The sequence below is a fragment of the Gelidibacter algens genome (assembly GCF_001678675.1).
GTDB classification, from domain to species: Bacteria; Bacteroidota; Bacteroidia; order Flavobacteriales; family Flavobacteriaceae; genus Gelidibacter; species Gelidibacter algens.
The window spans coordinates 1-94149 of the sequence record NZ_LZRN01000014.1; the positions used below are offsets into that span (position 1 = coordinate 1).

Annotated in this window: 77 protein-coding genes, 2 tRNA genes and 1 pseudogene; 31 read left to right on the forward strand and 49 right to left on the reverse strand. The window is 37.9% G+C overall.

What is annotated here, in order from left to right:
* The first annotated feature begins 15 nt into the window (after positions 1-15).
* The 5 genes from A9996_RS08550 to A9996_RS08570 all read left to right on the forward strand — a co-directional run bounded on the left by A9996_RS08550 (position 16) and on the right by A9996_RS08570 (position 7811).
* Positions 16-978, forward strand: coding sequence for an electron transfer flavoprotein subunit alpha/FixB family protein (locus A9996_RS08550; RefSeq protein WP_066433202.1), 963 nt, complete (start codon positions 16-18; stop codon positions 976-978).
* 197 nt (positions 979-1175) lie between these two features.
* Positions 1176-1784 carry a bifunctional nuclease family protein gene (locus tag A9996_RS08555; RefSeq protein ID WP_066433204.1) on the forward strand — a complete coding sequence of 203 codons (609 nt, stop codon included), beginning with the start codon at positions 1176-1178 and terminating at the stop codon, positions 1782-1784.
* 12 nt (positions 1785-1796) lie between these two features.
* Complete coding sequence (locus A9996_RS08560; protein ID WP_066433206.1) at positions 1797-3503, forward strand: nucleoside transporter C-terminal domain-containing protein; 1707 nt, start codon at positions 1797-1799, stop codon at positions 3501-3503.
* 187 nt (positions 3504-3690) lie between these two features.
* On the forward strand, positions 3691-4515 hold the full coding sequence (locus A9996_RS08565) for a thymidylate synthase (RefSeq protein WP_066433208.1): 825 nt from the start codon (positions 3691-3693) through the stop codon (positions 4513-4515).
* A 575-nt stretch (positions 4516-5090) separates the two neighbouring features.
* A complete protein-coding gene (locus A9996_RS08570) occupies positions 5091-7811 on the forward strand; it encodes a T9SS type A sorting domain-containing protein (protein ID WP_066433212.1) in 2721 nt (906 codons plus the stop codon).
* Positions 7812-7895: 84 nt separating this feature from the next.
* Here the strand turns inward: A9996_RS08570 and A9996_RS08575 are convergent, their stop codons facing one another.
* Positions 7896-8192, reverse strand: a complete 297-nt coding sequence (locus A9996_RS08575) for an isoamylase early set domain-containing protein (protein WP_066433214.1) — start codon at positions 8190-8192, stop codon at positions 7896-7898.
* Positions 8193-8484: 292 nt separating this feature from the next.
* Here A9996_RS08575 and A9996_RS19610 point away from each other — a divergent pair, with 292 nt between their 5' ends.
* The 6 genes from A9996_RS19610 to lspA all read left to right on the forward strand — a co-directional run bounded on the left by A9996_RS19610 (position 8485) and on the right by lspA (position 14503).
* Positions 8485-9405: a dihydrofolate reductase gene (locus A9996_RS19610; RefSeq protein WP_083993897.1), complete on the forward strand. Its 921-nt coding sequence runs from the start codon at positions 8485-8487 to the stop codon at positions 9403-9405.
* A gap of 10 nt (positions 9406-9415) precedes the next feature.
* On the forward strand, positions 9416-10690 hold the full coding sequence (locus tag A9996_RS08585; protein WP_066433215.1) for a chloride channel protein: 1275 nt from the start codon (positions 9416-9418) through the stop codon (positions 10688-10690).
* 113 nt (positions 10691-10803) lie between these two features.
* Positions 10804-12360 (forward strand): NAD(P)/FAD-dependent oxidoreductase, encoded by a 1557-nt coding sequence (locus A9996_RS08590; protein WP_066433217.1) that lies wholly within the window; start codon positions 10804-10806, stop codon positions 12358-12360.
* A 20-nt stretch (positions 12361-12380) separates the two neighbouring features.
* Positions 12381-12944 carry a sugar O-acetyltransferase gene (locus tag A9996_RS08595; protein ID WP_066433218.1) on the forward strand — a complete coding sequence of 188 codons (564 nt, stop codon included), beginning with the start codon at positions 12381-12383 and terminating at the stop codon, positions 12942-12944.
* Positions 12945-13114: 170 nt separating this feature from the next.
* Complete coding sequence (gene fabD / locus A9996_RS08600; RefSeq protein WP_066433341.1) at positions 13115-14008, forward strand: ACP S-malonyltransferase; 894 nt, start codon at positions 13115-13117, stop codon at positions 14006-14008.
* A gap of 3 nt (positions 14009-14011) precedes the next feature.
* On the forward strand, positions 14012-14503 hold the full coding sequence (gene lspA, locus A9996_RS08605; protein WP_066433219.1) for a signal peptidase II: 492 nt from the start codon (positions 14012-14014) through the stop codon (positions 14501-14503).
* A 42-nt stretch (positions 14504-14545) separates the two neighbouring features.
* On the opposite strand, the gene A9996_RS08610 is transcribed toward lspA, so the two are convergent.
* The 4 genes from A9996_RS08610 to A9996_RS08625 all read right to left on the reverse strand — a co-directional run bounded on the left by A9996_RS08610 (position 14546) and on the right by A9996_RS08625 (position 18474).
* A complete protein-coding gene (locus tag A9996_RS08610; RefSeq protein WP_066433220.1) occupies positions 14546-14737 on the reverse strand; it encodes a hypothetical protein in 192 nt (63 codons plus the stop codon).
* Positions 14738-15001: 264 nt separating this feature from the next.
* Entirely contained in the window at positions 15002-16279 is a 1278-nt protein-coding gene (locus A9996_RS08615; RefSeq protein WP_066433222.1) for a metal-dependent hydrolase family protein, read from the reverse strand.
* An 11-nt stretch (positions 16280-16290) separates the two neighbouring features.
* Positions 16291-17313, reverse strand: a complete 1023-nt coding sequence (gene galE, locus A9996_RS08620) for a UDP-glucose 4-epimerase GalE (protein ID WP_066433224.1) — start codon at positions 17311-17313, stop codon at positions 16291-16293.
* Positions 17314-18474: a DegT/DnrJ/EryC1/StrS family aminotransferase gene (locus tag A9996_RS08625; protein ID WP_066433225.1), complete on the reverse strand. Its 1161-nt coding sequence runs from the start codon at positions 18472-18474 to the stop codon at positions 17314-17316.
* Positions 18475-18687: 213 nt separating this feature from the next.
* On the opposite strand from A9996_RS08625, the gene A9996_RS08630 reads away from it, so the two are divergent.
* The gene (locus A9996_RS08630; RefSeq protein ID WP_066433227.1) at positions 18688-19929 is read left to right on the forward strand and encodes a 3-deoxy-D-manno-octulosonic acid transferase; all 1242 of its coding nucleotides are present in this window, start codon (positions 18688-18690) and stop codon (positions 19927-19929) included.
* Between the two features lie 99 nt (positions 19930-20028).
* A complete protein-coding gene (locus tag A9996_RS08635; RefSeq protein ID WP_066433229.1) occupies positions 20029-20280 on the forward strand; it encodes a hypothetical protein in 252 nt (83 codons plus the stop codon).
* Positions 20281-20388: 108 nt separating this feature from the next.
* Here A9996_RS08635 and A9996_RS08640 read toward each other — a convergent pair.
* The 3 genes from A9996_RS08640 to mutS form a co-directional block, all read right to left on the reverse strand.
* A tRNA-Leu gene (locus A9996_RS08640) sits at positions 20389-20472 on the reverse strand.
* Positions 20473-20633: 161 nt separating this feature from the next.
* Positions 20634-20706 (reverse strand) — tRNA-Gly (locus A9996_RS08645).
* 112 nt (positions 20707-20818) lie between these two features.
* Positions 20819-23431 (reverse strand): DNA mismatch repair protein MutS, encoded by a 2613-nt coding sequence (gene mutS, locus A9996_RS08650; protein ID WP_066433230.1) that lies wholly within the window; start codon positions 23429-23431, stop codon positions 20819-20821.
* Positions 23432-23889: 458 nt separating this feature from the next.
* Between mutS and A9996_RS08655 the strand changes: the two are divergent.
* Positions 23890-24428, forward strand: a pseudogene (locus tag A9996_RS08655) (RNA methyltransferase).
* 180 nt (positions 24429-24608) lie between these two features.
* On the opposite strand, the gene folK reads toward A9996_RS08655, so the two are convergent.
* The gene (folK, locus tag A9996_RS08660; RefSeq protein WP_066433346.1) at positions 24609-25760 is read right to left on the reverse strand and encodes a 2-amino-4-hydroxy-6-hydroxymethyldihydropteridine diphosphokinase; all 1152 of its coding nucleotides are present in this window, start codon (positions 25758-25760) and stop codon (positions 24609-24611) included.
* Positions 25761-25908: 148 nt separating this feature from the next.
* On the opposite strand from folK, the gene A9996_RS08665 reads away from it, so the two are divergent.
* The 4 genes from A9996_RS08665 (at position 25909) to rpsU (ending at position 30665) form a co-directional block, all read left to right on the forward strand.
* Positions 25909-26613 carry a queuosine precursor transporter gene (locus A9996_RS08665; protein WP_066433232.1) on the forward strand — a complete coding sequence of 235 codons (705 nt, stop codon included), beginning with the start codon at positions 25909-25911 and terminating at the stop codon, positions 26611-26613.
* Positions 26614-26733: 120 nt separating this feature from the next.
* On the forward strand, positions 26734-29394 hold the full coding sequence (locus A9996_RS08670; protein ID WP_066433234.1) for an AsmA-like C-terminal region-containing protein: 2661 nt from the start codon (positions 26734-26736) through the stop codon (positions 29392-29394).
* A 179-nt stretch (positions 29395-29573) separates the two neighbouring features.
* Positions 29574-30437 (forward strand): sigma-70 family RNA polymerase sigma factor, encoded by an 864-nt coding sequence (locus tag A9996_RS08675; protein ID WP_066433235.1) that lies wholly within the window; start codon positions 29574-29576, stop codon positions 30435-30437.
* A gap of 33 nt (positions 30438-30470) precedes the next feature.
* Positions 30471-30665: a 30S ribosomal protein S21 gene (rpsU, locus tag A9996_RS08680; protein WP_066433236.1), complete on the forward strand. Its 195-nt coding sequence runs from the start codon at positions 30471-30473 to the stop codon at positions 30663-30665.
* A 31-nt stretch (positions 30666-30696) separates the two neighbouring features.
* On the opposite strand, the gene A9996_RS08685 is transcribed toward rpsU, so the two are convergent.
* Positions 30697-30933, reverse strand: coding sequence for a hypothetical protein (locus A9996_RS08685; protein ID WP_066433237.1), 237 nt, complete (start codon positions 30931-30933; stop codon positions 30697-30699).
* Positions 30934-31147: 214 nt separating this feature from the next.
* Positions 31148-31942, reverse strand: a complete 795-nt coding sequence (locus tag A9996_RS08690; RefSeq protein WP_066433239.1) for a DUF2797 domain-containing protein — start codon at positions 31940-31942, stop codon at positions 31148-31150.
* Between the two features lie 73 nt (positions 31943-32015).
* Between A9996_RS08690 and A9996_RS08695 the strand changes: the two genes are divergently transcribed.
* The gene (locus tag A9996_RS08695; RefSeq protein WP_066433241.1) at positions 32016-33530 is read left to right on the forward strand and encodes a GH3 auxin-responsive promoter family protein; all 1515 of its coding nucleotides are present in this window, start codon (positions 32016-32018) and stop codon (positions 33528-33530) included.
* Positions 33531-33825: 295 nt separating this feature from the next.
* On the opposite strand, the gene clpX is transcribed toward A9996_RS08695, so the two are convergent.
* The 6 genes from clpX to A9996_RS08725 form a co-directional block, all read right to left on the reverse strand.
* Positions 33826-35058, reverse strand: coding sequence for an ATP-dependent Clp protease ATP-binding subunit ClpX (gene clpX, locus A9996_RS08700; RefSeq protein WP_066433243.1), 1233 nt, complete (start codon positions 35056-35058; stop codon positions 33826-33828).
* 64 nt (positions 35059-35122) lie between these two features.
* Positions 35123-35803 (reverse strand): ATP-dependent Clp endopeptidase proteolytic subunit ClpP, encoded by a 681-nt coding sequence (gene clpP, locus A9996_RS08705; protein ID WP_066433245.1) that lies wholly within the window; start codon positions 35801-35803, stop codon positions 35123-35125.
* Between the two features lie 132 nt (positions 35804-35935).
* A complete protein-coding gene (tig, locus tag A9996_RS08710; RefSeq protein ID WP_066433246.1) occupies positions 35936-37258 on the reverse strand; it encodes a trigger factor in 1323 nt (440 codons plus the stop codon).
* A 212-nt stretch (positions 37259-37470) separates the two neighbouring features.
* Complete coding sequence (locus A9996_RS08715) at positions 37471-37818, reverse strand: phage holin family protein (protein ID WP_066433247.1); 348 nt, start codon at positions 37816-37818, stop codon at positions 37471-37473.
* A 36-nt stretch (positions 37819-37854) separates the two neighbouring features.
* Positions 37855-38622, reverse strand: coding sequence for an alpha/beta fold hydrolase (locus tag A9996_RS08720; RefSeq protein ID WP_066433248.1), 768 nt, complete (start codon positions 38620-38622; stop codon positions 37855-37857).
* Between the two features lie 145 nt (positions 38623-38767).
* A complete protein-coding gene (locus tag A9996_RS08725; protein WP_066433249.1) occupies positions 38768-39481 on the reverse strand; it encodes a pyridoxine 5'-phosphate synthase in 714 nt (237 codons plus the stop codon).
* Between the two features lie 87 nt (positions 39482-39568).
* On the opposite strand from A9996_RS08725, the gene A9996_RS08730 reads away from it, so the two are divergent.
* The 8 genes from A9996_RS08730 (at position 39569) to murI (ending at position 47888) form a co-directional block, all read left to right on the forward strand.
* Positions 39569-40225 carry a CBS domain-containing protein gene (locus tag A9996_RS08730; protein ID WP_066433251.1) on the forward strand — a complete coding sequence of 219 codons (657 nt, stop codon included), beginning with the start codon at positions 39569-39571 and terminating at the stop codon, positions 40223-40225.
* Positions 40226-40229: 4 nt separating this feature from the next.
* The gene (locus A9996_RS08735; RefSeq protein WP_066433253.1) at positions 40230-41111 is read left to right on the forward strand and encodes an NAD kinase; all 882 of its coding nucleotides are present in this window, start codon (positions 40230-40232) and stop codon (positions 41109-41111) included.
* Positions 41112-41210: 99 nt separating this feature from the next.
* Complete coding sequence (gene porG, locus A9996_RS08740) at positions 41211-41897, forward strand: type IX secretion system protein PorG (protein ID WP_066433255.1); 687 nt, start codon at positions 41211-41213, stop codon at positions 41895-41897.
* A gap of 57 nt (positions 41898-41954) precedes the next feature.
* The gene (uppS, locus tag A9996_RS08745; RefSeq protein ID WP_394337379.1) at positions 41955-42638 is read left to right on the forward strand and encodes an undecaprenyl pyrophosphate synthase; all 684 of its coding nucleotides are present in this window, start codon (positions 41955-41957) and stop codon (positions 42636-42638) included.
* 10 nt (positions 42639-42648) lie between these two features.
* Positions 42649-45195 (forward strand): BamA/OMP85 family outer membrane protein, encoded by a 2547-nt coding sequence (locus A9996_RS08750; RefSeq protein ID WP_245905354.1) that lies wholly within the window; start codon positions 42649-42651, stop codon positions 45193-45195.
* 171 nt (positions 45196-45366) lie between these two features.
* A complete protein-coding gene (locus tag A9996_RS08755; protein ID WP_066433260.1) occupies positions 45367-46389 on the forward strand; it encodes an OmpH family outer membrane protein in 1023 nt (340 codons plus the stop codon).
* A 39-nt stretch (positions 46390-46428) separates the two neighbouring features.
* A complete protein-coding gene (locus tag A9996_RS08760; protein ID WP_066433261.1) occupies positions 46429-46938 on the forward strand; it encodes an OmpH/Skp family outer membrane protein in 510 nt (169 codons plus the stop codon).
* A 170-nt stretch (positions 46939-47108) separates the two neighbouring features.
* Positions 47109-47888 (forward strand): glutamate racemase, encoded by a 780-nt coding sequence (murI, locus tag A9996_RS08765; RefSeq protein WP_066433265.1) that lies wholly within the window; start codon positions 47109-47111, stop codon positions 47886-47888.
* Between the two features lie 119 nt (positions 47889-48007).
* Here murI and A9996_RS08770 read toward each other — a convergent pair whose 3' ends face one another.
* The 4 genes from A9996_RS08770 to A9996_RS08785 all read right to left on the reverse strand — a co-directional run bounded on the left by A9996_RS08770 (position 48008) and on the right by A9996_RS08785 (position 53124).
* Positions 48008-48523, reverse strand: coding sequence for a gamma carbonic anhydrase family protein (locus A9996_RS08770; protein WP_066433266.1), 516 nt, complete (start codon positions 48521-48523; stop codon positions 48008-48010).
* A gap of 88 nt (positions 48524-48611) precedes the next feature.
* Positions 48612-49346, reverse strand: coding sequence for a LytR/AlgR family response regulator transcription factor (locus A9996_RS08775; RefSeq protein ID WP_066433268.1), 735 nt, complete (start codon positions 49344-49346; stop codon positions 48612-48614).
* 242 nt (positions 49347-49588) lie between these two features.
* Entirely contained in the window at positions 49589-51754 is a 2166-nt protein-coding gene (locus tag A9996_RS08780; RefSeq protein ID WP_066433270.1) for a histidine kinase, read from the reverse strand.
* A gap of 359 nt (positions 51755-52113) precedes the next feature.
* Positions 52114-53124 carry a PorP/SprF family type IX secretion system membrane protein gene (locus A9996_RS08785; RefSeq protein WP_066433349.1) on the reverse strand — a complete coding sequence of 337 codons (1011 nt, stop codon included), beginning with the start codon at positions 53122-53124 and terminating at the stop codon, positions 52114-52116.
* A gap of 343 nt (positions 53125-53467) precedes the next feature.
* Here A9996_RS08785 and A9996_RS08790 point away from each other — a divergent pair, with 343 nt between their 5' ends.
* The 3 genes from A9996_RS08790 to A9996_RS08805 all read left to right on the forward strand — a co-directional run bounded on the left by A9996_RS08790 (position 53468) and on the right by A9996_RS08805 (position 55824).
* Positions 53468-54370 (forward strand): NifU family protein, encoded by a 903-nt coding sequence (locus A9996_RS08790; RefSeq protein ID WP_066433272.1) that lies wholly within the window; start codon positions 53468-53470, stop codon positions 54368-54370.
* Positions 54371-54433: 63 nt separating this feature from the next.
* A complete protein-coding gene (locus A9996_RS08795) occupies positions 54434-54634 on the forward strand; it encodes a dodecin family protein (RefSeq protein ID WP_066433274.1) in 201 nt (66 codons plus the stop codon).
* Between the two features lie 377 nt (positions 54635-55011).
* Positions 55012-55824 (forward strand): mechanosensitive ion channel family protein, encoded by an 813-nt coding sequence (locus tag A9996_RS08805; protein ID WP_066433278.1) that lies wholly within the window; start codon positions 55012-55014, stop codon positions 55822-55824.
* Here A9996_RS08805 and tsaB read toward each other — a convergent pair.
* The 23 genes from tsaB to A9996_RS08920 form a co-directional block, all read right to left on the reverse strand.
* Positions 55821-56492: a tRNA (adenosine(37)-N6)-threonylcarbamoyltransferase complex dimerization subunit type 1 TsaB gene (gene tsaB / locus A9996_RS08810; protein WP_066433284.1), complete on the reverse strand. Its 672-nt coding sequence runs from the start codon at positions 56490-56492 to the stop codon at positions 55821-55823. The two genes, A9996_RS08805 and tsaB, sit on opposite strands and share 4 nt — an antisense overlap.
* Before the next feature lie 19 nt (positions 56493-56511).
* Positions 56512-57813: an efflux RND transporter periplasmic adaptor subunit gene (locus tag A9996_RS08815; RefSeq protein WP_066433285.1), complete on the reverse strand. Its 1302-nt coding sequence runs from the start codon at positions 57811-57813 to the stop codon at positions 56512-56514.
* 52 nt (positions 57814-57865) lie between these two features.
* Positions 57866-59308 carry a TolC family protein gene (locus A9996_RS08820; protein WP_066433286.1) on the reverse strand — a complete coding sequence of 481 codons (1443 nt, stop codon included), beginning with the start codon at positions 59306-59308 and terminating at the stop codon, positions 57866-57868.
* Positions 59309-59358: 50 nt separating this feature from the next.
* Positions 59359-60522, reverse strand: coding sequence for an efflux RND transporter periplasmic adaptor subunit (locus tag A9996_RS08825; protein ID WP_066433287.1), 1164 nt, complete (start codon positions 60520-60522; stop codon positions 59359-59361).
* 192 nt (positions 60523-60714) lie between these two features.
* Positions 60715-61974: an ABC transporter permease gene (locus A9996_RS08830; RefSeq protein ID WP_066433289.1), complete on the reverse strand. Its 1260-nt coding sequence runs from the start codon at positions 61972-61974 to the stop codon at positions 60715-60717.
* A gap of 1 nt (position 61975) precedes the next feature.
* Positions 61976-63220 (reverse strand): ABC transporter permease, encoded by a 1245-nt coding sequence (locus A9996_RS08835; RefSeq protein WP_066433291.1) that lies wholly within the window; start codon positions 63218-63220, stop codon positions 61976-61978.
* Positions 63213-63914 carry an ABC transporter ATP-binding protein gene (locus A9996_RS08840; protein WP_066433293.1) on the reverse strand — a complete coding sequence of 234 codons (702 nt, stop codon included), beginning with the start codon at positions 63912-63914 and terminating at the stop codon, positions 63213-63215. The genes A9996_RS08835 and A9996_RS08840 overlap by 8 nt, the downstream gene beginning before the upstream one ends.
* Before the next feature lie 123 nt (positions 63915-64037).
* Positions 64038-64268: a hypothetical protein gene (locus tag A9996_RS08845; RefSeq protein ID WP_066433360.1), complete on the reverse strand. Its 231-nt coding sequence runs from the start codon at positions 64266-64268 to the stop codon at positions 64038-64040.
* Position 64269: 1 nt separating this feature from the next.
* A complete protein-coding gene (locus A9996_RS08850; RefSeq protein WP_066433295.1) occupies positions 64270-64815 on the reverse strand; it encodes a DUF420 domain-containing protein in 546 nt (181 codons plus the stop codon).
* Entirely contained in the window at positions 64815-65573 is a 759-nt protein-coding gene (locus A9996_RS08855; protein ID WP_066433297.1) for an SCO family protein, read from the reverse strand. The genes A9996_RS08850 and A9996_RS08855 overlap by 1 nt, the downstream gene beginning before the upstream one ends.
* On the reverse strand, positions 65557-66270 hold the full coding sequence (locus tag A9996_RS08860) for a hypothetical protein (RefSeq protein ID WP_066433299.1): 714 nt from the start codon (positions 66268-66270) through the stop codon (positions 65557-65559). The genes A9996_RS08855 and A9996_RS08860 overlap by 17 nt, the downstream gene beginning before the upstream one ends.
* A gap of 160 nt (positions 66271-66430) precedes the next feature.
* Positions 66431-66814 carry a cytochrome C oxidase subunit IV family protein gene (locus A9996_RS08865; RefSeq protein ID WP_066433302.1) on the reverse strand — a complete coding sequence of 128 codons (384 nt, stop codon included), beginning with the start codon at positions 66812-66814 and terminating at the stop codon, positions 66431-66433.
* A 20-nt stretch (positions 66815-66834) separates the two neighbouring features.
* A complete protein-coding gene (locus A9996_RS08870) occupies positions 66835-67812 on the reverse strand; it encodes a cytochrome c oxidase subunit 3 (RefSeq protein WP_066433303.1) in 978 nt (325 codons plus the stop codon).
* Between the two features lie 147 nt (positions 67813-67959).
* The gene (locus A9996_RS08875) at positions 67960-68541 is read right to left on the reverse strand and encodes a cytochrome c oxidase subunit 3 (RefSeq protein ID WP_066433361.1); all 582 of its coding nucleotides are present in this window, start codon (positions 68539-68541) and stop codon (positions 67960-67962) included.
* Positions 68541-69434: a heme o synthase gene (gene cyoE, locus A9996_RS08880; protein WP_066433304.1), complete on the reverse strand. Its 894-nt coding sequence runs from the start codon at positions 69432-69434 to the stop codon at positions 68541-68543. Before cyoE ends, A9996_RS08875 begins: the two co-directional genes overlap by 1 nt.
* Positions 69435-69794: 360 nt before the next feature.
* A complete protein-coding gene (locus A9996_RS08885) occupies positions 69795-71906 on the reverse strand; it encodes an energy transducer TonB (RefSeq protein ID WP_066433305.1) in 2112 nt (703 codons plus the stop codon).
* A 175-nt stretch (positions 71907-72081) separates the two neighbouring features.
* Positions 72082-72873: an energy transducer TonB gene (locus A9996_RS08890; RefSeq protein ID WP_066433309.1), complete on the reverse strand. Its 792-nt coding sequence runs from the start codon at positions 72871-72873 to the stop codon at positions 72082-72084.
* Between the two features lie 213 nt (positions 72874-73086).
* Positions 73087-73815, reverse strand: coding sequence for an energy transducer TonB (locus A9996_RS08895; protein WP_066433311.1), 729 nt, complete (start codon positions 73813-73815; stop codon positions 73087-73089).
* Between the two features lie 65 nt (positions 73816-73880).
* A complete protein-coding gene (locus tag A9996_RS08900; RefSeq protein WP_066433316.1) occupies positions 73881-74243 on the reverse strand; it encodes a VanZ family protein in 363 nt (120 codons plus the stop codon).
* Positions 74236-74616 carry a glycine cleavage system protein GcvH gene (gene gcvH / locus A9996_RS08905; RefSeq protein ID WP_066433318.1) on the reverse strand — a complete coding sequence of 127 codons (381 nt, stop codon included), beginning with the start codon at positions 74614-74616 and terminating at the stop codon, positions 74236-74238. The genes A9996_RS08900 and gcvH overlap by 8 nt, the downstream gene beginning before the upstream one ends.
* 57 nt (positions 74617-74673) lie before the next feature.
* The gene (gene sov, locus A9996_RS08910; RefSeq protein ID WP_066433323.1) at positions 74674-81876 is read right to left on the reverse strand and encodes a T9SS outer membrane translocon Sov/SprA; all 7203 of its coding nucleotides are present in this window, start codon (positions 81874-81876) and stop codon (positions 74674-74676) included.
* A 6-nt stretch (positions 81877-81882) separates the two neighbouring features.
* Positions 81883-82464, reverse strand: coding sequence for a Holliday junction branch migration protein RuvA (ruvA, locus tag A9996_RS08915; protein WP_066433325.1), 582 nt, complete (start codon positions 82462-82464; stop codon positions 81883-81885).
* Between the two features lie 45 nt (positions 82465-82509).
* A complete protein-coding gene (locus A9996_RS08920) occupies positions 82510-84825 on the reverse strand; it encodes an NADP-dependent malic enzyme (protein ID WP_066433326.1) in 2316 nt (771 codons plus the stop codon).
* Between the two features lie 247 nt (positions 84826-85072).
* Here A9996_RS08920 and A9996_RS08925 point away from each other — a divergent pair, with 247 nt between their 5' ends.
* Positions 85073-86947, forward strand: a complete 1875-nt coding sequence (locus A9996_RS08925; RefSeq protein ID WP_066433328.1) for a BamA/TamA family outer membrane protein — start codon at positions 85073-85075, stop codon at positions 86945-86947.
* A gap of 279 nt (positions 86948-87226) precedes the next feature.
* Here the strand turns inward: A9996_RS08925 and queG are convergent, their stop codons facing one another.
* From queG to A9996_RS20230, 5 genes are all read right to left on the reverse strand, one after another.
* Positions 87227-88150 carry a tRNA epoxyqueuosine(34) reductase QueG gene (queG, locus tag A9996_RS08930; protein ID WP_066433330.1) on the reverse strand — a complete coding sequence of 308 codons (924 nt, stop codon included), beginning with the start codon at positions 88148-88150 and terminating at the stop codon, positions 87227-87229.
* 339 nt (positions 88151-88489) lie between these two features.
* Positions 88490-89047 (reverse strand): nuclear transport factor 2 family protein, encoded by a 558-nt coding sequence (locus A9996_RS08935; protein WP_066433332.1) that lies wholly within the window; start codon positions 89045-89047, stop codon positions 88490-88492.
* Between the two features lie 85 nt (positions 89048-89132).
* Complete coding sequence (locus A9996_RS08940) at positions 89133-90134, reverse strand: class I SAM-dependent methyltransferase (protein ID WP_245905307.1); 1002 nt, start codon at positions 90132-90134, stop codon at positions 89133-89135.
* A gap of 220 nt (positions 90135-90354) precedes the next feature.
* Positions 90355-93648 (reverse strand): hybrid sensor histidine kinase/response regulator transcription factor, encoded by a 3294-nt coding sequence (locus A9996_RS08945; RefSeq protein WP_066433339.1) that lies wholly within the window; start codon positions 93646-93648, stop codon positions 90355-90357.
* A gap of 278 nt (positions 93649-93926) precedes the next feature.
* The coding region (locus tag A9996_RS20230) for a hypothetical protein (RefSeq protein WP_211272643.1) at positions 93927-94149 on the reverse strand (223 nt) is incomplete at its 5' end.

Below are 94149 nucleotides of genomic sequence, written 5' to 3' on the forward strand. Positions count from 1 at the left end.
AAAAAATAGAAAATTATGTCAGTTTTAGTATATACAGAATCAGAAGAAGGAAAATTCAAGAAAGTCGCTTTTGAAGTGGCTTCTTATGCAAAAGCCGTTGCTGACCAAATGGGAACCACGGTAACTGCAATTACAATTAATGCCGATGATGTTTCAGAATTGGGAACCTATGGCGTTGATAAAATATTAAAGGTAAACGATTCAAAATTGGATGCTTTTAATGCCAAAACATTCGCTCACATTATCAAACAAGCTGCTGAGAAAGAAGGCACGAAAGTGGTGGTGGTAAGCTCAAGCGCAGACAGTAAATATCTTGCGCCATTATTGGCCGTAGGTTTAGATGCAGGGTATGCTTCCAATGTGGTAGAAGCGCCAACAAGCGCGGACCCATTTACAGTAAAACGAACCGCTTTTACCAATAAGGCATTCAATTTTACAACTATTGATACCGATGTAAAAATTGTTGGCGTATCGAAAAATGCTTTTGGATTAAAAGAAAATTCGGGACCTGCAGCTGCTGAAGAGTTTTCACCCTCCATCCCAGAAAACGGCGTTCATGTGGAATCTGTTGATAAAGCCACAAATACCGTGACTATCGCAGATGCTGAAATTGTAGTTTCTGGTGGACGCGGATTGAAAGGTCCTGAAAACTGGGGAATGATTGAAGAATTAGCAGAGGTTTTAGGAGCAGCCACAGCATGTTCAAAACCAGTGTCAGATTTAGGTTGGAGACCTCACGGAGAACACGTAGGCCAAACAGGGAAACCAGTAGCCTCAAACTTATACATTGCCATTGGTATTTCTGGCGCCATCCAACATTTAGCAGGTATCAACGCCTCTAAGGTCAAAGTGGTGATCAACTCAGATCCGGAAGCGCCATTCTTCAAGGCCGCAGACTACGGTGTAGTTGGTGATGCTTTTGAAGTTGTTCCAAAACTCATAGAAAAATTAAAGGAATTTAAGGTTCAAAACGCTTAAATTTATTAACTTGTAGCAGCAATGCGACTGGTACATAAAATAGTTGCCACAAATACATGACTCATATCTTAAAAGAGTTCATGTATTTGTGGCAAAAATTTTCAAAATTCTTTTTTCGTTAGGGGACTTCACAAAAAAATTATGTGGATCACAGTTGGTAAAGTCCTTATTTAAACAGTTATTTGCTTTTTATTTATATGAGTTTAGTCCGATTGAACATAAAGGGAATATCCTATAGTCAAACGCAAAATGGTGCGTATGCCTTGATATTGAATGAGGTAGATGGCGATCGAAAACTTCCAATTGTCATTGGTGCATTCGAGGCACAATCTATTGCAATAGCCCTCGAAAAGGAAATCCGTCCGCCACGTCCCTTAACCCATGATCTTTTTAAAAATTTCGCTGATCGTTTTGATATTATTGTCAAACAAGTCATTATCCACAAATTGGTAGATGGCGTCTTCTACTCTAGTTTGATTTGCGAGCGTGATAAAATTGAAGAAATTATAGACGCACGGACCAGTGATGCTATTGCTTTGGCACTGCGTTTTCAAGCCCCCATTTTTACTTATAAGAATATTTTGGACAAAGCAGGAATCTACTTAAAGGTCAATCCGCAAAAAGAAGATGAACAACAAGACAGTATTCTTCTGGACGATTTGGTAGCTGAAGAAATAGAATCCAGCATTCATGATGATTACAAGAATAAAACCCTTGAAGAACTCAACTCTTTATTGGAACAAGCCGTCTTAAGCGAAGATTATGAAGTAGCCGCGAAAGTAAGAGACGAAATTTCCAAACGCTAAACAACCTACCAGATGAAACACTTCTTTTTAGCTTTTATAGCTATTTTTTTTGGAATAACAACAATAATAGCACAAAGCATAGAGAAGACATGGCAGATTGAAGCTGTCCAAAATGATCAAGGTGTAAATCTTTATAACATCAATCAGGAAACAGATGTGCTATCACTCACAGATGGCGACTTCACCTTCTATTTAGAGGCAAGAGATAGCAGCATTACAAAGGGCAGCTATATTACCCAAAACAAACTTCTCATATTTTATTACGATAATCCATCGGAAGACATCACCCGTTTTAAAATCGAAACATTAACTGATTCGACTTTGGTGCTTCAAGACAAAGAAATCAACTATATATTTTCGACTCCCAAAGAAACTTTAGTCGTTACTGAAGCGGCCACTAGTGGTATCATACCAAGTCAAGGTTTTAGCATGTCAAGTTTACTGCGTGGTGCTTTGGGCATGTTTGTATTGCTGCTGCTATCGTTTCTTTTAAGTCACAACAGGAAAGCCATCAATTGGAAAACCATAGGCTTTGGGCTTGCAGCGCAATTGCTCTTGGCTATTGGAGTTTTAAAAATTCCCTTCGTTCAAAAAGCATTTGAGATTGTTGGAAAAATGTTTGTAAAGGTATTGGAATTCACCCAAGCAGGAAGTGAGTTTTTACTAGGGGACATGATGGATATCAGCAGTTTCGGGTTCATCTTCTTGTTTCAGGTATTGCCAACCATTATTTTCTTTTCAGCATTAACGTCTTTATTATTTTATCTGGGAGTTATTCAAAAAGTAGTTTCAGGTATGGCTTGGGTATTGACCAAACTATTAAAAATTTCAGGTGCTGAAAGTTTAAGTGTTGCTGGCAATATTTTCTTAGGTCAAACGGAAGCACCACTTATGATCAAGGCCTATCTTGAAAAAATGTCCAAGTCTGAGATTTTATTGGTCATGATTGGTGGAATGGCCACCGTGGCTGGTGGAGTTCTTGCTGCTTATATCGGGTTTTTAGGTGGAGAGGACGAAGCATTAAAACTATTTTATGCGAAGCATCTTTTAACCGCATCTGTAATGGCCGCTCCCGGAGCAATTGTCATTTCAAAAATGCTATATCCTCAACAACAGGAAATCAATACTGACATTGAGGTAACTCAAGAAAATATTGGCTCTAATGTCTTGGACGCTATTGCCAATGGAACTACCGAAGGTCTAAAATTAGCCGCCAACGTAGGTGCCATGCTTTTGGTGTTTATCGCCTTTATTGCCATGATTAATTATGGTTTTGGAAAATTAGGTAGCTTGACTGGTTTAAACACTTTGATTGCCAATAATACGCCTTACTTGGCTTTATCCTTAGAGTTTATTTTAGGGTATGTCTTTTCTCCATTAATGTGGCTTATTGGCGTTGCCAAAGAAGACATGGCACTTATGGGACAGTTGTTGGGGATTAAATTGGCGGCGAGTGAATTTGTTGGCTATATCCAACTGGCAGAACTTAAAAATGTAGCGAGTGCAACCCATTTGAAGTTTGAAAAATCAATAATTATGGCCACGTATATGCTATGTGGATTCGCGAATTTCGCATCCATCGGCATTCAAATTGGAGGCATAGGATCTTTAGCTCCCGGACAACGCAAAACCTTATCTGAGTTTGGATTGAAAGCGCTTATAGGCGGAACGATTGCGTCATTATTGTCTGCAACTATTGCGGGGATGATTATTGGGTAAAAAGCCCCATTGTCCTTCGGACATTTCCCCGAAGGGAAAAACTTAAAAAACCAAACCTTGTCCGTTGATAACTTTTGATATCATTCCTGAAAATTTCAGTAACAGTTTACAGTTTTTTTTAATTTTGACTTTCTATCAAATTAAGTTAATGAATTAATGAGATTCCTGCCTTTCCAGGAATAGGCCTATGAAACAATATCACGACCTCGTAAAACATGTACTGGAGAACGGAAACCAAAAAGGAGACCGCACAGGAACAGGAACAAAAAGTGTTTTTGGGTATCAAATGCGTTTTGATTTAAGCGAAGGTTTCCCCATGGTCACCACCAAAAAAGTACATTTAAAATCCATTATATACGAATTGTTATGGTTTTTAAAAGGCGACACTAACATCAATTACCTCAACGACAATGGCGTGAGAATCTGGAATGAATGGGCAGATGAAAATGGCGACCTTGGCCCCGTTTACGGTCATCAATGGCGCAATTGGAACAACGATGAGATTGATCAGATTAAGGATATTGTAGACACACTAAAAACCAACCCTAATAGCCGCCGCATGTTGGTTTCCGCATGGAACCCGTCAGTGTTGCCAGATACTTCAAAGTCGTTCTCAGAAAATGTTGCAAATGGCAAAGCCGCGCTTCCACCGTGCCACGCTTTTTTTCAGTTTTATGTGGCTGACGGAAAACTATCCTGTCAATTATACCAACGCAGTGCTGATATTTTTCTGGGCGTTCCTTTTAATATTGGTTCCTATGCCCTTTTCACGATGATGATGGCCCAAGTTTGCGGTTATGAGGCAGGAGATTTTATCCACACCTTTGGTGACGCCCATATTTACAACAATCATATGGAACAGTTGGAGTTGCAATTATCTCGTGACATCAGACCACTCCCAAAAATGATTTTAAATCCTGAGATTAAAGATATCCACGACTTTAAATTTGAAGACTTTACTTTGGAAGGCTACAATCCGCATCCACACATTAAAGGGATTGTTGCGGTTTAGAGAGTCCCTAATTATATAGACCACATCTGCAATAATAAAATAACATTCTTATAGTTGGCCTTTTTAATTATATTGAATTTATAGTGCTTTATAGTTATAGAAACCCTATTCAAGTGCATCATGTATTGGTCTGATAAGTTGGTCGTTTTAAATATGTTTCTACCATTTCTTTTTTTGAATACCCGCATTGAGGGGATGTCTACAGAGTAATTTGGGAATCCAATATGTTGAATACATGACCATTATAAAATGTGTTGCACACCAAAATTAATTACATCACCATTACATTTCACCAGGGCAAAACTTGAAAAACAAATTGCGAAAGCATTCGGGCCTCAAATAACCATCTAATTTGAACATTTATTTATTCTTAAATTTTGTCCGTAGGTATTTTCATAACTATCTTGCCGCCAATATTATGTGAGCCTTGAGGGTGCATCCAATTAAAATGTATCATGGGTCTCACCTAAGCTTACTATTATACAAAAAAATTAAAACGAATTACAAGTTCGGTTCTTGAGAGTGCTACTGAAGCCCTATGTTTATCCAGGACTTGATTAAAAAAAATGTAAACTATGAAAAAATCAGTACGTCTCACATTGCTTATTGCGCTCGTCGCAGTTTTCATTTTCAACTGTCAAGAAGAACAGTCTAAATCTATAAACAAAATTGAAAGAAAGAATTTTGGCGAAGTTAAACGAGGTGCCAAAAAAACTCCTGAACAGCGTGCCCTGTATCACGAAGCCAGAGAACTTCATGAATTTTACCGGCAGGTCAATCCTGCTACGGGCAAAGTCCCAATCAGTGAGAAACGTCAAGAATTCAGACAAGCGGAAGATTCAAAATTCAGGTCTAGCAATCCCATGGCTAGAAGAATTCAAACCAATTACATCAACCGTGGGCCCACTAATTTTGGAGGTAGAACGCGTAGCATCGTTATAGACCGGACGGATCTTTCTGGCAATACTATTTTAGCAGCAGCGGTAAGTGGTGGCGTTTTCAAAACCATAAATGGAGGATCAAATTGGATTAAAGTTTCTTCCAATGATGCTATCCACAATGCGACTTCACTTGCACAAGACCCACGTGCAGGATTTGAAAACATTTGGTATTATGGTACAGGAGAAGGAAACGGAAATTCAGCAGCCCTAGATGGGGCTTTTTATCTTGGACAAGGTATTTGGAAATCTATTGATGGCGGAAATACCTGGAGGCAAATACCAAATACAAATTCAGAATTTACGGCCTATGATTCAGCCTTCGATATTACCTACAAATTGGAAGTGCACCCTATAACTGGCGATTTATATGCAGCCTTAGGGGGTCAAATAAAAAGATTTAATGGGACTTCTTGGACTACAGAAATTGAAAATTCAAGTGTGTTTACTAACCGCCATACTGATGTGGTGATTACTTCCAACGGACGTGTGTATGCGGGTTTCTCTGGTACCAATGACGCAGCAACCAGAGGTGTTTGGACCTCACCAACGGGAAATGGATCGTGGACCAGATTTAATGAGCCCTCATTTAAACCTGCGGGGAGATTGGTTTTAGCACTAGCCCCTTCAAACCAAGACAAGCTCTATACCATCTTTGACAATGGAAAAAATTCCGATTGTGAAAAAGTAGCCATAGTTGGTGCAGAACTTTGGATGTGGGATCAATCTACCTCAATTTTTACCAATTATTCTAGCAAGCTCCCTGATGAGCCGGGATGCTCCGACGGCAATGATCCATTTACCAGTCAAAAAGGTTATGATTTGGAAATTAGTGTCAAACCAGATAATGAAAACTTTATAGTGATAGGTGGCTCCAATGCCTACAAAATAGAAAATATTACCACCCAAAGTATGTTTACCAGAATTGGAGGATATAAAAATGCAGACAATTACGAGATTTACAACCTAGGCACAAAAGTGGAGCACCATCCAGACATTCATGATTTGGTATTTAGCATTACCAACCCGAGTGTTTTGTTTTCAGGAACAGATGGTGGGGTACATAAAACTACTGATGTTACTCGATCCATAGTAGGCTGGGAGAATTTGAATAACAACTACCAAACGTATCAATATTATCACGTTGCCATTGATCCACTTCCAGGCTCTGACATAGTGATTGGCGGCACACAGGATAATGGTACTAAGGCTGGTGGCACACTTGTGGGCACGCCAGACCTCACCACCCAATTTGGGATTTACGGAGGCGATGGTGTAGCTGTTGGAATTTCTAGAGATCAGCCATGCTTACCAGTATTCTTAGGTTCTCAATTTGGTGATTTTATGCGCGTTTGTGATGACTATATTTCGATTGCCCCTGAAGGTTCGACGAGTAATTTTGTTACCTACTTTCATTTAGATCCTGATAATAACAATGCCTTATATTATGCCGGAAAGAATACCCTTTACAAAACAATCGATGCTTCTAATGTGACCACGCTTACATGGACCAACATGGGAACTACATCGGTTTTTACACATGCTGATAATTTTGAAATATTTTCAACCACAAGAGGCACCTATAATCCTAACAGCAGTTATTTGTTAATGGGAGGAGACCAAGGTCATATCTACAAACTTAACGATCCACAAAATGCTGCCAGTTTATCATTAGCAACTGATATTACACCGCCGACGGCTACCACTGGTTTTCCTTCTATTGTGACTGGTTTGGCCATCCATCCTACCAATAAGGATATTGTTTTGGCCACCTATTCAAATTATGGTACCAATAGTATTTTTCTGACCACCAACGCCACCTCAGCCCAACCCACCTGGGCTCTTGTAGAGCGTAATTTATCTGCACACTCCATTAGATCAGCTGCTATTGCGGAAGTGAAAGGGGAAACTATTTATTTTGTCGGAACCGCCCGCGGACTCTATAGCACGGCAGATCCTGTAAACCTAGATTGGATCAGAGAGGCTCCTGAACTGATTGGTCAGGCCTTGGTGAGCTCTCTTGCTTATAGGCCGTCAGATAACCATTTACTTATTGGTACGCATGGCAATGGGATGTACGAAGCCGTTTTGGAAGGCACCCTAACAGTTGATGACAAGGCGCTAAGTGTCGCTATTAAACTTTACCCTAACCCAGTGGAAGACTCCTTCAATATCAGAATGCCTTTGGGGAATGCCGGTAAGGGTACGTATGCTATCATAAACAATTTAGGACAGATTGTATTGAGAGGAAAATTAGAAGAGAAACCAATACATGTGTCCAGCTTGCAAAGTGGAACGTACTTCATAAAATTGTATGTTGATGATAAAACAGCGGTCAAACAATTTATTAAGAAATGAGATTATAACGCTCATTCTAATAGTATAAAATCTAAAAAGCGTTTTCCTAAGGGAGAACGCTTTTTTTATAGGATAAAATTTAAGCTACAGATTTATAACAGCATTCTCGCCGCCAAATACATTCGGTTTGTAAGCATCTGCCTGCTCATCATTGATGAACGTGCCGTCTACAAGGTACTTAAACTCATAGGAGTGGTCTTTTAGCAAGTCCACAGTACCCTTAAATGTTCCGTTCTTTAATTTCTTAAGCTGCACAGCGTCGCTCTCACTCCATTCATTGAAACTTCCTAAAACGCTCACTTTCTGAGCTTCTTTAGCAGGGAGTGAAAAAGTCACTTTACAAATAGACTTGTTTTTGAGATATTGTTTTGTAATTGCCATAATTGAAATTGATTAGTTTGCCTCAAATGTATAAAACAATTCACTGGCTCAGACCATTCAACTTCCCTAAAATCACATATTTATCAATTTCTTAAAATTGGGTTTCGTATGTATTGAACTTAAGAAAGAAACAGTCCTTATTTTACCGAATTGTTAATTAATGAGCGTCTTTTACTGTGATTTTCAATAAGTTTACGCGCCAATATTTTGAGATGGTTCTCTATTTAAAGTTTTTTGAAGCGCATTTTCGATGTCGTCAAAAAAAACTAACTTTACATAAAATTTTAACACTATGTTCGGTAAAAAGAAATCTATACCACAAATCGATAAAGAGCAAATGCATCTTATTGAGAATGCGCAACGCAGAATTAAACAGAAAAAGCGCTTGTATTTTCACTTTGTTATTTTTTTAATTGGTGCCATTTTTCTTATTGTTTTAAACACGGTCTTAGGCGTTGGTGAGCAAACAAAGATTTTTGGATTGGATTGGTTCGTATTTGCCATTTTAGCGTGGTTATTTATTTTTTTCATCCATCTATTCAATGTATTTGTCACCCATAAATTTATGGGCAAAGAGTGGGAAGAAGCACAACTTAGCAAACTAGTGGCTCAGCAAAAGGAGCGCATTTCGAAACTTGAGACAGAGGTTGAAAAAACAAACCCAATTGAGAAACCATATCCAATTGAAACAGCAATCAGTCCAGAAAAAAAAACGAAGGTTCGTAAAAATCTTACCCTCATCGCTGCGGCAGGAGAAAATGATACTATTGGCAAGGACAATGAATTGATTTGGCACCTGGGGGATGATTTGAGGCGTTTTAAAACTTTGACCTCTAACCATTGCATGATTATGGGAAGAAAGACCTTTGAAAGTTTTTCCAAACCACTTCCCAATAGAACACATATTGTCATAACTCGCCAGCAAAATTACACAGTGCCCACCGGTGTTATTGTGGTTCATAATTTAGAAGATGCCCTCGATGCGGCAAAAAATGATGTGCAGCCCTTTATCATTGGCGGTGGCGAAATTTACAAACAAGCCCTTCCCTATGCTGATAACATTGAATTGACTAGAGTTCATGAAAGTTTTGATGGCGACGCATTTTTCCCAAAAATTGATCCCTTAGTTTGGAAAGAAACACAGACTAAACTGCATCAAAAAGATGAGCATCATAAGTATTCGTTTTCATTCATCACCTATCAAAGAAGATAAAACCTGACCAGTGAAGCTTAAAAGAAGACGGAAGTTAGTCACCTATCTCAATATTCTAGACCAACCCATTCAATTTAATCCCTTCGTATTCAGCAGGAAATTTATACTCTGGGCTCTTCTCGGGTTATTTGGCGGTATCATTGCGAGCGTCTACTGGATTGTCCTTGAATTTTTGACCCATCAGCTGTCCTTTTTTGAAGGTTGGCTCGTCATTCCTACAATGGCGATTTGTGGTTTATTGGCGGGATTGGTTATTCATTTTATTGGAGACCCTGGAGAAATCCATCTTATTGTGAACAACATCCGGTTTAATAAAGGAAGGTTAGATCCTAAAAACAACCCTTCCATGGTATTATCTTCACTGCTATGTATTGCATCAGGTGGAAGTCTCGGGCCTGAAGCCCCACTAGTACAAGTAACCGGATCAACAGGCACTTGGTTGGGAAAGCTATTCCGGCTCAAAGGGGAAGAACTCCGCTCCATGAGTATTGCGGGTATGGCTTCTGGCTTTACAGCCTTATTTGGTGCGCCATTAGGCGGAAGTTTATTCTCTCTCGAAATTTTGCACCATAAACACGCTGTAGAGTATTACAAAGCGATCATTCCGGCTTTTGTGGCGAGTTCTTTTAGCTATATCATTTTTGCCCTCATTGTACATTTAGGTATCGGTCCTACGTGGAATTTACCTTCTTATGAAATGCAAGATAAGTTTGATTTTGCCTACGCCATATTGTTTGCAATAAGCGCCACCTTTGTGGGTTGGCTGTTTATATTTTGTACGAAGTTTTTTAAATCGGCTTTTGGAAAATTACAAGCCCCCATATATGTAAAGACGACCATCGGCGGAATTGCGCTTGGCATTATCGTTTTCTATCTCCCAATTACACGGTATTTTGGACATCATGAAATCAGTGAATTGCTGGTTAGGGATTATTCAGTAAGCCTACTGATCGCCATTTTGGCTTTTAAAATAATAGCCATCGCCATTACTGTAACCTCAGGGTGGCGTGGTGGATTTATTATTCCGTTGTTCTTTTGTGGCGCTACCTTAGGGTTGATCATTCACCAATTTCTGCCTTCCATCAGCTTATCTCTAACCATCGTCAGTTGTATGGCTGCTATTAATGCCTGTGTGACCAGAACCCCAATGAGTACCACTATCCTACTGGCTACCTTAACGGGCTTTACCTATTTTATCCCCATATTGTTCGCGAGTTTGACCGGGTATTTTTTAGCCCCAAGGATTCCGTTTATTTCTTCACAAATGGAAAACATTGATGAATAACTGTTTTCAAGAATAGCAACTACGTCATTATCTAGAGACCGTTTTATGGGAAGGCGTCAAAAGAATAAATTCCCATCGGTTCATTCTAGCCGCTTTTTAATTAATTTTGCAGCATGATAAAAGACATTCAGCTTCGGGTAACGCTTCAAGAGGAAAACTATCCTGATATTCTAACGCGAAAATCAGCTGAATTTCTCGGGATGCAGAGTGAAGAAATTTCGGGAGTTAAGATACTTCGTAAATCAATCGATGCCAGAAAAAAACAAATTATTTTCAATTATAAAGTCGCCGTTTATATCAATGAACCTGTTCCTGAAACGTCAGATTATCACTTTGATTACAAAGATGTTTCCAAAGCAAAACCGGTCCACATTATAGGTTTTGGTCCGGCAGGAATGTGGGCCGCATTGCGCTGTATTGAATTGGGTTTTAAACCGATTGTTTTGGAACGTGGAAAAAATGTGCAGGATAGACGTCGTGATTTAAAAGCGATCAACCAAGACCATGTTGTGAATGAAGATTCCAATTATTGTTTTGGAGAAGGTGGTGCCGGCACCTACAGCGATGGTAAATTATACACCAGAAGTTTGAAACGTGGTGATGTACGTCGCATTTTTGAAAACTTAGTATTTCACGGGGCGACAGATCAAATTTTGATTGATGCGCATCCGCATATCGGCACCAATAAACTGCCTAAAGTGGTTCAAAATATTCGCGAAACTATTTTAAATTTCGGTGGCGAAATTCACTTTGAAACCAAAGTCACTGACTTTATCATCAAAGACCAGAACATCAAAACACTTGTCCTTCACAATGGCAAAGCCATGGACGTAGAGCGCGTCATTTTAGCCACAGGGCATTCGGCACGCGATATTTTTTATTTGCTTCATGAAAAAAACATTGCATTGGAAGCCAAATCATTTGCCATGGGCGTGCGTGTAGAACATCCGCAACATATTATCGATTCAATCCAATACAGTTGTAGTGATGAGCGTGACCCCTTATTACCTGCTGCAGCTTATAGTTTGGTAGATCAGGTCAATGAGAGAGGTGTATATTCCTTTTGCATGTGTCCTGGCGGATTTATTGTGCCGGCCGCAACCGCAAATGGAGAAGTAGTCGTAAACGGTATGTCGCCATCCAAACGCAACAATCAATTTGCAAATTCTGGGATTGTTGTTGAAATTAATGCCGATAAAGATTTATATAAATATGAACACTTTGGGGTTTTAAAAGCTTTGGAATATCAAAAAGATTTGGAGCGGTTAGCATTTACCTCTGGTGGCCGAAGTCAAGTAGCCCCAGCACAACGTCTCACAGACTTTGTAGAAGGAAAGCTGTCAGCAAACCTCAACCCTACCTCCTATCAACCCGGATTGAAATCGGCGCCCTTGCATTCCTTGCTTCCAAAATTAATTGGCGGACGTTTGCGAAACGGATTTAAGATATTTGGCGAAAAAATGAAAGGTTTTTACACTGAAGAAGCCAATATTATAGGGGTAGAATCACGCACCTCTTCTCCTGTGAGCATCCCTAGGAATGAGCGTTTGGAACATCCTCAAATTGCCAATTTATTCCCTTGCGGTGAAGGTGGGGGTTATGCGGGCGGCATTGTTTCAGCAGCTATGGATGGGGAACGTTGTGCCGAAGCGGCCATCATTGGATTATAAATTATTCCGAAGTATTAAAAATGAAAAGCGAAAAGGAAAAAATGATTGCTGGCGATATGTATGACCCAACCGATGAAAAATTGGTTGCAGACAGAAGACAAGCGCGCATTTCATTTGGCAACTACAACACTTCGCATCCCGATGAAACGCCGAATAGAAAAGACTTGCTTGAAACTCTCTTTGACAGCCCATCTAGAAACCTTTATATAGAACCTCCCTTCTATTGTGATTATGGTTATAATATTCAATTGGGAGAAAATGTATACATGAACTTCAACTGCTGCATTTTAGATGTGGGTATTGTGAAAATCGGAAACAACACCATGTTAGGTCCCAACGTTCAAATTTATACGGCAACCCATCCATTAAAGTTTAAAGCACGGAACAATGGTTTGGAATATGCGAAACCCATTACTATAGGAAATAATGTTTGGATTGGTGGCAATTCTACAATTTGTCCAGGTGTCACCATTGGGAATAATGTGGTCATTGGTGCCGGATCTGTGGTTACAAAAAGTTTTCCAGATGATGTGGTTATAGCTGGTAATCCTGCCAAGATCATTAAAACTATTGATAATGACTAGTATTAGATAATTTAGTTGCTAATATCCTCAGCAGATGATCTTATAAAAACAGCGTTTATTTTTCTATTTCGCATTTTATTGGAGACCGGTATTGGTTCTTTAATCTAAAAGCAGCGGTCTCACGCCTTAAAAAAATATTCTTATTTTTGCACCACTAAAATGAACCTATGATAAACGCATATATATTTCCTGGACAAGGCGCCCAATTTTCAGGAATGGGATTGGAACTTTACGAAAAATCCTCCATCGCCCAAAAACTTTTTGAACAAGCCAATGACATTCTCGGCTTTTCTATCACTGATATTATGTTTGAAGGCTCTGCAGAAGATCTTAAAGAAACGAAGGTTACCCAACCGGCCATTTTTTTACACTCAGTTATTTTGGCAAAAACCATGGGTGACACTTTCAAACCAGATATGGTTGCAGGTCATTCCTTAGGTGAATTTTCAGCCTTGGTGGCCAACGGCACTTTAACTTTTGAAGATGGTTTAAAACTCGTATCACAACGCGCTTTGGCGATGCAAAAAGCTTGTGAATTGAAACCAAGTACCATGGCTGCTGTTTTAGGACTTGAAGATGTCCTTGTTGAAAAAATATGTGGAACTATTGAAGGCATCGTCGTGGCGGCAAATTATAACTGTCCAGGACAGTTAGTGATCTCTGGAGAAGTAAACGCGGTTAATCGCGCTTGTGAAGCCATGAAAGAAGCTGGAGCCAAACGCGCTTTAGTATTGCCAGTTGGTGGTGCATTCCACTCTCCTTTAATGGAACCTGCAAGAGAAGAATTAGCAGCTGCTATTGAAAACACACCATTTAGTAAACCAAATTGCCCAATTTATCAAAATGTCACTGCCAAAGCGGTCATTAATGAAAACGATATCAAAGCCAATTTAATGTCGCAATTGACAGCTCCTGTGCGCTGGACGCAATCTGTACAGCAAATGATTGCAGATGGTGCCGTATTGTTTACTGAAGTTGGCCCTGGGAACGTACTTCAAGGATTGGTCAAAAAGATTGACCGAGAGGCGCAAACTGCAGCAGCAACCTTTACCCCTAATTTATAGCCGATGAAATTATCAAGAAACTTAAGCATCATCTTATTGATTGTTGCCAATATTGCCCTAGATCAAATTTCGAAATTTATTGTCAGAGCTAAAATTGGACAACATGAGGTTATCGAGCTCATCGGTGACACTTTTATCATGACCAAGGTAGAAAATGAAGGCGCCTTCTTAGGCATGGGAAGTGATTTGGGTCCGACTTTAAAATGGATTTTATTGCTCATCCTACCAGTCATTGTATTGGGAGGTGTGATATATTATATACTGACAAATAAAACTTTGGACAGACTGAGTCTCATCGCCTTTTGTTGTATTATTGGTGGCGGCATTGCCAATGTATTTGATAGGTTTATGTATGGGTCAGTTACTGATTTTTTCCATATTGACCTAGGAGGGGTTTTTAGAACAGGTATTTTCAACTTTGCTGATATGTCTGTAAGCTTTGGGATGATTTTATTGATCATCGCAAGTTTCACCCAAAAGAAACAAAAAAATTAAGCGCATAAAAAAAGCCTCATTTTCATGAGGCTTAACTATCTTTTAAGCTGTAAGGTTGCACTCTTCACAATCCTTAACTTTTCCATAGTACGTTTCTCTGTATTTATGGAGTGTTTTAAAAGGAATACTCAAAAATTGCTTTTTGATGTAGGTAACATTGGTTACCAATGCTCCCATTTTTGGTGTAAATCGGGCTTCAGCTTTTGTTTCTCTTCTAATGCTAATCAGTTTCATGTGTTCTTTCGTTTATCGGACAATTCAATTACAAAACAATTAATTCTTCTCACAAAAAAATAATGGTATTGTTGTCATCAACTGCCGCTTGTCAGTTATCATTACTTACAAATAAACAACTTCCAACGCAGAAACGCAAGCTATTAGAGTTAAAACCATGTGAGTCAACAGCTTAATTATGACACCTACAATTATTACCTGTTTTCATTGCCATATTCACAACTGAATGGATTGATGATTACAGGATGCGAAACGCTAAAACACCTATTGTTTGTATATTTTACCCTCTTTCATGACGAAAACAACGTTAGTCATAGTATCAATATTAGATGTTGGATCGTCATTTGTTGCGACAATATCAGCTAGAAATCCGCCTTTTAATTGCCCAATTTGCGCTTCCATTTTAAGAAGCATGGCATTGGTAACCGTTGCACTTTGTATCGCTTTAATGGCTGGCATTCCTGCCTCCACCATATAGCCAAATTCTTTTGCATTTTCACCATGTGCAAATACAGCAGCGTCAGTACCGAAGGCAATCCCTACGCCACTTTTATAAGCTCTTCCAAACATATCTTGAATTTTAGGTCCGATATCCAAAGCTTTCCCAACAATCACTTCTGGATAATAATTTGGTATTTTAGCTTTCTCTGAAACCGATTTTCCAGCGGTAATAGTGGGCACCAAATACACATCGTGTTTTTTCATCAGTTCCATGGTTTGCTCACTCATCAAGGTGCCGTGTTCAATAGTTTTAACACCACCAAGGATGGCACGTTGCATGCCTTCATCACCATGGGCGTGTGCAGCCACATAAAACCCATAATCTTTGGCCGTTTCACAAATAGCCTTGATTTCTTCTAAAGTAAATTGCGGATTCTGTCCGCTCTTGGCAACACTCAAAACACCACCAGTAGCTGTAATTTTTATCCAATCAGCTCCATTTTTATAACGTTGACGCACTGCTTTTTTGGCGTCATCCACACCATTGACAACACCTTCTTTGGGTCCTGGATCACCCACCAAGTCGTCTTTGGAACCATTGGAAGGATCAGCATGACCACCTGTTGTAGCCAAAGCTTTTTCGGCAGTAAAGATTCGAGGACCGTCAACTTTCCCAGCATTGATCGCATTTCTTAAAGCGACATTGACGCCTGAACCTCCTAAATCCCTGACCGTTGTAAAACCAGACATTAATGTCACCTCTGCAAAATGTTGTGCATTGAAGGCGATATCGGCGTCATTAAGTGTATACTTTTCAAGATAAGCTCCAGGATTGGTCTCACTTTCAATATGAACATGCATATCAATAAGTCCTGGCATCACTGTTTTATTTTTCAGATCAATCAGAATATCTTTATCAGATTTAGGCTTCGAAAAACCATCCTCAATAGCCATGATCTTGGTACCTGAAACGATAATCGTTTTGTTGGTCAAAACTTTACCTTCTTTGGTGTCAATTAATTTTCCGCAATGCAAATACGTGTTTTGTCCAAAGACGAAGGCCGTCACTAAAAGACAACAAAGAAGGATTGATTTATTCATACTATTTTATTTTAGATGTTTCTAAGGTGTTTTTCCCATTTCCAAGCAGATAAGAGGGCTTCATCCAGATTGCTTTCTGCCTTCCAGCCTAAATCTGTATTTGCTTTCGTCGTATCAGCATACGCTTGGATGACATCACCTTCACGTTTTGGAGCAAATTTGTAATTCAATTGTTTACCTGAAACTTTTTCAAAAGATTGAATGACTTCCAAAACGGTGCTCCCCGTTCCTGTTCCCACATTAAAAGTCTCATAGTTTGTCGTATTATTTTGCCCCAGTAATCGTTCCAAAGCCACTGCATGTGCTTTTGCCAGATCCACAACATGAATATAATCTCTTACACAGGTACCGTCAGACGTTGGATAATCATTTCCAAAAACCGAAAGTTCCTGCCGTAATCCTGCAGCTGTTTGTGTGATAAAAGGCACTAAATTCTGAGGCACACCAATTGGTAATTCGCCAATTTTTGCGCTTTTATGCGCCCCTATCGGATTAAAATAACGCAGTGCAATCGCATTCAAATTAGTGTTCACCTTACAAGTATCTTTAATGATTTCCTCACCAATTTGTTTGGTGTTTCCATAAGGGGATTCTGCCATTTTTATAGGTGCTGATTCGGTAATGGGCATCTGATCTGCCTGTCCGTAAACCGTGCATGAAGAACTGAAAATAATATTTTGGGTTGGTAATTGCAAGATTGATTTCAGCACGTAAACCAAGGTGTTAATGTTGTTTTCATAATACAACAACGGTTTTTCAACGCTTTCTCCAACCGCTTTGCTTGCCGCAAAATGGATCACACCAACAATATCCTGATGCTTTTCAAAAAATGATTCCACTTTAGATTTTTCTTTTAAATCCAATTTTTCAAATAGCGGTGCTTTTCCAGTGATGGCTGTGATTCCAGCTAAAACATCAATAGAAGAATTTGAAAGATCATCAAGAATAACAACCTCAAACCCTTTTTCCTGTAATTCTACGACAGTATGTGACCCTATAAAACCTAAACCTCCGGTAACTAAAACCTTTGCCATTTATGAATTGGAGTTTATAAAATTAATAACTGTAGCGGTGATGAATTCAATTTGATCTGCATCCAACTCTGTATGCATTGGCAAAGAAATCACTTCTTTTACCAACTGATTGGTCACCGGAAAATCTTCTTCTTTATATCTTGCGTCTTTATAGGCCTTTTGAAGGTGCAACGGAATTGGATAGTACACGCCACATGGAATCCCGTTTTCATTCAAATGCTTCACCAAGGCATCACGGTCTACCCCTTTCAACTTTAAGGTGTATTGGTGAAAGACATGACAATCACAAGTGTCACAGATCCCTTTACAGGTATCGATACCACTCGGAATGGTTATATTTTTGTGATCTTTAAATGCCGCATTATAAGCTCTTGCAGCGTTGCGACGTGCTTGATTGTAAGTATCAAGATGTGGCAACTTGGCGTCCAAAACGGCGGCTTGGATAGAGTCCAAACGCGAATTCACGCCCACCACATCATGATGGTAACGCTCATACATGCCATGATTCACGATGCCTCTCAAACGATGGGCAAGCGCATCATCATTCGTAAAAATAGCACCACCGTCACCATAGCACCCTAAGTTTTTGGATGGGAAAAAGGAGGTTGAAGCCACATGGCCAATTGTCCCTGCTTGTGCCTTTCTACCATCGCTAAAGGTATAAGTGGCACCAATGGCCTGCGCGTTATCTTCTATCACATATAAATTATGCGCTTCGGCAATTTCCATAATGGCTTCCATATTGGCACAGTAACCAAACAAATGTACCGGAACAATCGCTTTCGTTTTTGGGGTGATTGCCTTTTTAATAGCCTCAACATCTATATTGAAACTGTTTGGATCTACATCAACCAAAACCGGTGTCAACTGCAATAACGCAATGACCTCAACGGTGGCAGCGAATGTAAAATCAGCCGTAATAACTTCATCACCTGGCTTTAAATCTAAGCCCATCATGGCAATCTGCAAAGCATCGGTGCCATTGGCACAAGGGATGACATGTTTGACCCCGAGATAGGTTTCTAAATTTTTCTGAAATTGATGTACCTGAGGTCCATTAATATAGGCCGTAGTGTCAAGAACTTGGGCTATGGACGCATCAACGACGTCCTTAATTTTTTGATATTGACCCTTAAGATCAACCATTTGTATGTTTTTCATCTAATTTTATGTAGGAATGAATAATTAAAACCCAATGGCTTTATGATGTAGCGAAATTACAAAATTGTGCTGCTTATACCAATCATTCCTAAAGGTTTAATTTTGTTTGTAGCACGATAATACATTGCCTACACTACTAACAGAATTAAAATTCAAGGGTGTTTTTTAACTAAAATAATAGAAAGAAATGTATTTTAGCGCAAATCATTTTCGTTGAAATTACTCTACAATATAGCGCTCCATAGTGCCGAATTTTTTCTTAAAATTCTAGCTTTTTTTAATGACAAAATTAAGTTGGGAGTAGAAGGCCGCAGTACAGCTTTTAAAATTTTAGAAGGACACCTCTCTGCCAATGACCAAACCTTTTGGTTCCATTGCGCGTCCCTTGGCGAGTATGAGCAGGGACTGCCCATTTTTAAACAACTCAGAGAGGCACATCCGCATTATAAAATTGTGTTGACCTTCTTTTCGCCTTCAGGTTATGAAATAAGGAAAAACACTCCTGTTGCAGATGTGGTGGTATATCTTCCTATAGATACTCCAGCCCATGCGAAACGATTTGTAAAACTCGTCCATCCTGAACTCACCATTTTTGTAAAGTATGATATTTGGCCCAATTATCTGTCTGAATTGAAAAAGCGACACCTAAGAGCCATTCTTATTTCAGCTGTTTTTAGAAAGGATCAGCCCTACTTTAAATTTTATGGCGACATCATGCGTGAGGCTCTAGTTACATTTGAGCATATTTTTGTTCAGAATGAAAGCTCAAAGATTTTATTACAATCTCTTCATTTCGATAATGTCTCAGTTGCAGGAGATACACGCTATGATCGCGTTTCGGATCAATTGCATCAGGATAATCATCTGCCATTTATTGAAAGTTTTAAAGATGGCAAACTATGCGTAGTTGTTGGAAGTTCGTGGCCTGAGGATGAGGGCATGTTTGTAGACTATATCAATTCGGTTTCATCAAAAGAGGTGAAATTCCTGATAGCGCCCCATACTATTAAGAAACAGCAAATAGCCGATTTTACTGGAAAACTTAAGAAAAAAACGATACTGTTTTCAGAAAATGAGGGTAAAAATCTTGCCGATTATCAGGTTTTTGTAGTAGATACAATTGGTATTTTAAGTAAGATTTACAGTTATGCAGACATTGCTTATGTGGGTGGTGCTATGGGACAAACGGGACTTCATAATATTTTGGAACCTGCTGTTTTTGGCGTTCCCATTATTATCGGTAATAACTACAAGAAATTCCCAGAAGCCTTTCAAATGATAGCGAATGGGGGCGTTGTTTCTATTAGCAACAGTCTAGAACTTAAACATACTCTTGATGCGTTGGTTGAAAATTCTAACAAAAGAAAAGCGCTTGGCGAATTAAACGAGGCTTTTATCAAAAAAAATAAAGGAGCAGTCGTACAAATAATGGAGTATATCCGCACATACAAATAAAACAAGAGCTTGATATCTTAAAAAAATGTTAATACTTTTGTTGGAGCGACACACAAGTTCCATAGATTTGCACAGTTAATTAACACTAAAATAATCACGATGAAAAAATTATTATTAAGTACGGTATTGGTTGTAGCACTTGGCCTAACTTTTACTTCATGTAGAGATACAGAAAAGAAAGCAGATGACATGGGTGACACTATTGAAACTACTGCTGATGATGTTGCTGACAAAACTGAAGGTGCCTTAGAAAAAGCTGGTAAAGCTATTGATAATGCCGCCAATGAAGTCAAAGAAGCAGGCAAGGCTATTGATAGTGCTGCAACGGAAGTTGTTGGTGACGACAACTAATCTAACACTTAGTTACAACATATTTTAAAGACCTGACACCTGTTGGGTCTTTTTTTGCAGTATCAATAAAACAAAAAAGCCGAAACTTTCGTTTCGGCTTTTCTTCTGTACTCAAGGCGGGACTTGAACCCGCACGCCCTAATGGGCACAGGATTTTAAGTCCGGCGTGTCTACCAATTCCACCACTTGAGCAGGTGCACAAAGTATTCATTATTTAAAAACAACGTTCCGCAGCAACGGAATCCATACTTTTACTTTCTTTTATACTGAGCGAAAAACGGTCCCGAAGCGTCGGGAGAACCCGTGACCTCTTCCTATTGAAGCGGTCGCCTGAAACATTTTTTGCTCTGTTGAGCGAAAAACGGGATTCGAACCCGCGACCTCCACCTTGGCAAGGTGGCGCTCTACCAGCTGAGCTATTTTCGCATTAGTGCAATTATTTTAAGAACGTTGCTCCAATACCTATCGGTATTGCGAGGGCAAATTTAATATATTTCTTAGAATTGCAAAGCCTTTTTGAGTAAAAAAAACAAAAATTTTATGCCCGTTTCTTTTTCAACAACATACGCTTAATTTCATTCAATTTCATCAGTGCTTCCACTGGCGTTAAGACGTCAATATCTAGGTTGATAATTTCTTCCCTAATCTGCTCCAATAAAGGATCATCTAAATTAAAAAAGCTTAGTTGCATGTCATTTTCAAGAGTCCGCACCTTATCCGTCAGTTCTTCACTACTATGAGATTTTTCCAGCTGCTTTAAAATTTTATTCGCACGAAGAATGACCTGTTGCGGCATTCCCGCCATTTTAGCCACGTGAATTCCAAAGCTGTGCTCACTACCTCCTTCAACCAACTTTCGCAAGAAAAGCACATTATTTTTCAATTCCTTTACAGACACATTGAAGTTTTTAATGCGCGCAAAGGTTTCGGTCATTTCATTCAACTCATGGTAATGTGTGGCGAATAACGTTTTGGCTTTGCTGGGGTGTTCGTGTAAATATTCACTAATAGCCCATGCTATCGAAATCCCGTCATAAGTACTAGTGCCACGGCCAATCTCATCCAACAACACCAAACTGCGGTCAGAGATGTTGTTCAAAATGGAAGCGGTTTCATTCATCTCAACCATAAAGGTAGACTCGCCCATCGAAATATTATCGCTGGCACCCACTCTGGTAAAGATTTTATCGGTAAGCCCTATTTTAGCCGACTCAGCAGGCACAAAACTTCCCATTTGAGCCAAGAGTACAATGAGCGCCGTTTGTCGCAAAATAGCCGATTTACCCGACATATTAGGTCCGGTAATCATGATGATTTGTTGCTGATCTCTATCTAAATAAACATCATTGGCAATGTAAGGCTCGCCGTGTGGCAATTGTTTTTCAATAACCGGATGTCTTCCGTTTTTGATATCAAGCGCATAAGAATCGTTGATTTCTGGACGTGTGTATTTATTTTCATAAGCCAATTGCGCAAAACCACACAAACAATCCAACTGCGCAATTAACGCTGAATTTTTCTGAACAGGTTTAATGAATTGGCCAAGCCAAGTCACCAATTCTGAAAACAGTTGTTGTTCGATGGCCAGAATACGCTCCTCCGCTCCAAGAATTTTCGTCTCGTATTCTTTTAATTCTTCAGTAATATAGCGCTCTGCATTTACCAATGTCTGCTTTCTGATCCAATCTTCAGGAACTTTATTTTTATGCGCGTGCCGCACTTCAATATAATAGCCAAACACATTGTTGGCCGCAATTTTAAGAGATGTGATGCCCGTGCGCTTAGCTTCGCGCTCTAGCATGGCATCCAAATAATCCTTTCCTGATGTAGACAAGGCCCTCAGCTCTTTCAGTTCAGAAGAAAAATCAGACGAAATGGTGTTTCCTTTTAAAATATTGGCGGGCGCTTCTTCATTTAAAGTTGCTTTGATGCGTTGGCGAAGCTCCTCACAAAGCTCCAAACTATCACCAATTAGCTGCAAGGCTTTATTACCCGTATTTTGAGTGAGTGTTTTAATGGGCACAATGGCTTCCAACGCATTTTTTAACTGTACCACTTCTCTCGGACATATTTTGACGGTTGCTACTTTAGAAATCAGCCGTTCAATATCCCCAATATGCTTGATCTGATTTTGGATCTTTTTCAAAACGATGGCGTCATCCAAAAAATATTGAACCACTTCATGCCGTTGATTAATTTTCTCGATATCAATGAGCGGTAATGCCATCCATCGTTTCAATAACCTTCCTCCCATTGGAGAAATCGTTCGGTCAATCACATCAATCAAGGTTACGGCATTTTGATTGTAGGACTGATAGAGTTCAAGATTCTTTATGGTGAAACGATCCATCCACACATGATCATTTTTGGTGATGCGTTGAATAGATGTGATGTGTTGTAATTTATGATGTTGTGTTTCGCTCAAATAATGCAACACCGCACCTGAAGCGACAATACCTTCAAACAAATCGTCAATTCCAAAACCCTTTAAAGATTTGGTCTGAAAATGTTTGAGCAAGGTATCATTGGCATAATCATCCTGAAAAACCCAATCTTCCATGTAAAACGTATGGAAATCGGTCCCAAATGTGTTTTTAAACTCGTTGCGTTTCGGCTTTGAAACCAAAATTTCACTTGGTCTAAAATTCTGGAGTAATTTATCGATGTATTCTGAATTGCCTTGGGATATCAGAAACTCTCCTGTGGAAACATCTAAAAAAGAAATACCAATTGTATCCTTACCAAAAAAGACGGCTGCCAAGAAGTTATTGGATTTGGAATGTAAAATATCATCATTTAATGCCACTCCAGGAGTTACCAGTTCGGTTACCCCGCGCTTGACGATGGTTTTTGTCTGTTTCGGATCTTCTAGTTGGTCACAAATAGCAACGCGGCAACCTGCTTTGACCAACTTTGGGAGATAGTTATTTAGAGAGTGGTGCGGGAATCCGGCAAGTTCAGTTTCACTGTCACTTCCGGCGCCGCGCTTGGTTAAAATAATATCTAAAATCCTGGAGGCTTTCACTGCATCTTCACCAAAGGTTTCGTAAAAATCGCCCACCCTAAAAAGCAACAAGGCATCAGGATACTTTGCTTTGATGGCATTGTATTGGGTCATTAACGGAGTTTCCTTTTTTACTTTCTTAGCCAATGGATTTGTATTTTAAATGGTATTTTTGCCCCGAATAATCAGGATGGCTAAGGTACTTATTATTTGAGGCTTTGGAAAATGGAGTGGAGAGAAGTTATTTACAATTTTAACACTGAAAAATTGCCGTGAATGCACGAATATTTTTTATTTGGCTTTCGCTTTATAAAGACTTTTTTCGGTTTATTGATGTCTATTGAGGATTGACTTTAGATAAATCCTTACATAGTTATACGTGAATTAGTGGGGCAAAGTTATTTACGATTTTAAAATTACCACGAATACACGAATATTTTCTATTTGGCATTCGCTTTTATACAGACTCTTTTAGGTTTATTGATGTCTATTAAAGATTGAGTTTAGATAATATTTTACATAGTTATTCGTGAATTAGTGGCGAAAATAGAAAACATCTCTCTCCAAAGCGATTAAAATTAGGGAGTGACAAACACATAACTAAAATGCGAAAATTAAAAAATAGCGAGCTCGATCGATTGAGTGTTGAAGAATTTAAAGAGAACTAAAAAAACGCCTTTAATTATTGTGTTGGACAATATCAGAAGCTTAAATAATATTGGCTCTGTATTCAGGACCAGTGATGCGTTTTTGGTTGAAAAAAATTTATCTGTGTGGTATAACTGCAACCCCGCCCCATAAAGACATTCACAAAACGGCTTTGGGAAGTACGGAAACGGTGGACTGGGAATATGCCGAAAACACCATGGAGGTGATTGAGAAATTAAAAGAACAAAACGTCATTGTGGCCGCTATTGAACAAGCCGAAAACGCGACCATGCTTAACGATTTCAAACCTCAACCCAATCAAAAATACGCGTTGGTATTTGGCAATGAAGTGAAAGGTGTGGCTCAAAATGTAGTGAGTGCGAGTGATGTGATTTTGGAAATTCCGCAATTTGGAACCAAGCATTCCCTGAATATTTCAGTGAGTTGCGGGGTGGTGGTTTGGGACTTGTTTTCGAAGCTTGGAGCTCGAGGTTAGAAGCATGAAGTACAGTTGGCTCGCAGAGTCGCTGAGACGCAGAGAGTATTTGAATATATAAGTGATTTTCTGAGAAGGCATATTTCTTTTTCGGTAGACAATAGAAAAAGTCGTGTGTTTGGATGCCCTAAATATGAAATAATCCAATTGGATCAAACTTCACGCTTCGTGCTTCGTCCTTCAAGCTTCCCTTCCTTCACAAATCTCCCCCAAAATCCACAAATAATCTTCTCTATTTTCCACAAAATCATGATTTGAAATATCAATGATCTTTACATTGAGTTCCGTCTGATTTTTTAGAAACTCCAAATAGCCCGCATTGATTTTTTCCAGGTAATCGTTTTGGATATTCTGTTCATAATCACGCCCGCGCTTTTTGATATTGGTTTGCAACCGCTCCGTATTTTGATACAAATACACATACAAATCTGGTTTGGCAATGTCTTTATACATCAGATAAAAAAGCTTTCTGTACAGTCGAAACTCATCTTCCGGAAGGGTTATTTTAGAAAATATAAGCGACTTGTAAATATCATAATCGCTCACCATAAAATCTTTAAACAAATCCAATTGCGATAAGTCATCACTAATTTGCTGGTACCGATCAGCCAAAAATGACATTTCCAAAGTAAAGGCGTAACGCTGTGGCTCTTCATAAAATTTTGGCAAAAACGGATTGTCTGCAAAACGCTCCAAAATCAATTTGGCATTAAAATCAGAGGAAATCTGATGAGCCAGACTTGTTTTTCCGGCGCCAATATTTCCTTCTATCGCAATATAATTATAGCCACCAAAATTATACTGTTTCATGGGGTTTTTCAACCAAATATTGATGGGCTCAATGGCACTGTCATCTTCACAAACTTCTAAAAGTTGTGACACCGATGTTCCAAACGTGGGATGCATCATTTTTGGTGCAATATCATGTAAAGGTTGTAATACAAACTTACGCTTGTGCAGTTGTGGATGTGGCGTGGTGATCAATGGCGAGGCCATTACACTGTCATCATAAAAAAGCACATCCAGATCAATGGTTCTGGATTCGAAACCAGTATTGGAATGACGAGTTCGCCCAAGTTCCGTTTCAATATCCAGTAGCTTCTGCATCACATCATCAGCAGAACAATAAGTCTCAATAAAAATACAGCTGTTTAAAAAATCATCTGGAGCTGTGGACTCATCAAAGCCCAAAGCGGGCGTATTATAAACCCTTGAGATGCTATTGATTTTTCCAATTTTTTTAAAAATGAGATCAATAGCGTCTTGCAGATGTTTCAATCTGTCGCCTTTATTACTGCCAAGCGCGATGTAAACTTTATGAGGGTGGTCCATAATCAACGCCAAAAATAAAGAAAACAAAATCACAATGTCATATAATTTCTTTGAAAAAATTATTTTAAAAGTTGATTGAAGAGCACCAATTTAAAAAGAATTTATAATTAATTTTACCCAAGTTTAACCTACGGACCTATTTATACTTATGACATTAAAAGACAAACTGGCAGCGCAAAAAATCTATTTACTATTGGCGGCCTTGTTTATCACCTCTCTAGTGGTTTCGAATCTTATCTTTCAAAAATTCTTTTATTGGTACCCTTTGGATATTGAGATTTTTGGCACCAAACTATTTGAAATTTCTGTAGGCGTTTTACCTTATCCCATCACCTTCCTGATTACCGATTTAATCAGTGAAATCTATGGTAAAAAGCGCGCCAACCAAGTGGTTGTAGTGGGTATTTTCGCTTCGCTTTTCTCTTTAAGCATCGTCCTGGTTGCAAACATTGTCCCCGCCACACCATGGTCATATGTTGACGACGCCATGTTTTCAACCGTATTTGGCAACACGGCAATTGCAGTGGGAGCGAGTATGATGGCCTATTTGTTTGCGCAATTCATAGACATTCAAATCTATCATTTTTGGAAACGATTGACCAAAGGGAAGCATTTATGGCTCAGAAACAATTTCTCAACATTTTTATCGCAGTTTGTGGATACCTTTACCATTGTCGCGTTACTATGCTCATTCAACATCATTGCTTGGGACAAATTTTCAGGACTGGTTGCCGCAGGTTTTATTTTTAAAGTGATCATTGCCATTCTTGATACCCCATTTTTGTATCTTGGCGTATATCTATTTAAAAAACGTTTTAACCTCAAAACCAATGAGGAGATTGAGTTGCTTTAGAAATTGCCAATTTTTTATTAAACTTTAACAGTCGCCCATCTTTTAAAACAAACTTTACGTATATAACCCCATTAACCTATTTGTCTTTCAATATTTTGAAAGTAAAAACTAAATTATTCAATGAAAAAGTTTTTCAAAATCGCCGGAATTACCTTATTGATCATTATTGTTCTATTAATTGCGTTGCCTTTTATTTTTCAATCGCAAATTAAAGGTGTGGTCAAAAATTTTATCAATGAAAACTTGAACGCCAATGTGGAGTTTAGTGATGTAAGCTTGAGCTTGTTCAGAAGTTTTCCGCAGGCACACGTTGAAGTGAGTGATTTGGTGATTACCAACTTCAAACCCTTTGAAGACGAAACTTTTGCCACTGCAAAAAATATCAACTTTACAATGTCAGTCAAGGAACTCTTCAAATCAGCTGATGAGGCTATTGTTGTGAACTCTATCAATGTCAATGAAGCGTTATTGACTCTAAAAACCGACGCTTTTGGAAATGTCAACTATGATATTGTAAAGGAAAGTGAAAACCCACAAGACACTACTGCCTCTAGTTTTTCTTTCGACATCAAAGATTACAGCATCAAAAACAGTGCTTTGACTTATATTGATGTTCCTGCTGATCTACAGTTTTATATTACGGAATTGAACCACACAGGAAAGGGCACATTTACTGGTGAAATTTCTGAATTGGACACAAAATCTGAAGCCAATGTGAGTTTAACCATGGATAGCATCAATTATTTGAACAATAACCATGTAAAATTGGATGCGCTGATTGACATGGATTTGAGTGCACAGAAATATACTTTTAAAGAAAACAAGGCACTTATCAATCAATTGCCGATTGAATTTAACGGATTTGTTCAACTTATAGAAGAAGGACAGAACATTGATTTATCTTTCAAAAATACTGGCTCTTCATTTAAAGACTTTTTAGCCGTTATTCCAGAAGCCTATTCCAAAAATTTGGATAATGTTGAAACTACAGGTAATTTCAACATTAATGGCATTATTAAAGGTAAGGTCACGGAAACTACGATTCCGACATTGGATATCAGCATCAAATCAGAGAATGCCTCTTTTAAATATCCCGATTTGCCTAAGCGCGTTGAAAATATTGTGATTGATACAGAAATCAAAAATGAGACAGGCAATGTTGATGACACCTATGTGGCTATTAACACCTTGAATTTTAAGATAGACAGTGATGTATTTAAATCTTCCGCGTTGATTAAAAATCTTACCGGAAATATGTTGGTCAATGCAGATGTGGACGGCACTTTAAATTTAGCAAACCTCACCAAGGCCTACCCGCTAGAGTTGGAAAATGAATTGAGTGGCATCCTTAGAGCTAAGTTGAATGCAGCTTTTGATATGAACGCAATTGAAACTAATGCCTACGACAGAATCAAAGCTTCAGGTAATGCAAACATCAGTAATTTGGTATTTACTTCAGATGCCATGAACCAGCCGCTGCATATTTTAAAAGCAGATATGACCTTTAACCCATCTACCGTTACCCTCAATAGCTTTAATGCGAAAACAGGACAAAGTGATCTCTCAGCAACGGGAACCATCACTAATTTAATTGGTTTTATGTTGAGCAAGAAAGTGAATTTGAAAGGGGACTTCAATGTGAATTCAAATACTTTGGCGCTGAATGATTTTATGACTGAAGAAACGGAAAGCACCACTGCAGAGACGTCAAAAAAAGCAGCCACTACAACGGAAGGTTTAAAAATTCCTGAATTTTTGGAATGTACTATTACTGCCAATGCCAATACGGTAATTTATGACAACCTCAATCTGAAAAACGTGAAAGGCGTTCTGACCATCAAAGACCAACAGGCCACCATCAGCAATTTGAGCTCAAGTATATTTGACGGGATTTTGGCTGTTTCTGGAAGTGTCAGCACAAAAGCGGACACACCGTCCTTCAATTTAAATTTGGACATGAACAGTTTTGACATTTCACAATCCTTTACTGATCTTGAATTGTTGCAAAACTTGGCACCTATTGCAAAAGCACTTAAAGGTAAATTGAATAGCAACATAAAAATATCAGGAACCTTGGATAAGGAGTTCTCACCTAACATGAACACCATAACAGGATCGGCCATTGCTGAATTGTTAACGACCAACATTGATGAAAGCGCTAGCCCGCTACTTTCAAAATTGGAAGGTGCGTTGAGCTTTATCGACTTTGGGAAATTGGACCTGAACGACTTAAAAGCCAATTTGACATTTGCCAATGGTAAGGTTAACGTTAAACCATTCAATCTCACTTATAAAGATATAGGGATCGTGGTTTCTGGCGCTCATGGCTTTGACAAAACAATGTCTTATAACGCCATGTTTAATGTTCCCGCAAAATATCTGGGAAGTGACATCAACCGACTTATTGGTAAAATCAATGATAATGAGGTCAATAAAATTACCATTCCTGTTACGGCCAATATCTCTGGCTCATTTATGAGTCCGAAAGTATCTACTGATTTGACAAGTGGCGTGTCCAATTTATCAAAACAATTGATTGAGATTGAAAAACAAAAGTTGATTGGCAAGGGTACCGATAAAATTAAAGATTTATTGGGCAATGTATTGGGAGGCAACGCCAATCAGAACCCTACGTCAACATCAACAAATGATTCGACCAAAATAAATACGCAAACGCTCCCTATTAAAAAGGACAGTATAATCAAAGAAGGCGAAGTGATTAAAAATACTCTAAAAGACATTTTTAATTCCAGAAAGAAGAAAAAGGACAGTGTCAATTAAAAACACGAGTACCTGTTTGGGTCTATAAAAAAATGCTGATTTTTCATCGAAACAGACAAAAACAACCTGCAATTTAAAATAAATTAGCCAATTATGTTAAAGTAATGTAAGTTTATTTGCTTTTGTCATTTAAATAGTTATAATGTAGGGTTAACATACATAAAAACAATAGAGACTAGATGAGGCAATTAAAAATTACAAAACAGGTTACTAACAGAGAATCAAAATCCCTTGATAAATACCTACAAGACATTAGTAAACTGCCATTAATTACAGCAGATGAAGAAGTAGAATTGGCGCAACGTATCAAAAAAGGAGATCAAGAAGCTCTAGATAAACTTACCACATCTAATCTTCGGTTTGTTGTATCTGTCGCTAAACAATATCAGAATCAAGGACTGACCTTACCTGATTTAATTAACGAAGGCAATGCTGGCTTAGTAAAAGCAGCGAAACGTTTTGATGAAACCAGAGGTTTCAAGTTCATTTCTTATGCTGTATGGTGGATTCGTCAAGCAATTCTTCAAGCTTTAGCAGAACAATCTCGAATAGTTAGATTACCTTTGAACAAAATTGGCTCGATCAATAAGATCAATAAGGCCTATTCATTTTTGGAACAGGCGCATCAACGTCCGCCAAGTGCTGAAGAAATAGCGAAAGAATTGGAATTGACGGTCAAGGATGTGAAGCAATCCATGAAGAATTCTGGACGTCACATATCAATGGATGCACCGCTGAAAGAAGGTGAAACCTCAAGTTTGTATGACGTGGTTTCTTCTGGAGATTCTCCAAACCCTGACCGAAATTTAATGACAGAGTCATTAAGTTTGGAAATTGACAGAGCGTTAAGCACGCTTTCCCAAAAAGAAAGTGATGTGATTAGATTGAATTTTGGTTTGAGCAATCAACCGCCAATGACCTTGGATGAGATTGGGAAAACTTTTGATCTGACAAGAGAACGTGTACGTCAAATAAGGGAAAAAGGAATCAGAAGATTGAAGCATACGTCAAAAAGTAAAATTTTAAAAACGTATTTGGGATAGACTCAAATACATTATATACTCTAATAATTATCTATGTTAAGAATTGAAATTAAAGAAGGCGAGAACATCGAACGCGCCATTAAACGTTACAAACGTAAACACAGAAATGTGAAAGTGATGCAGAATTTGAGAGAGAATCAATACTTCACGAAACCTTCAGTGAAGAGAAGAAGACAACTACAAAAAGCATCGTATATTCAAAACTTAAGAGATCAGGAAGAAATGTAGTCTCTTCTTACTTTAAAAACAGGAAATCACGTTATTGCAACGTGATTTCCTGTTTTCCAATAGGATGGTCTTCATAAAAATCGTCAAAAGTTTTGTCTGTGGTATAATTATCCTTCAATACTTTATAGACCATGACTGCAACAAGTATTTGTCCTAAAATGGTAACATAAAACACCCATGTAAAGGATATATCCATGGCTACCATAATTGTTAAGGTCACCAGCAGCAACGTGGTAACAGCAACGTAAAACATTCCCGAAATTTTCATAATTCTTATATTTTAATAGGTTAATTTATTTTGAGATCGCTTTTTACTTATCAGGAATCTTATCTATGAGGAAATATAAAGCTTTCATTGTAATAACTTGGCGTCATTGTGAATGGCACAATCTAACTTGACACTCTCATTACACTGTATTAAAATACAACAAATCTGTTCTTTCAAAAAACTTATAATCGTAAAGTATTGTTAACAGCTTTCATTAAGAAACTGAAAGCGAAATGACGTACCCTTCACTCCCCCTAACATTAAAAACGGTCTGATCTTCAAAGATGAGATATTGACCCTTAATTCCTTTCAAAACGCCTTGATAGAGCGGCATTTTCTCCAAACTGAGACTTTTTGGTTTTTCAGGATATTGTAAAACAGGAAATTCCATATGGGTTTCGGAATTGCTGGCTATAAAATAATCCAAGGCTTCTGCAGGAATATATTGTCGCAACCGATCGCGCCATTCTATTAAGTTTTCATCAACGATCTCATTTTTTAACATGGTGCGCCAATTGGTCTTGTCAGCTACATAATCTTTAAGCGCGACTTCAGTTATGCCTGCCAAGTACCTATTGGGAACTTCTACAATTTCGATAGCTTCATGCGCTCCTTGATCAATCCATCGTGTGGGCACCTGACTTTTTCTAGTGACACCCACTTTAACATTGCTGGAATTTGCCAAATACACCACATGAGGTTGTAACTGTACCCTTTTTTCAAAGTCCAAATCACGGTCTTCTTGATCTAAATGTGCGGTACTCAATTCTGGCCGTATGATCCAATCTGCGGCTTGGGGGATATCAAAAAAGCAACTTTTACAATATCCCTGTCTGTAGATCGGTTTGTTGAGCGAACAGTTGAGACATTGGTATCCAATAAATTGAATCGTAATGGTTTTATCCAACAATTGATTCATATTGATGAAGTCATTTTCAAACATTAGGTAGTATTGGATCGGCTGTGAAAACTCGGTTGCCATTTTGGTCAAGACCCCTTGGTACGTCATTTATTTAAAAATTTTATTTAGAAGAATTTATTTAAAAAAAGTGTTATTTTTAGTCATTAAAGATACTATAAATATGCCAATTCCATTAGTAAATTCTATTGCTTCATGGTTCTTGAAAAAGCGTTTTCACCAAATTGAACTGTTTTTAAAATACCCCAATGAAGTACAGAATGAATTGCTTCAAGATCTCTTGATTACTGCAAAAGACACCGAAATTGGCAGAAAATATGATTTTGCAAGTATTTCAAATTACCGCACCTTTGCAGACCGACTTCCCATCACCTCATATGAAGACACTCAGGCCAATATTGAACGTTCCCGTATGGGCGAAAACAATATTTTTTGGCCAACACCCATCAAATGGTTTGCAAAGTCCAGTGGTACTACCAATGCTAAAAGCAAATTTATTCCTGTTAGTTATGAATCATTGGAAGACTGTCATTATGCTGCCAGCAAAGACCTATTGTGTATGTACCTCAATAATAATGAAAACTCCCAACTGTTTACAGGAAAGAGTTTAAGGCTTGGTGGCAGCAAGGAACTTTACAAGGAAAACGGCACTGTTTTTGGAGATTTGTCTGCTATTTTAATTGATAATATGCCTTTCTGGGCTGAATATAGCAGTACCCCTAGCAGCAAAGTGTCGTTGATGAGCGACTGGGAATACAAAATGCAAGCAATTGTTAATGAAACCATAGATGAAAAGGTAACAAGTCTTGCAGGGGTCCCCTCTTGGATGTTGGTGCTTTTGAACACTGTTTTGGAAACCACAAACAAGCAGAGCATTTTGGACATTTGGCCAAATTTGGAAGTTTATTTTCACGGTGGTGTGAGCTTCTTGCCCTATGCAGATCAGTACAAGGCCATCTTGCCTAAAAAAGATTTTAGGTATTACGAAATTTATAATGCCTCTGAAGGCTTTTTCGCTATTCAGGACCAGAACAGCTCCAGCGAGCTCCTGCTGATGTTGGACTATGGTATTTTTTATGAATTTATACCTATGGACGTTTATGGAACTCCGCAGCAGCGCATCATTCCGTTGGCAGACGTTGAAAAGAACAAAAATTACGCAGTGGTCATCACCACAAATGCAGGACTCTGGCGCTATAAAATTGGAGACACCATACGGTTTACTTCATTACATCCTTACCGCATTAAGGTAAGTGGGCGCACTAAACATCATATTAATGTATTTGGTGAAGAATTGATCATTGAAAATGCAGAAGACGCCTTAAAAAAGGTATGCAAAAAAACAAAAGCGCAAATTATAGATTATACCGCGGCACCTATTTTTATGAGCGGTAGAGATAAGGGCGCGCATGAATGGATCATTGAATTTAAAACACCCCCAGAAGACATTAATTATTTTACTGAATTATTGGACAACGCTTTGAAGTCATTAAATTCAGACTATGAAGCCAAACGTTACAATAATATCACACTTAACAGCCCTAAAATACATATTGCAAGACATCACTTATTTTATGATTGGCTGAAGCAACAGGACAAACTTGGTGGGCAACATAAAGTACCTCGACTTTCTAACACCCGCCACTATATGGATGCACTTTTGAAGTTGAATGTGTAACGGTACTTTAGCGGAAAAATTAACATTTTACATTTTTATAACGAGAATAAAGTGAGGTTTATCTAAAAACATATACAGTAGTTTTTATCTTACAAATATGCTACTATATTTACGTCCAAGTTATCAATAAGGTACTGTACATTGTGGCGTATTTATAAACGCAAAAGGCATAAACGATAGGTTTCTATTGTAAAGATATTCAAAGCATTGTTTCTGCAATATTAGTTTTTAAATCCAAAAAAATAAAAACCACCCTGAAAAGAGTGGTTTTATTTTTTGTAAGATGTATCAAACTTTAGGAGACCGCCTTTAAACGTTTTAAGGTAGTTTTGTCTAACTTATCTTCAGCATATTCTCTATTGACGTGGAGTTTTGTTTCCTTTCCACTTGGCAATTCAAACATGGCATCTGTCAAAATCTCTTCGCAAAGAGATCTCAAACCCCTTGCTCCCAATTTATATTCAATTGCTTTGTCGACTATAAAGTCCAAAGCGCCATCTGTTATACTGAATTTGATATCATCCATTTCAAACAACTTTTGATATTGCTTGATAATTGCATTCTTTGGTTGCGTTAAGATTGCTCTTAGGGTTTTCGCATCTAAAGGATCCATATAACTCAACACCGGCAAACGCCCAATGATTTCCGGAATCAAGCCAAAATCTTTCAAATCTTTTGGTATGATATATTGCAATAAGTTTTCGGAATCAATCACATCTTCCTGAGATGCGGCTTTATAGCCAATGGCTGCCATGTTCAGTCTTTTGGAAATGATACGCTCAATCCCATCAAAAGCACCACCTGCAATAAATAGGATATGCTCAGTATTGACCTCAATAAACTTTTGGTCAGGGTGCTTACGACCTCCTTTTGGTGGCACATTAACCGTAGTACCCTCTAATAATTTCAAAAGGGCCTGCTGTACACCTTCTCCAGAAACATCTCTGGTTATAGAAGGATTATCACTTTTACGAGCAATTTTATCGATCTCGTCAATAAATACAATTCCCTTTTCGGCCTTTTCAAGACTGTAATCTGCTGCTTGTAACAAGCGCGTCAAAATACTTTCCACATCTTCACCTACATAGCCTGCTTCTGTCAATACCGTTGCATCAACAATGGCCAAAGGCACATTGAGCATTTTTGCAATGGTTTTAGCCATTAAGGTTTTCCCTGTTCCGGTTTGTCCGACCATCACGATATTACTCTTTTGTATTTCAATATCGTCATTAGTTGCGGGTTGCAATAACCTTTTATAATGGTTATAAACCGCAACAGACATTACCCTTTTGGTGTATTCTTGACCTATGATATATTCATCAAGAAAATTCTTGATTTGCATAGGTTTTTTAAGCATCAATTCAGACGACAGCTCTGAGTTCCCACTCTGTTTTGATTCTTCCAAAACAATGCCATGGGCCTGCTCTATACACCTGTCACATATATGTGCATCCAATCCTGCAATCAACAAACTGGTTTCTGGCTTTTTCCTACCACAAAACGAACATTCTAATTCTTCCTTTGCCATAACTCTTTAATTCCTCATTTATTCAAATTTCAAATAATATCAGTACTGATAAGTTTCGAAATTATTATTTTTTGCTACTAGATAAAACTTCATCGATCATGCCGTATTCTTTGGCCCTGTCTGCTTTCATCCAATAATCCCTGTCACTATCATTATATACTTTTTCATAATCCTGCCCTGAATGTTTAGCAATAATTTTGTAAAGCTCTTCCTTTAAGGTGACAATTTCTCTGGCCGAAATTTCAATATCACTAGCTTGACCTTGAGCACCACCCAAGGGTTGATGGATCATGACGCGAGAATGCGTCAATCCACTGCGTTTTCCCTTCTCTCCTGCACATAATAAAACAGCACCCATTGACGCTGCCATACCAGTACAAATGGTGGCGACATCAGGTTTGATAAGCTGCATGGTATCATAAATACCAAGACCTGCATACACACTTCCTCCTGGAGAGTTAATGTAGATTTGTATGTCCTTAGATGCGTCAGTACTTTCCAGAAACAACAATTGCGCCTGGATAATGTTAGCGACTTGGTCATTAATGGCTGTACCCATAAAAATAATACGATCCATCATCAGCCTAGAAAACACGTCCATAGCCACTGCATTCATTTGACGCTCTTCAATAATATTTGGCGTCAAACCAACAGGATACATACTGTTCATGATTTGATTATAATACGTACTGCTAATGCCTTGATCCTTTATTGCGAATTTTTCAAATTCTTGTCCGTAATCCATAAATATTTTTTAGTTCTTAAATTCGTGAAAACCCCATATTTGCTGGGATACTTAGATGACTACCAAGTAGTCAAAAAAAAGCGTAAAACTTAACAGTTTACGCTCTAAAGATAACGATTTAATTTAGAATTATTAGCTGTAAAACTCTTTTACAAAATCGTCATAGGTAATTTCCTTCACCTTAAGATTCGCTTCTTTTTTGTAAAGTTCCAACAATTTTTGGCTCATCAATTGCTCTGACAAACGTTTTACTTCATCCCTATTGGACAAAATACGTGCCGCAATATCTTCCAATTCTTTATCTTGAGGATCCATTTGGCCAAATTGAGCCATTTGCACCTTAATCATTTCTTTGGCAAAGTCTTTTAGGTCATCAAAAGAAACTTGCAACTTATACTTTTCAATCAACTTACCTTCGATCAATTGGTAACGCATGCTTTTTTCAGAATTTTCATACTCTTCTTTAGCCTGATCTGCATTCAGTTGATCTTCACCTGCCGTTTGCATCCATTTTTGTAAGAAGGATGATGGAAGGTCAAATTTTGTGTTCTCAACCAAATGCTCAGTAACATCGTTCAGGAATTTTTGATCACCTTGTTGTCCAAATTGCTTTTCAGAATCCTCCTTTATTTTAGCTTTCAATTCAATTACCGACGTTACAACATCCTTACCAAATAACTTATCAAATAGCTCCTGATCCAAATCGGCCAATTCTCTAGTATTGATTTCTTCTACAGTAAAGGTAACCTCTACATCCAAATCATGGATGTCATCATGGGTTACTTTTAAAAAGCTCATCAAATCATGATCGTCATTAACCAAACCTTTGGTTTTCATAGTGATGACATCACCAACTTTAGCTCCAAGCAATGATTTTTCAGCAGTTTTACTTTTGATTTTGTCTAAGGTAAATGTTGCTTTATTATTGATTTCTTTTTCTTCATTTACAAAAATACCTGTAACTTCTGAATCCTTTGTAACTTCATCCTGAGCGATCAATTTGCCATATTGCTTGCGGATATGCTCTACTTGACCGTCAATCATTTTATCATCAGCAACAATAGTGTATTGTGTAATTGGCTTTTTACCTTTTAGCTCCACTTCAAATTCAGGCGTTAAGCCCAATTCAAACTCGAATGAAAAAGAATCAGCATCCCAATCAAGATCATCCTGAGATTTTGGCAACGGGCTACCTAAAACGTCCAATTTCTCTTCGGTCATATACTTTTTCAGGGCGTCCTGTAAAAGCTTGTTAACTTCATCAACCAACACAGCTTTCCCGTATTGCTTTTTTACCATGGTCATCGGCACATGGCCTTTTCTGAATCCAGGGATGTTAGCTGATTTACGGTAATCTGTAAGGATTTTTTCTACTTTATCGCTATAATCTTCTTTAGCAATATCTACTTTCACTACAGCATTTAATGCGTCAATGTTTTCTCTTGTAATATTCATATTATAATTAATAAAGCCTAAAGGCGTTTTATTTTCTATTTTGGAATTTCATCTTAATATTTCCCTCATAAAAATCGGGACGAGTTCAACTTGCGTGTTTAACATCTACGCTAAATAGACAAATTAAAATCACTTGTTTCACTAAAAATTCGGGATGCAAAATTAAACAATTTTTAAATCCCAACAAAGTTTTTAAACACTTGATTTATAGACTAGTTTTTGTCTTTATCCAACAAAGAAAAAAGCAGGGATTGCAAAAACGATAAGAGCAAGCTGAACAACAGTGCAATCCAAAAACCATTCACTTCAAAACCACCCAAAAATTCATCTGCCAACAGAATGATACAGGCATTGATCACCAATAAGAATAACCCAAGCGTTAGGATTGTAATGGGCAAGGTCAAAATGACCAAAATTGGTTTTAAAATAGCGTTGAGCACCGCCAATACAATAGCTACTATAATGGCTGAAGTAAAGCCGGCAACTTCAACTCCTGGAAGGAATTTTGCCAAAACCACCACGGCAATAGCTGTTAAAAGTAATCTGATAATTAAATTCATGTTTGTTTTGTTTTTTCAAAGATAACAAACCTTCCATTAATGTGTCAAGAAATCCTGAACCTCTGCATAAAAATCCGTGGGATTTTCAGCATGTAACCAATGTCCCGCATTAGAGATCGTGTTTATTTTTGCTTTTGGAAAATGGGAATGAATCAAACTTTCATCTTGTGGTGAGATGTATTCTGAACGGTCCCCTCGCAAAAAGAGAGTGTCTTTTTCAAACTTAGCATGCATTGGCAATGGCTCTCCAACCTCATTGACCTGTTCTTTCAAAACCTCAAGATTTATCCGTAAGGCAAGCCTTCCCTTTTCTTTCCAGTATAAGTTTTTAAGCAGAAATTGTCGTGTTCCAACATCGGGCACATAGCGTTTCATCGCATCGTCTGCCGCGCCCCTGCTTTTAAGCGTCGTGAAATCTAAAGCAGACAAGCCTTTGAGTATATCATCATGGTGGGTTGGATAATAGCGCGGTGAAATATCAGCTATAATCAATTTAGAAACCACTTCAGCATATTCAACCGCAAATAACATGGCTGTCTTTCCTCCCATGGAATGACCCAAAAGCACAATATTTGATAGCTGATGTTGGTCACAATAGCGTTTCAAATCTTCAACCATCACCTCATAGTTAAATTCATCGCTGTGAAAACTCCGTCCGTGATTACGTTGGTCAATGAGATGCACCTCAAAACCTTCTTCGCTGAATTGTGTGCCGAGCGTTTTCCAATTGTCACTCATGCCCAAAAATCCGTGGAGAAAAATAAAAGCTTGGCCTTCGCCTAAAATAGTGGAATGGAGATTCATGATGATTTATGATTTTTTGTTTATGACGGGTGACAGATGACGGATGACGGGTGACGGGTGACGGGTGACGGGTGACGTATAATTAACGAATGATTTATGCCAACTGAAAACTGCCAACTGAGGACTGCCAACTGAAGACTGAAAACTATTTCAACTGTCTCAAATACATATTGACCACATTTTCAATACCCAAATACAAACTTTCTGAAATTAAGGCATGTCCAATAGAAACCTCTAATAAATCAGGAATGTTCTGTTTAAAAAATTTGATGTTATCTAAAGACAAATCGTGTCCCGCATTAATGCCGAGACCCAATGCATTTGCTAATACAGCGCATTCGGTGTAGGGTTTGATGGCCATTTCATTGCCCAAGCCATAATTGTGGGCGAAGGCCTCTGTATAGAGCTCTATTCTGTCAGTCCCTGTGGCCTTTGCGCCCTCTACCTGCTTCAAAATAGGATCGACAAAAATAGCGGTACGAATGCCATTTTGCTTGAATTCCTTAATTACATCTACCAAAAAATCTTTATGCTTAATGGTGTCCCAACCTGCGTTTGAGGTAATGGCATCATCGGCATCTGGCACCAAGGTGACTTGCGTAGGTTTGACCTTCAGCACCATATCCACAAATTGGCGAATAGGATTGCCTTCAATATTATATTCAGTATACACTTCAGGCTTCAAATCATATACATCCTGATAGCGAATATGTCTTTCATCAGGCCTTGGGTGAATGGTGATGCCTTGGGCTCCAAACTTTTGGACATCTCTTGCAAATTGCACCAGATTTGGAACATCACCACCTCTTGAATTTCTTAGGGTGGCAATCTTGTTGATATTCACGCTCAACTTTGTCATAGCATTTGTTTTATTGAACAAAAATACAAAGTAGATGATGCCTTTTGTAGTTATTTTTAATTATTTTGCAGGAACAAAATCAAGAACATGCCGTTAAGAGAATACATCATCAATGACATCAAGCCACTAAACATAACTGACAAGGTGAGTGACCTTAAAATGATGTTTAATGAGTTGACCTATTCTCATATTCCCATAGAAAATAACTCGGTGTATTTAGGGTGTATTTCTGAAACAGACGTGCATTGTTTTGATGGTAAGGAAACCATTGTAGATTGCACCCACTCCCTAGAAGGTTTTTTTGTGAGATCAGACACCAATTGGCTTGATGTTCTTGAAACCTTTGCCCAACACTCCTGTAATATAATGCCTGTTTTAGATAGACAAAATACTTATTTGGGGTATTATGAACTCAATGATATTATCGGCCGCTTTAATGAAACCCCGTTTTTTTCAGAACCCGGAGGTACTTTAATTATAGAAAAAGGCATCCAAGATTATTCGTTTAGTGAAATTAGCCAGATTGTAGAATCCAATGATGCTAAAATTTTAGGCGCATTTATATCTAAAATGGAAGATGATGTTGTTCAGGTTACTCTTAAAATTGGCGATTCAGGTCTTAACGATGTCATACAAACCTTTAGAAGATATAGCTACAATGTCATTTCTGGCCACGAGGAGGACACCTATATTGAAAACTTGAAAGAGCGTTCAGACTATTTGGACAAATACCTTAATATGTAGTGCTATGAAAATTGCCATCTATAGTCAATATTATAAGGGTAACGAAGAATCTGCGGCGGTACTTTTAAATTATTTGTCCCAAAAAGCATCTGAGGTTTTTATCGAGGACCATTTTTATCAACTCATTGATGAGCATTTGGACCTAAAAACAAATTTTAAGAACTTTAAAACCTTTCAAACCTTAGACAATTCCTTTGATTTACTCATTAGTATTGGAGGGGACGGCACTATTTTAAGAGCCATTACGTTTGTTAGCGATAGGTCAATTCCTATTATCGGAATCAATACCGGCCGTTTGGGTTTTTTAGCCACCATTCAAAACAATCAAATTGAAAGTGCACTTGATAGCATCTTTAAAGGGGACTATAAAATATCAGAACGCAGCCTTTTGAGTATAGAAACCCAACCTAAAAACAAAGAGTTATCCCAACTCAATTTTGCGCTCAATGAGATCGCATTGAGCAGAAAAAATACAACGTCCATGATTACCGTTAACACACGTTTAAATGGCGAATATTTAACCACCTATTGGGCAGATGGTTTAATTGTATCCACACCTACGGGCTCAACTGGCTATTCACTAAGCTGCGGCGGTCCTGTCATTTCTCCAGATGCCAAAAGTTTTGTCATCACTCCTATTGCTCCACACAATTTAAGCGCCCGACCTTTAGTTATTCCTGACGAAACAGAAATTCAATTAAAGGTTGATGGTCGGGAAGATTTTTACCTCATCTCCTTAGACTCCCGAATAGCGACGTTGCACAACTCCACCATTGTAACTGTTAAGAAAGCAGACTTCAACATTAAAATGATTGAACTCCACAGTGAAAGCTTTATAGACACTTTGAGAAAAAAATTGCTTTGGGGAGAAGATAAACGCAATTAAACAATAAAACCTTGCAAATACTGTTTATCAGTAATACAATTTGATTCAAATTGCTATAGACTTATCTTATTTATTATATTTGCAAACTTTTGAAATTTTATGAGGTATATCATTTTAATAATTTTTAGTTTTTGTTTGGTCCCAAACGTAAAGGCTCAAATTTATGAAGTTGGTTTTTTCTTAGGTAGCAGTAATTTTATCGGAGATGTGGGCGACACCAAATATATAGCTCCACAAAGACCAGCCGGTGGTCTTCTTTTGAAATGGAACAGAAGCCCGAGACATGCCTTTAGAGCGTCATTTCTTTTAACTGAATTAGAGGGTAATGACAGCGCCTCCGATGATCCAAGGCGTATTGCCCGAGATTATGATTTTAGAAACACGATTATGGAAATATCCGCAGGTATGGAGTTTAATTTTTTAGATTTTGATCAACACAGTCTTGAGCCTCAAATGACACCCTACATTTATACAGGAATTTCTACTGCCAGACATAAAAATTATTTCTTCCAAGGTGGCGTACAAACCTATGAAAATACTTATAGTTGGGCCTACGGCATACCCATGGTAGTCGGGTTTAAAGCTACAACTGTTAAAGGATTGGTATTAGGAGCCGAAATTGGGGTGAGATATACGTTTTCAGATGAAATAGATGGCAGTGTCCCAGATTCATCTTCTAGAAAGCCACTTAGTTTTGGTAATTTAAATAGTAATGATTGGTATGTGTTTTCTGGAATAACCCTAACTTACACCTTTGGTGAAAAACCATGTTATTGTAGTTATTAAGTGGATTTAAAACAACAGATACATACCGACCGACTTCCCAATCATGTGGCCATCATAATGGATGGCAACGGCCGTTGGGCAAAACAACAAGGTTTGCTCAGGGTCATTGGTCATGAAAATGGCACCAAATCTGTAAGAGAAGTCGTTGAAGCCAGTGCCGAAATTGGCATTAAACACCTTACCCTCTACGCCTTTTCTACTGAAAATTGGAACCGACCAAAAATTGAAGTTCAAACGTTGATGAAACTACTGGTCAAATCCCTTAAAAAAGAGATCAAGACACTCCAAGACAATGACATTAAACTCAACGCCATTGGCTGTTTGGACGATTTGCCAAAAAAGGCAAAAGAGGAGCTGCAGGAAGTCATAGAAAAAACCAAAAACAACAACAGAATGATTTTGACGTTGGCGCTGAGTTATGGCTCACGCGATGAACTTATAAACATGGTCAAAAAAATATCTGATAAAGTTAAAAATAATATAATTTCTACCGAATCTATTGACGAATCCATTATTAATAAGCATCTTTACACGCAAAATTTGCCAGATGTAGACTTGCTCATCCGTACCAGTGGAGAACAAAGAATCAGTAATTTCTTGTTATGGCAAATTGCATATGCTGAATTATATTTTACCCATATTTTATGGCCAGATTTTAAAAAGTCTGACTTATACACCGCTTTGATAGACTATCAAAATAGAGAACGACGATTTGGAAAAACAAGTGAACAACTTAGCTAACATTACGCTTTTGAAAACAATTCTTAATACCCTTTTCAGTGCCTTTTTTCTTTTATTTTCATTTGCTTCTTCAGCACAAGAAAATCCTTACAACTCAGGTAAAAAATACACCATCGCAGACATTGTCGTTACCGGCGACACCAACTTTAGCGAAGCCACAATTATCACATTTTCAGGTTTAAGAAAAGGGGAAGTAGTGGCAATTCCAGGAGAACGCATCAGTGAAGCCCTTAAAAAATTATGGGGCTCCAATCTGTTCAGTAATATTGACATCTATCTGACCAAAACAGAAGATGACCAAGCTTATTTGGAAATCAGTCTTCAAGATTTACCTGAACTTAACAACGTTGTGATCAATGGGGTTAAAAAAGGAAAAAAAGAGACCTTAATAAAGGATAATAAGCTTACCAAAGGTGCTAAAGTAACTGAAAACCTTATCACCACTACTAAAAATTACCTCACCAATAAATATAAAAAAGAAGGTTTTTACAATACGAAAGTAACTGTATCGACCACGCCAGTAATTGATTCCATTGAAAAAAGCAGAGTCAATATGTTGGTGAATATTGAGAAAAACGACAAGGTAAAAATTAAAGAAATCAACTTTATTGGCAATGAAAAGCTAAGTGATAAAAAGCTTAAAAAGGCCATGAAAGAGACGAAGCAAAAGAACTTTTTGCGTTTCTTAAAACGGTCAAAATATGTCAAAGACAATTATAAAGAAGATTTAGTAAGTGTTATCGATAAATACAAAGAAAATGGGTATAGGGATGCACGTGTTACTTCTGATTCCATTTACAATAGCGGAGATGGCTTACTATCTATTGACATTAATGTTGAAGAAGGTGAAAAATATACGTTCGGTGAAATTGCATTTGTTGGAAACACCCTTTACACTGACCAACAATTAGGTGCTCTTTTGGGCATCAAAGAAGGAGACACTTATAATGGTGTGGAATTGAGAAAAAGAATTGCTGACAACTCAAGACCAGATGCCCAGGACATTACTAATCTTTATCAAGATAGCGGCTACTTGTTTTCAACCATTAATCCGGTGGAGGTAAGTGCAGATGGCAATGTCATTGATATGGAGATCCGTATTTCTGAAGGTAAACCCGCCTACTTTAATAATGTGACTGTGGTTGGAAATGATAAAACCAATGACCGCGTTATTTACAGAGAATTAAGAACACGCCCAGGACAGCTTTACAGCAAAACCGCGGTAGTAAGAACGGTTAGGGAGTTAGGTCAGTTAGGCTTCTTTGACGCACAACAATTGAGCCCGAATTTTAAAAACGCCAATCCTAATGAAGGCACATTGGATATGGAATATGCAGTAGTTGAAAAGGGATCCAGTCAAATTGAGCTTCAAGGTGGTTATGGTGGTGGTGGCTTTATTGGTACACTTGGTTTGTCTTTCAACAATTTCGCAATAAAGGATATTTTTAAACGTGAGGCCTACAAACCTGTTCCTACAGGTGATGGACAAAGTTTGGCGCTGCGTTTGCAGGCCAGCCGCTTTTTTCAGACCTACAGTTTTTCTTTTACTGAACCATGGTTAGGTGGTAAACGTCCAATCCAATTCTCAACCTCATTGTCCCATACCAAACAATTTTTATTCAATCCTAGAACTAGAGATGCTGATAAAAGCAAGCGTTTCAACATTACGGGTATCACGGTTGGTCTTGCAAAACGTTTAACGGTACCTGATGACTACTTTACCTTATCTCAAGCAGTAAGCTTTCAACACTACGATTTAAAAAATTATAACACAGGTCTTTTCACCTTTGGTAATGGCTATTCCAATAACTTGTCCTACACCGTCGGATTGAGCAGAAATGACACGCGCACAGATCCAATTTATCCAACAGGTGGTTCAAATTTTTCTGTCACTGCAAAATTATCCTTACCATATTCCCTATTGAACAACGTAGATTATTCGGCATTAAAGGAAGAAAGAGAAACCTTGAACCCATCTGATCCTGATGATTTGGCACGTTTGGGAGTTATTGACCAAGAGCGCTACAAATGGTTGGAATTTTATAAAGTCAAATTTAAAGGTGATTGGTATACCAATGTTATTGCAAATAAATTGATCATCAAATCTGGAGTGGAATTTGGTTTTCTAGGTGCTTATAATAATGATAGAGGTGTCATTCCTTTTGAGCGTTTCTTTGTTGGTGGTGACGGTTTAGGCAACTATTCATTAGACGGCAGAGAGGCCATCGCTCTGAGAGGCTATCCAAACCAATCCTTATCATCACAAGATGGAGGGACGATTTACAACAAATTTTCATTAGAGCTGCGCTATCCAATTACCTTAGGTGGTCAGGCCAAAATTTTCGCCCTAGGCTTTATGGAAGCTGGTGCCTCATTTGATGATTTCAGAGATTACAACCCTTTTAACATCAAGCGTTCGGCTGGTGTAGGTTTGCGTATTTTCATGCCTGCATTCGGATTGTTAGGTATTGACTTTGGTCATGGCTTTGATGCCTTACCTGGTCAGAACGTCAAAAATGGTTGGGAAACCCACTTTATCATCGGGCAGCAGTTTTAACTTTGGCACGATATTTTCTAAGTACACCTTGACGATTTAGTACTGGTGTTAAAATTTTTTAGAATATATTTCGTTAATTTGAAAAATAAAACGCTAATAAAATAAAATCGTTAGGTTTATCTGGCGTTTTAGAATGTATAGCGTGACCCGCAAATGATAAAATAGCAATAGATGACACACAAAGTTCTTTTTTTAGTGACATTCATAGGTCTTTTGAGCTTTACTTCAAACGCACAACGTGGTGTTCGGATAGGATACATTGACACTGAATATATTTTACAAAATGTTCCAGAATACCAAGACGCCACAGCACAGCTGGACACTAAGGTTTTACAATGGAAATCAGAAGTAGAACAACGTTTGGCTGAGTTGGATCAAAAAAAATCGCAACTCAACAATGAACGTGTGCTTTTGACCAAGGAGTTATATGAAGAACGTTTTGAAGACATCAGCTTTGAGGAAAAGGAAATCTTGGACTATCAGCAAAATAGATTCGGTCCCAATGGCGATTTGATGATTCAGAAAAGACAATTGATCCAGCCTATACAAGATCAAATTTTTGCAGCCGTTCAAGAAATTGCAAGTAGTCGAGAATATGATATTATTTTTGATAAATCAGCAGATGTGGTGATGTTGTATTCCGCAGAGCGTTTAGATATTAGTGAGTTGGTTTTAAGAAGTATTACCAGAACTTCAAAACGTACGCAAGCCGATACTAAAGCAGAGCGTAAAGCCGCCTCTCAAGAAGATGTGGTTCCTGTAATCAATGAAGAGTTGGAAGCGCGTGAGCAAGCTTTGGAAGACAAAAGAGCAGACCGCATGACTGAAGTTGAAAAGCGAAGAGCCGACCAACAAGCCACAAGAGATTCCTTAAAGGCTGCTGTTGATGCAAGACGTCAAATGATTTTGGATGACAGAGCAAAGGCTAAGGCTGAAAGAGAGAACAAAAACAATCCTCAGGACAGTACGTCATCAAAATCTGAAGACAACGCCAAAACAGCTGTGGATAGTACTAAAAAATCAGCTGCACAAAGCGCTGAAGAAAAAAGACAACAACAACAAACGGATCGTGAAGCGCGACAAAAGGAGCTTGACGACCGCAGAAAAAAAATATTGGAAGAACGCAAAAAAGCAAAAGAAGAACGCGAAGCCAATAACAAGAAAAAGGATTCGGTTCCTGAAAACAATAACTAAGAACAATTAATATTTATAACACGTAATACTATTTTAAAAATGAAACATTTTAAGACCCTTTTATTTGCAGGACTACTTTTTATTGGAGCAACTAGTTTCTCTAATGCTCAAAGTAAAATTGCCCATGTCAATACGCAAGAGCTTATTAAAGCGATGCCAGCAATGAAAAGTGCTCAAGCAGAACTAGAAAAATTGCAAAAGACGTATGAGACTGAAATTCAGACGATGGCTACTGAGCTTCAAAATAAAATGAAGCAGTACCAATCTGAAGTAGAAAGCAAGACTGATGAGGAAAATGCTAAGAGATCTCAAGAAGTACAAGGTATGCAACAAAGTATCCGTGAATACCAAGGTACTGCACAACAAGATCTTCAAAAGAAAGAATTTGATCTATTGAAACCAATTACTGATAAAGCTGAAGCTGCTATCAAAAAAGTAGCAAAAGCACAAGGTTTCCAATATGTATTGGATTCAACTCAAGGATCAGGCGTTCTTTTAGCTGACGGAAAAGACCTTATGGCTGACGTCAAAAAGGAATTAGGATTTTAAGAATTTAAATTCTTCATAATTTTATATAGAAAGCCACTTTTAATGAGTGGCTTTTCTATTTTTGTAGCAGCTTCTATATGAATTATTAATGGATACTCTATTTTTCAAACTATCAGAAATTAAGTCTTTCATCTAATATATAATAGAGAAGCAATCTTATACCAACATTCATGAGCATACAACCTATTGGCATCTTTGACTCTGGTATTGGTGGCACCTCTGTTTTTAAGGAAATAACAGCATTGCTTCCGCACGAACATACCTTGTATTTAGCCGATAGTTTTAATGCTCCCTATGGCAATAAATCCAAAGAACACATTCTTGCCTTAAGCATCAAAAACACCGAGTTTCTGATTTCAAAAGAATGCAAGCTTATCGTTGTGGCATGCAATACGGCGACTACTAACGCAATTGCAGAGCTCCGAAACTTGTATGACATTCCATTTATAGGCATTGAACCTGCCATAAAACCTGCCGCTTTGAGCACACAGACAAAGGCCATTGGCATTTTGGCCACCAAAGGCACACTCAGCAGTGAATTATTTCATAAGACCACTGATTTATATAGGCACGGCATCATAGTTATTGAACAGATTGGTGATGGTATTGTTTCGCTCATCGAAGACGGAAGAACGTATAGTGAGGACATGAAAAGTTTACTGCGCATTTACCTAAAACCGATGCTAGATGCCAACATTGATTATTTGGTTTTAGGCTGTACACACTATCCTTACTTGATGCCATTATTATTGGAAATGTTACCAAAACATGTGAAGATTATTGATTCTGGACGAGCAGTAGCCAGACAAACCAAATCTGTTTTGCAGCAACATTATTTACTGAACACACAAACAACATGCGGCAATAATCAATTTTACACCAATGGCAATGTTGCTATATTAGACGCTATTTTAGAACATAAGTATAAAGTGGAGTATTTGCAATTTTAGCTTCAACTATCTCATCAACTTCATTTTTAATTAAACAAAAGTAAGTCTTGGGTATTGATTTTGATTCTAAACATTTATATCATTATATGTTCTTGTTGGGACTTTCAAAACTAACACGATTACTCTTTAAACCAGCTTGAATAGGTCACATAATTATCCGCAATCCGATGGATTTCACCGGAGATCAACTCCTCACTAATATCCTTTATTTTTTTAGCGGGCACACCTGCATAAATACTGCCCGATTCTATTCTGGTATTTTGGGTAACCACTGCGCCTGCAGCAATAATACTATTACTTTCCACAACACAATCGTCCATCACAATACTTCCCATGCCAATCAACACATTATCATGAATAGTACACCCGTGTACAATCGCATTGTGGCCAATAGAAACATTGTTTCCAATAGTGGTGGGCGATTTTTGATAAGTGGCATGAATAACCACGCCATCTTGAATATTCACTTTATTTCCGATCTTGATATAATGGACATCACCTCTGATGACTACATTGAACCAAATGCTGCACTGTTTACCTATGCTGACTTCTCCAACAATGGTAGCATTTTCTGCGATATAGCAATCCTCTGATATTTGGGGATGTTTTCCGTTTACTGTTTTTATAATGGGCATATTTTTTGTTTCAGGTTTAATGTTTTAGGTTTAAAGTCGCATTCATCTTCAAACTCAATTTCAGTTTCAATTTCAAATTCAATTTCAACTATTTAAAATAAGACAATAATTCTGATTTTCTGGAAGCCGACACCATAATTTGTTTGCCGTTGCTCAGCTGCACACTGCCACCCTTCCCCTTTATATATTTCACAATTTCATTGACATTTACCAAATAGGATTTATGGACTCTGGCAAAACCCGATTCCGTCAGGGCATCTTCAAAATACTTTAAGGTTTTACTGACGAGCTTTTTTTTGTTGGTGTTCAAATAAATTTCTGTGTAGTTATCATCGGCTTTACAATACAGAATGTCTGCCGTGTTCAAAACCTCAAATCCATCTAGCTGTGGGATGGTTATTTTTCCTTCAATACTTTTGGTTTTTGTTACCAGCACTTCATCTTGTAAGGCATCTTCCTTAGTTCTGATCTCAGTGACATAATCTACCGCCTTTATCAATTCGTCAATAGAAATAGGCTTCATCAAATAGTAAGAGGCATGTGCATTTAGGGCCTCAATGGCATAATGGTTATAGGCAGTTACAAAAATGGTCTCAAAATTAATATCGCCCACTTTATCCAACAAATCGAAGGCGTTGCCATAAGGCATTTCCACGTCTAAGAACACCACATCCAGAGCTTGGTTTCTGATGAGCACCAACGCTTCCTCAACATTGGAGGCTTCTCCCAAAACCTCAACATTAGGACAGTATTTATACAGGTAATTTTTCAGGATTTCCCTACTGGTTTTTTCGTCTTCTACAATTATTGATTTTAATTTCATGTGGTTGCGTTGGAAGCTGGAAGCACGAAGTTAGAAGAGAAAAAGTCTTTTCTAAAATGATGCTCCCACTTATTATTATTAATTCATTTTTATACTAATTTTAATTTCCATGAGTTGGAAGCTGGAAGCATGTTGGGAGCGAACAGCTCTCTTTACAATTGTGATCCTATGCTTAGTTATAAACTTCCATCCTAAACTTCAAGCTTCAAGTTTCAAACTTCGTGCTTCAACCTTCAAGCCCATTAATCCTTTCTCAACGTCACAACAACCTTCGTTCCTGCATCTTCCCCCTCCTGAAAATCGCACACCTGCACCTCAACTTTATCTTTATACATGGCGTTCAAAATAGCCACACGCTTTTTTATGTTGCCCATCCCTTTTGAATTTTGCTTCTTTTGATGTTCGGTCTTCAAAGCTTTTGAACGTTCTCTCCCAATCCCGTTATCAGCGATAGTGATTGTGATTTCAGTATTACTTTTTTTCTTGATGTCAATACTCAAATGTCCTTTATCCATTTTATAGCGCAGGCCGTGCCAAACCGCATTCTCGATATACGGTTGCAACAGCATTGGCGGAATGAGATAGTCGTCAACAGCAATCGAATCGTCTACGGTAAGATTATAGTCAAACTTGTCTTTAAAGCGAAAGTGTTCCAACTTGGTATAAAGCTCCAAAAGTTCAATCTCCTTTTTCAAAGGGATAAAATCTTCATCGCTATTTTCTAAGACGGAGCGCATCAATTGTGAAAAATCAGAGAGGTATTTGTTGGCAGTCCGTTCATCATTGGACGCGATAAAACTATTGACTGAATTTAAGGCATTGAAGATGAAATGCGGGTTCATCTGACTTCTCAAAGATTTTAGAGCCAGTAAATTATTGGCCAGGCGCTGTTGCTTAATGTATTTGTACATAAAATAAGCAGTGACCAATAAGAGCAGTAATCCGCCAATAAGTGAGTAGATGATCAATTGCTGACGTTTGTTGCGCTCTGTAGTGAGTTGAAACAGACTCTCAGAAAGTTTGTTATCACTCTCCAAAGTGGTAATGCGGTTTTGTTTTTCCGTGATGTTGCGGTTAAAACGCGCGGCTTGGGAGAGTTCTTGCTCTTTTTTGATATAGAGTTCATCTACAACTTCAGTGTAAGCTTTATAAGTGGCTAAAGCCATCTTATAGTCGCCAGCATCATAATACACATCAGACAATTTGCGAGTTGCATCTTTCTGTACAATCAAATCTTCCTTTTTATTGGCTTCCTTAATGCTTTTTTCTAAATAAGGAATGGCATTGTTGTAATCTTTTTGCGCAAAATAGGCGCTTCCAATTTTGTAGTTCTGCTTTTGCGACGTCAGTGCACTTCCATTATCAATAACCGAGTCCTTTTCAATGTTTTCAATGTCTTTTAATGCTTCCTTCCGCAATTCAATTTCATCGCCATATGACCGATTGGCATTTTGAAAATCGGCCACCGTCACTTTTTCCTTAACAGAGCGCGTTTTATTTTCTTTGGATGCCAAACTGAGGGCATTGTCAAAATAGTTTTGCGCCTGAGCGGTCTTTCCAGATTCGCTATAGGTTTGGGCGATTTTCGAGTTCAGATCCGTGATTTTTGGTTTGATCACATGTTGTTGGGCAACAGCCAAGCCTTTCTTATAGTTGTCAATAGCTTTAGGATATTCTTTTATGGCTGCATAAGTGTCTCCAAAACCTTCGTAAAGCAATATCAAATGCCAGTTGGACAAATTGGCGGGATTCATGTTCTTGTAAAGAGCGATACTTTCTTGATAACTTTTATTCTTTCGATAGGCTTCTGCCAACTTTAAAAGAACGCCATTAGAATTTGAATTCTGAAGACTTATTCTGTAATTGGAGACTGCAAGGTCATATTGTTTCCAGTGCATATAGATATCTCCAAGCACCTCATAAGCATCCGCATTTTCTTTGGTAGAGGTGCTCTGCAGTAAGGCTTCCGTAATAAATTGGATGCTCGTTTCGGCGTTTGATTTTTGATAGACTACGGCAGAATCAATAAGCGTGTTGAAATTTTGTACACTGCGTTTCAATCTTAAATTTGATGTTGCTTCCTGATTTGCTGGCTCCACTAAAACAGAGATGCGCTCATCATTTTTAATGGTGTAATAAACGGTTTGAAAATCTTTATGCCTTATCACAAGCTCATCCCCCTTTTTTACCTGTATTCGAAATTCGCCATCAGTACCGGTAACCGTGTAAGCACCACCATTGACTTCAATATTCGCTTTTGAAATAGGCTTGTAAGTATCACTCTCTCTCACAGAACCCCGCACCGTAAATTGAGCAGTTTCAGAGTTGCTTTGGTTTTCTTGCGCACTACTATATTGCATTGTAAAACACAGTGTGACGATCAAAAAATAGTTTAGAATTGCGCGCATACTTATTTATAACGGAATAAACTTACGTGATTTTTTTGGAGAAGTAAAACGCCCCGTTTATCAATGACTATCTTTAGTCGTCAAAAAACAGACCTTTAGAAACTTATAGTCTGTATTCACGCAGTCATTCGTATCATTCGCTCATTTGTTGTTTTTCAAGAATTAAATAAGATATAGATAGCGTTATCACAATGCCGAGAAAATGTGGCACACAAAGAAAGCGTTTTAGGATTCTATTTTGGGCGTTCCCCCGTTGTAGTTTTTAATGACTACAACGTGGTCGGGCTTTCAGCTCTATCTTTTTCAGCGAAAAAGCTGAAAAAGGATGCCGCTTCAATCCCTAACGCATAACAATGATATCAATTTATTGCAGGACAGGCACATTCGTATTTTTTCTTTCGGCAGCCAAAGTTGTAGCCAAGCGTTAATTGATGAAAGCCGCCATTGTTAAAAACAACAGAGTTGGCCTGATAAGAATAGGTATAGGCAAACACGAAGTTTTTGTAATCTACGCCTATAAAAGGTGTGATGTATTGTAATTTTTGACTGCTTACGCCAGTACCTTCTGTAAATTCAGCGCCATCTAAACTTCTTCTGTATGATATACCTCCCCATAATTTTCCAAAGTCCATGTCTTTATAAACCTTGCCATTGACATCAATGGAGGCTTCCTTTGTACCGTCCCTATACAAAAACAGGATGGAGGGTTCATAACTCCACTCGCTGCCAATTTTATTAAAAACATTGCCCGCACTAAACAAGAAGGTTCTTAAGTTATCAAACTTAAAAACACCATTAGCGTTGGAATTGATGCCGTCATTATTGAGCACATTTTTAACCGTAGCATGTGCATAAAAATCGATCAAGTGGTAAGAGAATCCAAAATCAATATTAAAATTGGTAGCGCTTTGTTCTATTCCAGAAATGAGAGGGTCAAAACCTTCATTCAAGAATGTGGTTTCATCCAACTTGTATTGAATGGCACCAGCACTCAAACCGAAAGAAAGCATGTTGAGATCAATCTCATTACGGGAAAAAAGCAAATGGTGTGCATAGGTTAAGTAAGCTCCTGTTTGAGAATGGTAACCGTTCTTATCGTTGTATACAATGGCACCAACTGCAGACTGCGACTCTCCTATCCTGCTATTTATACTCATCGTTTGTAATGCCGGAGCATTATCCTGACCAAACCATTGTTTACGCGCTGTAAGTCTCACTTTGGCACAATTGGCAACCCCAGCCATGGACGGGTGAATCAAATAATAATTATCCGTTAAATAATCAGAATATATGGGTAATCCTTCTTGAGCTCTGCTAAACTGCCCTATCATCACCACAAACACTACGAATCCAAACTTTTTTAATGTCATATCTTTTAATCTTTTCAAGGTAAATTGGACTTTCATCCTCAAAACTCACAAGAGGCACCACCCTATTTCCTACCTTGCCATATAAATTGTATACTCCTGATTTAAATACGCAAATTACAACAACTTTCAAATATATAAATTTTAGAGCTCGGTTGTTTATGGAATGGCACAATGTTCGTTAACCAATTTGAAGTTGGGTGGTGATCAAAAGGAATGCATCAGGAATAAGATATAAATGCCGGAAAAATTCAGATCTTATCTCGAATGAAGCGATCAACATCCGTATTCAAAAAGACCTGTTATGCCCTTTAGTTTTCTTATTTTTGCATAAAGAAATGATCCTATGGAAACGACCACAATTTCAATACAAAAAACGAGCAACCCCTCCATATTAAAATTTGAAGCCGATAAGTTCTTAACCAATCACGAAAGCTTTGAATTTAATACTATTGATGAAGCCAAGGCTTCTCCTTTGGCACAGGAGTTATTTTACCTTCCTTTTATTAAAAAAGTTTATATTTCAGCAAATTTTGTCGCCTTAGAGCGCTATGATATTGTGGAGTGGGAAGATGTTCAAGAAGAGGTTGCTGATCAGATTGCAAAATACATCAATGATGGGAAACAAGTGGTCACTGAGGCTACTTCGACCAAGAAAACTCCAATAACGGTTTACGCCGAGAGCACTCCCAACCCATCCGTTTTTAAGTTTGTAGTGAACAAAACAATAGTAGCCACAACTTACGAGTTTGTATCAATAGCTGATGCCAAATACTCTCCCTTAGCTACAGAATTATTCCATTTGCCTTTTGTAAAAAGTGTGTTTTTTGATGAAAACTTTATCTCCATCACCAAAAATGACGTTGCTGATTGGAATGCCATCACCACGGAATTAAGAGAGTTTATAAGACAATATATTGAAACCGGAAAGGACATCATGTTGGCAGATGCTCCAAAAACTCATAAGAAAACAGAACGTCAAGCAGAAGCTACATTTGAGAACTATGATGAGATCTCCAAAGAAATCATCACCATTCTTGAAGAATATGTAAAACCAGCAGTAGCAAGCGATGGAGGGAATATTGAATTTCAATCTTATGATCCTGAAACAAAAACAGTAAAGGTGATTTTGCAAGGTGCATGCAGTGGCTGTCCTTCATCTACCTATACGTTGAAGAACGGTATTGAAAATATGCTCAAAGAAATGCTTAAGGGCAAAGTCATGACTGTAGAAGCTGTAAATGGTTAATTTTAATTTATTATCCTTATCTTTAATAGATTAGTAAATTATTAATTTAAAAAATCTATAGATATGTCAGTATTAAAAGTTGTCGAAATATTATCAAACTCTGATAAAAGCTGGGAAGATGCCACCAAAAAGGCTGTGAAACATGCTTCCAAAACCGTTAAAAACATTAAGTCTGTATATGTTAAGGAACAGAGTGCCATCGTTAAAAATGATGAAGTGACTGAATTCAGGGTCAATCTAAAAATAACATTTGAAGTCAGCTAGACTTCAAATATAACTGATAATAGAAATAGCGCTTTTTTGAGCGCTATTTTTTTTGAGGATCAACGCTATCTTCCATTTAATCCATCGCCCTCTTCCACTGACTGATGCTTCAAAACTAAATGCATGGCTGGATTTAGAAACGCTTGTTTGGTCATTTCTTGTGAACTTATTAGCTGTTCTGTTTTCACCTTGATATCCACTAAAAATGGACATAAAGCAGACTATACAACCAACGCCCTATAAATATTTTGTGTAACACATTGGTTTGCTGATGACCTTAGCACCCCGAATCTTTTTAAAAAGCCCCTATCAAAATTTTTTATTCCTTTTGATAATTGATAACTTTACTTCTTCACGACTTAAATAAAAATAATTACATGGAAGTACAACAATGGATAGACAAAGGCTATGAGCTGGTCATTGAGTTTGGTCCGAAAGTTTTAGGGGCCATTTTAATATGGATCATCGGATCCTGGGTCATTAAATTACTTTTAAAAGGTGTGGAAAAAACAATGGAACGGGGCAATTATGATGTCAGCCTCAAGAAATTTTTATTGAATCTTTTAAACTGGGCCTTTAAAATTATTCTTATAGTGGTGGTTCTCGGAATTTTCGGCATTGGGACCACTTCTTTCGCTGCCATATTAGCAGCGGCAGGTTTAGCCATTGGCTTAGCCCTACAAGGCTCTCTCTCAAATTTTGCAGGTGGTGTATTGATAATGATTTTTAAACCTATTAAAATTGGCGATTTTATTGAAGCTCAAGGCGAGGTAGGTACCGTAAAGGAAATCCAGATATTTACAACAAAATTGACCTCAACTGATAACAAGGAAATTATTCTACCTAATGGAAAACTGTCCAATGACAATATTGTGAACTATTCTACGATGGAACTGCGCCGTGTGGACATGGTTTTTGGTGTGGGCTATGATTCTGATATCAAACAGACCAAAGATATCTTGATGAAAGAATTGACATCCCATCCTTTGGTCTTGAAAGATCCTGAACCCTTAGTGAGATTGACGGAGTTAGCGGATAGTTCGTTGAATTTTAACGTGAGACCTTGGGTTAAAAATGCAGACTATTGGGGTGTTTATTATGACATTATGGAAAGCACCAAACAAGCATTGGATGCCGCTGGCATTGAAATTCCTTACCCACATCAAGTGGAAATACACAAAGAGGGCTAAGATTTAGCCTTAGTTCCGATAAAATCCTTTAAATAAAAAGGCTCAAAATAGGCGACATTTTCAATGTCGCTTTTTTTGTATTTCGCATCTGCTAACTTGGCCATTTCTTTCGCTGATGGTAGTTTGTTTTCAATGAAGACCGCATTGGCGTGCGTAAGGATCTGTTTTGTTTTCTCAACACCACTGCCAATAAAAAACACCTTTCCTGCATCTAAAAAGGTTTCGAAACTATGCTCATCTAAAATTTGAGCTTCAATCGCCCTGATTTGTTGGTGGTCTTTATCATATATCGCAGCATACACTTCCATGCGCCGCGCATCGAGCATTGGCACGATACTCCCATTTTCTATCTCAACTTGATGTGATAATGCCTCTAAAGTATCAATCGAAATTAACGGCTTATCTAAAGAAAAGCACAGCCCTTTGGCGGCAGAAACACCAATACGCAACCCTGTATAAGACCCAGGACCTTTACTCACAGCAATAGCATCAAGCTCCTGTGGTTTTAGATTGGCCTCTTTAATAACAGCATCGATAAAGAGATGCAGCGATTCTGCATGGGAATAATTGGAATTGTTATCTTCTTTTAAAACCAAAATCTCTCCTTCTTTTGAAAGAGAGACTGAACAATTGGTTGTTGCTGTTTCAATATTGAGTATGTAGGACACTATTGAATGTATTTAAGAACTATTTTTTTACAGCTCCTTCTTTATTTTTTACTTCTATCTTATCACCAGAGTTCAAGGTTTTAGAGACCACACTGTATGGCCCAATGATAATAACATCTCCTGCCTTTAAACCTGACAAGATTTCAATGTTAGAATCATCCTGAATTCCTGTTTTGACCACTCTTAGTTTAGCTTCGTCATTTTCCTTGACAAAAACGCATTCAAATTTTTCTTCACTTTCAACTTTTTCAGTTGTTCCTTCTTCATCGTTTTCCTTTTTAGCATATCCCTTTTTGGCTGATGAGGTATCGGTTTTAATGACAATGGCACTAATTGGGACGCTTACCACATTCTTTCGTCTCTTTGTAATGATATCAACGGTTGCCGTCATCCCAGGGCGGAATGGCGAATAGTTTTCACCTTTACCTTCCATCAAATCTAGATAAGACTCTTCCAGAATTCTGACTTTCACCTTAAAATTGGTCACCTGATCTGCTGTAAGCGCTCCTGCGGCCGAGTTGGCAATTGCGGTAACAACGCCTTTAAATTCTTTTTTTAGATAGGCATCCACCTCTACAATGGTAGAATCTCCTATTTGAACTTTTACAATATCATTTTCATTGACATCAATCTCCACTTCCATATTGTTCAAGTTGGCAACTCTCAAGATTTCAGTACCTGCCATTTGTTGGGTTCCAACCACGCGTTCTCCCAATTCAACATCTAATTTAGATATGGTACCGCTCATAGGGGCATAAATGGTAGTTCTGTTCAAATTGTCTCTGGCCTCACTTACTGAAGCGCCTGCGCTTTGCACATTATAGTATGCAGATTGTTTACCTGCCTGAGCAATTTCATAACCAGATACGGCCTTGTCCCATTCTGCTTTTGAGATGATCCCTTTTTCAAAAAGCTGCTTATTACGGTCATAGCTTAATTTTGCTTCACGCAAGGAGGCCTCTGCCTGTTCCAACCCTGCTTTTATATTTTGATATGTTGCCTGACTTCTATTTACGGCAGATTGGATCAGGTCAGGATTGACTCTTACCAACAAATCTCCTTTTTTAACTTGCTGCCCTTCCTTAAAAGGAAGATTTATGATCTCTCCTGAGACCTCACTAGATATTTTGACTTCAACCTCTGGCTGAATTTTACCAGTAGCCGATACTTTTTCCACAATCTCCATTAGGGTCACACTCTGGATTTCAACCTCTTTAAAGTTACCCGTTTTCCCAAACCATCCCGCTTTTTTACCTACAATCAATCCCAAGATTAGCAGTACGATTACAGTTATTATTATTATTAATGTTTTTTTGCTCATAACGGTTAGTTTATAATATGTGGTGTCCTAGTTAGTAATGGATAATCTATAATTAAAATTTCAACTCCAATGCAGGAATTCCAAAATATAGTTCAAGAACTTTTAGCTTAAAGATATAATCATATTTGGCGCGGTTGAGTTCTATTTTACTATTGTCATATCTTACTTTAGACTGACTAAAATCGAAGGCATTGGTCAAACCAACATCATAACGCTCTTTGGCGTAGTTGTAGGCCAGTTCTTGTGATTCTAAAGCAGACTGTGCTGCTTCATAAGATTTTAGTGCTCCCTTGGCATCAACATAGGCTTGGTACACAGTAGATTCCAAATCAAGTTGTGCTTGCTCCAATTGATTTTGGGTCCGTTCTAAATTAATCTGGTTTCTTTTGACATTTCCTCTGGTCGAAAATCCGTTCAGGATTGGGATATTTAAAGATAGTCCATAAGAGATACCATCATTTTGATACAATTGATCTACAAACGGATCAGCACCAACGCGACGGGTGAAGGTATTTGGAAATTGTCCAACAACCGACTGCCCAGTGCCCTCAACAACACCAATCTCCCTGAAAATTGATGGATTGTCCTGATCAATATCCTGAATAAAAGTCGTGGCATTGGTAAATCTCGTATCATATCCAAAAAATGCAGACAGTGTTGGATAATAAGAACTTTTTGCAATTTGCACGTCCTTTTCAGCCAACTCAACACTTTTCTCTGCTATTTTAATTTCTGCTCTATTCTCTTTAGCGGTCTCAATAATTTCATAAACACCTTTATTTAAGACACCTTCATCAACAATATCATAACCTTCATCTTCAATATCAAAATTTTGATAATCCTTAATCAATAAAAGCTGTGCTAAACTGATCAACGACACCTGTGCAGCATTCTCTGCATTAACAATAGCTTGTCTTTCACTTGCGTCATTAGCTCTTATCTCCAAGATATCTCCTTCTGGTAAAACCCCTGCATCAACCAAGTCTTGGGTTCTGGTCAATTGATCTTTGGTAATGGAATTCTGAGAAATTAAAACTTCCAAATTGGCCTTGTTGAGAATAACCTGCAAATAGTTATTGGCCACAAATAAAGAAATATCATCCTCCATTTTAGTCAGTCTAAGCTGGGCCGCCAGTTTTGATATTTTAGCACGTTGCACTTCTCTAAAATTACGTAAGCCGTTAAATAGTGTGTAGCCTGCATTAATCCTTCCTGTTGCAGATAAAAATGTAGTCGTTTGCGCATTATTGGTCAATGGATTAAAGCTCAAACCTGTATTTTCTGAGAGCCCAGCGCTCATATTGATGTCTGGTAAAAAGTTGCCCAAAGCCTGTAAGGTTTCAATATCTGTGAGCTCTACATCCAATTGGCTTTGCTTTACTGAGATATTGTTTTCTAATGCATAGGCCACAGATTCTTTGAGTGTCCATTTTTTTACTTGTGCCTGAGATGTTATTGCCATTAAGACAAGAACTATAAGGATTGATTTTTTCATAATTAAAATATAGGTCTATGTATGAATTAAAGTGTTACACATAAAATGAATTATTTCTTTTGAGCATAGTCTGGAATACCTTGAACTTGGTTCCATACCTTGATCTTATCAGATTTTCCGATCCCATTCAACACTTGCACAAAAATACCATCACTGATACCCAACTCTAAATCTCTACGTTCAAATACCTGCTCTCCAACCATCACTTCAACAAATGGTTTTAGAGTTTCAGGATCGTATTGCACCAAGGCTTCTTTTATGGCAAGTACATTTTCTGCTTTATCCAAAATAATGGAGGCATTGGCGCTCAACCCTGCTCTAATAAATGTAGAGTCAATAGATTTTAAGGTCCCCTTAATGGCAAACTGAATAGCACCGTTTTCAGCTACACCCTTTGGAGCGATATAGTCCAACACAGCGTCAAATTTTTCATTTTCAATGGCACCCACAGTAATTTCAAGAGGCAGGCCTTCTTTAATTTTACCCACTTCGCTTTCATCAACCTTCCCCTCAAAAATCATCTTTTTTACATCAGCCAAAGATGCAATGGAGGTGCCTTCATTAAAGTTATTGGCTTCAATAACTTGATTTCCTTCTTTTACGGGCACATCTAGCACCATTCCAGAAACAGTAGCTCTTACTTGGGTCTGTGCAATATTGCCCAAGCCTGAGGTGGTTCCCGTTTTGACAATATCATAGTTTTGACGTGAAGAATTCAAATTGATTTCTGCTTGTTCAACACTTTGTTTGGTTTGTAAGTAGGTGTTTTTGACACTTTCAAAATCATTTGAAGAAATCACACCTTTATCAAACAATGCCTTTTGACGGTCATAATTAGTTTGTTCTGTCTGCAAATTTATCTTAGCCGTTTGTAATGATGTTTGGCTGGAAGAAATACTATTCTTGGCACTCGTCAATGACGATATATTAGGAATAACTCTAATTTGTGCTATCAAATCTCCTGACTTTACATACTCACCCGCTTCAATATACACCTCTTCAATGACTCCAGAAATATTGGACTTAATCAGCACTTCATCTTTAGGAACAATATTTCCTGTGGCGACTGTTTTAACCACAATTGTTTTTTCAACAGGAGTTTCCGTAGTATAGGTTATAGGATTTTCCTGATTTTTTTGCCACAAATAAATTAAGGCTGTTGCAAACACGGCAACGATAAGTCCTAAAATAATGACTGTTTTTGTTCTTTTCATTTGGTCGTTTTAATTGTTTTTTAATGGTCAAATGTTACACCTTCAGCATGATTTGTAATAAACATTCAAAAATGAAGAGGTGGTTCATTTGGTCGTTTTAATTGTTTTTTAATGGTCAAATGTTACACCTTCAGTTTATTTTCTGTTGCTGATCAACAAAAAGCGGTGTTTCATTAGATGGTTATTAGTGTACTATTCTATTCTCAATGCGTCAACAGGTTTCATTTTTGTTGCACTATTGGCAGGAATCAGTCCCGCTAATAGCCCAGAGACCACAAGTATAAAAAGGGCAGTGAACACGACTGACATGCTCACACTCGGGTTGGCAAAATTTTCAACGGGACCACTCATATCCAATACATAGTTGAGCCCCCATATAACGGCAGCGGCGAATGAAATTCCCACCATACCTGATAAAATAGTAAGGATCAGGCTTTCCTGTAAAATTTGTGATTTGATCATCCAGGGCGACGCTCCCAACGCTCTTCTCACTCCAATTTCTTTGGTACGTTCCTTCACTACAATAAGCATAATATTACTAATCCCGATGATGCCAGACATCAGCACCAAGGCTCCTACGAAATACCCTACCAGTCCCAAAATAGAGAACAGGCCATTGACGCGGCCAAAGGCTTCAGAAAGATCAAAGTTACCTATGGCGCGATCATCTTCAGGATGTACCGTCCGTCTGCTCTTTAAGGTTTCCAATATTTGGGGTTTAAGAGTTGTAATGTTCGTTCCATCATAGGCGGTTAAGGCCATCCATCCCACATTATCGGCAAAATTAAATGCTTGGCCAAACGATGTAAAGGGCACAAAAATGGTATTGGCATCTTCCTCTTTATCACCTTGGCTATTGCTCACTTTAAAAGTACCTACCACCATAAAGTTGACCCCGTTGATTTTTATGTAGGTTCCTAAAGGACGCTCGCCCTTATCATAAAGTCCTTTGACGACACCTGTACCAATGACACACACTTTTCTGTTGGATTTGATATCCGAATAACTCACAAACCGCCCTTGAATAATGTCCATGGGCTGTTGCTTAATGAATTCAGGATAATCACCATTCACCTGAAATGCCCCTGTTTTTGTACCTCTTACCACATTATTGGCGCCACTATAACCTCCTAATTGATTACGTGGCGATACATATTTGAGTTGTGGAAAATCATTTTTTAAAGTAGCGACGTCTTCCAATTTGAAGTTAAAGCGACGTCCTTTTGGCAGCCCTTTATAAGGTTTTGAAGTTTGTTGTGTCCAAATAAACATGGAGTTGGTGGCAAAGTTTCCAAAATCAGCAGTCACCCCATTTCTGAGGCCGTTGGTCAATGCCAATAAAAGCACCAAAATTGTAATGCCCCAAAACACCCCAAATGCGGTCAAAAAAGTTCTGAACTTATTTGCATTTAAAGCTTCTAATATTTCTTCCCAACGGTCTCTACTAAACATGTTATTCGTCTCTTAATGCTACAATAGGTTTAATTTTGGCAGCACGGTATGCGGGAATAAATCCTGCAATAGCACCTGCAAATACCAAAACAAATACCGTGGTTAGTGCGGTGTTGAAATCTACTTGAGGATATTTTATAAAATCACTTTCTATCAATGGCCCAACAAATTCAAGAAGTGCCAATCCTGCAACCAGGCCAAAGAGCCCGGAAAACATGGTCACAAATACAGATTCCTGCAAAATCATCCCAACGATAGACATGGGTTCTGCACCCAAAGCTTTTCTGATCCCGATTTCTTTAGTGCGTTCTTTTACAATAATCAACATAATGTTGCCGACCCCGACCACACCAGCTATGATGGTGCCGATACCCACAAACCAAAAAACGGCCTTAATGGTATCTACCAATGAATATATTTTTCGTGCTTCTTCCAAGGTGTTATTGACCCTAACGGCACTGATGTCATCTGGTGCAATGATGTGTGTTTCCTTTATATCACTCTCAATACCCGATGATATTTGCTCAGAGAGTTTGACGGCCTCATCAAAATTATCTGACATCTTTACGGTATAAGACATGTTCCTGATGTCATTACCCCCGTTGAATGCTTTTTGTGCTGTAGTTATGGGCATCATTACCTTGCTTTCATCACGTTCTCCTCCCGGATCAAAGAAGACACCAATCACCTTAAAATTTATGCCATAAAGCGATAGATTTTTCCCAATCGGATGTTCACCTTTAAAAAGATCTTGGCTGACCTTATTCCCAATGACAGCCACTTTTTTACCTTCGATAATGTCAGAATGGTTTATAAATCGTCCTTGGCTGATATCTGCGTTTTCAATAAATTGATTATCTGGCATGACGCCTTCAATTCTATAATTGCCAGATTCATTTTGGTAGTTGACCAACCCGCCCCAAATGGTGTAAAAAGCCGATTTATATTCGAGATTGTCATCATATTTATTGACGACAGCATTGAAATCTTCATTTTTAAGTTGGATACGACGGCCTGGATTTAAGCCTTTATACTCTTTGGTAGTAACGCCTGTATATACGGAAATACTATTAGTCGCATCCTGTTCAAACTGCGATGTGACGCCATTTTGAATTCCAGAACTAAAACCGAGAAGGATAACTAAAATAAAGATCCCAGAGGCTACAGAAAGACCTGTTAAAAACGTGCGCAATTTGTTTTTACTTAAAGTCTCAAAAATTTCCTGCCAACGTTCAATATCAAACATACTGAGAAGCTCTAACTTGTTCTACCATACTGTCATCAATGATAACGCCGTCTTTCAAATTGACAATACGCTTGGTCATTTGGGCAATGTCATGCTCATGTGTAACAACTAAAATGGTTTTGCCATCGTCATTAATACCTTGAATAAGCTCCATCACTTCATAAGAGGTTTTGGTATCCAACGCTCCGGTGGGCTCATCAGCCAACAATACTTTGGGGTCACTTGCCAAAGCTCTAGCTATGGCCACACGCTGTTTTTGTCCGCCAGACAATTCACTGGGCAAGTGGTGAGACCATGGCGCCAACCCCACCTTATCGAGATAATGCATGGCCCGTTCAACACGTTCTTTCCGAGGGACACCTTGGTAATACAGCGGCAGAGCGACGTTATCTAAAGCCGATTTATAATTGATAAGATTAAAAGATTGGAAGATGAATCCGAGAAATTTATTTCTGTAGTTGGCGGCAATTTTCTCATTGAGGTTTTTGATAGGAACATTATCGAGTGTATATGATCCTTCATCAGCTTCATCCAACATACCTAAAATATTTAAAAGCGTTGACTTTCCTGAACCTGAAGACCCCATTATAGATACCAATTCGCCTTGTTTGACGTCAAAATTAATCCCTTTTAACACATGAAGTGAATTATTACCCATGTGATAGGATTTATGTAAATCTTTAATTTGTATCATAAGGAGAGCGTTAATTCTACAATGTTACACAAAACAAGGCACGAATTATACTAACAAATTGTTAAGACTTACCCTGAACATGTTCTATATAGACTAATAGAGAAGAGAATTGTTACAAAACAATTATACTTTTTCTGTTTTTCCTTTCTTGAAATACTTCATATAGATAGCAATCCCAAGACCACCAACAAGAAGATAAGGAATGATCATGAGGTAAACAATACCATCATTGACCCCTTTTGCGGTAGATAAGCCTTCTTCACTTTCCAAAACAGCACGACACATGGCGCATTGGGCATTGGTAGTAAAAAAGGAGAACAACGTGAAAATTAAGAAAAAGACTTTCTGTTTCATTTTAAGCATAATAAGGTGAAATCATAATATAAACAATCACTCCTGATATTGCAACATACAACCACATAGGAAAGGTGATTCTTGCAATTTTTTTATGGCGTTCAAAGTTATTGGTTATGGCTCTTACATAGGTAATCAGCACAAACGGAATAATAACGATTGATAAGATAATATGGGTAATCAATATAAAAAAGTAAACGGATCTCATGACACCCTCACCGCCGTAGGAAGTAGAATTACTGGTCATGTGATAGGCAACGTACATAATCAGAAAAACAACTGAGCAGCCAATTGCCGTGGTCATTAAGTTTTTATGAAGCACAATGTTCTTGTTCCTGATTGCCCAAAATGCGATGATTAACACCAAGGCCGTCAATCCATTTATAGTGGCATAAATAGGCGGTAAGAACGTAAGAGGCTCTACATCAAAACCCAAATCACGTAAGTTTACTCCGAATAGGGCAGCCACTACCAGTGGAATGATGATTGACAAAAAAACAATCCACTTGTTATATTTTTTCTCTGCGGCTAGATTGGCGTTTTCCATTATTCCTTCAACAATTTTGCGATATCTTCTTTTAGCATGGTAATTTGTTGCTCCATGCCATCTTCATCTGTTTTTTCCTCTTCTGAAATGATCCCGTTATAATAAATAATCGGACTTCCGGAAGCATCTGCTCTTGAACGTATAAACCCATTCTTGTCAATAAGCGCAAAATTGCCCGAATGTTCAAAGCCGCCTTCAACACTCTTATCCTCGGCTGTGTAAAGGTAAAAACCATCATTTGCCAATTTATAAATCGCATCTTGATCACCAGTCATCAAATGCCAATTAGTACTTGTCACCCCATTTTCTTTGGCGTATGTCTTTAAAACATCAGGCGTATCAATACTTGGAGCTATCGTAAAAGACGCAATTCCAAAATCAGCTTCATTTGGGAATGCATTTTGGATTTCCACCATATTCGCATTCATCCTTGGGCAAATTGTTGGGCAGGTGGTAAAAAAGAATTCCAGCACATATACCTTACCCTCATAATCCTTATTGCTTATGGTTTTTCCATTCTGGTCTATAAAACTGAACTCAGGCACTTTTTTAGGTTTCCCGTTGATTTCAATAAATTGCAAATCTGAAAGGTTTCCAGGTTTCTTCTTCGGATTGAGTTTTATGTCTTCACTTCTGCTTTCATCTCTTACCACATCTTTACTACCGACACGATCGATGATTCTTGGAACAAAATAAATTCCAAACAACAGCACAATAAATGAAACACCTACATAAGAATAATTAGTTTTCTTGCTCATCTGTAACCCCCTTTAGTTCGTTAGCGCGCCGTGTTGAAGAGTCAAAATCACCTTTGCGTTTTTCTCTATATTCTGTAAACAACACGCGCATATCTTCGCTCATTTTATTTTTAAGTATGGCAACTTCAACACAATCATAAGACGTTAAGTCGTAAACAACATGGTTGTTTTCTTGCTCTCTTTCTGTCCTATCATCTAAACGACCACGTTGGTTGAGATCCATATCCACTATAAATACCCTTGATGTTGAAAGGTCATCATTTAATGGACGATCAGATTGTAAACTGTTGAAAATGTTTTGTGTCTCTTCATCTGATAAGAACGCAAAATGCCAGTATTTTAGATCTTCATGAGATTCAATTTCGCGTTTTAAAACATCAAGATTGCCTTTTGCATCAGGAGATAAAATAGCAATAATCTGAAATTTTTTAAATCCTTTGAACTTGTCGTAGATCAATTCCTTTAAATTGGAAGCTGCGGTGGCTTTTTGTAGCGGGTCTTTACCAAAGAAGGCCAAAACCGTAATGTGGTCTTTAAGCTCATATTCACTGACTGTTTGAAGGTCCTGTATATTGCCTTTAACAATATCCAAAGCGTTGTAATTATGTTTTGCGGGAAGGAGCATCAACAGAAAAGCAACGGGAAGAAAAAACAAAATTCCGAGAACTGTATACCGTATTACAAGTTTTTTATCCATTTGGGTTGATTTGCTTAAATTTTTGCACTTCAAGATTGAATTTTTGTCACTAAATGCACCCTGAAATACAGTTATGCAAAAATAAAAAAGACGGTTCAAATAACCGCCTTTTTATATATGTTTAACACTTAAATGCTGCTGTTATAACAGCACAGGTATTTTAGAAATCAGACTTCACAAATCCTCTTCGGAAGACCTGCTCAATGTAGCCTCCTTCTTGCAACAGGATAAAGACCAAATAAGCGATTAAGAAGACGCTTGTCCATACCACCATACGTCTTAAGCTTGCTGTTTCATCTCTCATGTGCATAAAATCCCACGTAATATAATAGGCTTTCACTACGGTCAAGATGATGAAGATCCAGTTTAATGCTTTCATACCTAAAACTTCAACTAATAAAATTTCGGGCTTAAAAATACCTAAAGCAACTTCTATTGCCGTAACTAATGATAAAAAGATCAAAACCCCCCATATTTTTTGGGTATTAGATTTAAACTTTATCAATCCTCTAAATATTTCTAACTTATGTGCTTCTGCTGCCATGTTTAACGATATTATATAAATTATACTAAGTAGAAGAATGTAAATACAAACACCCAAACTAAATCAACAAAGTGCCAATATAGCCCGACCTTCTCAACCATTTCATAACTTCCTCTTTTCTCATAAGTTCCAACAAGTACGTTGAAGAAGATGATAATGTTCAATAGTATCCCTACAGATACGTGGAACCCGTGGAATCCTGTAATGAAGAAGAAATAATTGGCGAACAACGGCGGACCGTATTCGTTGTGTCTCAGGTTAGCACCTTCAACAACAGTGCTTCCTTTTGTTTGTATTTCCTTGAGCGACTCACTACGTGATAAAATTGTTTTATGACCCTCTCCAGAGGCGTAAGTAGTTCTCACGACCAAATCCGGATTGGCCTCAAAGCCTGCCAATACTTCGTCAAACGTATAATTTGGAAGCACACCTTCGCTTGTAAACCAAACACCTTTTTTACTCTCGTGCTGCTCTCTATCTCTATTCTGTGCAATGGCAAAGTCTTTTAATGCCACCTGATTACCGTCGCCGTCCAAAATATGTAAAATATTACCACCGTTTGTAGCTACTGCACCATATTCACCTTTAATAAAAGTAGTCCACTCATAGGCTTGAGAACCAACAAAAATCAAACCTCCCAGAATCGTCAAGAACATGTAAATAGTTACTTTGGCTTTGTTCATATGATGTCCTGCATCTACTGCCAAAACCATCGTAACAGAAGACATGATCAATATAAAGGTCATGAATGCCACAAAAATCATAGGGTAGTTCCCGTGTATAAAAGGAACGTGTGTAAAGACGTTATCAGCAATTGGCCAAATATCGGCAAATTTGAATCTTGAAAATCCGTAAGCGGCCAAGAACCCAGCGAAAGTTAACGCATCTGAAGTGATGAAAAACCACATCATCATTTTGCCATAACTCGTATTTAGTGGCTCAGTACCTCCACCCCAACGCTTGTTTTCGGCACTAGTTTTCACGACAGTCGTATCCATATGTAGTGATTCGTTTTTTTTAGTTTAAAAGTTGCACAAAAATAATCAATTTATTCATCTAAAGAAGCATCCTCAATAATTTTTGAGGCGTTGTTAGCAATGTTTATTGCAGTTTTGAGGTCATAATCAAGACAAAAAGATTCGAGATTATTTCACAAAATATAAAAATAAAAAGAGATATACCCATAGTATATCAATAAAATGCCAAAATGTAGCCGCAAGTTCAAAACCAAGCATTCTATCCGCTGTATACTTTTGTTTAAAATGATTATAAATTACAACTAAAATACAAACGAGGCCAACTATGACGTGCAAAATATGCATCATAGCGATCAAATAGATGTAGGACATTGTGATATTACTGGTAGGCCCAGTAAAGTTATAGCCTAAATCAATAATTTGCTGAAAGGCAAAGAATTGATTCAGGATAAAGACAATACCTAAAACGAAGGTTGTCATCAACCATAGTGTTGCCATCTGTCTTTGGCGGCTTTTGAGGGCGCTTTGTGCCAACATAAAAGTGCCACTACTAATCATTACAACCACCGTACTAATAATAAATGCGTTTGGCAATTGGAAATCCCCTAACCAGTCTTCCCTACTGCTACTCACCACAAAAGCACTGGTCCATCCTGCAAAGGACATGACTAAAGACACGATGCCAAACCAGAGCATCATCTTTTTTGCTCGGCTATTTTTTTCTTCTAAAGTTCCTTGTGTTAAATCCATCATCTTATAAATTTATCTGCAACGTAAACAATTTGCAACAAGGTAATGTAGGCTACACTTGCGAGCATCAATTGTTTAGCGGCTTGCGCTGTTCTCTTTTTAAATAATTCTAATGAGTAAAAAATCATAACCAGTCCTAAAGCAAATACAATTGCCGCAGCAACGATAGATAACTTCAAATCTCCCGTCACCCCAAACACCGGAATGATGGATACCAGCACGGTCCAAATGGTGTATATAATAATTTGTCTAGCCGTGCCTTTATCTCGTTTTCCTGTTGGAAGCATGAAGAATCCACCCTTTTTATAATCCTCAAACAAAAACCAACCAATAGCCCAAAAGTGAGGAAACTGCCAAAAAAACTGGATTGCAAATAAAGTCCCTGATTCAATTCCGAAATTATCACGAGCGGCAACCCAACCCAACATAAACGGAATGGCTCCAGGAATAGCACCTGCGAAAACTGAAAACGGTGTTTTCGTTTTTAAAGGGGTATAAACACTGGTATATAAAAAAATGGAGATGGCGCCGTACATGGCGGTTCGTGGATTAATTATATATAATGTGGCAATCCCTAATATTGTAAAGGTAACGGCAAGTGCAAACGCTGAATTGACGGAGATACGTCCAGTTGGAATGGGCCTATTCTTAGTACGGTCCATGAGCACATCCAAATCACGCTCAATAATTTGGTTGTAGGCATTAGAGGCCCCTACCATAAAGTATCCGCCAAAAGCCAATAGCACAATAGTACCAAAATCAATGGTTTCTGCACCTAACAAATAACCAGCTATTGCAGAAAACACAACGCTTAATGACAATCGCATCTTGGTTATTTCCTTAAAATCAGAAATAATTGAGACACTTGATAAAGAAGAATTTGTCGTTGCCAATCGGTCTTGTATTTATCGCTATTTAATGCGAGTGCAAAGATACTTTGAAAATTGGTTTTGAGCAATTCAATTAGTGAATAAATAAATTTCTAAATGTATTTTGAATTGATAAGAATCTGAGCCCCTATGAACTTGAGAATTATAGGTTGCAGAAGTAATAGTTAAACCGCGATGCACGACGTTCCAATCATCAAAAACACTTGGCAAAGAATTAAATTATCCCCGAAATGAATTTGTTTTAGTGCCGAGAATAGGAGCTTTAGTTGGTGTTTTCCAACAGCATATCATATCATAAATAAATAACTCAATTATAAAAAGCGAGACTTGATTATTAAGTTTCCTGCCTCCGCAGGAATTTGGTTAATAATCAAAATACCAATTGAACAAATCTGTTTTTATTCCGAGATTAAACCAAACCGTACTATTATTGAAGGTGGTTGCTGTATTGGCTTCTGGATTGAAGTTTCTAAAACTGATATTTGTGAAAATTTTCAAATGGCTTACCGGATTGATGATATACCCTCCTTGCAGCTCAGCATTAAACGTTTTAGTGGTATTGCCCTGACCAATTTTTACACCAGAATCAAAAGGTCGCTCATTGTAATTTCTATAAATATCACCTCCATAACTGAAGTTATCAGTACCGTCATTAAAATCAAATCCGCGTGTCCCGAATATAAATTTAGCATCGGCAAACCAACGCTCGTAGTTGTAATGGCCAATAACTATAAACTCCCTAAAATTGGCACCCCATAAATGCGCCATGGGCTGATTGCTATGGCCGTAATTATTAACAACCGTGTTATGGGAATAGGTATACGGACGCACTTGGTTATACTCCAACTGTAACATCAAATTATCAACCTTAAAGGCGTCATAATATTTCGCCCCCAATTGGTATCCGAATTTGTTCTTCCAACTTTTGTTTTGCGCTTTCACATCACTCAAAGAGAATTCATCCAAAATAAACTGTCCGTATAAATTGATTTTGTTGTTCCATTTATATTTTGCTGAAGCGCCTACAATGGCATTTCCAGATCCCTGACCGGCTTCAAACTCTACAGCTCTAAAAAAGATGATGGGATTTAGATAATTGACATCAAAACCTCTACCATTGGTGTCGGTCCACATCACAGATTCAAACAGCCCTATATTGAGGCGTTTAGAGACATTCCAGCTTAAATAATGATTAGCCATATATTTGGTCATAAAGGCTTTGTCTTCAATCACTGCGTCACGCACATCTCTGAGCCACATCCACGTATTGGTGTATTTAATTTTCCAAAATTTGGTATTTAATTTCAAGAAGGTCTGCGGACTTGCCACATCACTTTGCAATAAAGAACGGTACCCATCTCCAATAAAATTTTTCCCGTGGCCAAATTGCACATTGATAAACTTTGTTGGCGCATAGGACAAGTAGGCTTCCGCCACCGGATAATCATAAGCATCATCCTTAAAACGTTTACCAATGCCACGTCCTGGAATAATAGCGGGATCAGGCCCAAAGGCTTTTAAACTTTCTGCATAGTGATTGTAATATTGCGCAAATCTCCCCTGGCTTTCAAAAACTGACGCTGAAAAACTAAACTTTTTTCCTAAGCCTCCCTGAACATACAACCCACGGGTGTTATTGAAGGTGGTGTTAAAATCAGCATCTGTATCTTTACCAACTTGCAAATCAAATACGGGATCAATGGTAAACCAATAGTCTTCACCTTGCAGTTGCACCAAGTGCTCATCCCATAATTTTCTACTCCACCAAGCGTCTGAGCCTTTGATCAATGCCTCTTTTTCCGCTTTAAAATCATAATAGGGCGACACATCTTCATAAACAAAAGGTTTTGCGGCCGTGTGGCTGTTGGTACCCAAAGCGTTCATATTGGCATCAAAGCGCGAATAATATTGATGTGTAAATGGAATGTTTAATTGGCTGCTGTATTCTAAACCTTGATAGTTCTTAATTGTATTGGTGATGCTGTCAAATTCATTGGAAACAATTGTGTTGAGATCCACAACTTTCTTTATACTGTTTTGTCCTTCTGAAACACTTGTACTTATAATTTCAGGGTTGACCAACGGTATTTTTATCGTTAAAGAATACTGATAAAACGTAGGTTTTCCGTTATAGGTTCCCGGCTGAAGTTGTGGCAAAGAATCAAAAATGCGTCTGGTCTCCTCTTTTAAGGCATCATAAACTGCGTCTACATACACAACACTTACGGTGCCTGATTTATCAACTTCAAAAAGCACTTTTATGTCACCTTTATAACTGTCATTGGGAACCTCTTGGGGAACGTTAAAATTTTCAAAAATATACTGGTTGAGTTTAGTGTTGAAACAGATCTTTAAATTATCAATGGGCTGATCTTCACAACCCTTAAAAACAGGAGGTTTCTCATAAATTTCAATAGTTTGGGAAAAACTGCTGAGTTGAAAACTGATAAAAACACTTAAGAAGAAATACTTCATAGACGGTGGCAACCTTTATTACGGACGAAAGATACTATTTTTTTCAAAACAGGCATGTGATATCCAAAAAGTTCAATCAACCTAATGCCATAAAAAGAGAGTTACTGAAAGCGTTATTCTGTTTAGAACAAACTTTCAATAACTCGATGAAAATGGGCGGCATTCCAATCGCTTTTTATTGTACGTCAAATACAATTGGCAACGTGTACATTACAGATACTGGTTTGTGGCGTTGTTTTCCGGGAACCATTTGAGGCACTTGCATAAGGACACGTTGGGCCTCGCCTTCCAAACGTTTTGATGGTGCTCTTGATATGATCTCGGTGACTTTACCTGTTTGGTCAATTTTAAATTGGACATAAATCTTCTGTATACCAAACAATCCCAATTCGCTGGCAATGTTGGTATCGAATTTTTTCTTGATAAGCGTGCTGAGTTTGTCAGACATACATGCTCTGCGTTCATCATTGGTTTTAGCAGATTCACAACCTGGGTAAATAGGCACTTGTTCCACCCCGATAATATTGAAAACTTCAGGTTCATCAATTATAGGTGCAGCCTCTACAAACACGGTATCAGGGTCTATCGGATCAGTGTACACTAATGGTTCAGTCAGGATTTCTAATGAGGGCGCTTCAGAGTCATCAGGCTTTACTATAGGGTCTTTGGATAGCACTACAGTCCTATTTTGGCGCTCTATTTTTTTCTGTTTGGTAGTTTCAGCCATTCGAAATACTTCCGGAGTTACCTCGGCCAAGGGATCCTCAATAGCCACTTGACTGAGTTGGTAGTTTTTTTCCTTAAACTTCATTTCAAAAAGTGAGTACGTAAGCATCAAGCAGAGAATCAATCCGACCTGAAAATAGAGCGCAGAATTTTTTTGTAAATTGGCATCATGCTTTTGTGATTTTACATCGCGAACATTGCTCTGATCAGCAACATCGCTTGGTTTTTTAAAATTTCTCATAATATGTGTATTTAAGATGTTAATATTATGATAAAATCACAACAAGCATACCAAAACGAAAACCCCGTCTCATTAATTAGACGGGGTTTTTATTGGCCTCTAATAACACTGCAATAAAGTAGTTTTTGATCTCTCCAGAAAAGTGGTAAAAAGAGCAACTAAAAAACCCCAAGCTTTCGCATTGGGGTCTCTCTTTATATTAGAATTATATTTTTAGTCTTGTACTTGAAACAAAATTGGTAAAGAATATGGAACTGTTACCGCTTTCCCACGCTGCTTACCAGGTTTCATTTTAGGAAGCAACCCGATAACACGTTGTGCTTCTTTTTCCAAACCAGGATGCGGTGCTCTTGCTTGAATGTTAGTAATAGCGCCAGATTTATCAATCTTAAAAATCACACTGATACGTTGCTTACCTGAAAGACCTAACTCTGAAGCGAGCTCAGTATTAAATTTTTTGTTTACGAATTGAGCAATTTTATCAGACATACATTGCTTTTTGGCATTGTTACCGGCCTCGTTCTCACAACCTGGGAATACCGGTACATTTTCAATAACTGCAAATGGCACCTCAAGATCTTCTTCAGGAGCTGCTTCTACAACCACATCTTCAACCTCAGCAATTTCTTCCTCCTGACTTGTTTCAGAAGACTCAATAACGGTCTCTTTAACTTCCTCTTCATCCTTAACAATCTCGATAACCTCAGGAGCTGCCGGTGGCGGTGGTGGCGGTGGCGGTGGTGTTTGTAATTGTTCAGTAATTGGAATTTCTTCTTCCAATTCGTCATCCATATTGATCATCCCAATATCAATCGCCTCTTTATCGTACGTTTTGTAGTTGATAGCCAAATTGGTTAACAACAACATCAAAGCAAGACCAACAGAAAAATAGATCGAGCTATTTCTTCCAACGTCTGACTTTGTATTTTTTTTTGGTTCCATATGCTTAGAGTGTTTTTAAGAATGCTAAAATAACCAATAATTTGTTAAAAAAGCAAGGGATTAATTTATTTTAACTTTAACTTTTTATAGAAAATCATAAAGAGTACTGCAAAAATTGCACCAAAAAAATTGGCTAGCATATCATAGCTATCGAACATTCTATTGGTGGTCAAAACGTATTGAAGCACCTCCATTGTACACCCGTAAAAAGACGCCGCAATCAAGGCGTATACTAACGCGTTTCTAATTTCCATCTTACGGAAGTAATTGAACAGCAATAAAGTCAGAATGAAATAGGCTCCGAAATGGTTGATTTTGTCATCAAAAGAAGAACCCAGGGTTTTCATCGACCCGATGGTAATTAAACTTAACACCAAAAGTAAAGCAGCGTAAGCTATGAGCAAAACCAAAGCCCAGCGTTTAAGCACCTACCAGTTCTTTATAGGCCTCAGCAGAAAGCAACTTGTCAATTTGAGAGGCATCAGAATATCTCATTTTAATCATCCACCCTTCTCCATAAGGATCTGAATTCACTTTTTCTGGTTCATCCTCTAGTGCCGAATTGAATTCAATAATCTCTCCAGATAGTGGCAAGAACAAATCAGAAACCGTTTTCACCGCCTCAACGGTTCCAAAAATTTCCTCCATCTCTAAAGTTTCATCTAAAGTTTCAACTTCAACATAGACGATATCTCCTAATTCGCCTTGAGCAAAATCTGTAATTCCTACAGTTGCTATATCACCTTCAATACTGATCCATTCATGATCTTTGGTGTACTTTAATTGTGCTGGTATGTTCATCTTGTGATAAATTTAATAGTGAAACAAATGTACTTTTTTATAATCCGTTAATCAAAATTAATTTCCGAAATTATAACGTAAGGTTATTCCTGATCTTATTGTTGTTTGTGGAAATGCAGTAGAAATGGCATACTCAGAAAACGTATAATCAAAATAGAAAATACCGGTCAAATTTTTACTGAAGGCATAATCTGCAGAGTACTTAATACCCCAAATGGTCTGTCCGGAAGTTACCTGATTATCTTCTAAATCAAGATATCTAATAATAGTCTTATTATCACGTAAGGAGACATCAGCTTTCATGTTTAAATCAGCCTTGATAATTTGCGTAGGCCCCGCCATTTTAGAGCGGATCCTAACGTCTTTGACACGGTACCCCAATCCTAATGTGTATTCATTGCCTTTTATTTCTGTCAACAAATTATTGTCGAAACTCAACGAAAGGATTCTGTCTTTCTTGATCTCCGCCAAAATCTTTACAGAACTTTTCATCTCAAAATCCAATCTCACCAACGGACTGAATTGCTCTTGTAAGTTAATATTGCTGAACAAGGTTTCATTTTTAAAATTTCCGCCTTGGTCCACGTCTTGCGGACTGGCTGCATCATAATCAAGATTGGTACGGAATTGATTGATGGTATAGCCAGAGCGATACCCGTGAGATATTGAGAACCGTTTGAACTTGTCCTTAAACCATTTAAGGCGCATCAATCCTGTATATTTTAAAGTCCAGTTTGGAATGGGAACATCCCTAAACGCACTGAGCTTCACATTATCTGGATTAGAACCTTGGTAGGCCGATAAAAAGGCTGGTAATAAGACCGCTTGATTGTTTTTTCCAAAGCCCACAGGATATCCTTCCGTATCAGTAGGGTACGCAGTATTGCCATAAAAATCACGCGCCAAACGTCTTGCAATCACCAAACGATTCGCCCTGAAATCATCAAACGCAGCAGATTGCATCTCGTCACTTGGGCTAAACGCAGTTTTTATAAGTGCTGTAGAGATATTGAAGTTACCAAAAGAATTTGTGATCAAGGAGTTGTAAGCATCACTTAAACCATCATTATTGAGATCTAAAGCATTAAAGTTTTCATTGGTGTTTTCAGAATACATTCTACTCCCAATCAAATCAATTTTCAAATCCTTGATGACTTCAATATTGGCGGAAACGTCTAAAAGACGATTAGTGACCTCCGTATATTGTTCGTTAAAATCAGGATACACAGTCAGCCAACCATTTCTTGCCACCAAATCTCTAATGTCATTTTGGCTCCCAAAGGTGTATCCAAAAGTAGGCTTCAAGGTTCCGATAAACCCTGGAGTCCTTAAATATCCTGGTAAAAATGTGCCGTTATTTTCGCTATAATTGATCATTACACGTTTTACCATGGTGGCAATATCTACAACGGTATTAAATGCTTTGGTGCCCGTGTTTGCTCCAGCACTCTCCAGTTCATCTTCGTTCTCTTGAGGATCCCTATCAGATGCTGTTCTTCTCTGGAGTCCCGAAGGAACGGCACTTCGCCTTTGCAAGTTGTTTTTATCATCCTTTCTAACCAACCCTACATATTTGTAAAGGGTTTCCATGTTAAATGTGGAATTGATATTGTGGGTGTTGGCGTTTTGAATTGAATTGCCCAAATTATAATTCTGAGTGTTTCCTGTGTTTTCATTCACCAATGAGAGATTATTGTTCAAATCAGATCCTTTTTGCCATTGGAAATCGCCAGTATAAGAATAGGTAGCTTTTAAGAAACTAAACGTTGGAATCTTATAAAGCGGAATTTCATAATTGAGCTGTAATTGCTGATTTTGAATATTTGGATCTCCGAGGTTCAAAAAACCATCCCAAATATCCAATGTAGGATCTTGTCTCCCATTTATAACATCATCAACAAAATAATTTCTAACAATGTTGGTATTGTTCGCCGTAAAATTCAAATTCAATGACTTGGTCAGTTTGTAATTGATGGCGTATTGAAAATTGAATCTGTAATTTCTTCTGAACAATTCTTCAAGACCAATATTATTGCCTCCCAGTTCAATCTCTCTAAATTTCTGTTTATTGAACTGACGTAAAATATCAGTATTTACCGTAAAACTACTTGGTAATAAATTGACATTAAAGTCCTTTAATATTTTAGCATATCTGCTTTTGAAAATGGAATCATTTTTTGCAAATGGCTCAAAAGAAATTGGATTGAAACTATGCGCATAATTGACACCAGTTCTCAAGTTTTGGTCTAATGCTTTTTCAATTTCAAAATCACGATGCTCTATTTTGTTATAGGAGTAATTAAAAGTCAAGTTCTCGACATCATAGAAACGAGGTTTTTCGTCCCCGGTCCGTTGTTTTCTAACTCCAATAAAGTTGATGCTCTTACGCTTGGTGTAATCTTCAGACTGCTCTAAAATGGCATCCTCTTCTTCAGATGATCTTGCTGCACTGAGTCTTGAGTCCAACGTCAAATCATTATAGAACTGATCATATTTAGGGGTGATCATTTCTTCGCTTTGCGCATAATTGAACGGCACTTGGATTCCCCAATTTTTTGGCAACAGCTGTCCAAGATTGATGTTGGTAACCACATCATACTGTTTAATGTCTTCACGACTACGCTCATTTGGACGCTGCTCAATGCCTCCAAAACCAACGGTGCTCTGTCTTCCTGTGGCACTAATATCAGCAAAATCAGCAATATTGGAATCCATGCTCAATACGGCTGCCCAACCACCTTCATTATCCAAATCAGAAAGACGCAATTCATTAAACCACACTTTACCACACAAATTGGTTCCTGTCGTGTTGTTTTTGACGCCTACCATAAGCACCCTCACATCTCCAAAATTAGGATTTCCTTTTATGGCTACTCGAGTTTCTCCAATTTCAAAGGCATCTCCAACTGCAGGAATTTCTGGACCTGATGGGGTGACGTTATAAACTGTTGGGTTTTGATTGGACAATGTTCCATCACTAATCCCTATGGATTTGATTTGCTGCAATATGTCCAACGGAATATTAATTTCGTTTTCAGAAGGCCATACCTGATCTCTTCCCGTACCGGCAACCACATTTAATGGCACTTGAATTTCATAGAAGTTTTGGGTAAAGTCATTCCCCATTCTGATAAACCCTACCATTTCTCCTGCATTCAAGCTGCGCCCTTCTAAAGGTTCAGCGTGCATAAACATTTTCAGCTTATTGTACTGACGCATGTCAATGCTAATATTTTTAAATACCCCTCGGGAATCGCCACCTTCCAATTCACACACTTCAACCACCAGAGATTGTTCGTTCTGTCTTATAATATTGTTATTGTTGTTGAGTTGTTCCAACTCTACTCCTGGAGGCAAAACATAATTGCCTTCATTTTCTTGCAGACCAACAACGCCCACATTAAAGGAGGCATCGCCACTGTTATTGCTAGGGTTACTATCCAAATCTAAGGTGTAACGTCTCCAATCACTTCGTACCAAATCCAAAGTAGCGAAGCGCATTACCGTAGGTTGTGAAAACTCTTTTAGGTACATTCTCGCAAAACGAATCGACCTGATATCACTTATCCCGCCAATGGCTCTCGTAGCTTCGTTTATTGGAATTCTGAATTGATACCATCTCACATCTCTGTTGTCGCCATTAGGCAAAGTGATGTTTCTTGGTTTAACATCATTAATCAGCGGGTTATTAGGATCATCTAAACTCGCGCGGGTAATATCAATTTCATATTCAAAATAACTATCAATGGTGTTCATTGTGTTATCTCTATTAATATCTTCTACATCTGGTTGTGTGGTGGAACCTCTATTGGTGTCAGAAAAAATATCTGGAGAGTTGCCTTCCGTCCCGTTGTATTGTTTATATCTATCGAAAATACTCCCTTCTGCTTGCAGAAAATAGTTGTAGTTATCATTTGATGGATCCGGTCCAAATTGAGTGCCAAATTCTCCAATTTCATCAGCATCATCATACCCGTCATAACCCACATCTTGGTTGGTACGATTATCTCCTAAGCTTGAAAAAGCATAAATTAAAGATTGGTTGCGAGGCACCACAGTCCCAAAATCTGTACTCTGTAAATCACTGATATCACCATTTTCTGGAAGGCCATTTTCATATTGTTTCTTGCCATCCTTAATTACATCTTCTGAAATATTACCAAGATTCAGCAGTAGTTTCCCACCTGGATTGGAAGGATTGTCCAAAAACGGATCCTGGACCCAGAACTCAATATATTCAACATTTGCCTGTTCAAAATCGGTACTGGTAATTTGGCGTGTAATTCCTGCCCAGCTATTTTGTGGTGTTGTTAAGACATTAGGCAAGTCAATATTTTGGGATTGGAAATTATAAGGGCCTCTCTGGGTAGGATAATATGCCAAATCCAAAGTTGGGATGATCGTAGTCTGACCTTGCACCAAATCTCTCTGTGGGAAAATTTCATCAATAAACACACGTCTGGTATAGAGGTTGGAAACATCTTCATCAGTAATTCCTCCCGGTCTTTGATTGCTATAAAAAATAGGATCTATAGTGTACCAATTTAAAAGCGCCCTGTTATAACCATTTTGAATGCCATTTTCATCCTCATTCGCGCCAATTCCCAATGCTTTTGGACGGCTTGATAAGAACCACGATTGTGGCGACAAAAGATCAATACTTCCTTGTGAACCTTCAAAATCATCCACATAAACCGTGGCTTCACCTTGAAAGTCGGTGCCTTTAGGGGCTCCAGGAAGCAGGTATGCAAACTCCCCTCTTACTGAAAGATTGGAAGGTACATCAGTATCAATATTAGGGAGCTTGTTTGCCAATCGGGTCAGGAAAGGGACTTCAGTAGAATAATTTCCATTAAGTCCGAAAATCGTGTTGTTGATAGACTCCGTATTGTAGTTTGCCTTTTGTGTAATTGGACGTTCACTAAGATTTAAGAAGGTTGCGCCCAACACAAAGTTTTCATTGAATTGGTGCTCCACATTTACACCTGCAAAACGTTTTGTTTGCTGACCAAAAACGGCATTATTTTCAACTGAGACATTGATTGGAGTGTTGGAGGCTTTTAAGGCTGGATCAATAATCTCAACACGCCCCAACTGATAGTTTACGGTATAGTCCACCCCTTCAACCAACACACGGCCACCAGCAGTTACCTTTACAGACCCTCTTGGCACATTAAAGGCGCCAATGGCAATCCCATCACTTCCTGTAGATTTATAACGGCCTTTCAATTGGAATTTATTCTTATCTGCCTCTTCTAAAGCTGCTGTTTTAGTGCCTTTGTAGAGCAAATCATAAACATATTTTTCTTGGTTTGGATTGGTATAGATAGGATCATTATAATCTGAAGAATATGCAGGATCATCCAAAACATCAAATAAGTATTTCCCGAAAGGTTCCGTTTTTGTGAAAATAATCTTTCCATTTTGGGTCAATACGGTAAGACCCGGGACGAAATCAAAAAACCCATCCCCATTTTGCTGCGGATCATTGTTAAAATTCAACCGGTCCAAATGAAAGAGCCTGATCAAAGGAGTTTCAGTGATTGGTGTATCATCAGACGGATCTGGCGTATTGTTATCATAGAGCGGAAACGTAGTGCCTTCAACCGGAATGATAAAGTTTAACGGTGACGCTTCAGTATAGAAAATATTCAATTTAAAATCTTCCTGACTTAGCTGATATGCACCAGTATCATAAATGTTTTTCATCATTAAATCCCAAACAGGCTGGTTCACGTTTGTGATGGCACTTTTCAGCATTTTCAAAATCAGATTGTTGTTATTGATTACAGTATTCCCAGAAACAGGATCAGTAGACGTTCCGGTAGCCGCGACTCCATCATTTGCAAATTCACCCACCTGATACACTTTGTCGCCAACAGTATATTGAAAGGCCACTGCCAAAACCTCATCATTGAGCAACCGTTGGTTTAACGAAATATAACCCAATTGCGTTTGAAGTGTATAGTCATAACCTTCTATCAACTTTCTGGCATTCTCCAATTTACCAAAGTCAAAACCCTCATTGGCTGGGATGTTTATACCTTGCTCCACTCGGGTAATATCTCTTACTGCACTGGTTAAATTAGAACCTGCACCACCAATGTTGGTTGGGTCAAAACCATTATTTTTATTACTAGGAAGCGGCCCAGGCTGCAATATATTGACTGTAGAACCGACGCGTTGCGACTCTCCAAGATCTTGGAATGCAGCAACATTACGCACATTATCTGTCTGATTGCTCCTGTTGGTGACCCAAACTTCAATACGTGTAATTTGTACATTACTGTTGATATATGGATACCGCTCTAGGGCAAAGTTATAACGGTCCCTAAAATATTGTGCAAGGAAGAAGTGGCGGTTTTCGTCATAATCACGTGCAAAAAATGAAAACTCTTCCAGCGTGCCGCCGCCTTGGGCAACGACAGAGCGTGATTGCGATTTTTGCTCAGAGAACACGGCGGTTACTCGGGTTTTGCCAAATTGGAGTTCTGTTTTGACACCAAATAAACTTTGGGCTCCTGTAATTAACGAACTGTTTAAGGGCATGCTTATATTACCAACTTCAATTTTCCTGACAATGTCATCTTCAGTTGGTGTGTATTCTAATTTGATCAAATTTTGAAAATCGAAGGTCGACTCCGTGTCGTAATTGGCTGATACTTGCAGACGTGTTCCTACTTTACCCAGTAAGCTTAAACTGATTCGCTGGTCAAAATCAAAAGTGAAGTTACTTCGGTTACGCGGAGAAAATGAGGGATTGTCCTGTTTTGTAAATAAAACCCCTAAATCCATTTCTACTGAACCTTGCGGAATGACTTCAATAGCATTACTCCCAAAAATGGATTCAAAAAACCCGGAGTTGACGTAAAATTCAGGCAGCAAGTTTTTTTGTTCGGCTTCTGTGCCTTCCTTTTTACCTTCGGCAGCATCAACTTTTTGCTTGTAATAATTTTTGAGATTTTCTTCCAACACCAATTTTTGATATTCCTTTGGTGTTAAGATGAGCGGGTAATTGATATTGAAACTCCCAACCGTTTGCGTATAGATATACCGATCTGTATTGGGATCATAGGTGTATTTTGAAACGATACTATTGGGGTTAGGCATTTTAATACTGCCTAATGCAAATCCTGTTTTAGTAGTATCTTGAGCAGTGGGTATTTGCTGAGAAAAACCAAGGTGGCTTATAAACGAGGTCATGACTATAAGCCATAAACATTTTAGGGGTTGTGATAAACTAGGGTTTATTGTACTCAAAATGGTTTATAAATTTTTTAACGCCTCCTTTATTATCACCTCTACGTTGGCATCGGGTTGGTTGGCAACTATTTTCTCGACCACACGTTCAGCCTGTTTGCGTGCAAATCCGAGAACTTCTAGAGCAGCTAACGCTTCATCTTTATGAGTATTGTTTTTAACTGTAGAAAGTTCATCCATATCATACACTTTTAGGACCTTATCTTTCAAATCGAGGATCACACGGGCCGCAGTTTTTGCACCAATCCCTTTGATGGATTGAATCAAAGCCACATCACCATGAGCTATGCCTTCTCTCACTTGTTTTGGAGTTAAAGATGACAGCATTGTTCGCGCGGTGCTGGAGCCCACGCCACTTACTGAAATTAAAAGTTTGAAAATTTCCCGTTCTGCTATGGAAGAAAACCCATATAGGGTATGAGAATCTTCCTTTACCTGTAGATAGGTATAGAGCTTCAGGTGGTCTCCATCTGGAATTTGAGAATAGGTATGGAGTGAGATGTTGATGTGATAGCCTACACCATTGCAATCAATGACTACATCCGTTAAATTTTTTTCAACAAGTTTCCCTTGAATATGTGTAATCATGAAATGGCTTTAGTTATGGTCTCAAATGTAATAAAATTATTCTCATTACAAAGCTGATTGCTTTTCTAAAGCCGCTTTAGCCTCTTGCTCTTTTCTTTCTTTATATTGGGCATCAATAACGGCAATTGCAGTCATGTTGACAATTTCATCAACACTGGCATCCAATTGAAGAATGTGCACTGGTTTGCGCATCCCCATCATGATGGGCCCGATAGATTCTGATTTATTGAGTTCTTTTAGGAGCTTATACGTGATGTTAGCCGCATCCAAACTAGGAAAAATTAGCGTATTGACTTTCTTACCGGCCAATTTTGAAAACGGGAAATTCTCCTGAAGCATTTCTGGATTAAGAGCAAAATCTGTTTGCAACTCGCCATCTACCAACAAATCAGGATTGGACTCGTGTAAAATTTTGACAGCATCTCTTACTTTCGTTGCCCGCGGACTAGGAGATGAGCCAAAGTTTGCAAAGGAAATCATGGCCATAACAGGCTCCATCCCAAACATTTTTACCGTTCTTGCCGTCATTTGCGCAATTTTAGCTAAATCTTCTGCCGGCGGATCGATGTTGATAGAGGTATCACTCAAAAACATAGGGCCGCGTTGGGTCATCATCAAGTTGGTAGTCGCAATACGTGTCGCTCCTTTTGCCAAGCCAATCAATTCCAACATCGGTTTTACAACAGATGGGTAGCTGCGTGAAAACCCAGAGATCAAGGCATCTGCATCACCCTCATTGACCATCATTGCCGCAAAGTAATTGCGTTCCCGCAATAGTTTTTGAGCAGAATACAACGTCACCCCTTTGCGTTTGCGCTGTGACCAATACACTTCAGCATATCTATTACGACGCTCTTCTTCTTCATCCGTTTTAGGATCGATGATCTCTACATCTGCATCAAATTCAAGCTCCATCATGAGTCTCAAAATGGTATCCCTTCTTCCCAACAAGATAGGAATTGCAATCCCTTCATCATAGGATATTTGCGCCGCCTTCAAAACGTCCAAATGATCAGCTTCAGCGTAAACCACACGTTTCGGGTTCATCTTAGCCCTGTTGGTCAGCAGTCTGACAATCTTATTATCATTCCCCAAACGCTCCATTAACTGTTCACGATACTTATCCCAATCTGTAATGGGTTCTTGAGCAACCCCGCTCTCCATGGCTGCTTTTGCTACGGCAGGAGGTACTTCAGTAATTAATCGTGGATCAAAAGGTTTTGGAATAATATAATCTCTTCCAAAAGTCAACCGGGTTTCACCATAGGCAATATTGACCTGTTCCGGCACATTCTGTTTTGCCAAGTTGGCAAGCGCCTCAACCGCTGCCATTTTCATGGCTTCGTTGATTTTGGTAGCTCTGACATCTAAAGCACCTCTAAAAATAAAAGGAAATCCGAGCACATTATTTACTTGGTTAGGATGGTCAGAACGTCCAGTTGCCATAATAATATCTTTGCGCGTATCTACCGCCAATTGGTATTCAATTTCAGGATCGGGGTTGGCCATAGCAAAGACAATAGGATTATCTGCCATAGACAATAACATCTCAGGATATACCACATCAGAGGTAGACAAACCAATAAACACATCAGCATTATTCATGGCATCTGTAAGCGTTTCTATATCACGGTGGGTTGCAAATTCAGCTTTTTCTGACGTTAAATTTGTTCTGTTTTGTCTGATGACCCCCTTGCTATCACACATTACAATGTTTTCACGTTTGGCACCAAAAGCTTGGTACAATCGGGTACATGAAATGGCAGCGGCACCTGCGCCACTGATTACAATTTGTACATCCTCCATTTTCTTCTCGGCAAGCTCTAGTGCATTCAATAACGCTGCCGCAGAAATGATTGCCGTACCGTGTTGATCATCGTGCATGACGGGTATATCTAATTCTTCCTTTAAACGACGCTCAATTTCAAAAGCTTCTGGCGCTTTGATATCTTCTAAATTGATGCCTCCAAAAGTAGGGGCGATCATTTTTACGGTTTGGATAAATTCCTCAACATTTTCAGTATTGACTTCAATGTCAAAAACATCGATATCAGCAAATATTTTAAAAAGTAAGCCTTTTCCTTCCATCACGGGTTTTGACGCTTCTGGTCCAATATTGCCCAATCCCAATACCGCTGTACCATTGGTAATTACTGCCACTAAATTACCTTTGGCGGTATATTTATAGACGTTATTGACATCTTTGGCAATTTCCAAACAGGGCTCTGCAACACCAGGGGAATAGGCCAAGGATAAATCGCGTTGTGTGGCATATTTTTTGGTAGGCACCACCTGAATTTTCCCAGGGGTCGGTTTTGCGTGATATACCAATGCCTCTCTACGTTTACTTTGCTTGCTCATACAAATCAAATTTTAACTAAGGAGCAAAGGTAAGCGTTTTACGAGAAAAGAAAATGGAGATTATTTGGAATAACAGAAATTTCTTTGGATACTGTGTTCCAGTTCAAAATGCCAATTTTAGAAATTATTTCAAACTAAATATTATAAATGCATTTAAATAAATATGTTTGCTTCACTACAAATTTTAATCACACCTCTTGAATTGGAGTATATTTGTAAGCTATTTTTTTGAAGCCCCATATTACCAATGCCATTAAAAAACGTCATTCTTATCATCCTCTTTCTCTTATGCCAAGGTATGGTTCATGCACAGGTTACCAAAACCGAGCAGGACTCTACCAGTATGTATAAGAAAATAGAAGACTATTCAAAAAAAAGAAAGTTGACCAAAACGCTTCACAAACTTATATTTAGAACGACTACCAAAAAGCCCATTAAGGCTCCACAAAACCGACCACAACAAAATCTTGCACCTTTTGAAGGTAAAATTATTAGACATATCACTATTAAAAGTCATGATCCTTTCGGGTTTTCATTTACAGACAGCACAGAAACTGCTAACAGTTGGATAGAAAAAACCGGGAATTTTATCCACATCAAAACGAAAGCTTTTGCCATAAGAAATACCTTGCTAATCAAGAAGAACACACCTTTGGATACGCTCGTGCTAAGTGAAACAGAGCGTTTGATTCGGGCTCAAAATTTTATAAGACGCGTTGAAATTACAGCCAAAAACGTTGAACCATCAAAAGATTCTGTAGATCTTCACATTGAGGTGTTGGACTCTTGGAGTTTGATCCCTACGGCTACCGCTTCAATTTCAAAAACAAAGCTAAAATTGAAAAATCGGAATTTTTTTGGCTTTGGCCATGAATTCAGTAACAGCGTCATCAAAAGTCTGGAAGAAGGGAACTACGCCTTTGACATGAGCTATACCGTACCAAACTTTAAAAACACGTTTATAAAAACTACTGTGGCCTACAAAACCGACTTAAATGGTTACTACAGCAAGATCTTGAATATTGACCGCCCTTTTTATTCACCATTAACGCGATGGGCAGGAGGGATTTACTTGGATGAACAATACCGAAAGGACTCTTTTCAAAACGGACAATTTGAATCCGGGTTGGAGAGCTTTAGATATTTGACCCAAGATTTTTGGGGTGGTCACGCGTTTCAACTTTTTAAAGGGAATTCAGAAAAAGAACGGACCACCAACTTGATCAGCAGCCTGCGGTATTTGCATGTAGATTATAGAGAACGACCTACTGCTGCTTATGATAAGATTGGTTATTTTACCAACGAATCTTTTTACTTGGGCGGTGTGGGCATTGCATCACGACAGTTTATAAAAGATGATTACATTTTTAGGGATGGGATTATTGAAGATGTGCCTATTGGAACTGTGTATGCGGTGACTGGTGGTTATCAGCGAAAAAATCAGCACAACCGCATGTATCTTGGCGCAAGAGCATCTCATGGAAATTATTTTAATTGGGGCTATTTGAGTACCAATTTCGAAATTGGAACGTTTGTGAACGATAGCCATTTGGAACAAACCACCATTTCTTTACAGGCCAATTACTTTACTAATTTAATTTCTTTGGGCAGCAATTGGAAGATGCGCCAGTTTGTAAAGCCTCAAATACTTATTGGCACTAACAGATTAGCATCAGAAGGCGACCGACTCACTATTGACCAAAGCAATAAATTCAGAGGCGTTTATGACAACAATTTTGACCTTAAAAACGGCGCAGGCATACAGGGGTTTGACAGTGATCTTATGGGTACCAAAAAATATGTCTTATCCTTACAGACCCAGTTTTATTCACCATGGGAGGTGCTGGGTTTTCGGCTGAATCCCTACATCAATTTCAGTGCTGCCATGTTGGGCGATGAAGATGCTTCAATTAAAAACAGCAAAGTGTATTCTTCAATTGGCGCCGGATTTATCATCAGGAATGACTATTTGGTATTTAGCTCCTTTCAATTGTCATTTTCCTTCTTTCCTAAAATCCCCGGACAAGGGAATAATATTTTTAAAACGAATGCTTTTGAAACTGAGGATTTTGGTTTTCAGAGTTTTGAATTGGGGAAGCCGAGTCCGGTTTGGTATAATTAGATTTAGTGTTACTTCAAAAACTCAATATTGCGCATAATATTTGAACTTAGTCCGTTTTAACGCTTATTTTCTTAAAATTGGTTTAAACATATCTTACGTAATTCCTCGGTATTTTTTTTGGTCATTAATATTTAAACTTTGGAATTTACATGAAGTGAAATTTATCGAAAGAGCAGAATAAATATCCTAATCGGCTCATTATTAAATTAAATTTGAGCCGAATAAAAACTGCAATCAGCTCTTATGACATTTTAATATGAAAAAGATTTTAGATAAATTCTAATCCTTTAAAAACTCAATATTCCTTTTTAAACCTTCAAACTTCGTCCGCTTAACGGCTGATTTTTTAAAGAGTTCCTTAAATACATCCTCGGTAATTTCCTCCCAATCTTTTTTGGTCATGGACAATAATTCGGGATGCGGATTGAATAAAGGTTCGTTATGTGCTTTTGAAAAGCGATTCCACGGACATACATCTTGACAGATATCACACCCAAACATCCAATCGTCAAATTGACCTCTAAATTCGGTGGGGATTTTATCTTTTAGTTCAATTGTGAAATAGGAAATACATTTGCTGCCATCCACCACATAAGGTTCGGTAATTGCTTGGGTCGGGCAGGCATCGATACATTTCGTACAAGTACCACAATGGTCTGTGGTTGGTAAATCATACTCTAACTCTAAATCGATAATCAATTCTGCAATGAAATAGAAAGAACCAACCTGTTGGGTTAACAGATTGCTGTGCTTCCCTATCCAGCCCAAACCCGATTTTGCAGCCCAAGCTTTATCCATGACTGGTGCAGAATCAACAAAAGCGCGGCCATGAACGTCGCCTATTTCTTCCTGGATAAAATTTAAAAGCGATTTGAGTTTGTCTTTGATGACAAAATGATAATCGGTTCCGTAAGCATATTTGGACAGTTTAAAACTGTTTTCCGTTTGCGTTTCTTCTGGATAATAATTCAGCAATAAAGAAATAACGCTTTTAGAATCATCAACCAATTTAGTCGGATCCAAGCGCTTATCGAAATGGTTTTCCATGTAACGCATTTCGCCCTGCATATTATTTTTTAGCCATTTTTCAAGTCGTGGCGCTTCTTCTTCCAAAAATTGCGCTTTGCTTATACCGCAGGACAAAAAACCGAGGCGTTTGGCTTCGGTTTTTATGAGTTGCGTGTATTGCTGCTTGTTATTCACAGCGTAAAGTTAAGATTATTTAATTTTCTTAATGAAGAAATTATTTTACCAACTATAAATTCGTGGTTTCTGGGTTGATAACTATAGAAAGATCAACAATTCTATTGACTGGAAAAACATCTTTTTTTTCATTGAGGTCTTGCTTCCTAAATTAAATTAAATAGTGTTTCTGAAGTACGTCCAAAATGATTAATACCAACATTATTTTATCAGTTATTATTTCTATATCATAGTTATTATTGAGTTTTTGTCCAAAGATTTCCATGGCGATGTATTTAAGCGATAACGATTTGAATTGAAACCCAAATCGCTATTACTTTTGCATGTGGTTGTAGCTCCTTATCGATTCAATGGAGAATGATGCTCGGCAACAATTTTCCATTTGCCTTGTGTTTTTACAAATAACAAGGATTCTTGTTCATTAACTATAACAAGCTCTTCTCCAAACATTAAATGAAAATCGGAATGAAAGGTTACATTAGCTACATTCCCATAATAGACAGCAATTTGCATATCCAATGCGTCAAGTTTTACGACTTCTGTGACAGCACCAAAAACCGCACGTTCATGAGCTTCATTTGCCTCACCACCACCTCTTAGTTCTCCGTTTTTGAAATCAGTAAATTTCGGACCATATGCATGGAAAGAAATAAGCATGTCAATATCTCCATCTATAACACTTTTTACGATGGCCTCCCATGTTTCTAGGACCTCTTGCTGTGCCTGCGGAAACGTTTGGGAAGTTACTGAAGAACCTCTAAATTCAGTTGAGCTCTTGGATGAAGATGCACCTTGAGAAGTTAATTCTGAATTTTGAGCGTTTTCGTCATTATTCGAACATCCAAATAAAAATAAAAAGGATGATAGAATTACTGTTAATAAAAGTTTTGTTTTCATGATAAATATTTAAATGGTTAATATTCTTGTTTTTATATTAAGTTATATTAATCCTTAAAGTTTTGCCCTTTTTGATATAGTATGATTAAGGTCTCGCCTCTAAAATCAGGTTAAAAGGTGTTTCCGTAGCACGTCTAAAATGATTGAAACCAGCATCTACTGCAACATCACGTAATCGTTGTTCACCTGCCTGCGCTCCTAATGCCAAACCTACTTCTTGGCTCATAGAACTGGGTGTACATAATAGTGTTGAAAAGGAATAAAATGCTCTTCCTACCGGATTTATATTGTCTTTTAATGTATCGTTCGCAAATGGCTCTACTATCATATAGGTGCCATCTGGTTTTAAAGATTTCTTTACATGAACACTGGCGCCAACTGGGTCTCCCATATCGTGTAAACAATCAAAGAAAGTAACAAGGTCATAATCGTTACCTGGAAAGTCTTTTGCTGTTGCTACTTTAAAAGAAATGTTATCGAGTCCAGATTCTTTAGCATGTGTTTTGGCATGGTCTATTGACCCTTGATGAAAATCGAAACCGATAAATTCTGAATTGGGAAATGCCTTTGCCATTATCATGGTAGAAGCTGCATGACCACAACCGACATCTGCTACTTTAGCTCCTTTTTCTAATTTTTCTACCACACCGTCAAGAGAGGGTAACCAGTTTTGAACCAAATTTGTAGCATATGATGGTCTGAAGAATTTTTCTGTACCACAGAATAAACAACTATGATGGTCTCCCCAAGAAACACCTTCTCCAGATTTAAAGGCTTTTTCCATCGTTGGCACATCGTGGTACATGGATGATATCGCGTAATACGCTCCTGTCATTAGCACAGGACTATCAGGATTACTAAATACAAAAGCTTGTTCTGGTGACAACGTGAATGTTTCATTGGTGTCATCATATTCTATATAACCTGATGCTGCATGTGCAGATAACCATTCTCTTAAATAACGCTCGTTTACACCTGCAGTTTTGGCAAGTTCGACCGAAGTAACGCTTCCTTTTGCTTCCATAGCTTTATAAATACCTAGCTTATCACCTATGATTATAAGTGGTCCTATTGCAGCTGCTCCCATTTCGGTAACCATTTTACCCAGTAAGGTATTTAGTTTGTTTTCGTTGATTTCCATGATTTTGAATTTTAAAGATTAATTAACGAAGGCAAGCTAGCAATAGATAAAAGAGATAACTTTCACTATTTTACCATTATGTTTAACTATTTATGCAAGTCCATAAATGACTAGCACTATGTCGTCAAATAAATAATAATTGTGGATTTAAATACTTGTTTTTCAGCTATTTATGCATTGCGCTGGGTGTGTAACCAAATTCTTCCTTAAAGGCACGGCTAAACCATGATGGGTCGTTAAAGCCAACTTCATAGGCAATTTCTGAAATTGGTTTGTCTGTAGTTTGAATGAGGTCTTTTGCTTTTTCCAAACGCACAGAACGAATAAAAATAGCGGTAGATTTCCCGGTTATAGCTTTTAGTTTTCTATAAATTTGGGATTCGCTCAGACCCATTTTTTGTGCTACATGCCGCGATCCCAAATTAGGATTGTATATGTTAGTCTGAATGATCTGTATGAGCTTTTGAAGAAATTTCGTTTCAGGAGTATTCTCTTTTGAAACTAAAATTTGAGAGAATTTATTTTTAGCAAATGCTTGACTTATCCGTTTGCGCAAAAGTATAAGTTGGTCTAATCTTGTCAGTAATTCGGCTTTTAAAAAAGGTTTGGTTAAATACGCATCAGCACCATGTTTTAAGCCCTTTAAGCGGTCTTCTTCAGAAGTTTTTGCTGTAAGCAGAATAATTGGAATATGGTCAGTACGTGCGTCTGTCTTTAAAATTTCACAAACCTCAAAACCATCTCGTCCAGGCATCATGATATCGCTAATAATTATATCAGGAATTTTGTCGAACGCCATTTCCAGGCCTAGCTCACCATTGTTGGCAAATAGACAATGGTACTTATTCTGTAAACAAAGTTTTAGATAATAGGCGACATCTTTATTGTCTTCAATAATTAAGGCTTTTGGTAAATTGATATCACCATCAAAAAGTTGCAACGACCATTCTTGCGCAATAGTTGCATCCTCAACCAATTTAACTAAACTCGTATTGTTTTTGGTTGAGGTCAACGCATTTCGAGTTATTGGGATTGCTACTGAAAACTCTGTACCTTTTCCTTCTGTACTTTTTACAGTAATAGTCCCTTTCATGAGTGTCACCAATTCTTGGGTCAACGCTAAGCCAATTCCAACCCCCTTTCCAACTTTTGAATATGAATTTTCTACTTGGTAAAATCTATCAAAAATATGTGGAAGTGCATTTTCAGGGATGCCTACTCCATAATCTTTTACTTTAATAACTATACAAGTATCTTCATTTACAGTTTCGCTTTTTACATGAAATATTATTTTTTCACCAGCATGGGAAAATTTAATGGCATTGGAAAGTAAATTGGAAATTATGATTTGCAGCTTCCCATCATCAAAATCCATATGTAGGCTTTCAATTTCAAAATACATGGTAAGGTCAATATTGGAGACTTTAGCCAACGATTGAAAACTTTCGCAGATATATCTTAAAAAAGGAACTACATCTGCCTGAATTAGGTTTAACTCCATAGTACCACTTTCTGCTTTACTAATGCCTAAAAGCTGATTGACAAGCTGTAGTAAATCCTTGCCATTGCGCTCAATGATACCCATTCCTTCATTTGCGGTCTTATAGTTTTGTGCTTCAAGGTCATCTTTAATGGTATCCGCTAAGCCTAATATTACTGTGAGAGGCGTTCTAAATTCGTGTGTGATGTTGGTGTACAAAGTACTTTTTAATCTATTGAGGTCTTTTAATTTATTGCGCTCTGCTATGGCGAGTTTTTTAGACAATTTAAAACGGTAAAACCAATATGAAATAGATATGAGCAACACAACATTTGCCATATACGCCACCCATGTTTTATACCAAGGCGTGAGAATAGTAAAATTGTATGTTGCCTCACTACAGCCATCTATCTCATTACATGCTTTAAGTTTAAAGTTATATGTTCCGTGGGTTAAATTTGTAATATTAATTTCTTGACTTGCACTTAAACTTACCCAATCTTCTTGAATTTTATATGAATATGTAATTTGCTCTGGTTGTTGAAATCCTAAAGCACTAACTTCTATAACCAAATTATTTGTTCCGCTTTTAAAACTTACATTTTTATTTGTTAACCTCCTCTCTTCATAATAAATATTACCATTCCCTGTAATATTTCTAATATAAGGTTTCGGTATTTCCTGATTTAATACTCGACTTTCTGGGTTGTAAATTATAAGGCCATTATAACAACCAATAATATATTCTCCTTTATCGTTATGTATAATTGGACCAATTACATATTGATTATTGTTATTTAGCCGACTGATTTTATGAACATTTGTATTGATGTTAAACGCCCCTAGCAGTCCATCACCTGTTGTCCACATGATACTATCGTTATGCTTATAAATTCCTCTAAAACTTCCATCAATTTGATGTGATATTCCTTTTTTGAAATCTTTAAATGTTATATATCCTAATCCGCTTTGCAAACCTGCAACCCAAACTCTTCCCTTATTATCGTCAAGAAATCCACCAACATCTTGATAAAATGGAATAGAATCATTTGGGTTTAAAAGTGAAAGCTTTGAGTTGTTTAAATCCATAACGGTCGATGAGCCTTTTGCTATCCATAGTTTGTTGCTATTATCTAAATACAAAGTATTTATCCAAGTATGATTTCCTTCTTTGTATACATTAAACTCATCTTTGTAATTCGTTATCGTATTATTTACAAAGTCAAGTGACGTTAAACCAGAAAACCTACCTCCAATCCAATACCTATCACTTTTATCTTTAACAATACTCTGCAATGATGGCGAGGGATGATTTATTTGAAGCCGAGACAAATGGAATTTTTGAGTTCTTGTATTATAGATGTATAACTTATTAAAAGATAAGATAAGCAGGTTTTCATCATCCATTTTTACCATATCGCGCAGGTTACTATTGGTTCGTTCTGGATCGTCTGACGGTGCAATTTTTATGGTTTCAAAAGAATAATTGGTAGCATTTATTTTATACAATCCAGAGCCATTGTGTCCCAAAACATAAATAAAATCATTAAAAGGTATTATTTTTTTAATTAGCAAAGGATCCTGTAGATTGCTTCTTTCTTCAAGTTGAATAAATTTATGAGTAGATAATGATGGGTCATACTTAAACATCCCTTTCCCATATCCAAACCAAATAATCCCTCTAGAATCTACAAAAGAAACGCCATTTATTTTACCTTTTGAGGGGCTATGTTCAATACTACTTTTAATAGTATTCGTAACGATATCATACCGTAATAATCCAATATTTGTAGTAATCCATAAATTTGGACCATTTTCTTTATAAAGTTCTAATATTAAACTATGATTTGGATGACTACTTTTAAAAGGCAACATAAACTGCTGGTTTTGTTTAGCAAAAACAACAAGTCCTTGGCCCCAAGTTCCTAAATAGACTTCATTATTGCTGACATAAATTTTGCGAATTCTATTGTGTGCCAAATCAGAATTCTTATTGTAAACAAATACTTTGTATTCTTTTGAAACACTATTAAAACGTACAAGTCCTGCTAAAGTTCCTAACCATAGAACATCGTTATTAAGTGGGTCTTTGGCAATACATATTATAGTGTTTAATTGATTGGTATTATTCTGTGAAGTATCAATAAATTTAAAGCTATCGTATTCATAAGAATCGATATTTATTTTTAAGAGCCCATCTCCATGGCTTGTTGCCCATAGTGTGTTTTGGTTCTCAAGTAAAATTTGATTTGTTCTTTTTATTGGTAAATTATTTGAAGAGGAAAAAGGGTTAAGTTTTTTGAAACTAATAGTATCGATAGATGTATAAAAAATCCTTCTTCTGAAGCTATGAACAATTTTTTACCAAATTTATCAATGACAACACTATTGACAAATCCTATTTTATAATCTGTGTCATTTTCATTAAAATATTCATAATTAGTGAAACTACTACCATCAAAACGTGCAATTCCATTTCCA

What these genes read in the sequence shown, in the direction of transcription:
- A9996_RS08550 (WP_066433202.1), top strand. Translation starts at nt 16, where the DNA reads ATGTCAGTTTTAGTATATACAGAATCAGAAGAAGGAAAATTCAAGAAA.
- A9996_RS08555 (WP_066433204.1), top strand. Translation starts at nt 1,176, where the DNA reads ATGAGTTTAGTCCGATTGAACATAAAGGGAATATCCTATAGTCAAACG.
- A9996_RS08560 (WP_066433206.1), top strand. Translation starts at nt 1,797, where the DNA reads ATGAAACACTTCTTTTTAGCTTTTATAGCTATTTTTTTTGGAATAACA.
- A9996_RS08565 (WP_066433208.1), top strand. Translation starts at nt 3,691, where the DNA reads ATGAAACAATATCACGACCTCGTAAAACATGTACTGGAGAACGGAAAC.
- A9996_RS08570 (WP_066433212.1), top strand. Translation starts at nt 5,091, where the DNA reads ATGAAAAAATCAGTACGTCTCACATTGCTTATTGCGCTCGTCGCAGTT.
- A9996_RS08575 (WP_066433214.1), bottom strand. Translation starts at nt 8,192, where the DNA reads ATGGCAATTACAAAACAATATCTCAAAAACAAGTCTATTTGTAAAGTG.
- A9996_RS19610 (WP_083993897.1), top strand. Translation starts at nt 8,485, where the DNA reads ATGTTCGGTAAAAAGAAATCTATACCACAAATCGATAAAGAGCAAATG.
- A9996_RS08590 (WP_066433217.1), top strand. Translation starts at nt 10,804, where the DNA reads ATGATAAAAGACATTCAGCTTCGGGTAACGCTTCAAGAGGAAAACTAT.
- A9996_RS08595 (WP_066433218.1), top strand. Translation starts at nt 12,381, where the DNA reads ATGAAAAGCGAAAAGGAAAAAATGATTGCTGGCGATATGTATGACCCA.
- lspA (WP_066433219.1), top strand. Translation starts at nt 14,012, where the DNA reads ATGAAATTATCAAGAAACTTAAGCATCATCTTATTGATTGTTGCCAAT.
- A9996_RS08610 (WP_066433220.1), bottom strand. Translation starts at nt 14,737, where the DNA reads ATGAAACTGATTAGCATTAGAAGAGAAACAAAAGCTGAAGCCCGATTT.
- A9996_RS08615 (WP_066433222.1), bottom strand. Translation starts at nt 16,279, where the DNA reads ATGAATAAATCAATCCTTCTTTGTTGTCTTTTAGTGACGGCCTTCGTC.
- galE (WP_066433224.1), bottom strand. Translation starts at nt 17,313, where the DNA reads ATGGCAAAGGTTTTAGTTACCGGAGGTTTAGGTTTTATAGGGTCACAT.
- A9996_RS08625 (WP_066433225.1), bottom strand. Translation starts at nt 18,474, where the DNA reads ATGAAAAACATACAAATGGTTGATCTTAAGGGTCAATATCAAAAAATT.
- A9996_RS08635 (WP_066433229.1), top strand. Translation starts at nt 20,029, where the DNA reads ATGAAAAAATTATTATTAAGTACGGTATTGGTTGTAGCACTTGGCCTA.
- folK (WP_066433346.1), bottom strand. Translation starts at nt 25,760, where the DNA reads ATGGACCACCCTCATAAAGTTTACATCGCGCTTGGCAGTAATAAAGGC.
- A9996_RS08665 (WP_066433232.1), top strand. Translation starts at nt 25,909, where the DNA reads ATGACATTAAAAGACAAACTGGCAGCGCAAAAAATCTATTTACTATTG.
- A9996_RS08670 (WP_066433234.1), top strand. Translation starts at nt 26,734, where the DNA reads ATGAAAAAGTTTTTCAAAATCGCCGGAATTACCTTATTGATCATTATT.
- A9996_RS08675 (WP_066433235.1), top strand. Translation starts at nt 29,574, where the DNA reads ATGAGGCAATTAAAAATTACAAAACAGGTTACTAACAGAGAATCAAAA.
- rpsU (WP_066433236.1), top strand. Translation starts at nt 30,471, where the DNA reads ATGTTAAGAATTGAAATTAAAGAAGGCGAGAACATCGAACGCGCCATT.
- A9996_RS08685 (WP_066433237.1), bottom strand. Translation starts at nt 30,933, where the DNA reads ATGAAAATTTCGGGAATGTTTTACGTTGCTGTTACCACGTTGCTGCTG.
- A9996_RS08690 (WP_066433239.1), bottom strand. Translation starts at nt 31,942, where the DNA reads ATGACGTACCAAGGGGTCTTGACCAAAATGGCAACCGAGTTTTCACAG.
- A9996_RS08695 (WP_066433241.1), top strand. Translation starts at nt 32,016, where the DNA reads ATGCCAATTCCATTAGTAAATTCTATTGCTTCATGGTTCTTGAAAAAG.
- clpX (WP_066433243.1), bottom strand. Translation starts at nt 35,058, where the DNA reads ATGGCAAAGGAAGAATTAGAATGTTCGTTTTGTGGTAGGAAAAAGCCA.
- clpP (WP_066433245.1), bottom strand. Translation starts at nt 35,803, where the DNA reads ATGGATTACGGACAAGAATTTGAAAAATTCGCAATAAAGGATCAAGGC.
- tig (WP_066433246.1), bottom strand. Translation starts at nt 37,258, where the DNA reads ATGAATATTACAAGAGAAAACATTGACGCATTAAATGCTGTAGTGAAA.
- A9996_RS08715 (WP_066433247.1), bottom strand. Translation starts at nt 37,818, where the DNA reads ATGAATTTAATTATCAGATTACTTTTAACAGCTATTGCCGTGGTGGTT.
- A9996_RS08720 (WP_066433248.1), bottom strand. Translation starts at nt 38,622, where the DNA reads ATGAATCTCCATTCCACTATTTTAGGCGAAGGCCAAGCTTTTATTTTT.
- A9996_RS08725 (WP_066433249.1), bottom strand. Translation starts at nt 39,481, where the DNA reads ATGACAAAGTTGAGCGTGAATATCAACAAGATTGCCACCCTAAGAAAT.
- A9996_RS08730 (WP_066433251.1), top strand. Translation starts at nt 39,569, where the DNA reads ATGCCGTTAAGAGAATACATCATCAATGACATCAAGCCACTAAACATA.
- A9996_RS08735 (WP_066433253.1), top strand. Translation starts at nt 40,230, where the DNA reads ATGAAAATTGCCATCTATAGTCAATATTATAAGGGTAACGAAGAATCT.
- porG (WP_066433255.1), top strand. Translation starts at nt 41,211, where the DNA reads ATGAGGTATATCATTTTAATAATTTTTAGTTTTTGTTTGGTCCCAAAC.
- uppS (WP_394337379.1), top strand. Translation starts at nt 41,955, where the DNA reads ATGGATGGCAACGGCCGTTGGGCAAAACAACAAGGTTTGCTCAGGGTC.
- A9996_RS08755 (WP_066433260.1), top strand. Translation starts at nt 45,367, where the DNA reads ATGACACACAAAGTTCTTTTTTTAGTGACATTCATAGGTCTTTTGAGC.
- A9996_RS08760 (WP_066433261.1), top strand. Translation starts at nt 46,429, where the DNA reads ATGAAACATTTTAAGACCCTTTTATTTGCAGGACTACTTTTTATTGGA.
- murI (WP_066433265.1), top strand. Translation starts at nt 47,109, where the DNA reads ATGAGCATACAACCTATTGGCATCTTTGACTCTGGTATTGGTGGCACC.
- A9996_RS08770 (WP_066433266.1), bottom strand. Translation starts at nt 48,523, where the DNA reads ATGCCCATTATAAAAACAGTAAACGGAAAACATCCCCAAATATCAGAG.
- A9996_RS08775 (WP_066433268.1), bottom strand. Translation starts at nt 49,346, where the DNA reads ATGAAATTAAAATCAATAATTGTAGAAGACGAAAAAACCAGTAGGGAA.
- A9996_RS08780 (WP_066433270.1), bottom strand. Translation starts at nt 51,754, where the DNA reads ATGCGCGCAATTCTAAACTATTTTTTGATCGTCACACTGTGTTTTACA.
- A9996_RS08785 (WP_066433349.1), bottom strand. Translation starts at nt 53,124, where the DNA reads ATGACATTAAAAAAGTTTGGATTCGTAGTGTTTGTGGTGATGATAGGG.
- A9996_RS08790 (WP_066433272.1), top strand. Translation starts at nt 53,468, where the DNA reads ATGGAAACGACCACAATTTCAATACAAAAAACGAGCAACCCCTCCATA.
- A9996_RS08795 (WP_066433274.1), top strand. Translation starts at nt 54,434, where the DNA reads ATGTCAGTATTAAAAGTTGTCGAAATATTATCAAACTCTGATAAAAGC.
- A9996_RS08805 (WP_066433278.1), top strand. Translation starts at nt 55,012, where the DNA reads ATGGAAGTACAACAATGGATAGACAAAGGCTATGAGCTGGTCATTGAG.
- A9996_RS08815 (WP_066433285.1), bottom strand. Translation starts at nt 57,813, where the DNA reads ATGAGCAAAAAAACATTAATAATAATAATAACTGTAATCGTACTGCTA.
- A9996_RS08820 (WP_066433286.1), bottom strand. Translation starts at nt 59,308, where the DNA reads ATGAAAAAATCAATCCTTATAGTTCTTGTCTTAATGGCAATAACATCT.
- A9996_RS08825 (WP_066433287.1), bottom strand. Translation starts at nt 60,522, where the DNA reads ATGAAAAGAACAAAAACAGTCATTATTTTAGGACTTATCGTTGCCGTG.
- A9996_RS08830 (WP_066433289.1), bottom strand. Translation starts at nt 61,974, where the DNA reads ATGTTTAGTAGAGACCGTTGGGAAGAAATATTAGAAGCTTTAAATGCA.
- A9996_RS08835 (WP_066433291.1), bottom strand. Translation starts at nt 63,220, where the DNA reads ATGTTTGATATTGAACGTTGGCAGGAAATTTTTGAGACTTTAAGTAAA.
- A9996_RS08840 (WP_066433293.1), bottom strand. Translation starts at nt 63,914, where the DNA reads ATGATACAAATTAAAGATTTACATAAATCCTATCACATGGGTAATAAT.
- A9996_RS08845 (WP_066433360.1), bottom strand. Translation starts at nt 64,268, where the DNA reads ATGAAACAGAAAGTCTTTTTCTTAATTTTCACGTTGTTCTCCTTTTTT.
- A9996_RS08850 (WP_066433295.1), bottom strand. Translation starts at nt 64,815, where the DNA reads ATGGAAAACGCCAATCTAGCCGCAGAGAAAAAATATAACAAGTGGATT.
- A9996_RS08855 (WP_066433297.1), bottom strand. Translation starts at nt 65,573, where the DNA reads ATGAGCAAGAAAACTAATTATTCTTATGTAGGTGTTTCATTTATTGTG.
- A9996_RS08860 (WP_066433299.1), bottom strand. Translation starts at nt 66,270, where the DNA reads ATGGATAAAAAACTTGTAATACGGTATACAGTTCTCGGAATTTTGTTT.
- A9996_RS08865 (WP_066433302.1), bottom strand. Translation starts at nt 66,814, where the DNA reads ATGGCAGCAGAAGCACATAAGTTAGAAATATTTAGAGGATTGATAAAG.
- A9996_RS08870 (WP_066433303.1), bottom strand. Translation starts at nt 67,812, where the DNA reads ATGGATACGACTGTCGTGAAAACTAGTGCCGAAAACAAGCGTTGGGGT.
- A9996_RS08875 (WP_066433361.1), bottom strand. Translation starts at nt 68,541, where the DNA reads ATGGATTTAACACAAGGAACTTTAGAAGAAAAAAATAGCCGAGCAAAA.
- A9996_RS08885 (WP_066433305.1), bottom strand. Translation starts at nt 71,906, where the DNA reads ATGAAGTATTTCTTCTTAAGTGTTTTTATCAGTTTTCAACTCAGCAGT.
- A9996_RS08890 (WP_066433309.1), bottom strand. Translation starts at nt 72,873, where the DNA reads ATGAGAAATTTTAAAAAACCAAGCGATGTTGCTGATCAGAGCAATGTT.
- A9996_RS08895 (WP_066433311.1), bottom strand. Translation starts at nt 73,815, where the DNA reads ATGGAACCAAAAAAAAATACAAAGTCAGACGTTGGAAGAAATAGCTCG.
- gcvH (WP_066433318.1), bottom strand. Translation starts at nt 74,616, where the DNA reads ATGAACATACCAGCACAATTAAAGTACACCAAAGATCATGAATGGATC.
- ruvA (WP_066433325.1), bottom strand. Translation starts at nt 82,464, where the DNA reads ATGATTACACATATTCAAGGGAAACTTGTTGAAAAAAATTTAACGGAT.
- A9996_RS08920 (WP_066433326.1), bottom strand. Translation starts at nt 84,825, where the DNA reads ATGAGCAAGCAAAGTAAACGTAGAGAGGCATTGGTATATCACGCAAAA.
- A9996_RS08925 (WP_066433328.1), top strand. Translation starts at nt 85,073, where the DNA reads ATGCCATTAAAAAACGTCATTCTTATCATCCTCTTTCTCTTATGCCAA.
- A9996_RS08935 (WP_066433332.1), bottom strand. Translation starts at nt 89,047, where the DNA reads ATGAAAACAAAACTTTTATTAACAGTAATTCTATCATCCTTTTTATTT.
- A9996_RS08940 (WP_245905307.1), bottom strand. Translation starts at nt 90,134, where the DNA reads ATGGGAGCAGCTGCAATAGGACCACTTATAATCATAGGTGATAAGCTA.